This window comes from Comamonas sp. (assembly GCF_009360615.1).
Lineage (GTDB): Bacteria > Pseudomonadota > Gammaproteobacteria > Burkholderiales > Burkholderiaceae_C > Comamonas.
The window spans coordinates 173,015-283,531 of the sequence record NZ_SPEY01000023.1 but is presented as its reverse complement, the minus strand read 5'-3'; the positions used below and the strand labels follow the sequence as shown (position 1 = coordinate 283,531).

Below are 110,517 nucleotides of genomic sequence, written 5' to 3'. Positions count from 1 at the left end.
CGGCGACACGACGCAGATCGTCCTGTCCAACGGGCGTCGTATCCTGTTTGACTTCTGCCATCGAGGAGCTAAGGCGGAGGAGCCGAGCACGCCTGAAATTGATCTCAAGGCGACTCTGAGGGCCCACCTGAAGAAGGCCGACCGCGACTATTTTGATGTCGTCGCCTTCACCCATGCGGACTTGGACCACATTCAGGGCAGCACCGAGTTTTTCGAGTTGCAGCACGCCAAGAAGTACCACGGCGAAGGCCGAATCAAGATTCGCGAACTCTGGGTGCCTGCCGCAATGCTGTTGGAGCAGGCCGACAACGACCATCAGATGGAAGAGTTCGTCCTGCTCCGGCAAGAGGCACGGCATCGGCTGCTGGAAGGCAAGGACATCCTGGTGTTCTCGAAGCCCCAAGCACTGGCCGACTGGCTCGAACCCATCCTGAAAGAGCGTGGCGAGTCAGCCTCTGCACGCGATCATCTGTTCATCGACGCCGGCACGATCGTGCCCGGTTTCTCACTTGAAGCGGACCAGGTGGAGTTCTTCTGCCACTCGCCCTTCATCAAGCACTGCGACGAAGGCGACATCATCCGCAACGAGGCTTCGCTGGTTTTCAACGTGCGCTTTCGCGCCGATGGTGCCCACTACGACTACCTCGAAGTTGGCGATGCAACCTGGGAGAGCATGGAAGACATCGTCAAGACGACGCAGTACCACAAGAACGAAGACAGGCTGGCATGGGATCTGTACAACATCCCGCACCATTGCAGCTACCTCGCGCTGAGCGATGAAAAGGGTGACAGAGAAACCGAGCCCAAACCGCTGATCAAAGACCTTCTGCGTATGGGCAAGCCGGACGCGTATATCGTCAGCTGCAGCAAGCCGGTCCCGGACGCGAGGGACTCGTATACCCAGACTCAGCCGCCGCACATCCAGGCACGCAAAGCCTATGAGCGGTATTTGAAGGAAGTTGGTGGCCGCAAGTTCCTCGTCACGATGGAAGAACCGAACGCCAACAAGCCGGAACCCATCACGTTCGAAATCACGAGCGGCGGAGTCAGCTGGATTCGCTCCGCATCCATCGGGGCGCCAGCCGTCATCCTGTCTTCACCTCCGCGGGCAGGTTGATGGCCGGCGAGTACCACGAACTGGTCAATGTCGTCGAGATCGCGGACGCGTCGGCGCTGACGATTCCGCGCGCCCAGCTGCTCCATGATGCTGTCGCGCGACAGCGCGATTTCACGATCGTGCAGCTCTTGCAGTACGGCAAGGACGAAACGCCGAAGCTCGAGTGCATCGTCGTCGATGTCGAGTGCGACGGCGTTCCACCAAAGAACAGTGTCGGCATTCAATACCGGGAACGTCTGGCGCTGTGTGTGTCGGACGATCCCAAGCTGCTCGTCGAGGTGCTGGCGCTGCGCAAGGACTTTCCGGTCCTGATGCACCAGAACCAGGGCGTTCCGGGCGCTGCCGCCAGCCTCTGCCTGTACTTCGAGCCGGTAGCGGCCGTAATGCGTACTTGGACGCCGCAGAGCTTTCTGCGCCGAATCCAATGGTGGCTCGAAAAAAGCGCGCGGCGCGAACTGCACCCGGCAGACCAGCCGGTCGAGCACCTGTTCTTCGCAAGCCAATACGAATTGGTCCTTCCATGGAACCTGCCGGCACTGCGCAAGAGTGCCGAGCACCGCTTTGTTATCGCGCGAGGCCCCGAGCGCCCCGGTGGGGGCTTCACATGTTTCCTGGAAGCAATCCCCAAGGATGCCGCCGTCAAGGCCGGCACGACGGCTCCCATCGAGTTGGTGCTGCCCCCGATCGTGCATGGGTTTGTGGAGCGCGATCCCGCGACCTTGGGGCAATTGGCCGACATCCTCTCCAGGCGTGGCATCGAACTGTTGCCCATCCTGCGAGCAACGCTGCAAGCGCGCGTGGGCGACAAGGGGGTCGCGGCATCAGCCGACGACAAATCCACAGTCGTCTTGCTCCACATCCCCCTATGCCGCGCCGAAGGCGAAAAGCCCGTCGGCATGACACATCGCGCGTTTGTGCTGCTGAAGGGTGGGCTGGAGCTCGGTGTTGCCACCGGCGCGTTGTTCTTCCATGAAAAGAAGTACTTCAGCGCAGCCGGGCTGATGGGTGAGCAGCAGGCCACCGAGTGGGGCGCGCAGCCCCTGCTGCCGATGGCCGTATTGCGCCGGAATGATGCTGCTGCGGCAAGGAAGCAGTCGGGCATCTCCGACGAAGGCCCCGTCGGCGTGCTGATCGGTGCGGGCTCGCTCGGCAGCGCAATACTCAACCTGTGGGGGCGCGCCGGCTGGGGGCGCTGGACCGTCATCGACAAGGACCACATCAAGCCACACAACTTATCGCGGCATACAGCCTACTCGCAGCACATTGGGTGCCCCAAGGCCTCCGTCGTTGCGGACTTGCACTCGGCGACGATGGATGGTGCCACCGAGGTCACTCCACTGGATGCGGATGCCAGTGACTTCAGCCTTGGGGCAGTTGCCGATGCACTATCAAATGCAAAACTGGTGGTCGATGCTTCAACGACCTTGGAATACCCCCGAGTCGTCAGCGCTGTCGATCACTTCGCCAGGCACTTTTCTGCATTCGTCACGCCGACCGGCAACGCAGCAGTGCTGCTCGCGGAGGACGCCCAGCGGCACATTCGCCTGCGGACCCTCGAAGCGCAGTATTACCGGGCCTTGATTCAAGAGGATTGGGGAAGGAATCACCTCGCGGGAAATGCCAGCTCGTTCTGGAGCGGTGCTAGTTGCCGGGACATTTCGATGGTTCTGCCCTACTCGCGGATCATGGGGCAGGCTAGCACTCTGGCCGAGCAGATCCCAGCGGCAGTTGCGCAAGACGGCGCGATGATCCGGATATGGCAGCGTGATCCAATTCGCGGCGCGGTGGAGGTCCACGATGTGCCCGTGGCCACCGAACGCCGCATGCAACTTGGCGAGTTCGCTCTGTTCATTGACGCGGGTGTGGAACAGCAGCTTCGGGACATGCGCACGAAGGGCTTTCCCAACGAAACCGGCGGCGTGCTGCTCGGCTACTACGACTTCAACATCAGCGCCGTCGTTGTAGTCGCAGGCCTGCCGCCTCCCCCGGACAGCAAGTCCAGCCCCAGCTCCTTCGAGCGCGGCGTTGCTGGCCTGGCGGAGGCGGTCGCCGAGGCCTCCCGTCGCTCCGCCGGCGTCGTCGGCTACATCGGCGAATGGCACAGCCATCCACCGGGACACTCCGCCTCGCCCAGCCGAGACGACCTTGTGCAACTCGTTCACCTGGCCCTGGGCATGGCAGACGATGGCCTCCCTGCCGTTCAGTTGATCGTCGGGGAACACGACCTGCAAGTCTTGCAGGGTGCGGTGAAGTGATGCGGGGTGCGTGGATGTTCGCCAGATCGGCCATGCTAGGACACGGTGCTTGGGCTGACTCCAGGAATTCCGTGCGTGATGCGCGAGAAAGAACGGCATGCCAGGGCAAATGATCCTGCAGATTTGGGATGTGCAGCACGGCGCGTGCGCCATGCTCACCCATGAATCCGACAACTGTGTGCAGGGCCGGCTCGCGATGATCGATTCCGGAGACAACGGGTTGACGGGCTGGAAGCCGAGCACCTACATCAGGAACCACCTGCAGCGCAGCGTGCTGGACTACCTGTTCATCACGAACGCCGACATGGACCACATGAGCGATCTGGACAATCTGTGGAGCGAAGGCATCACCGTCTCCACGTTCTACCGGAACCGCTCCGTTTCCCCAGGAGATTTGCGGATCATCAAGGAAGCGGGTGGCGAGCTGACCGATGACATCGAACGGTACCTCACCCTCCATACCGACTACGTGCATCCCGTCAGCGCTCCTTTCGATCAGCACATGGGCGGCATCACAGCGTCCACCTTCTGGAACCCCTACCCTCGCTTCTATGACACGAACAACCTGAGCCTGGTCGTGTTCTTCAAGTTTGGGCCATTCAAGATCCTGTTCCCTGGCGACCTGGAGGAAGACGGATGGCTCGCGCTGCTGGATCAGCAGGCGTTTCGCGAGGAATTGGCCAACACAACGGTGTTGGTCGCCTCCCACCACGGCCGGACGAACGGCTATTGCCAACGGATCTTTGACTACTTCACGCCGCAGGTGGTGGTGGTCTCCGACAAGTCGATCATCCACTCAACCCAGAAGCCACACTATCAGTACACTGCGTCGGACTCTGGCGTGCTGGTGTCCAACACCAACAGGCGCAGGCGCTGCCTGACAACGCGCAAGGACGGATCGATTCTGTTCAAGGTACGGGATGACGGCCACTACACAATCACCACGGAGTACGACGGATGAGGGACATGAAAGACTACAGCAGCAAGACCCTCAAAGGCCGAAACCTGGCGTGGTTGGTCGCCACGCTTGTCCTGGACGTTCTTGTGCTCCTAGTCATCGCGTTCAATACCGCGATCGACGAGCTGACGCCGACGAAAGTCGCGGTCATTCGAGCTAGCTTGACGACATTGCTGCCTATCCCGGCGCTGATTCTTTCCTCACTCATTTCCTCTGATCACAAAGCCATCTTGGTGTTCTGGCGCCGCCAGCACCCGTTGCCGGGCGCTCGAGCCTTTTCCGTACATGCACCTGCAGACCCTCGGATCGACCTGGACAAACTGAAGAAAAATGTGGGCGAGTTCCCGAGTGTGGAGAGAGAGCAGAATTCGAAATGGTACGGCCTGTACAAGCAAGTTGACTCCGATCCTTCGGTCGTGGACAGCCACAAGAATTACCTGCTGTTCCGAGACATCGCGGCGATGTCGCTGCTGCTCGTTCCGGTACTCCCGTTGGTCATGTATCTCAGCGGCGTCGACTCAACACGCATGCTGGTGTCCGCAGCGTGGTTTCTCGGGCAGTATTTGATTGCGGGATTTGCCGCAAGAACCACGGGCATCCGCTTCGTGCAGAACGTCCTGGCCGTGCATGCCAGCCGAAAAGTGGCTGGCTCAAGACCTGCAACGCGCAAGCCAGCATCGGCGCAGGCCCCTGTAAACAATTGAAGTCACAGATGCTGCTCAACTATCCGTATCCCGATGTTGCGCGGCAGTGCCGAGTGTTTGCGTAAAAAAATTTCGTTTCAATATATCCCGCAGTACTCAATTCGGATTCGACTTCTTAGTATTGCCATGCAACGCTCTAAACCCTTGGCCGCGCGCCATGAACGCCGTGAGCATATGCGGAATCAGCACTAAGACGTGTGGCTTCGCCATAGGTTTGCGCGTGCAACGTGGCATAGCGATCGAGGTCAGCTTTCTTGCTGGTTGAGCACGCGAAGGTCAATTGCACACTGGTGCGAGATGGCAATGGGCCAAGCCGCAATTTCTGGTCGAAGTCATTGGATAGCGCCCTTACTCCTAGTAAAGAACAGCGGCTGATACGGCCGCAACAGCAGATCACAGTTGATGATGATCCGCACTGGCAGACCCGGCCACTCAGTCATGAACATTGAGGGAGTACATACAGGCATCCCACCAACGACTGCTTAGCGTTAGGGACCAGCCGAGCACATGGGAAGCCGGAGAGACAGCAATCGCTGCACAGCAGACACATGCTTAGTAGGCATGATCGAAATAAGAGGTGGTCTTCTCGGCTGCGGTGTTGGAAGACCACTATCCAGTGGCCGCTGATGTAAGCCGCTGTATGCGCGCAGCACTGTCCAGATTTGTCCATTCCAATCTCAAATCTAATGGTAGAAAGGATGGTGGATAAAAATAAAAAAGCGCCGTAAAGGCGCTTGTTTATTGACTATCTGGCGGAGGCTGTGACAGTCGAACTGATGTTTCATTTCACATCATAAAACATCAAAATTCAGAGTTTTTGTAATAAAAACAATGAGTTATGATTTTGGTTGTCTCAGCTTGACTCATTGTGCATCGCACAATATTCTGTTTTTTCCGTATACTATTCCGTATAACGATAGCAAAATGAGCCTCCAGTTTCCGTCGAACTTAAACGTATGGTCAAAGCGAATAAATTGACGCAGTTGCAAGCCAGCCGAATCAAGGAAGCTGGCATGCATGGCGATGGTGCCGGGCTGTGGCTGAAGGTCACGGAAGGTGGCTCCAAATCCTGGATCTTGCGCTACACGATGGCCGGGCGAGAGCGTTGGACGGGGCTTGGGCCATACCCTGATGTTTCGCTGGCCGAAGCACGGGACAAAGCCATGGCATGGCGCAAGCAGGTGCGTGAAGGCGTTGATCCGATGAAGGTCAAGCAGGAGGCCATGGCGACCGCACGAGCAGAGCAAGCTAAAAAGGTCACGTTCGCCTGGTGTGCAGCGCAGTACATCGAGTCGCATCGTGCTGGTTGGAAAAATGCCAAGCATGCAGAGCAGTGGGTTAGTACCCTGGCCATGTACGCCGAACCTGTGATGGGTAACATGGACGTGGCCCTGGTGGAGACCGAACATGTGGTGCGCGTGCTTGAGCCTATTTGGAACAGTAAGCCTGAAACGGCTTCTCGTTTGCGAGGGCGCATTGAATCCATCCTTGGCTGGGCCAGTGCCCGCCGCCTGCGCAGTGGAGACAACCCAGCGCGTTGGAAAGGGCACCTTGACTCGCTGTTTCCTGCCCGCACCAAGGTCTCTCGGACGCGCCACTTCGCGGCACTTCCGTGGAAGGACATGCGACCGTTCATGACTTCGCTGGAGGCGCAGGCCGGTGTTGGTGCATTGGCGTTGCGCTTCACCATCCTCACTGCTGCTCGATCCGGTGAGGTGCGAGGCATGGTATGGGACGAAGTTGACTTGTCAGCCCGTCTGTGGGTTGTTCCTGCTGAACGCATGAAGGCGGGGCGCGAACACCGGATTCCATTGTCAGATGCTGCCGTGGCCTTGCTGCGTCAGCAGGAACAAGCGCTCTTGGCTGGTACGAACGTCGTTTTCCCCAGCGTGCGGGACCATAAGCCTCTTTCGGATATGACGCTCACGGCGGTACTTCGCCGGATGCAGCGCAATGATTTGACGGTGCACGGCTTTCGCTCGACCTTCCGTGACTGGGCTGCCGAAGCGACGGACTACCCGCAGGAAATGGCTGAGATGGCGCTGGCACACGTGGTCAGCAACAAGGTGGAGGCTGCTTACCGGCGAGGCGACATGCTGGAGAAGCGCCGTGAGATGATGCAGAAGTGGGCCGAGTTCATTCTTTGACTCGCGTGAGCATTCCCCGGAAGAACTGCTGCTGAATGGGGTAGCCACCGCCGCAGCTTCATTCTTTAGCGCTAAGGTTTGGTAGTGCTCGCCAGCCGTTTCGTCCCTGTGGCGCATTGCGCATAATTGAGTAGAGTAAGGAGCTTCCCATGCGACCATCACAAGCACTTGAAATTAGGCGTAGCGATGTACGCGCAGCAGTGGGCCGTTATCGCACTGAAAACCCGCGTGTATTTGGCTCCGTCGTGCATAGAACCGATCAAGAAGGCAGCGACTTGGATTTGATCGTTGATGCTCTTCCGGGTGCCACGCTCTTTGATCTGGGGGGCTTGCAGGATGAACTGGAGAGCATCCTTGGTATTCAGGTCGATTTGCTGACCTCCTACGATTTACCCGCCAAATTCCGCGATCAAGTCCTTTTGGAGGCCCGGCCTGTATGAATATGAACGGGTTGCCTGATTAAATTGATCATATGCAGCAGGCGGCTGCAGATGCATGTGGCTTTGTTGTGGGCATGACCCGAGACGAATTTGAGGCAGACAAGAAGACGCAGCAAGCGGTCATCATGAGCCTCGTCATTCTTGGCGAAGCAGCCACCAAGGTCATGGGTGGCTATGGTGATTTTGCAGCAGCGAATCCTAATGTTCCTTGGAGAGCTATGCGCGGGATGCGCAATCGCATCGCCCATGGATATTTCGATATCAATCTAGATGTGGTCTGAGATACCGTAAAAACGGCATTGCCTGAATTACAGAAACAACTAATCGCAGTTAGAAAAATCCTGATTTATGATTTCTATTTGAGTAGAAAATAATTTTCAAGACTACTTTTCAGCAAAAAAGGGACACATTTTGTGTCCCTTTTTGTTTGTAAGTTATTTAAATCTCTCAGCCTGAAGGATAAGTTTATCGTCTGAAAATTCTTATAAATTGAAATCACTACAGCTGAAGAAAAGAGGTGTATTTTTGAGAATATAGCCATGAAATGATTGACGTAAGTGATTGTGAGATTAAATTTCATGTATCGCTTTTAATGGTGTTAAAGGTTTTTTTCTAAGTTTGATGATTTGAATCTGAGCAGAAGATAGATTGCATTTTTTCCGAGTCACGTTAACTAATTTAGATGAGGCTTGGCAATATGATTTGTAAGTGATGTCTAAAGAGTATTTTTCAACTAATATATTGTATAGATCTTCTCTTTTTCCATAAAATAAATGTTTACCTTTATCGTGTCCATGATATGGAAGAAGATTTTTTATTTGCATATTCGAGGCTGCATTTTTCATCATTTCTTTTAATTTGATGAGAGCCGGTTTTCCAATATTGCAATATGTGTCTTTGGCTTTTTTTGTCTTTTTTGCGACTGTTCCTTTAATTTCTTCAAGGTGCCACTCGGAAGTTTTTAAAATTTGAGGAATCCTCTTATAACCTGTCTGTACTAGGAAGAGATCAAAAGGGATATTTTCCGGTTTGCCTTTGCTTATTTTTGGTGAATAAATCAATTGTAGGTTTTTACCCTCGTCATTACGCCACTTTGAGTAATGCTCTACAACACTATCAATATTGATTTGGTATTGGTTGTGAAGAATCAATGCGATTCTCATCCAAAAAATAATAGGCAAACTCATTTCTGATGAAATGTGCGCTATGGTATTGGATAGCACTCCTACGATTCTTTCAGCCGATTCTGCTAGACAAGTATCGACTTCGTCAGGTGGCTGATAAAAATTTTCAGTAACTCTATTTTTTTTGATCTCATGAAGAATATGCTTTCTAAGCTGTTCGTCATGGATGGGTATTTCAGTTTTAATGACGATTAATCGAATGAATTCTTCAAGTGACCAGTGATGAATATCATGCTGAAAGATTTTTGTCATGGTTTTATTGGATGAATATTTTTATCTTGTTGAGCTATGAAGATCGGTACCTAACACTGTGCCTAACAGATGGCCTAACACATACCTAACTATCGTACCTCACACCTAACAGTTCAGCAAAGCAAGCACCTGCCTTGCCTGCAAATTTTCTAAATCTGTAAAGCCTGGTAGCTGGGCGACTGCATCCTGCATGTCGTCCGTAGCACTAGGAGCTTGCTATGGCATATCGCCAAAAACCTATCCTTGCTACAGGCGCTGACTGCGCAGCTGCCTCAACCAAGCTTGCCCGTCCACGCCTTGATCCTTTGCTGGACTTCGATCAGCTTCCCAATTCCGCCCATGTCCGCATAGATGTGGTGCAAGGGCTGTATGCGTGCTCACGCGCAACCATTTGGCGTCACGTTAAAGCCGGTCATATCCCTGCCCCTGTGAAGATCTCAACGCGCATAACTGCTTGGCAGGTTGGCTCGTTGCGTAAGCACCTGATGGAGATGAAATGACGCTTATTGATTGCCTGACTTTTGCATGTGAATAGCTGTAAAAGTCAGGTGTATTTGCATGGCATAAAAAGGAAATTTATGCCTGTTAAATAATCTGAAATTTGACGATCGATTAGATTTTTTTGTTGAAAAGCAGCTTGCAAATTCATTATTTGAGCTTAGAGATAACTAAATGTAGGCATTACCTAGCAAGGTGCTTATCAAGGTAGTAATGAAGTAACTATCGTATAGCTGTAAACCAACATTAAGAAATCAATTTATGGAGTGAAAAGAAATGTGTGATTCACCTGGGATAATGTATTTTCTTAAAAAGCCAATGCCTTACAAAAAGGCTGAAAAGTTCTTTAAGTGTAATTTTTGGCCATCATTCTCTGGGGATGGAGTTACGGGAGGGCGAATGATTACTTTAATGTCGCGCGTCACGGAAGCTAAGTTCGAGGTTACACCTTGCTTAGATAAAGCTAAGGAAAACTTAATTGGATTTTTTGTGAGTATCAATATTCCTGCGTGCGTTATCGGTAATAACGCATTTCTGCATATTTTGGTGTATGAATCTGCAAAGATTGCCATGACTTTTTTGAAGGACTATTTGAAAAATATTGGAGTTCATGAGAAATATATTGAACTCATAAAGTTAAGGAATGCTTTTATTAAAAGCTTGGATCTTACTTACTTGCTTAAATTCAATAGTGTTGAGGAAGCAGTGGCTATGCGTGATGAACTTGAGCTTCGTATAAATTCAATCTATCACTACCTGCCTACAACTAAAAGACCTCATGTTGGTGAAGATATAAGTAGGTCTGTTTACTTGGATGTTCGCAACCATCTATCTTTACTTGCATATATAAAATGGCAGGATAATCCTGGTAAAAAGAAGTATGGGCTATATGATGGTGCGGATTCTGTAGATCCTGAGGTTAAGAAGAAAATCTATAGTGTGAGTAAATATGGTTTGCGTATCGAGCTAAAAATCACAGAAGCTTATTTGAAGAAAAACCATTCAGATATGATGAACGTTATGGAGTGGAAAGATCCCAAAAAATCAGAAAAAGTAATCGCTGATGTCTTTCAAAAGTTACGTTCAATGTTACGTTTAGATGAGGATTTTCGTCACAACAAGCATCGTTCTTATGACTTTGCCAAGCTAGACGAGAATGTTCAAAAATTCTTGACTTCTTACTATGCTGGTAAGGAGAATTGCAAAAACGAAGAGGGTGATTCTTCTGAAAAATTGCCGACTCTCGATGAGATGACAAAAAACCAGCGTTATGAGCTGAAGAAGAAGATTTATGAGAAAACGCGGATTGATATCTCTATTCCATGGAAATATCACAAGCGACTGAAGGCGATGGATTGGCTCGTGCAGCCAAAGCCACCAGTGCTTTCAAAGAAGTATCGTGAGCTTTGGCCCTATGTTTTCAATCGCAGAAATATGCCAATGTTCTTGAAAAAGGTGAAAAATGCTGGTGCCGTCTGGGCGTACAAGCCGAACGTTGAATCCCAAACTTCAGATGTCTCTGACCTGATGGGCGATGAGCCCTGTGTCGAGGCTGTGGCTGCCAAGCCCTATCGAGGTATTGGCAGTTTGAAAATCCCAAACCTTGCAAACATGGCTGATGATTGAGCAGGAGTCTAAAAAATGAAGAGGGCGTGTGACTTATTGGTTGCACGCCCTTTTTTGTACCGTTGTCGTCACAGTCGCAGTCGAGATTTGGGCTGCTGCCGGTTTCGTCGACACCAGCCTAAGCTTCTCGAGCTTCCTCGAACGCTATCGGACTGATGTACCCAAGCGTCGAGTGCCGATGCGTCGGGTTGTAGAACCGCTCGATGTAGTCGAACCCATCTGGTAATCCCCCCGCAATTCCAGCGTGCTGAGAAGTAGAGACCCTCACAGGAGAATCTCTACCATGAAGAAATCACGTTTCACCGACAGCCAGATCATCGACGCGCTTAAGCGAGCAGAAGCCGGCCTGGTGGTCCCCGAACTCTGCCGTGAACTGGGCATTAGCTCGGCGACGTTCTACAAGTGGCGGGCCAAGTTCTGCGGCATGGATGCGTCGCTCATGGCACGCATGAAGGAGCTGGAGGAAGAGAACCGGCGCCTGCGCAAGATGTATGTCGAGGAGAAGCTCAAGGCTGAGATCGTCTCGGAGGCTCTCGCAAAAAAGTGGTGAAGCCATCTCGCGCCTGCGAGATGGCTCACAGAGCAGTGCAGCAACACGGCGTGTCGATTCGAGCCGCTTGCAAAGCATTCCAGATCAGTCAAGCCTGCTACCGCTACGAGGCTCGCCGAGGGTGTGCAGAATTTTGTGTAAACGGACAATCAACCGCCGGCGCAAGCCGGCCTGTCCGTAAGCACAATGAGCACCAAGAAACACGACGTACCCGAAGAACTGCTGTCTGGCCTGCTGGCCAACTACAAGAAGCCCGAAGACCTCATCGGCGAGAACGGCCTGCTCAAGCAGTTGACCAAGCTGCTGGTGGAGCGAGCCCTAGACGCCGAACTGACCGAGCATCTGGGCCACGAACGCAACGAAGCGGTAGCCAACACCACTGGCAACACCCGCAATGGCAAGAGCAAGAAGACCCTCAAGGGCGATTTCGGCGAGTTGCCCATCGAGGTGCCACGTGACCGCCATGGCAGCTTCGAGCCCCAGCTCATCCCCAAGCACCAGACCCGCTGGGCCGGCTTCGACGACAAAATCATCTCGCTGTACGCCCGCGGCATGACGGTGCGCGAGATACAGGCCCACCTGGAGGAGATGTACGGCACCGAGGTCTCGCCCAGCCTGATTTCCTCGGTGACCGACGCCGTGGCCGATGAGGTCAAGACCTGGCAAGCCCGCCCGCTCGATGCAATCTACCCCATCGTCTATCTGGACTGCATCCATGTGAAGGTGCGCGAGGGCGCTGTGCGGGTCAAGGCGGTGTACTTGGCCATCGGCATCACCATGACGGGTGACAAGGAGGTGCTGGGCCTGTGGCTGGCGCAAACCGAGGGTGCCAAGTTCTGGCTGCAGGTCGTCACCGAACTTCGCAACCGGGGCGTGCAGGACATCTTCATCGCCTGCGTCGACGGGCTCAAAGGCTTCCCCGACGCCATTGAGGCGGTATTCCCCAAGGCGGTGGTGCAACTGTGCATCGTGCACATGGTGCGCCACAGCCTGAACTACGTCTCGTGGAAGCGTCGCAAAGAAGTGGCCGCCGACCTGCGACGCATCTACACGGCAACCACCGCCGAGGAGGCCGAGCTGATGCTCGGTGAATTCGAGGCCCGCTGGGATGCCGAGTACCAACCCATCGGCCAGTCCTGGCGCAGGAACTGGAGCCGGCTGATTCCGTTCTTTGACTACCCACCCGAAATCCGCAAGGTCATCTACACCACCAACGCCATCGAGTCGGTCAACATGAGCCTGAGGAAGCTGACCAAGAACCGGGGCTCGTTCCCCAGTGACGAAGCGCTGACCAAACTGTTCTATCTGGCCCTGCGCAACATCAGTCAGAAGTGGACCATGCCCATCCGGGATTGGAAGGCTGCGCTGACCCGCTTTACCATTCAGTTCGGAGACCGCATCTCCGTCAATTGAAGTCCGAACCGTTTACACAAAAATTCGGACACGCCCGTCAAAGAACGAAAAGTCGCGCCATTACCGTTTGCAATTCCGTCACCAATCCTGTTCTCGATCTGCTTGAAGATCACTTCGATATCGAATTGACCATTGCCCGACGAACTCTGCTTCACTTCAGGCTGTGATGGTGCATTGATGAACTTCATATTGATTACTGGTGTCGCCCAGGAGCCTCCGCGCCCCTCTGGAGATGGCACCGTTGCCACATCCATGCCACCCAATGGCGTGACGCTGCCCGACTGCCCGGCCATCATGAGCAGCTGCTTGTTGCCGACCGTAAGCAGTTCTGGCACGCCGCGCTCGTTGACCTCGTACATCTTGCCGGCGCCCACATCGCCACCATTCTCACGTTTGCCGCTGAGGCCGAAGAAGCTACCGATCGCGCTCAGTGCCGACCCAAACATCCCAGAGCCGGTGCCGCCTTCCACTGCACCACCGAACAATGATCGAGCCAGGTTTGCTGCCACGGCCTGGCTGCCCATCTTCAGCAGCATCTGGCCCCAGGCCGTGCCGATGTCTTTGAAATTGCCAGTGAGACTGTTGTAGAGGGTATCGCCCAGTTGGTCCTGCACGTTCTGCGCAAAGCGGACCGTGAACTGATCCATCTGGTTCAGGCTGTCCTGATATTCTTTGTTCGCCTTCTTCACCGCACGGGCATATGTCTCCTGCGAAATGTCAAGGGACGCCAGCAAGCTGTCGTACTTGGCGAGTTCCGCATTCAAACGCTCCAGCGGTGTCATCACAGACTCTTTAAGCGCATTGCCCAGTTCCTGGGCCTGCCGCTCCATGTCTTCGGTGGCTTGCTTGGCCTTTTCTTTGGCCGCAGCGTCTTTATCGGCAATCAACTGGTTCAGTCCATCTTGCAGCTTTTCGCGCTCTAGCCCGTATTTCTGCTGGATCAGCAGCACCCCCTCCTCATACTTCTGCTGGCTCAGCTTGCGTTCGTCGAGCAGCTTCTTGTGCTTGCTCAGTTCTTCCTTCTCTTTCGCGTCAATCTTGGCCCAATCGCTGGTCGCAGCATCGACGCTCAGGCCCAGCAAGTAGCCCTTGCTATCGAACTTCTCGCCGTTCGCCCCTTCCCTGAGCTTTTTCTGGGCCTCATTGAGGTCATAGATGGTCGTTGCCAGCTTCTCTGCCTCGGCACGCTCCTCTGCAGTAGCGTTGGCCCCCAGCTTCTGAATGGCCTGCAGCCGCGCTTTTGCTGCTCCCGAAAGTTTGGCAAGCTCCAACTCATCACGCATTGATGCCAGACGCTTCTGGACTTCAGGATCGCTGCGGGTCACCCTGGCCTTAGATGCAGGAACATTCGCCCGCTGCTTCTGAGCTTCTGCCAATTTGTAATCGGCATTGATCATTTCCTGCAGCTCTTTGGTGGCTGCATCGGCGTTTGCCCTTGCTTCGATCAGGGAACGGTTCACGTTTTCCAAACCCTTGGCGTCAACACCACCCCGACCAGCCTGGAACTGCTTGTTCAATGCAGCTTGATCTCGCTCCAAAGATTTGACGGCTGAATTCGCCTCGCGCGCCCTTGTGGTGAGTACGCCGATAGCATCTGAAGCTTTGTTGCGCTGATTAGCAAGCTGCGCAGCCGTAAGCTTGTCTACCGAAGCCGTTAACTCGTCCACTTTCGGCACAGCCTTCGACGAATTTTCCCCAAATGCAAAGATGCTCGCGGCAGCGATTCCAGCGGCAATCGCAATGCCCGCAGGCCCAGTTAAAAATGCGATCAGACCACGCAATGCTCCGCCCATCGCGGCGCTGGTAGCAGCTTGAGCAGCCTGCGCGGCTGTCAGCCGATTGGTTGCAATCTCATGTGCCACTGTCGCTGCTGTCACCTGTGCTTGGGTCACTGCAACACCTTGGAAGGCGCGAGCCTGAGCGAGTGACGCCGCAGTTTGCGCAACCTGAGCCTGAGCAAGGGCCACTTCAGCAGCCGCCGCTCGGACTGCGACCGCGGCCTTGGCTGCTGTTGCAACGCTTGCTGCAACCATGCCACCTACATAGCGGGTGAGGCCGGCCGCCACGGCGATCAATGCAGTGTCTGCCAGGACATTGAAGTTCGCCCCCAAGGACTGTATTGCGGAAGATATGGTGGCCGTGATGCCGCTGGCCTCATTGGTGCGACCAACATACTCATAGAGAGCGTTCGTCACGGATTGAATTGCATCCTTAACCGTGGTTGGCATCTCTTTAACTTGCTGAGCAATCTTGGTAGAGCCATCCGAGAGGGCTTGCACGAGAACATCAATCCCAAGTTTGCCCTCGGCGCCCATGCGGCGAATTTCCGTTGCACTCTTGCCGCTGCTCTCTGCAATGACGTCCACCACAGAGTCGACAGTAGAGTAGATGCTCATCCAAGCATCGGCATCGATCGCACCCTTCTGAAGCGACTTGGCCAGTGCCTCCATTGCCCCCTTGGATTTGTCAGCACTAGCTGCATTGACCACAAGAAGGCCGCTAAACGAGTCAATAACGTCCACCGACTGGCTCAGCGATAGGCCCATTTCTCGGAGAACTGGAGATAGCTGGATGAAGCTCTCGCGCGTTTCTTGAATCTTCCGGAAGGTAGCGTTCGCGGAGGCAAGCATGCGCTCCTGCACATAGGTGTACTCCTCTGTGCTCTTGGTGGCCATCTTGATACGGCTGGCGTACTGGCCCCACTCGTCGGCCATGTCGATAACCTTCATCACCGCCAAACCTGAGAGGGCAGCTTTCGCGGCGGCAGCGATCGGGGAGAGCCGCTGCAGGCTGTCGGCCGTCTTGTCCAGACTCTGCTGAGCACGGCGCTGATCCTTGATCATCTGATCAAGCTCCAACGTCACGTCATAGTAAATTTCCCCAACCTTTTCAGCCACAGTCGCTACCTCCCGGAGTTCACCGAGAATGCTAGGGAAACGCGAGGAGTAATAAAAAAGCCCCGGTGACGGGGCTCTTCTTAACGTGGATCGCGAATTACACGTGATGGACTACCGTAGAGGATGATCACTTTGTCGCCCTCAGAGAACTGAACATCTGTTTGTTGCGCAATTGTCATCAAACTGCCATTTTCAGTCGCAATGACATATTCCATGCCCTCACGTTGAGAGCCGCTTTGTTCAATTGCTGCACCAATGATTGCCCCGACTACAGCACCACCAATTGCGCCGACTGCATTTGCTCTTCCGCTGCCACCGATACCGGATCCTGCAACAGCACCGGTTACCCCACCAACAGCGCCACCAGTGCCTGTATTTCCGTCAATTCTGACGGCCCGGGAACTGATGATCTTTCCTGCAACGCTCCTATTCACCTGACCCACGGACCCAACTGAATAAGTACTTGGGTCCGTCCTGTTGGCACAGCCCAGCAGCAGGAAAGTACACGCACCTAGGGCTATCGCTGACCTGATCATTTGGACGCTACAGGGAACATCGGCTTATTGACGTCCACCGTCTCTAATCCTTGCAAGAACAGCTTGATATTGTTCTGGGCAGCACGATTAATGGACTCACGAGCTCTGGTGATGCCCATGAAGGCATGATCCCAAGGAACAGTGCCTTCGGCCGAAATATCTTGCGTAAAAATAATGGAACCGTTGGAGCGGTTCAGAATTTCATAACGTGCAATCGACTTAGAAGTCATCGAAGCACCAGCACCAGGAGTTTCGAAGGCCAAAATCTTGACTTGAATGCTAACCTTGTTTGCGGAGTCGTCCTTGAAGATTGCCATACGATCAATGGCTTCTTGCAGCGACTCTTTCCAGAAGTTTGTTACGCTTTCAATGCCCATTGGCATCTCACCCTTGGCCTCTTCGGGGCGCGCAAGTGTGACCGTGACAGTTTTTACCTCGGCATCAATTTTTGTTTTGCTGACACCAACTTCTGGCACTGAGAAATTGAGTGGTGGTGGTGCTGCACAGCCTGCCAGCGCCGCGACAAAAATAATTGCCAGTAGTTTTTTCATATGCCCCTCCTGTTTGAAACATTTAGTATCTCATCGTTTCAGTCATCCAATGGGAAGTGAGGCATTGGAGTTTCATTTTTGAAATGCTGCCATAGCTGCTCGATACTCCTCTCTCGTCGGCACATCCCGCCTCTTCTTCTTTGCGTCTGGGTACTTCATTTCAAACAGGGCCTGAAACTCGCTCATGCTCAGCGCTTCGGCGTCTGCGGTACCCATGCCCAGGTGAACGCGGGCGGCGGCCACGTACTCAGCGACATTGAATTCCGTCACAGGCCTAGCGCTCTGCTCCTTGCTGCCACCTGTGCCCACCAGGCCGTGGCGCATCAGGTGCGCCGCCAGGCTGATCTGCTCCAGCACCGGCATGCTGCCAGCGTGCTCACCGTCTTCATCAAGCCACCCCAGCAGGGCTGTTGCATCGTCCTGTTCGCACAGCACAGCGAGCACATAACGAGCGTTCAGATGTGCTCGAGCACCGAACAGGCCGCGGAACGCATCAACGATTTCGCCCGGGCGCCCGAGTTGGGCGATCCGGGCGAACGACGGTGTGAATGTGAACTCCAGACCGTTGGCAGTGACGACTCTGGAGTAACCGTGCTCAATCAGCATCAGGGGCCAACGGGAGTACGAGTCAGCACAACCTCACCGTTGCTCTGTGCACCAATGCTCCAGGTGGCTTCAGCCGAGTGAGGGCTATCGTTGCTCCACGAGGTAACGATGAAAGGCCCGGTGTATTTCTTTCCGCTCGGATAGGTGATCTTGAGCCAGACTTTGGGCTGATTCCCTGTCGAGACGGGAGGGCTGACCACGTGAGCCTCCATCTCTTCCTGGTTATGGACCTCATCGTCGTAACTCACACCATCCCCAGAGAATTCGACGTTTTTGAAAGTCACCAGGCTAGTCTTGGTGAAGTCTGGGGATTTGTCAGCCGTGGTGTCTGCCGTATCCCAGGAGGTGTTGATGCTCTTGGCTCGCATCATGCCCAGGATCTTGTAATCGGCCTCCTGCGGTGCGGTGGCCTCGTCCTTGAGAGCAAATTCGACCTTTACGTCGCGTCCAACGTGAGCGCCCATGGCGATCTCCTTCTATCGGTTGATGATGGTATTGATGGTGATTTCGGCCACAGGCCGGCCATCGTCGGTAGCCCAGTAGACTGGCTCACCTGGTTGTGCAAATACTAGGGAGCCGGATTCATCGAGCAGCTTCTCGATCACGTCCTGGGCTTTGCTTTCGGGCGCCATGACCGGGTCAGTGCCAGATCCGATCAGCACCAGGCTGAAGGCGGGCTGCCGCACCAGGCCCGCCAGTGGCCCACCCATGGGCTTGAGAACGGCATAGCGGTCCGACTTGCCGCTATCGATCCAGCGCCCGAACTGAAAGCGCCAGCCCACAAGCACCGGTTGCAGGAGCTGCCGAAGGGATTCGCTGGCGGTCATGTCTTGATTGCTCCGGAAATCACGGCACGAATGTTGGGCTCTGCTCGCTCAAATCCCTTAGCCAGGAATTCCTTTTCAGCAGACGGTCGACGAAAGCGCTGCACGTTGTCGGGGTCGTGCACGGGTTCGGCATAGACAGCCGTATAGCCGACACGGCCGACTACCTTGGTCGCTTCAGTCTCTACCCTGCGGTATTGGCTGTTGAGCAGAGTTGAGGTGTCAATGGGGGTGAGGACAGAAGCTTCTGAGGCACCAAGGATGAGCGCCTGAGTCATTCCACGGGCACCTTTGGCTTGGACCTGCTCCACGAACTGCGGCAGCCTGCTGGTGATACGAGGCTTGGCCATTACGTGAGAATCCTGAAATCGTCCGCGACGCGGTCGAAGGTGTCTGCATCACGCACCACCGTGCGAACCTCAGCGGCGCCGGCCGCCACGGGATCAGCCAGCGCGCTCTCACCGATCAGGACGTAGTCGCCTTGCTTGACGGTGCTGTGTTCGGTGTAGATGACCTGGCGCAGCGCCAGCTCGACGCCTGTATCCGGAGACGTTCCTCCTGCGTCGGACGAGCGCACCGCCTCCGACTTGTAGTCGCAGTCAAAGAGCACAGGCGGAGCAAAGGAAAGCTGGCCGCTCCAGTCGTCACGACCAAGGAGCGCCCAATGAGTGGCTTTAGCGGTATAGGACCAGGCAGCTGATGCAGACATGCGCTCCATGCTAGGGAGCGCAATTCGCCCGGCGAGCGGTCAGCCGTTGACCACGAACATGAACGCTGAGGCCGCAGGGTCTGGGCCGACGAGATCCGCCACTGTGCCGGCCTTGTCCATGGTGGCAAGCGAACGACGCAAGGCTGTGAGGTCGCCATCCTTGTATTTGAAGCCGCGCGATGCACCTGAGGGGGAACCTTGGCTGGAAAGGCGCCGCGGATCGCCAGCGGCTGCCACCAGTGCAACGGCCATGCACTGGATCAAGATTTGAGTGTGTCCGTCGTAGCCCGCATCGACCATGGCCTGCTCGGCTGTGGCAACACGGGCTACAGCGGCCTCCAAGAGAAATGCGGGCACGCTCACGCCCAGGGCTGAATCCAGGTACTGCTGCGCTTGCGTGCTCGTGATCATTTCTTGGTTGCCTTCACTTCGGACTTCGCAGCAGTGAGCTGCGCCTGCAGGTCAGCAACTTGCCCGCGCACCTTCTCCAATTCGCCGGCAGCCGCTTCATTCAGCTTCTGCGCGTCCGTGAGGTTCGCCTGCAATGTTGCTTCACGGGCCAGAGAAGCTTCCAGATCTGCCTTGGCGGCGGCCAGCTGCTGCTCCAGCTTCTGGCTTTCGGCCAGGCCGGCCTTGACATCAGCGATGAGGCCTTCGATGGTCTTCCCCTGGGCCTCCAGAGTCGCCTTCTGCTCCGCCATGATGCGGGCGCGCTCGAGGCGGTCCTGCTCGGCGGCGTCTGCCATAGCCGCAGCGATCTTGGCCGCATCGGGGTCGGCCGGCGCAAGCGCGGCGCCTGAGCCATCGCCCGAGACCTCCTGATCGGCAAAGACCGTGGGCTGCGAGCCGCCCAGCTCACACTTGCCAGCTGCCCAGCCGGGGAGCACATCGAATTCGATGATGTCGCCTACCTTGGCCCCTTTGGGCCAGGGTGCCTTGAGGTGTTTGATGATGTAGAGGGCCATGGTCAATCAGCTCTTGGTGAAGTGGGCGATCTGCGAGCGGCCTTCAAAGTCGCTGCGGAACTGGGGCACGGCCGCGGCCAGCACGCCGAAAACATAGTCGTCTTCGGGGTTGTGACGCACCTTGGGGCGGGTGACCAGGGGCATGCCGTTCAGGATGGTTCCCCAGTCGCCGTTGCTGATATTGGCGATGCTGATCACCTCGTTGGCAGCCAGGCGCGGCACAGGCACGATCTCGGCCACCTGGGAGACCTCGCGCAGGCGCGCCAGAATCGTCTTGGGATAGCCGGCGGTGAACTCGTTGATGTCCGCGTAGGTGTAATCGCTATAGTTCAGGAAGATGGAGATGCGGCCATAGGCGTTGTCGCCCAGGTGAGCATTCACCAATTTCTCGATCACGCTGAGCCACTGTGCGCCCGTTGCGCCTTTCAGATCCAGGCCGTGCATATCGCTCGCGCGCTGCGGGAAGTTGCGCAGACCGTAGATGGTCGAGCCGGCCACATTGATGGAGCCATAGCCATTGAGCACCACGTCTTCCAGCTTCTCGGAGACCTTGCGCTGATGGTTGGAAATGGTGGCCGTGTCGATGCCCGAGGGGCCACGGCGCATCACCTCCATCTGACGCCAACCGAAGCGGGCCTGGCTGTCGAAGATAGGCAGAGGCGTGCCCTCGTACTGCACCAGGGCCTGATCGGCGCGGCCTTCGCTGCGACCGTCCATGGTGACGTGCACCTCGCCCGAGTCGGAGATCTTGGGGAAGTAGGACACCAGATCAGCCATGGCCACGGGCGTGGAGTTGGCCTGGGCCAAGCGGTTGAACATCACCAGGATGTCGCGCTGCAGCTGCACGGAGCGGCTATCGATGCGGCGCCATGCGTCCAGGGGCACCTGGGCGGCATTGCCGGTCATCGTGTCGCCAAAGCCATCGGCAAAGGCCGAGTTTGCGGCCATGGCCGTCTGGCGCATGTTGAACGCCGCACGGTTGCCGTTGATGGCTGCGCTTTGTTCTTCGGTCAAACGAAGCATGTGATTCTCCCTATTGAGTCTTGACCGGTCAGGCCATGTTGTAGAAGTTGGCGATCTCGATGTCCACCAGGTCGCCGGCGGCGGCACCGGTGACGGCGGCCGAAGCGAAGGCCACCACCAGGTTGCCGGCAGCGGCGGCAGTCAGGCGGCCAGCGGCCCCGACCGTCAACGGCTGACCGAAGGTGTAGTTGCCTGCGGCCACAGCAGCCTGATACTGCTGGCCAGGCTCCAGGATGTAGGCCACGCCGGTCTCGTTGGCGGCATAAGCCGTCTTGAGCGGATCGCTGCCGTTGAACCAGCTGCCGGCCTGGGCGTAGAAGTCACGGTGTGCCAGCAAGCGCACCATGGGGCCTGGTGCTGCGGCCTGGGCCAAACTGGCGGCGCCTTCGGTGACAAAGGTGCCCGGCAACAGAGCTGCCGCCACAGGCTTGTCAGAGACTGTGCGCGGATGGCGGTCATGAGGGCCGCGATAAATGAGGTTGGCTTTGGCCATGGCTTACTTGGCTCCTTCTTCAATCAGGCTGTTGATGGAGTAGCCCTTGAACTCGTCGCCGGGCTGCGTCTGGGTCTGCTTGTTGCCAACGCTCACGGGCGCGGCCTTGGCCTTGAGCTCCTTCAAGCGTTCCAGCGGCATCAGCTTGAAGTCATCGACGGTCAGGGAGCTGTTGACGGCCAGTTCGGTGGCAAGGGCATCACGCTCGGCATTCACGACAGCGGCCTGGGCGGTCTCCAGATCAGCAATGCGCGAATTGGCTGCAGTCAGCTTTTCTTCCAGCGGCTTGTTCACCAGCGAGTTGTAGGCAGCGAGGACCTGGGTATCGTTCAGCCCCTCGGTCTTGATGCCTGCAGCATTGAGTGCGGCGATGATTTGCTCTTTCACGATGTCGACCTCCTGATGGTTCGTGATCGGTTCATAAGAAACCTGCCGAACGACTTCAACAGGCTGTCCGACCCATGCTACGGAGCCACTTTCCGCGACGTGATAGTCCTGGCGCCACAGCTTTCCGGCCTCGTCCGACCAGACCGCATAGGAGGCAAACACCTCGCGGATCCATGAGTTCTGAGGAAGCCCCACGCGCAGGCCGTCATAGATCTGGTCGAAGCTGATGTCCTTGTTGGTGAAGAAACTGCGCAGCCAGCCAATGGCGCCCTCATAGCGCCGGTCTTCGGGGTCCTGGTTGACCTTGATGGTCTCGATCTCGTCCTCGCCGCCTTCGCTGTTGAGGAACATGCCCACACCCTCCTCCGGCGTGCCGGCGCCCGGCTCATCCAGCAGGATCGCAAGGTGGTCGTAATGCAGGTTGGTGGCGATAGAGCTGTATTTCTTGCCGTGGCTCTCACCGTTCGCCACGACCTCGATCAGGTTCAGGCCAGTGCTGACGTGAATGGGATCGGCATTGGTGCCCGCGATGGCTGCATCCAGGCGCACAACCAGCTTCTTGCCCTGCTCGGTTGCCTGGGCCATGTCGCCATTGACGACGATATCTGTCAGGGTGCGCCCGCCCTCATGCCGCGCATTGGTGCAATAGGCACCGATCCAGGCCGTGGCCAATGCCTCACCATTGGCGGCACTGATGTGCTGGCCCTTGCTGTTCTTGGGGTGCCCGGCGGGAGCAGGCTTGCCATTCAGGCTCTTGACGCCGGCGGCCAGCTGATCTGCCGGGTACAGCCGGCGGTTCATCACGATGTCATCCACGGCGCCGCAGACGTCGCGAATGGTGTAGGTGGTGCCGGATTTGCTGACGTTGGCCGCATTGACGGCACTGATGATGTGGATGCGCTTTTTTGCCATGGTCTGCCTCATAAAGATGAGGGCCATGCTAGGGAGCGGGTCCCGCGCCTTATATTCAACGCTTTAACTATCGTTCGAGGGAGACGCTATGAAATATGAACTCTATCGGGCCGCTTGCGCGGGAGAACCGAAGGATGAGCACATTGCCAGCTTGACAGAAGTTGAACTGACGAAACCATCGCATGTGAAAAGAAGCCCCGGTACTGCTGAAATTGTTAATGGCCGCCTCGCTTTTAAGACCGCCGATGCAATAGACGGACTTCTCGCGGCACAGCATGAATTCTTCATCGTTGGAGACGATGGAGAGCGCTTTTACTTCAATGTTTCTCGGGTTGGCCAGCCGATAACGGTAATTGATGGCAAAGTCACTGCCAGCATTTACTAGTTGCCTTCAGTGCTCTGGAAGCCAAGCCTCACGCTCAGCCGCCATAGTCTTCTGCAGGCGCTCTGTCAGGATCGGCTTGCCACTCGCATCAAGCAGGCATTCCGTCTGCCCGCAGTGGCAGTTATACCGGTTGCCATCGCGACCATAGAATGCCCGAACCTCATCTGTGGAGTACACCCGACCATTGCGCGTCGCATGCGTGACCCGGGTGGTCGGCAACAGCGCCGAGGTCCACAGCATCCCAATCCTTAGCCCGTAATGCACCTGCGCAGCTTCTGACTCGGCCCAGCGGGCCTGCCGCAAGGTGTCGGTGATGTCGGTTTGCGCATACTGGGCAGCCTTTGACCTGGTCACGCCCAGGCCATCAACGATCAGCGTCCGGGCAGCCTTCGGATTCAGACCATCGGCCACGGCTCGGCCAATGATGCCGGCCAGACGGCTCTGTCCCTCGGCGCGCAAGCCGGTCCAGTGCTCGTAGCTTTTCATGCGTGCCAGCGCCACCCGAGTGAGATAAGGCTCACTGCGGACCACCTGATCGAACGAGCGTGAGGCGGCATAAGCCCCAGAGAGGTTCGTGAGATTGGTCACGCTTTGCAGCGCGCCGAGCTGTGATGACTGCTCAACGAACGGATTCCACCAGAACAACTCCTTGGGCTCCTTGCCGTTCTGCACCCAGCGATCCAGCGCGGCTGCAATCTCCAGCAGGACGATGTCGAGGATGGCTGGGGTGATGCCATAGGCCACCTGTGGGCCCGTGTCGTTGAGAGCGTAGACCGGGATGCGATCGAATGCGGCCAGCACATCCGTGGTGAGCCTCTTCCAGCGTTCATTGATTGCCGCATGCGCCTTGCGGAGCAGCAGCGTGGAGCCGGTGCGGTCCCGAGGCGTGCCAGGGATGGCCGGGTTAGGAGCTCGCCGGCGCATTTTCGATTGGGTCATCTGCGGGATCTACATCACCTGTGCGAGCTGGATCATCCTCGGTCGGCATACCGTCATCCATGCGCTGCTCATAGTCCACCACAGCGCGCAACTCGTTCGCATCAAAAAGCGGCTCGGTCAGCCCAGCCTGATAGGCCTGCTGCATGGCGGCCGTCATCTTGCCAAGCAGATCGACCTTGTCTTTCTCGGTCGGCGCATTGACCGGCGGCCATTGAATCTCGAAATCGCCAGCTTCGATGATGCCGGCCGCCTGCATGCGTGTGATGAACTCCTCCAGCATGGGCGTGAGCTCGTACTCCTGCCGACTGGAGCAGCGATTGGCGAAGTCGGCCTTGTCCTCATCGCTGGCCAGGCGCCCGGTCTGCTGGCCAAACAGCACAGTGAATGGGATCCGCACCGAGGCGGCAAACTCATTGGCCGCCGTGGTCCAGGGTCCCGTGGGGTCGCTGATGGCAGTCTGCAGGGTTGTGGCCTCGCCGCCCTGCATGACGATCGACGCGTCCTGATTCTGGTTCAAGGCCTTGGCCTGCGCCTCGTGGGCATCCTTCACCGATGTGACGGGTTTTCCATCTGGTCCCGGCATGGCCTGCGGCTGGCCGCCAGCGTCGTACTTGAACACGATGGTGCGAGCGCTGTTCTTCAGGAAGGATTCGCCCGATCCGCCGGCGATCTTGTCCAGGTCCACCAGCCGGTTGAAGCCTGCGCGCAGCAGTGGCACGCCGTCGTAGAAGTCCCCCACCGCACCCTCGGCCAGGATCTGCACGCGGCTGGGGTGCACATCGGCCCATCTCTCGGGCCTGCCCTCTGTCTCCGTGCCAGGCGGACTGATTTGCCGGTACTGAAACATGGCCGGAGTACCGTAGTTCTCAGCGTCCTGATCTGTGTGCCACTTCGTGACCTTGATCTGGTTTTCGCTGAGCGGGATAAGGTCGACCAGCTTGGTTGCACGCTCCAGAGGTTGGTCGAGCGTCTTGCTGTCGGCCACGCGGTAGATCACTGCCGCATAACGGCCCACCAGATTGCGCCGGTCCAGGTCCTTGAGCTTGCTCCATGCCCGGATGGAGCGCAGCAACTTGCCCGTCTTCAACTCCCATGGGCTTTTCTTGTCACTGTTAGGCAGCTTGATGCGTGGCAACTTGAGCCAGCACACATCCAGCAGCCGGTGCACAGCACCATGGCCAGCGCCGCCACGCTCATAGGCGGCATAGAGCATCTCAAAGCTTACGTGCTCGCTGTAGCCGTACTGAATCCAGGCCGTGGCCCGCTTGGCATCAAGGCCCAGGGAGCCGAGGAACTCACGCCGAGCGCGGGAAACTTCAAGGGTGTTGGTGATGATCTCGGGCATGAGACCATGCTAGGAAGGTCAATTTCTCAGCTTAGCCGCCAGCGCTTCAATGCCATCTTGCAGTTCAGCAAGCTGTTGAAACTTGTCTCTTGCAGAAGTTCTTCGCGCGTCCAAACTCCTCTTCCATATGTCGAATGAAATATTTTCACCCAGTAGATCGCAGTAACCTTGGACAGTTCGTTGATGATTCGGATCTCGCTGCGTTGAGAGGAAATTAATATCATCTCGAATCATCTCCATTTCGGCCATGACGATCTCTTTTTTCCCTTTTAAAACCTCTATCCGGATAGATATCTCTCTATTTTTATTGGAGTCAGTTAGTGCCTGCCTCGTTTCTCCCAGCTCAGTTTGCTGAAGCTCAACCCCTCTCTTGAGCCACAACAAGGCAAGAAATGCGATTACAGGATTCATTATCCCGCCAAAGAAGTCGCCAATAGCGCCGTTTATGTCGTAGCCTAATTTCCAGTCCCCAGTCTGAAATGAAAAATAGATCGGCACGGCCACCGTGAACCCAAAAACAATCACCGCTGGAATCAACAAAATCCACACCGTTTTACTAGCAACCCAGTCAAGCAACTTCTGCATACAGCCTCAAGTAAATATCCCAACAGTCGGCTGCAACAACCCATTGAACCCTCTTGCAGCCCCGTCGACCTGGTCATCATATTTGCCGAACGGGAACAAGCGGCACTCATCAATGAACGGAGTGTTCCAGGCGCCCTTGAGCAACAGCACGTTGCCAGCATTGATCTGACTGGCCAGCGGCGTTGCCCGAGTCACCTTGTCGCCCGACTCTGGGCTGAAGTGCACGTTGTGGCCGGCCAGCAGTTTGGCGAAGGCCAGCACCTGGGACTTACCGGCCTGGCCCGGGTCCTGCGGCAGGCTCTGCTTGAGCAGGCGGCCATCGGAAACCGCTGTGTTCTTGATGAGCTGGTCCCGCAGGTTGGTCTCAAACTGCTCCCGTTTCATGTCGGCAATGATGTAGCGGCCATCGGCCAGCCGTCCCACCTTGCCGCCGGCGGTGTAGTCACCATTCCCCGATGCGCCCAAGTCCCAGCCCCTGCACCACTCCACCACGCCCGCTGGGATGGCCTCCACGATGGGCATCAGGTCAGGTTTGATCACGCCTCCGGACGGCGGCGCCGGCAGTTGCCGGTACTGGCCGGCGAACACATAGGGATTGGCCTTCTCCATCCGCCGCAGCTCGTCGGCACTGTGTTTCTCGGGCCAGAGCGGCTCCTCGTCTTTGCCGACCCACGCCGACAGGCGCAGTTGCTCCCACACCTCACCATTGCCGCCCGCAACCGGCGGCCCATTGCCATCCTTGCCACGATCGCCCAGCAGCCAGCCGGCCAGGTCATCCTCGTGCAGGCGCTGCATGATCACGATGATGGGAGTGTCCGGGCTGTTCTTGCGGCTCTCCAACGTGTTCTGAAACCAGTCGATTACGCCCTTGCGGATGGTGTCCGACTTGGCCTCATCCGCCTTGTGTGGGTCATCGATGATGATGGCCCCGCCGAACCCCTCGCGGTGCTTACCCGCGCCGAAGCCGGTGATAGTGCCGCCCGTACCCGTGGCGTACATGACGCCGCCGGCGGTGGTTTTCCAGTGCGAGCCGGCATCCGTGGCCAGGCTCAGCTCGGGGAAGATCTCGGTGAAGGCCTCGTGCTGAACCAAGTTGCGCACCTGGGTGCTGTTGTTGACGGCCAGCGGCGTGCTGTAGCTGCAATGGATGAACTCGGCATCGGGCACCTTGCCGAAGGCCCAGGCGATGAAGTTCACCACGGCCAGCTCTGTCTTTGAGTACCGGGGCGGCATGTTGATGATCAACCGCTTGCACTCACCATTGAACACCCGCATCAGCGCATTGCAGATCATCGCGTGGTGCTGGGCCCGGCGCCAGAGGAAGCCTTTGCGCTGAAGGAACATCCAGCGTGAGAACGAGAACAGGTCTTCGCGTGCCCAGCCCACGGCGGCCAGACGCTCTGCGGGGCTAAAACTTGGCCTGGACACTCTGCACGACCTCCTTCAATTCTTCTGGGGTGACCGTGGTGGTGACATTGGTGCTGTTGACGGCCAGCGGCTGCCCGTCCTTGCCCGTCAGCTCGCGCTTGTTAGTGAACGCTCCACCCAGCTCTTTTGCTGCCTGCTCCAGCAGAGTGGAGACCATGGCCGCATTGCCTCGGCTGTCCGCCCGCTCGAGGTTTCGCTGCAGCACCCGCAGCCGATAGGCCTGCTGGGCAATGGGGATGGTCGAAATGTCATCGAGGAACTTCGCGCGCGTGGCGGTGAAGATCTCGCGCAGCTTCTTGCTCAGGTTGTGGCCAGAGGCCTTGGTGGGGTCGTACATCGCCACCTGCTGGCGCGTGATCACGAGGCCGAACTCTTGCTTTACGTGGTCGGCCACCTGCGTGGGGGTGTCAAAGCAAGCCAGCGCCTGCACGATGGATAGTTTTACGGGGTCTTTGAGAACTGCCATTTTGTATGCCGCCAGTCTTTCTAAGCCGCCTTCAGCAGGCAGGTTCCGCACGCGCCAGCAATCGCTGACCGGCTGACTTCTGGTGTGCCGCGCGCCAGGCCGGCCAGCTGCGCGAGAGCACCTCCAGGGTCTCCCACCCCGTAGCGCTTCACCACGCCGAGGAACTCTTCCACGTCGTGCCCACGGATTCCCAGCTTGGGCAGACCGTCCCGGGTGAATGCCGGCGCGCCAAAATCGTCTTTCTTCTGGCCCACGTGATAAAGCTCGTGCTCCACAAGGGCGCAGAAGTCTGCATCGCTGGCCTGGGCACAGTAGTCGGCCGCCAGCGTGATCAGGAACTTGGGGATGTGGCCAAACCACTCCAGCATCTGCTGCTCTTGGCGCTCCTTCTGCCAGCCGCCGGCTCTGAACATGACCTCTTCGGCCTGGCCCAGGACCGTGCGCCCCTGCTTCACAAAGGCATTGCTGGCCCACAGGAACTCCAGATCGGCCTCGGCCAGATGCTGATGCTCTGGGTTGAAAAGGGCCGAGCCCTCCCGAATGAAGGTTTCCTGAACCCACAGGCCCAGCCCTTCTGCGGGCACGATGGTGGTGTAGGGGGCCTGCCCGGAGAGATTGCCCAGCCCCTGGGGCGGCATAGGTCGGCGGGGCTTCATGTCTGCTTGTCGTCCCATATCCTGCTGTTCTTCATCCTGAATGTCTGCCTGCGAGCCCGTGGCACGATCTGCCGAGCACGGCGCAAGCGTTCCTTTTCCTGTCCCTCATCCGACTCCGCAAACCGAACGACCTGGCAGCGAACGATGCCCTCCTCACGTGTCACGACCTTCACGTTCTTGGACTTTTCCGGAGCGCTGAGCGCAACGCGCATTTGCAGCGGCATGGCGGCCAGGTCAAACACAGAGGTCGGGCCGTTGAACAGCGGAGCGGAGCAATCCTCTGCCCGGACGATGCTATGGACGATGGGCGGATCCAGCTCCGACTCCGCCACGTCCGCGCGCATCTCCTCCAGGGCTGAGCTGCTGTCGAAAAGATCAAACTGCAGGTCATCTCGTCCCATGGGTACCCCCTCTGCGGTGGTGAAAGCAATGCGTGATGGGAAGGCTCAACGCTGGAAGCCCTCCATGAAAGACTCCATGCAGCCCCAACGCCGGTTTGCGTCGAGTGCTGGCCACAAGATGGCCTGGGCGTGCAAAGTCCAGAGGAAGGCGTCGATGGAGCGCTGCAGCTCGCAAAAGTCCGCCTCGTCCATGGACTCGAAGTCCATGCTTTTGGGAATCGCGTTGGGCTTGCCATCGCTGCCGGGCACGAAATCGCAGTGGCCGGCGCCGATCAGCAGCCAGTGGCGCAGCTTGGTGGCATCGTCAAATGCCTCGGTGCGCTCGAGCAGGCGATTCAGTTTCAGGAAGAAGAAGGCGTGGTGCTCCGGGCACCTTGGCAGCCAGAAGGAGAAACCCAAGGTCTGCCCTGGGGCCAGTTCGGTGACAGTGCGGCGCCATTTGGCATAAGCCCTCTGGCCGGCAGCGTCCAGCCCGCAGAGCTTGCCGTCCTGGCCCTTGGTAATGACGAGGCGGCTCATGGTCCATCTCCCTCCATGCCCATGGACGCACCAGCCATGCCAAGGGCGACGCCCACCAGCAGGCCTACGACGAAGGCGAGAAAAATCAACATCCAAGCCAGCGAGGTCATGCGAGGCCTCCCAGCAAGTCGCCCTGCTCCTGCTCTGGTGCCGCCTTGATTGGGGTGATAGTCACCACCAACTTGCCGCCATCCACGGGCATGCCACGCTCTGCAGTGATGCGGCGCACCCATTTGTCGTCCTCGATCGCCACGCCTTTGAGTGCATCCAGCAGCACCTTCTGGGCGTTGTCCAAGTCGATGCACTGCACCGTGTCATCCCAGGTGTAAGGGTCGCGCTTCATGCGGCGCTGCGCGTCTTGCGGGCAGTGAGGGTGCAGCGTGTACGAGATCGCCACGCGGCCGAGGATGGGATTCAGGATGCCTGCGGCCTTGGCCAGCCAGCCCACCTGCTCCTTAAATGCCTTGGCTTCGGAGCTGACGTAGGTCATGGCCCGGGACTGCGCGCCCACCTTGATGACTCGGGTCTGCCAATAACGATTTGCGCTGATGGGGTACGGGAGAGTAAGCGTGATCATGGATTGGTGCTCCTGTTTTTATTCAAAGTCGTCGTCTTGACGGTTGGGGCCAGTGCCGGGCTTCTCCCCGTTCCAGTTGCTGAAACGGACGTTGGGGCCGATGTAGCGCAGGTTCAGATCCCCGGTCGCGCCGGCACGCTGCTTGGCCACGCGCAGCACTGCGTAGCTCTGCCACTCAGGGCCCAGGCTGGGTTTGAGGTGGATCGGGCGGTGGGGGAACAGCACGATGTCCGCGTCTTGCTCGATCTCGCCGCAATCGCGAAGGTCGGACATGATCGGCATCTGATCCACGCGCTTTTCAACCTCGCGGTTGAGCTGGGCCAGCAGCAGCACGGTGATGCCCAACTCCTTGGCCAACTCCTTGAGGCTGCGCGTTACCTCACCGAGCTGCGTGGTTCGGTTGTCCTTGGGGTTGGTGCCGTGCATCAGTCCCAGGTAGTCCACGATCAGCAGGCGCAGACCGAAGCGGCGCTTGAGAGCCCGGGTCTTGGTGCGCAGCGTGTTGATGTTCAGCCCGGTGCGATCGGTCACGTAGAACGGCAGCGACTTGATGCGCATGCTGGCCTCGCACACTGCGTCATGGTCGACATGGCTCATGCGCTTGTGCGGCTGGCGGATCTTGCTCAGCGAGACATCGGACTCCATGGCCACTTGGCGCTGCCACAGGTCGCCACGCTGCATCTCCAGCGAGAACATCGCGACCGTCTGCCGCAATTTGGCGGCGTGCATGCCGATGGTCATGGCCAGAGCTGTTTTGCCCATCGACGGCCGAGCGCCGATGATGACCAGTTCCCCGGGGCGAAAGCCGCCATCCAGCTGCAGGTCCAGCGCATGCAGGCCGGTAGGCAGGAAAGGATCGCCTTTGCCGGAGCAGCGCTCATCCAGATCCGCCATGAATTCATCCATGCCGGCGTCGGCGCTGACCCACTCGTCCCCGGGCGCATCAACGGCCAGGCCGGCCAGCTGGGCAGACACCTTGTCGACGCGCTCGGCGATCGGGATGGCGTGGTCTGCAGCGAGCTCGCGGGCCTGGTTCACCACGGTCACCAGCTGGCGGCTCAGGGCACGTTCGCGGATGATCTCGGCATAGCGGCGGACCGCCGACTCAGACAGCGTTCCGGCGTTGCACAGCTCGGCCAGCGTCTGAATCGCCACCCGGCCCTGCATGTGCTCGTGCACCGTCACCACGTCGATGGGTTTCGCGGCATGAGCCATCGCGCTGACGGCCGTGAAGATCGCAGCATTGGTCTCGTCCGCGAAATCCTTGGCCTGCACGGCTTCCGAAATCACATCGAACTGGCGAGCATCGAACAGCAGCGACCCTAGCAGAGCGCTCTCAGATTCATAGCTTGCCAGCGGCACCAACTTTGCCGGCGTCTCGAAATCGTCATCCAGTGGCGGCATGGTCATGTCGTTCATGCGGCACCGCCTTTGGTCTTCTCGATCACGTGCTGCATGCCACGGTCGGTCAGCAGGAAGTCGAGATCGCACTGCCAGCCGGCATGCTCACCGCTGCGGTGGCCACGGCCCATCAGGAAATCGTTTTTCCGGGCCCGGCCGAAGTAGCTTCGCAGCCAGGCCTGGGCCTCGTCAGCGCTGGCCGCCCGGGGTGTGTTGTCGGTTTTTTTGCTGGTCAGGACCCAGCGCCAGATCTTGCGGATCGACTTGCGGCGCTTGTCGCTCAGCAGGCGGACACGGGGCAGCTCGGGCAGTTGCTGGTGGTACAGCTCCACGATGGCCTCAACCGGGCAGGCTGGCAGTTTCGGGTCATCGCCCTCTTCCGCTTGGTCACCAGCAGGCAGCTGCTCGTCCAAAGATTCGTTCTTCGGTCTTGCTTCGTCGGCGCTGCCGACAGAACCGTTAGGTTCTTTATTTAATTCCTGTTCCTGTTCCTGTTCCTGGTTAAGGAACCCTTTCGAAACGGTTCCGCAATGGTTTGCAATTTCCTCCGGTGACAAACCCATGATCTCGCCGCAACCCCGCATGAAATCTAGCTTCCACGCGCACCCAGCAGGAATCTGCAAAGTGACCTTCACGGCAGACTTGCGCTGATTTGGGTTCTCCAAAGGGTTCCAGTCGAAATGCTTGACCACCCATACCCATTTCGTGGTTTCGCAACGGTTAGCGAAACCCTTTCGAAACAGTTCCGCAAACCCTTCCGCAACCCTTTCGGAACTCCACTTCAAGTCCTCGCAGGCATATCCATCAGGGATGCGAAATACACCAGCAATGGTTCCGTGGGGGCAGGTCAACAGGTAAAGAGCCAGCATCCTGGCGTCCTCGCTCAGCTCGCCAATACTTGAGCTTGACCAGAACGCGGTGTGCACCTTGCCGTAATCACGCATTGGGGATTCCTCCCACGGCTTGCTCCATGGCTGCGCGACGCTCACGAGAGCGAGCACCAATCAGAAGCCTCATTGCGTTCAGATGCGCCTGCGCTTTTCTACGGTGCTTGGCTTTGCCGGTGCGTTGAAAGTCGAGCATCTGGGCATGCATGAGCAGCCCCTCGGCTTGAATCCGCAGCTCATGTGCTTGGTCAGACAGCGACATGGACACGGGAACATCGGGAAACTGAACGACCAAGGCCGGCTGGGGTGCTGGCCTGGTGCTATCGGCGCTGATCACGCCGATCTGTGAAATCTGCGTGTTCATGGCTGCTCCTGACGGCCTTTCATGCCTGCCGCATGTTTCGCCTCAATTGCATGCTCAAGCTGCTGAAGTGCTGCGCGAGCGTCAGCTACCTCTTTCAGAATGCGTGCTTTATCGTTGTCTGAGATATGACCGTCAGCATCCCCTTCCAAAGTTGCCGTCACTACGTGGGACAACTCGGTGGTCACTGCTGAGATCGAACGATTCACGCATGCCGTCTCGCTCATTTCAACCACGGGCAAGCGGACGAAGCCACCACCATCAGCAGCAACGGCATTCACAAAGTCAAAGCGGTGATGAGCCTTAGCTTCGATGCACAACTCTGAAATTAGCAAAGAGGTCGACAGGCCCAGCTTGAACTTCGGGTCGCCTGACAACTCCTTGCGCAAAACCTCTACGGTCTTGCCGACACGGGGAGCTAGGCTTTCATAGCCGCCGGGGTAAGCCTTTGCCATTTGGCGCAGCGCGTCTTGGGGAGTCATATCCGGGTACTCGCAAATTGGATGTTGTTGCTACGGCGTGGCTTCCAGATACTGAGAGCATGGAAAAAGCGGCCGCAGATGAGTTGAGCGATACGAAAGCCGTGTCCGCCGCACCTTGGCGAACGACAGAGGCGTCACCACAGCCAACGATCGAGAATTCAGCGCTCTATGTGATGTGCACATGGAGGTGTTGTTTCGACAGGGATTGGGGCTTCCTGCGGGGCAAGCTCTGGCCAAATCAAGTGCCAGTCATCTGGGCGCAACTCCTTTCGAGTGGCAATTCCTCGAGCCTCTGCCATAGGCGCTAAGCGGATCAGCTTGTCCTCAGGAATGTCGTAAACGGTTCGGCTTTCACCTCGCCAGCCATGCACCGATGGGGCTTTGATGTTGAGCAACCGTGCAACAGCGGTTGTTCCGCCGAATGCATCGATGAATTGGTTGGCGGTCTTGTTTGTCATAACCCCAATTATTAGGAGTTGCTAATTTCATGTCAATAGCCACTCCTTATCACCATACTGTTAGGCTCTCCTAATGTCTACACTTGCCGACCGCCTGACACTGGCGATGGAAAAAGCTGGCGTTAACCAGGCCGACCTTGCACGTGCTTGCGGGGTCAAACCACCCAGCGTGCACGGCTGGTTAAGTGGGAAATCAAAGTTCTTGCGGGGCGAGAACTTACTTAAGGCTGCTGCTGTTCTGCGAGTTAACCAAAGCTGGTTGGCAACAGGAGAAGGCTCTATGGAGCCGAAAATGGACCAAAACGTGGTTGCAGTCTCGCCTGGTGCCCGTGCCTACCCCGTGATCTCTCACATTCAAGCTGGGCATATGAAAGAAATTGCGGAACCGTATGGACCCGGCGACGGGTTCGATATTGAGTACGGCGACAACGATGCATCTCAATGGGCCTTTTTTCTTGAAATCAAGGGCGACTCCATGCTTCCGGAGTTCAATGAAGGCGACCGGGTAAGAATCGATCCAGAAATTCAGCCTAGGCCTGGAGATTTCGTCGCAGCCAAAAACGGCAAACAAGAAGCCACTTTCAAGAAGTATCGTGTACGCGGCATTGATGAAAAGGGCAACGAGATCTTTGAGCTAGTACCTCTAAACGACAACTATCCCGTTATGCGAAGCGATGAGCATCACATGGTTGTCATCGGCACGATGACCGAGCACCGACGCAAGTTCAGACGAAAGTGATTCACTAGGTGAGGAGAGAGAATGAAGAGAACATTTGTGGTTGCAGCTGCGTTGGTTGCTCTTTCAGGTTGCGGAAAGTCCGAGTCGCAAAAGGCCGCCGATGATGCTGCTGTGCTGGAGATCAAAACCCAAAGACTGGCCCGCGAAATGGTGACCAAGCATCTGAAGGATCCTGAAAGCGCCGACTTCAGAAACCAGAAAGGTCTATGTGGCGAGGTCAACTCTAAGAACAGCTTCGGTGGCTACCCTGGCTATCGCCGATTCATCGCAGCGAATGAGAACATGGTCGCCTTCGAAGGAGGCAACATGGATTCAACAGAGTTCAATCAGGTCTGGCAACAGTTCTGCCGCTGAAAATTTTTGATAGCACCAAGCCCGCACCAGCGGGTTTTTTTACGCCTTTTAAAGTAGGAACTTCTAACTCTTTTAGAAAATTTATTAGCTAGTCCTATTGACCTATTTGTTAGCTAGTCCTAATATCCACCCCAACGACCCCTTACGGCACAACGGTTCACCGAATGCAAAGGGGGAGTTGGGGTGCCAAGTGATCGAGCTGTGCACCGACACGTAGACCAACGCAGGTGCCGGGTGAACCGGTGTGTAGCGGATGCGAGTCCGGGGATCGCGTGCATGGGCACGGACGATGGAGCCACTCGGCAAGGCCGCCTTAGCCTCAACAGCTTTGAACCCCCACGCAGTCTCAGAAGGATTGCGTGGTGCACATAGACGCTTTCAACGTCGCGCGCTGGGTGCTGTACCCAGCGAGAGCTAAAAACGCAGGCGCCAAATTGGGGCGCGCGAAATACCGCATGAGGCAAACAGGGTTGCCAAGAACAGAAAAGCCCTCCGGCCCTGCCGGCGCAGCCTCCTGAGCGACATCAGGAGGAAAACAAAAGCGTCACGGGTTGGCGCTTTTGCTTTTTCAAGGAGCAGTCGATGAACAAAGCTACTCAAAAGAAGCCGCCGCACCCGAACAGCCCCAACGGATGCTGGGCTCGGCATGGCTACCGCGTTGAGCGCACCGAGCGCCCCATGGGTTCGCCCAAACGAGACATTTACGCCCCTGACGGCACCTTGGTGCTGGAGGATTCCGTCTACGACGAAGAGATGGCCTATTGCCGGAAGCACGGGCTCCTGCAGCCTGCGACGGCCTGATGGAGATTGAAATGTGAGTGATTTGCCAGCATGCGGCCTGCATGTGCCTTCCCCCGCAGGGCTACAGCGGGGCCATCATGGAAGCGGCAGCGTGGATGGACACGCGGGAAGTGCGGGAACAAGCGCACATATGAGGGCGAAAGCCTTGGAGGTTCCGGGTCTGGTCACAGTCAGTGCAGATGCACCGTGATCGAGAAGCGCAACCAGACCACAGCCAGTATCAAGCCTGGCCCGCTTCCATGATGGCGCAGCACCTTTTATTAACCCAAGTGCGCATTTCTTCTGCCTGACCCTCATCGGGCAGAAGGAAGCTGCGCCATCACCCTACTCCCCCTGACTCCGGTCAGTTCGCCCCGCTAGTCGGGGCTTTTTTATTCCCGAAAGGAGCTTGGCATGCCCAAGATCACAGGTGAAGCCGTCGTGATGGTCGGCAAGTACACCAGCTTCAACCCAGCAAAGCCAGAGGAGACGCCAGCATACGGCTTCCATTTTTCCGGACCGCAGAGCCTGGATGAATTTGGTGAGCTCAATAGCATCTGGGCCAGCGATGGATGGGTGGTTGTGGGCAAGGCGCGCATCGAGATTGACCTGATCGAGCGCGACACCATGACCGCAAACGCTGTCACGTCTCTGCGCAAGCAAAAGGCCGCAGTGCTGGCTACCGCCCAGGCTGAAGCCACGCGTATCGAAGGCCAGATCCAGAGTCTGCTGGCGATCACGAACGAGGCCTGAGCATGAACGCCCGCCTCCCTGTACCACTGCGCCACGCCTGCCCGGTACCGGGAACGGGCGAAACGCTCTACCGCCTCATGCTGGCCGGCATCCCACTGGAATGCCTGATGGCTGGTGATGAAGAGGACGGAATCGAAGTCCGGGCCATCTGGCACCACGGCCAGGACATATCGGAGTTGCTGGCCCAGCAGTGCGATGAGCGAATCATCGAATGCTGGATTGAGCACAGCCGTGCAGAGCATGACGAAACCCGGATCGAACGATTCGCCAAGTTAGGAGCAAGCTGATGCCTTCCCCGATACAACTCCAGCGCCTCCCGCGCCGCAAGAAGCCCGTACCAAAGCGGGCTTTGTTGTTTCTGGCCCTGCTGCTGATAGTGCTGTGCACCTGGCTGACGGGCTGTAGCGCCCAGGCGGCTGATGCACCGATCACCACTCCAGCCGCCGACCTCAAGCGTGCTGCCGCCGGCGCGTGGCTTTGCCCGGGGATGCATGCCGAGTGGCTGGATGCGCAGACCGTTCAATGTTTGAAGGAACGCCCATGAACGAAGCGTTTGCTCTCCTGCTCATCGTTCCCACCTTTGCCGCCCTGGCCTGGAAACCATGAACCAACCCGATCACGAGCCCGGTACCGCCCGGGCTTTTCTTTTGTGGGTGGCCAGCAGCGCTGCCGCCCTCGTCGCCTTTATCACTCAAGTGAGGTTTTCATGAGCAATGCTCTTGCACATCAGTCGGTCACGGCCTTGCGCCCGGCCAGTCAGTTTGATCTGAGCCCGCAGAACTTTGAGCAGGCCCTGACCTTCTCCAACTACCTGGCCGACAGCGACATGGTGCCCAAGGACTTCAAAGGCAAGCCGGGAAACTGCCTGATTGCCATGCAATGGGGCGCAGAACTGGGCTTGAAGCCGCTGCAGTCATTGCAGAACCTGGCCGTTATCAACGGGCGCCCAGCCCTCTGGGGCGATGCTGTGATTGCCCTAGTGCTCAGCAGTCCTGTGTGCGAGTACGTGACCGAAGAAGACGACGGGCACACAGCCACGTGTCGGGTCAAGCGCAAAGGCGCACCAGAGCAGGTTCGCACCTTCAGCATGGAGGATGCACAGAAGGCTGGCCTGGCCGGAAAGCAAGGCCCATGGAGTCAATACCCAAAGCGCATGCGCCAGATGCGCGCTCGAGCCTTCGCCCTGCGCGACGTGTTCCCCGATGTTCTCCGCGGTATGCCCGTGGCAGAAGAGCTGCAGGACATGGCCAACACGACACAGCCGGCAGCCCAGGGCGAGCGCCACATGGGCCAAGCCGAGGTGGTCTTGCCTGACTACGACCAAGCTAAGTTTGACCACAACGTGGGCAAATGGGCTCAGTCCGTCGTTGATGGAATCAAGACCATGGCTGATGTTTTGGCTTGGCTCAAGTCCAAGGCAACCGTCACACCCTCCCAAGAGAAGCAGTTGCAGGAGGAGGTGGCCAAACGCAAAAAAGCAGCAGTTGAGCCTGCACTCGACGCGACTGCACCGGCTGTCGATCCCGCAAAGCTGGAAGCAGATATCAAGGCCTGCAAAGACCTGGACAAGCTCTACGAGCTGGGGGGCCTGATTGAAGCCGTGCCCGACCCCTCGCTGCAAGCAACCCTCACCGACCATTTTGATGCCCGAGTGGCAGAACTGGAAAAGCCATGACCATGCAAATCGTGAACCTCGTACAAGGCAGCCCCGAATGGCATGCCCACCGCGCCCAGCACTTCAACGCCTCGGACGCCCCAGCCATGATGGGCGCCAGCTCGTACAAGTCCCGCTCCGAGCTGGTCAAGGAAATGGCAACAGGAATCACACCCGAAATCGATGCAGCCACTCAGCGCCGCTTCAGCGATGGGCACCAGTTCGAAGCACTGGCCCGGCCGCTGGCCGAGCAGATCATCGGCGAAGACCTCTCGCCCTGCGTCGGCACCCGTGGCAAGTACTCAGCCAGCTTCGACGGCCTGACGTTCATGAACGATGTGGCCTTTGAGCACAAGACGCTCAACAGCACCCTGCGCGGCGTCATGGAGGCCGGCTGCACAGGTGCAGACCTGCCGCTGCAATATCGCGTGCAGATGGAGCAGCAGGCCATGGTCTCGGGATCCGAACGCATCCTGTTCATGGCCAGCAAATGGACCGACGAGGGCCTTCCCGTTGAAGCTCTGCACTGCTGGTACGAGCCCGACGCGGAGCTGCGGGCCCAGATCATCGCCGGCTGGGAGCAGATTGAAAAGGATGTGGCAGCCTACCAGCCCCAGCCCGCCGAGCCCAAGCCTCAGCCCGAGGCCAAGATCCGCGACGCACTGCCGGTGCTGCGCATTGAAGCCCGCGGCGAGATCACAACCAGCACCTTGGACAGCTTCAGGGTCGAGGTACTGGAGCGCATCAACAGCGTCAACGCGGTGCTGGAGACAGACCAGCAGTTCGCTGACGCCGACGCCGATGCGAAATGGCTGCGGGATGTCTCCAGTGCGATGAAGCAGGCCGGCAAGAAGGTGCGTTCCGACATGCAGTCGGTGGATGACGTGCTCAACGTGCTCGAGCAGCTGGACCAGATCGCCACCCGCAAGGCCATCGACCTGGAAAAGCGCGTCAAGTCAGAGAAGGATGTGCGCAAGCAGGTCATCGTCCAGGAAGCTCAGCAGGCGCTGGACGTGCATGTGGAGAGCCTGAACAAGCAGCTTGGCACCTACTGGCTGCCTCGGGTTGCGGGCGGATTTGCGGAAACGATCAAGGGCCTGAAGTCGTTGGACAGCATGCGCGACAAGGTTGCCGTGGCACTGACCAATGCCAAGCTGCAGGCCCAGACCACTGCCAACACCCTGCTGCTGAACCGTGACTTCCTTCGCAGCGATGGCTCGGGCCAAGACTGGATCACGCTGTTCCCGGACTTTCCAGCAATGGGAGTGAAGGAGCCTGATGTCTTCAAGGCCATGGCCACCATGCGCATCAACGACTTCAAGCAGGCCGAGGCCGAGCGCCTGGAAGCCGAGCGTGCCCGGATCCGCGCAGAAGAGGAAGCCAAGGCCAGGCGTGAAGCCGAAGCGAAAGCTGCAGCCGAAGCCGCTGAGCAGGCGCGCCAACTTGAAGCTGATCGCGCTCGCATCCGGGCCGAGGAGCAGCAAAAGGCCCAGGCTGATGCCGCCCAGCAGCGCCAGCAGGTGCAGCAGCAGGCCCAGGCTGCACAGGCCGATATCGCCCAGGCGGTACGGGCAAGCGATCTGGCCAAGCCACTGGCAGAGGATCTGGCCGGACTGGTCACTGAGCAGGCTGCAGAAGGCGTGGCCGGCATCGACGCTCAGCAGGCGATCAGCACTGCCCAGGCCAGCGCTGCAGCAGCTCCAGCCGCTGACGAACAGGCAGCAAAGCTGACTATTGGTCAGATCAATACCCGATTGAAGGATGCCGGCCTCGGTCAGATTTCAGCTGCAACCCTCGATTTCCACGGCATTCCATACGCCAAGGACCGCGGCTCGGTGCAGATCCCCGTCAACCAGGTCCGTCGACTGCTGCTGCTGATCTCGATGGGCACCCGCAAGCTGGCAGACGACCTGCAGAGCGCCACTGTTTAACCCCCCGTGCCCGGCAATCAACTGGGCATCCACCCCAAGGAGCATCCCGTGAACAAGTCCGACCTGATCGAACACATCTCCAAGAGCGCCGAAGTTTCCAAGCAGGCTGCTGATCGCGCATTGAGCGCCACTCTGGATGGCATCCGCCAAGCGCTCAAGAAAGGCAAGGTCGTCCAGATTATTGGCTTTGGCACTTTCAGCGTGGGCCGTCGCGCCGGCCGCACGGGCCGCAATCCGCGCACCGGCGAGAAAGTCACCATCGCAGCCACCCGCGTGGCGAAGTTCAAACCCGGCAAGCACCTCAAGGATGCCGTGAACTGACAAATTCCATAGCCACAAGCGCAAGCCCGCCCTCAACAAGCGGGCTTTTTTATTGAAATCTCAGAGACCTCATCATGAACGCCAAATTCGAAGCAGCTGCAGCCTTCACAGACAAGCCCTATGTGGCCATCCCCATGGAGCCGGTTGAATCCAACCAGGTCAAGGCCGTCGGCTATGACCCCGAAACCAAGACCCTGGCCGTCACCTTCACCCGCGGCCCGGGCAGCATCTACCACTACCCCAACGTGGAGCCCGAGCTGCACGTGAACTTCATGCAGGCCGAATCCAAGGGCACGTTCTTCGGCAAGAACATCAAGGAACTGCCGTTCGACAAGTTCCCCGCACAGGCAGCCACTGCCCAGGCCTGATCCCTTCCCGACAACTCCAGCAGGCCCGCCGCGCGCGGGTCGAATCGAATCCCAGGAGGGCCCATGGCCTTTGAACTTGCTGACCCAACCACCGTCACGATAACCAATGCGAACCCGCGGCGCGAGCTGCACGGCGAAGAAAAGGTGCGCGCCATCGATCTGGCATTCGTGCTCACCGGCGAAAACACCCTGCTCGACCAGATCGAGCAAGGTCTGCGCGAGCACCACTACTGCAACAAGGCACTCAAGGAGGGCCAGGAGGCGCTGCCGGGAGTGGATATTCCGCTGCCGAACCTTCGTCACCCCCAGCTGCCGCTGGCCTACCACTATGGCAAGGGCCAGAAATGGCGCGGCTATCGCTTCATCTGGGATTGGGGCCTGAACGAGGAGCATGTCGACTTCACCGACGCCGTGCTGTCCAACCTGCAGTACGAGCTCTCGGAGGGCGGCAGTGTCACGGTCAAGGGTACGATCTCGTACAACGGCGAAGAGCTGGAGAACAACGACTTGTTCGGCGAGCTCTCCGGCCTGGCCGCCGAGGGCGAGATCTCCATCAAGCTGCTGGCCCCTGCCGAACTGGTCCAGGCCAAGAAGGGCTACCGAGCTGGCAAACCCGATACGCCCTCTACGAGCTCCAACCCCAATCAGCGCGATCTGGATGATGACGCAAGCGACTCGGATGAAGAGCCAGAGCAGACACCAGAGCAGGCTTTCGCTGATGCCGTAAAGAGTACTACCACCTGACACCAGAGGCATGAGCACAGGGCGCGATGCGCCTTGTCCTGATTCCCCTGAACCCCTTACAGGTCGTCAACTCGCACTGTGACGGGCCGCCGACCTTGATCATGTATTTCTGCTGCCACTCTGTGGATCACCTGCCAATATTTTTGGTAAGCCGCTATGTGTTGTGCCTTTGCAGGAAGGTCACCGACCCCGGCAATGCGCGCAAGGGCATCGCCTTGGATGGCAGCTGAGCGAGGTTCCCCATTCACCCTGTACTCAAACACTACTTGGCGCGGGTTCATTTCATAGGCCGCTCCGGCATCCATCTCATCCATTCATATCTCCCCGCATAGAACTGCAGGAGTTTATCGATTGCCCGCCCTGTGCGGGCTTTTTTCATGAGCACAACGATGATCACCAAAGAAATCAAGCACTTCCACCTCTTCTGTGGTCTCGGCGGCGGTGCCCGAGGCTTCAATCGGGCCAGCCCGCGCGTGGGCACCCTGCAGGCTCGTTTCCGCTGCATCGGTGGGATCGACGTGGACTCAGCCAGCATCCGAGACTTCGGGCGCCTGACCGGCGTGCCTGGCACCGTGCTGGATTTGTTCGACCGCGAGCAGTACCGCACCTTCCACGGCAGTGAACCGCCGGCGGACTGGCAGGAGGCCACGGCCGCCGACATCCAGCGCGCAGCCGGCGGAGAGCGCCCGCACATCGTGTTCCTGTCGGCCCCTTGCAAAGGCTTCAGCGGCCTGCTGTCTGAGGGCAAGAGCAAGACCGACAAGTACCAAGCCCTGAACCGCCTGACCCTGCGCGGCGTCTGGCTGATGCTGGAGGCCTGGCACGACGACCCTCCCGAGCTGATCATCTTCGAAAACGTGCCCAGGATCGCCACGCGCGGCCGGCATCTGCTGGACCAGATCGTGGGCCTGCTGCGCTCCTACGGCTACGCCGTGGCTGAGACCACCCACGACTGTGGCGAGATCGGCGGCCTGGCCCAGAGCCGCAAGCGCTTCCTGCTGGTGGCCCGTCACATCGAGAAGGTGCCTCCCTTCCTTTACCAGCCTGATGCAAAGCCGCTGCGCGCCGTTGGCGACGTGCTGGGCCGCATGCTGCTGCCGGGCGACCTGCGCGCCGGGCCCATGCACCGCGTGCCCAGTCTGCAGTGGAAGACCTGGGTGCGGCTGGCATTCGTAGAGGCTGGATCCGACTGGCGAAGCCTGAACCGTCTGGCGATCGAGGATGGCCAGCTGCGTGATTACCTGATCGTGCCCGAAATGCATGCCGGCGTCCTGGGCGTCCAAGATTGGAATCGGACCAGCACCACCATAACAGGCAAGGGTCGGCCAGCATGCGGCAACTTTGCCGTGGCCGATCCCCGATTCGAACAGTCTGCGCTGTGGAAGGACGGCCAGGCCTATGGCGTGCGCCGGTGGAATGGCAGCACTGGAACCGTGGCCGGCCAGCAAGGTCCTGGCCAGGGCGCCTACAGCGTGGCAGACCCGCGCCATCACGGCCCGGCCAAGCACAGCAATGAGTTCCGCATCGTTCGCTGGGACCGGGCATCCATGGCTGTGACCAGTGCTCACGGAACAGGCCAGGCAGTAGCAGACCCACGCGGTGGCCCGAATCCCGACCTGCTGCACGGCAAGTATCCGGTTACGCCCTGGGCTGAGTCGGCACGCACAGTGATCGCAGGCAATGCCAATGGCGCATTTGCAGTGGCCGATCCACGTCCAGGCATGCGGCGTGAGGCCGGCGACCACTACCTGACCGGCGGCCACTATGGTGTCGTGCCTTGGGAATCTTCGGCCGGCGCGGTCAGTGCAGCGGCCTGTCACGACAACGGCCGCTGGACAGTAGCCGACCCGCGCGCCATGCCAGCGCCAGCCGAAAAGCTGGTCTGCCGGATCGTCGCCGAGGATGGAACTTGGCACCGGCCCTTTACCACCCTGGAGCTGGCAGCCCTGCAGAGCCTCGTCGACCCCGAAGAGATGCTGGAGCTCGACGGCCTGAGCGATCAGGCCTGGCGCGAACGCATTGGCAACGCGGTCCCAAGCGCCGCCGGCGAGGCGATTGCCCACGTCATGGGCGAGACGCTGCTGCTGGCCTGGGCCGGGGAAACCTTCCTGCTGTCGGCCCAGCCGATCTGGGTGCGGCCTATCGCCGTGGCCCTCACCTTGCCAGCAGCTTCTACATAAGCACAACCACGTCCGCCCCATGGCCTGCCTCGTGCAGGCCATTTGCATGGAGAAATCAATGGCTGAGAACAGCAAAATCGAATGGACAGACCACACCTTCAACCCCTTCATCGGTTGCACGAAGGTGTCCCCCGGGTGCGACAACTGCTATGCAGAGCACCTGATGGACAAGCGCATGCACAAGGTTGTATGGGGACCGAAGGGCGAACGGGTGCGCACCAGCGCCAGCAATTGGCGTAAGCCGCTGGCCTGGAATGCCAATCACGCGGCATTTTTTGCTGAGCACGGCCGTCGACAGCGGGTCTTCTGCGCCTCCCTGGCCGATGTATTCGACAACGCGGTGGATCCTCAGTGGCGCGAAGACCTGTTCAAGCTGATCGAGGCAACGCCAAATTTGGACTGGCTACTGCTCACCAAGCGCATTGGCAACGTGGGCAACATGCTTCCTGTGCCGTTCGACTTTGCGAAGCTCTACCCGCATGTATGGATTGGAGCCACGGTCGTGAACCAGGAAGAAGCCGACCGCGATATTCCGAAGCTTCTAGCCGTGGACGCGGCCGTTCGCTTCCTGTCAATGGAGCCGCTACTTGGGCCGGTGGACCTGGAGTATCCCAAGTCACTATGGCCTGACGGCCCCCCTATGTGTTGCAGTGGTCATGAGTGCGGCTGCATGGGAAAGCCCGCAGACCCGCCTTTGCTTTATGGGATCGATTGGGTGATCGTCGGTGGCGAGAGCGGTCCCGGCGCAAGGCCTATGCATCCCGACTGGGCGCGCTCACTGCGCGATCAGTGCCAGGCTGCCGGCGTGCCTTTTCTGTTCAAACAGTGGGGCGAGTGGATCGCACCGAGCCAGCACGGCGCTGCGCGCGCTGAAAACGGGTTTGCGCCGATCAAGGAGTTCGCCATGGTCGAAGGCCAAGGCCGCTACCACCTCGTCGGTAAGAAGGCCGCCGGCCGACAACTAGATGGCCGCACCTGGGATGAGGTGCCAACACCGTGACGACCGCAGCATTCAGCGCCCAGGCGCCACACATCCGGGCCGCCCTGGCCCAGGTAAAGCGCACCTACTGCGCCCCGCCCACCTTCGCCCCGGCCGAGAAAGTGACCGGGCACCTTGAGTGTCCGCGCTGCAAAAGCCGGCTGAATTTCACCGTCCTGACCAGCGGCGTGACCTCCGGCCGCTGCACATCCGGATCCTGCATTTCATGGAGCATGCAATGAAACAACCCGAAACTTGCGAAATTTCGCAAACTGCTGCCGGTGGCAAAGTGGACGAACTGGCCATGCTGGTGCGCCAGCTAGTCCAGTCTCTCCGCAAAGCATCACCGGGCAACGATCTTACCGATCGGGCCCTGGACTACCTCAAGCGCCACGGCCTGGCTGGAACATTCATGCGCGGAAATTCCACTTTTGTTCCAGAGAATGTTCCAACCCAATTTAAACCCAGCAAGGCCTCCGATGGTGTTGGAACATTGGACAGCGCCTGCAGATCAGAAAGTGTTCCAGCTCTGCAGGAAGCGCTTCGTGAAGCCAAGTACGCCATCAGCAGTATGAAGACGGAGGCAGAAACGGCCGCTCAAGGTGACGAACAGATGATGCTTGAGGCTTGCGAGCAGATCTCCAACGAGGGGCTGGAAGCCTCGCTGGCAATCGACGCTGTGCTCGGCACCTGGGACATGCACCAGATTCAGGAGCCAGCTTCAGTGCGAGCAGTCCAGCCCGTCATTTGCGACACCTGCAACGACCACGGCATGATCGGCGGCCCGAGTTTCTATGACCCAGGGGAAGGCGGCCAGCCATGCCCTGATTGCGAAGAGCGTCACCGCAACAGCTTGGCCGCCGGCGACCTGATGGCATGGGCCGCAGAGGTCGGCGGCAATCGCATCGCTGAAAACGTCGTGGAGATGACCCGCGAGGATTTGCAGCGGCTTATCGCAGAGCGCACGCCCCAGACAGCGCCCGCAGCCGTGGCGGTGCTTGATGAGCGCGCGGCGTTTGACGAATTTTTCCGCAAGCGCAACAGACTTCACCCAGACACGGACACAACTTTCCGCAGCGATGCTGCTGAGCCGTGGAGGTACTGGCAGGCACGCGCCGTGCTTGCCGCCACCCCGGCAGCCGCGCCCAACATGGTGAGCGTCAAGCAAGTGGATGCTAACAAATACTGCCAAATCCTCGCCGCGCTGGGCATGGAAGAGGAAGGCGATCCAGTTGCCGAGGTTCAGAACCTGCAAGCCCTGGCTGTGACCAGCATTCTTCTCGATGTTGTACCGGGGTCTGACGGCATGGGTCACGAGGTCTATGCAACCTCCGTGGAGGACGTAGTCGAAAAGCTGAGCGACCTTGGTAGCCGTCTTGAAGACTATCAGCTCGGGATTGCCGTCGCACCCCAGGCGCTGGCGGGCCATCGAGATGTGGCATTCGAGGCTGTGAGGCAGAAATTCTGCAAGCTGCAGCGCTATTCCTTCTTCCTGGATGACAAGGGCAACGTCCGCCGGACTCCAGATTACTGCGGCAACTGGGTCGAATTCGAAGCCGTGCACACTTTGTTTGAACCGGCAGCGGTTGAAGCTGCCCTCGCTGCCCAGGCAACCCAAGGGGGTGATTGATGGCCGCGATCACGCTTTCAAGCCGCCCCGTGTATCGCGCGCCAACAAAGGGGCGCGACTACCTGACTGCCCGCGCTGCAGCCAAAAATGAAGCCGACGCGATGCTGAACAAGAAGTATCCGCGAGAGCACCCCGAGTATGAGCAAGGCTTTTGCTATTTCTCCGGATGGCATTGGACCCAGGACAAGGATCTTGTGCGGGCTCATGCACGCCTTGTGCGATTCATTCTTCGCTCATTCAGAGCCGCTCAGCGCGCGCAGGCACAGAAGGAGCTGAGCAATGGGAAGTGATACCTCTCCCCCAGTTCAAGCAGGCATTCCACCGCTCCCGTGGTGGATGTACGAGAAAGCAGCCAAGGAAGGAGCGCAGCAAGCATGAGCACTGAAGCAGCAAAAGCAATTGGCGATGGCATTGCATGGCTGGGCTTCTGGCTTGCTGCCGGCGCTGTCCTTGTCGCCGCAATCATGAATGGATGGAAGCCATGGGAGTGAAGACCCTGCACCTGTCGCTCAAGGGCGAGTACTTCGATGCAATCAAGGCCGGCACCAAAGCGGAGGAATACCGCCTCGTGACCCCCTACTGGCGCAAGCGCCTGGACGGACGGCACTACGAGGGTATCGAACTGGCCAAGGGCTACCCGGCGCGCGATGACCTCGCTCGCCGCCTATCCCGCCCCTGGCGCGGCTACACGATCAAAACCATAACCCACCCGCATTTTGGCGAAAGCCCGGTGCAGGTGTTCGCTATCAAGGTGAATTGATATGGCCCACGACACCAACATACGCCATTTCCCCAGCACAGTGATCCCGGAGCAGACCTTATCGGTCGAACGCCAGACGATTACACCGATTACCAGCCGCCCTCCAGGCGGCTTTTTCGTGGCCAAACCGGAGAAAACCATGAAACAGACTGAAACAGCTACTGCAGCAACTCGGGATACCGTGCGCACCGACCCTGGCCAGGAACCCAGCGTTGACTGGGTGCTGGCCGAGAAATATGAAGAGTTGACCGGCGTCACACCCATGGCTGTGCACAACCGCCGCCGCGCTGGTGTCTGGCTGGACGGCAAGCATTGCGCCGTGGTCGCCCGCCGCCTTTACGTAAACATCAAGGAAGCCGACAAATGGATCCAAAGCCAAATCTCCCCACGCCGCCTGGCGTAACAATCCGGGTCAAAGCCACGGTACAGCGCATCCAGATCGCTTTCTCGTGGCAAAAGCAACAGTGCCGGGAGCTGTTGCCACTGGGCCCGATCAACAAGTCCAGCATCCTGTACGCCGCCAACCTCCGTGCGGAAATCAAACGCCGTATAAACGATGGCACGTTCAAATATGCGGACTACTTCCCAGACAGCCCCAAGGCACGCGGGCCCGACAAGGTCAGTCAGTCGCTGCAACACAAGCTGCAGGCCCAGCTCGACCTGTATGAGAAGCAGGTGGCGAACGGGAAAATGTCCCCCGCCACCTACAACGGATACGCCAAAGCGATCAACAGCTCCCGCATGAAGCACTGGCATGGCAAGCAACTGCACGAAGCCACGCCCTCTGAACTGCGCGACTGGATCAGCGAGATGGACTGCACCAGCAAGGCCATCCGTAACTTGCTGACTCCGCTGCGTAGTGTGTTCGAGGACGCCTTGAACGACGGGTTGATCGAGTACAACCCATTCGACCGCATCGCCCTGGCCAAGCTGATCCGCCAGAACAGCAAAGCCAGCGACTATGTGATCCAGCCATTCACGCAGGCCGAACGCGAGCAGATCCTGCTGGCATGCCGCGAGGATGAGCGACCGATGATCCAATTTTGGTTCAACACCGGCCTGCGGCCCGGCGAGCTCCAAGCACTGCGCTGGGAGCACATCGACGTGGATCGGCGCATCGCCAGGATCGTGCTCAATCAGGTTGTCGGCGTCATCAAAGCGCCCAAGACCGAGGCCGGTAAGCGAGAGGTAGAGCTGAACGCGGAGGCCATGGAAGCGCTGAGACTCCAGCGGCCGTTCAGCCAGATGCGCGGACACCGGGTATGGCTGAATCCGCGGACACTGCAGCCGTGGACTACGGACGCCCAGATCCGCAAGACGCTATGGCTGCCTCTCATGGAGCGGTCTGGAATCGAATACCGCAACCCGTATCAAATCCGCCACACCTTCGCGTCGACCCTGCTGACGGCCGGAGCCAACCCTTGGTATGTGGCCCAGCAACTGGGGCATGAGGACGTGGAGATGGTATTTCGAACCTACGGTAAGTTCATCCGCGAGGACTACCAGAAGCCCAAGGCCACCCTGAAGGCCGTGAGCTGATCCGTGCGAATCGGTGCGATCCGCTGGTGTGAAATTGGCGTGAATCTGGTGTGAATTTCGCCGCAATCTCAGGCAATCTGAGAGCAAAAGAAAACGCCACACAGTGGGGATTCCATTGTGTGGCGTTGTTTGAGGTGGTGGTGGAACACGGAACCGAACCCGCGTCCGTAATCCGAACTAAATAGTAACGCCTTGGCCTTGAGGACGTGGATTCGATGATTTGGCCAAAATCGTCCTGCGCTGCCACTGGGCTTCTTGGGTAACGCGATCCGCAGCGACGACTGGGCCATTCCGCACATTGGCCTGAGCAGTCTCGGGGAAATCGTCGGCTGGGCGCGCCCAGACGAGTTTCCGCCAAGGAACATGCGCACGAGCAAGGGGCTGCGGGCGCTCGGTTACAACGTGAGGATCGGTGTTTGATCTGCGGCCGTGGGCGGCGCCCGCAAGGTCCCGATCAACCCACCGTCCCCTGCGCCGGACCGGCCCGCCCTGGCATACCGTCCTTGAAGATTTGAGTCACATCAATCGGCCAGCAGGTCGCTGGATGTTGACTCTTGACTTTCGGCATGTTAGGCGCAATATCTTGCAAAGTCTTGCAAGAATTTCCTCGAGCGAGGCCGCGTGACGACGGAACTTGTGGGGGTGGTATGACAGCGCGCCAGCAGGCGATCTTCACACTCGACGAGTTGGCTACCTACTTAAAGGTCGGCAAGCGGACGCTTTACCGGCTCGCCGCGCACGGGGAAATTCCGGCCTTCAAGGTCGGCGGGACGTGGCGGTTTCGTCAAAGTGAAATCGATCAATGGATCAATGATCAGATCCAAGCAGGCAGAAAGAAGGAGGTGATACGCACAGATGAGCAGCCGAAGTCAGCGAAACATCCCGTGTTGCCTGGGCGCGCTATCCATAGCCGCAGGCAAGCGGATTGAGTGAGTCTTCAATTGATTTCTGGAGGTATGACATGGACATTGATTTCAAGAAATTGGCTCCCTGGAACTGGTTCAAAAAGGAGCAGGAAGAACAACAGAGCACTGCCTCGCTGCCGGTGCAGCGCAATGACCTGCCTGTGGCGGGTGGGCCCGTCAGTCCCATCCTGCAATTGCATCGCGAGATCGACCGCCTGTTCGACGACGCGTTTCGAGGCTTCGGTTTCCCGACGCTGGCCATGCCACGCTGGCCGTCGGACTGGCCGGGCATGCTGAAGCCGGCGCTGGACATCCAGGAGACCGACAAGCAGTACAAGATCGCCCTGGAAGTACCCGGCATCGAGGAAAAAGACATCCAGATCACGCTCGACAACGACGTGCTGCTGGTGCGCGGTGAAAAGCGTCAGGAGCAGGAAACGAAAGACGGCGGTTTCCACCGGGTGGAGCGCTCCTACGGCAGCTTTCAGCGCGCTCTGAACCTGCCGGCCGATGCCAACCAGGACACGATCAAGGCCGCTTTCAAGAACGGCGTGCTCACGATCACGATGGACAAGCGCGAGGCCAGTACGCCCAAGCAGGGGCGCTCGATCCCGATCAACGGCTGACGCGGGGCAGCGCGTTTTTCTCAAAAACCACAAAGAGATGAGGCACCGCGATCGGCGGTGCCTCGTCAGATCAATCTTTACAGGAGCATCAGCATGGCCAGAAAACAATGCCAAGTCTGCGGCCAGCCCGCCACGGTGCGGGTGGAAGCCAATCTCAATGGTCGCCACAGCACCATGCTGTTGTGTGACGATCACTATCGCCAACTGGTGCGCCAGCAAAAGCGCACCGTCTCACCGCTGGAAGCCTTGTTCGGCTCGCGCAGCGGGCTGTTCGAAGACTTCCTTGGCAGCGACTTCTTCCGCATCGGTGACGACGCACCGTCCATGGCGGCCGATACCGACGAGGTCGTCGATGCCTCGTTCGGCGAACCCGCCCCGGCCGGTACGGGCACCGCGCGCCGTCGCGGCAGTGGGCTCGCCAGCCGTATCAGCGAACAGTCCGAGGCCCTATTGCAGGAGGCCGCCCGACACGCTGCAGAGTTCGGGCGCGCCGAAGTCGATACCGAACACCTGCTGCTGGCGCTATCCGACAGCGACGTGGTCAAGACCATCCTGGGGCAGTTCAAGATCAAGGTCGATGACCTCAAGCGCCAGATCGAATCCGAAGCCAAGCGCGGCGATAAGCCGTTCGAGGGCGAGATCGGCGTGTCGCCCCGGGTCAAGGACGCGCTCAGCCGTGCTTTCGTGGCCTCCAACGAACTCGGCCACTCTTATGTCGGGCCGGAGCATTTCCTGATCGGGCTCGCCGAGGAAGGCGAAGGTTTGGCGGCCAACCTGCTGCGCCGTTACGGCCTCACGCCGCAAGCGCTGCGCCAGCAGGTAAGCAAGGTGGTCGGCAAAGGGGCCGAGGATGGCCGCGCCGAGACGCCGACCAACACGCCGGAACTCGACAAGTATTCGCGCGACCTCACCAAGATGGCGCGCGAGGGCAAGCTCGATCCGGTCATCGGCCGCGCGCAGGAGATCGAGACGACCATCGAAGTGCTGGCCCGGCGCAAGAAGAACAACCCGGTGCTGATCGGCGAGCCCGGCGTCGGCAAGACCGCCATCGTCGAAGGGTTGGCGCAGCGCATGGTGGCCGGTGAAGTGCCTGAGACGCTGCGCGACAAGCGCCTGGTGGAACTCAACATCAATGCCATGGTGGCTGGCGCCAAGTACCGGGGCGAGTTCGAGGAGCGCGTGCAGAAGGTGCTCAAGGAAGTGACCGAGCACCAGGGCGAGCTGATTCTCTTCATCGACGAGGTGCACACCATCGTCGGTGCAGGCCAGGGTGGCGGCGAAGGCGGGCTGGACGTGGCCAACGTGTTCAAGCCGATGATGGCGCGCGGCGAACTGAACCTGATCGGCGCCACCACGCTCAACGAGTACCAGAAGTACATCGAGAAGGACGCCGCGCTGGAGCGTCGCTTCCAGCCGGTGATGGTGCCCGAGCCGACGGTAGCGCAGACCATGATGATCCTGCGCGGCCTGCGCGACACCTTCGAGGCACACCACAAGGTCAGCATCACCGAGGATGCGATCATCGCCGCCGCCGAGTTGTCGGACCGCTACATCACCGCGCGCTTTTTGCCTGACAAGGCCATCGACCTGCTCGACCAGGCGGCCGCACGCGTGAAGCTGTCGGCCACGGCCCGCCCGGTGGCGGTGCAAGAGCTGGAGTCCGAACTGCACCAGCTGCGGCGTGAGCAGGACTATGTGGCCTCGCGCAAGCAGTACGACAAGGCCGCCGAGCTGGGCAAGCACATCGAGGCCAAAGAGGCCGAACTCAAGAAGCTTGTCGAGGAATGGGAACGCGAGCGCGCCTCGGGCAGCGCCGAAGTCAAGGCCGAGCATGTCGCGCAGATCGTCTCGCGCCTGACCGGCATTCCGGTCAACGAGCTGACGGTGGAAGAACGCGAGAAGCTGCTGCATCTGGAGCAGCGGCTGCACGAGCGCCTGGTGGGCCAGGACGAAGCAGTGCGCGCGGTGGCCGATGCCGTGCGGTTGTCGCGCGCGGGCCTGCGCGAAGGCAGCAAGCCGGTGGCGACTTTTCTGTTCCTCGGGCCGACCGGCGTGGGCAAGACCGAGCTCGCCAAGGCGCTGGCCGAGTCCATCTATGGCGATGAAGGTGCTCTGCTGCGCATCGACATGTCCGAGTACGGTGAACGCCATACCGTGGCACGCCTGGTGGGGGCGCCTCCGGGTTACGTCGGCTACGACGAGGGTGGCCAGCTCACCGAGAAGGTGCGGCGCAAACCCTACAGCGTGTTGCTGCTGGACGAGATCGAGAAGGCTCACCCCGACGTCTACAACATCCTGCTGCAGGTGTTCGACGACGGGCGGCTCACCGACGGCAAGGGCCGGGTGGTGGATTTCACCAATACCATCATCATCGCCACCTCGAACTTGGGCTCGGACATCATCCAGCGTCGGCTGAAGGCCCGTGGCGCCGCCGGCGAGGAATACGAGAAGACCAAGGGCGAGGTGATGGACGTGCTGCGCGGACACTTCCGCCCCGAGTTCCTCAACCGCATCGACGAGATCATCGTCTTCCATGCGCTGGGCAAGGAGGAGATCCGCCATATCGTCGGCCTGCAGCTCGATCGTGTGGCCCGCAACGCCGCCAGCCAGGGCGTGACGCTCGCCTTCGATCAGACCTTGATCGATCACTTCGCGGAGGAAGGCTACAAGCCCGAGTTCGGCGCGCGTGAGCTCAAGCGGCTGATCCGCAGCGAGCTGGAAACTGCTCTGGCGCGCGAGATGCTGGGTGGCGGTATCGGCAAGGCCGATCACGCCAGCGCCCGCTGGGACGACAAGGCCGAACGGGTGGTCTTCGAGCGCCAGGAGCCACCCGCGAAGCCGGCCGAGCCTGAGAAGCCCGATGCCGCGAACGTGGCCGAGACGCCGCCGAGCGACGCGAGCAAGCCTGCGCGCAAGAAGAAGTCAGCGGGCGGCGAATCTTGAGTCATGGGGAGGCTGTCGTGTCCGACCCCAACGGGCTGACATGGGCAGCCACCCTCGTGTCGCTGGCGGTCGCTATCCCCACAGCGGGGCACGCGATCATCTACAAGCGTGACCCGCGATCGGCCACGCTGTGGGTACTGCTGATCGCCTTGTTGCCGCTTGCCGGTTCGCTGCTGTATGGGCTGTTCGGCATCAACCGTTACCAGCGGCGGGCGCGGCGGCTGTTTCCGGGGGCAGATCCTGCTGTTCGGCAGGACCTCGTGCCTACGATGCCCCAGGCCGTATCGGCGCCGTTTGCCGGCCTGGCGCACCTGGTGGGACGTGCCACCGGCCAGTCGCTGACCAGCGGCAACCGCATCGAGCCGCTCGTCGATGGCGAGCAGGCCTACCCGGCCATGCTCGCTGCCATCGAGTCGGCGCGGCACAGCGTCGCGCTGGCTTCGTACATCTTCGACAGCCAAGGCATCGGGGCGCAGTTCGTCGATGCGCTGCGCCGGGCTCATGAGCGCGGCGTGCAAGTGCGGGTGCTGATCGACGACGTCTATGCCCGCTGGTCGCCCCGCAGCGCCTACCGCGCCTTGCAACGCGCCGGCGTTCCGGCAGCTACGTTCAACCCGACGTTGATTCCCGCGCGCCTGCATGCCGCGCATCTGCGCAATCACCGCAAGCTGCTGGTGATCGATGGCGAGACAGGTTTCACCGGTGGCATGAACATCTGCAGCCCGTATTGGCGGCCCGATGCGCCGGAGCAGGCCTGTCACGATTTGCACTTTCGTCTGCGCGGGCCGGTGGTTGCGCATCTGATGCGGTGCTTCACCGATGATTGGTGCGATACCACGGGCGAGCGGCTCAGCAAGGGTTTCTGGGGCGAACCGCCCGCAACGGCTGATGAGCAAGGAACCTCTTGGGCGCGCGGCATCGAGGCCGGTCCCGATGAGGCCCTGGACAGGATGCGCTGGACCTTCATGGGCGCTTTGAGCGCGGCGAAGCATTCGGTGCGCATCTGGACACCTTACTTCGTGCCCGATCAGCCGATGATCGCGGCGCTGAGCACGGCCGCGTTGCGCGGCGTGCGCGTCGAGGTGCTGACGCCCGCAAACGGCGACCATCCCACGGTGCAATGGGCCGCGCGCGCCCACTACTGGCAGGTGCTGGAGCACGGTGTACGCATCTTCGAACGGCCTGGCCCGTTCGACCACAGCAAGCTGATGCTGATAGACGGCCAGTGGTGCTGCCTGGGTTCGGCCAATTGGGATGCGCGCAGCCTGCGCCTCAACTTCGAGTTCAATGTGGAGGTGTACGACACCGCGCTGTCTACGCGGCTGGAATCCCTTTTTGATGCCGCCCGTGATGCATCGAACGAGATATCGGCCATGGCGTTGCGCGCCCGCCCGCTGGCCATCCGCTTGCGCGACGGGGTGGCCCGTCTGTTCACCCCCATTCTCTAGCGGCACGACTTGCGAGGAACATTGCCCATGGAAAAGAAAGATCAATGGAACATTGGCTACTGGATCGTCGCCGGCCTGTTGCTGCTGACGCTGCAGAACTACTGGCAGGCGGCCAAGACCGTCGAGCCCGTGCCCTACAGCGAATTCGAGAAGGCGCTGGCCGAGGGGCGCGTCGCCGAAGTGCTGGTGTCGGACCGCACGGTCACCGGGCGCCTGAAATCGCCGGACAGCCGGGGCAAGACCACCATCGTGGCCACTCGCGTCGAACCCGACCTGGCCGAGCGGCTGTCCAAGTACGACGTGCCTTACGCGCGGGTGGTGGAAAGCACCTGGCTACGTGATGTGCTCTCCTGGATTCTGCCGGCGGTGGCCTTCTTCGGCGTCTGGTTCTTCCTGTTCCGCCGCTTCGCCGAGAAGCAGGGCATGGGCGGCTTCCTGAGCATCGGCAAGAGCCGTGCCAAGGTATTCATGGAGAAGAACACTGGCGTGACCTTTGCCGATGTCGCTGGTGTCGATGAGGCTAAGGCGGAGTTGGTTGAGATCGTCGATTTCCTCAAGAATCCGCAGGAGTATGGACGGCTCGGGGCGCGCATCCCGAAAGGTGTGTTGCTGGTTGGCCCGCCCGGCACGGGCAAGACCCTGCTGACCAAGGCCGTGGCGGGCGAGGCCGGGGTACCGTTCTTTTCCATCTCAGGCTCGGAGTTCGTCGAGATGTTCGTCGGCGTGGGTGCAGCGCGCGTGCGCGACCTGTTCGAGCAGGCCCGCGGGCAGGCGCCGGCCATCATCTTCATCGACGAGCTCGATGCGCTGGGCCGCGCGCGCGGCGTCGGCGGCCCCATCGGCGGCCACGACGAGCGCGAGCAGACCCTCAACCAGCTGCTCACGGAGATGGACGGCTTCGACAGCTCGGTCGGGCTGATCATCCTCGCCGCCACCAACCGCCCCGAAATCCTCGACCAGGCGCTACTGCGCGCCGGTCGCTTCGACCGTCAGGTGCTGGTGGACCGGCCCGACAAGAAGGGACGGCTGGACATCCTGAAAGTCCACGTCAAGAAGGTGACGCTGGCTCAGGATATCGATCTCGAACAGGTGGCTGCGCTGACCACGGGCTTTTCGGGTGCAGACCTCGCGAACCTGGTCAACGAGGCCGCGCTGGCCGCGACCCGGCGCAAAGCGTCCGCCGTGGAGTTGCAGGATTTCACCGCCGCCATCGAGCGCATCGTGGCGGGCCTGGAGAAGAAGAACCGAGTGCTCAATCCCAAGGAGCGGGAAACCGTGGCCTATCACGAGATGGGGCATGCGCTGGTGGCGCTGGCGCTGCCCGGCACCGATCCGGTACACAAGATTTCAATCGTTCCGCGTGGCATCGGTGCACTCGGCTACACCCTGCAGCGGCCCACCGAAGACCGATTTCTGATGACACGTGCCGACCTGGAGCACAAGATCGCCGTGCTCCTGGGAGGGCGCGCGGCTGAGAAGCTCGTGTTTGGCGAGCTGTCCACAGGGGCTTCAGACGATCTCGCGCGGGCCACCGACATCGCCCGCGATATGATTACGCGCTTCGGCATGGATGAGGGCTTGGGGTACGTTGCTTTTGAGGCACAGAGGCCGCGTTTTCTTGATGCGCCTGAACTGGTACAGGGTGGCTGCCGGGTAGCCGAATCGACACAGACACGCATCGACCAAGCCATCCGTGACATCGTGATGGGTGTGTTTGATCGTGCATACCGAATTCTCGAAATTAACCGAGAAGTGCTGGAGCGGTGCGCGCGCGAACTGCTCGCACGGGAAACGCTGGATGAATACAGCATCCGGCAACTGACGCAAGGGCTACAGCTCGAATCCCCATGTCACAGCGGCCCAACTGCCGGAGCCATTACTTCCTCTGTGTCCCAAGGAGCCCCCTCATGAGTGACAGCATTCATATCGTCTGCCCACACTGCCAATCCATCAATCGCGTGCCAGCCAACAAGTTGGCAGAGAAGCCCAATTGCGGGCGGTGCCAGCACCCGCTGTTCACCGGAGAACCCATTGATCTGACCACAGCGACCTTCGCCCGTCATCTGGAGCGCAGTGACCTGCCGCTGCTGGTTGACTTTTGGGCGCCGTGGTGTGGACCGTGCAAGATGATGGCGCCGCAGTTCGAGCAGGCAGCCTCCCTGCTTGAACCCAAGGTGAGGTTGGCCAAGGTAAATACCGAGGCCGAGCCTCACCTGGCCGCCCAGTTCGGTATTCGCAGCATTCCAACCCTGATTTTGTTCCGGGGGGGACATGAGGTTGCACGTCAGGCGGGCGCCATGGGCGCGCAGGACATTATGCGCTGGGTGGCTTCGCAATTGCCCCGGTGATTCAGGTGTGATCGAGTCGTCTTCTCGGACTCTCCGTTCCATTAACGTTTCATTGAAAGAGAGAGCGCAACGCTTATGAATAAAGAATCTGGCCACACGGCCCTTGACGAGATACGCTCCCAGTGGCGGTTGATGACGGTTTACGAGCGCTTCGAGCAGTTCGTTGCCATCACGCTTTCGGGCGTCATCGCGTTGGTAATTGTGATTTCGCTGATTCAGTTGATTCGGCTGGTGTTCACACTGCTCGTCATGGATGCGCTGAATCCACTGGATCATAAGGTTTTCCAGCTGGTGTTCGGTGCCACCATGACGCTGCTGATCGCCATGGAATTCAAGCATTCGATCGTCAAAGTGGCTCTGCGCAAGGAAAGCATCATCCAGGTCAAGACCGTCATTCTGATCGCGATCCTGGCACTGGCCCGCAAGTTCATCATCCTAGAACCCGACGTTGATCCTGCCAAAGTGGCCGCGCTGGCGGGGACGGTACTGGCCTTGGGTCTGACCTATTGGCTCATGCGTGAACGCGATGACCGCAAGAGCGAGTAATGGAGGCATGACCCCCTATGGTCTAGTCGGCCGACACGATGCCAGGTCGAGGCACCGCTGGCTCAATCGCTTTCAAACCGCGCTGCTGGTTTTGACCCTGGTGGGGATCGCAGCTGCCGCTGGCAGTCTGCTGTTCGGCGAGATTGGCCTTTGGCTGGCACTGGCAACATGCGCATTGACCCTGCTGATCGAACCTGTCGCCGCCTCCGCGATGACCTTGCGTCTGTATGGCGCCCGTCCCTTGCGCCCTGATGAAGCCCCCGCAATCTGGTCGTTGCTGCGAGCGCTCGCAGCTCGCGCAGGATTGCCGAACACGCCGGTTCCGTACTATGTGCCCAGCGACATCGTCAATGCCTTTGCCACCGGCTCCAGGCGCCTTGCCTCCATTGCCCTCACCGATGGCCTGCTCCGCAGCCTGAGTATGCGCGAACTGCAAGCCGTGCTGGCGCATGAAGTCGCGCACATCGCTCAAGAAGATCTTCGTGTCATGGGCTTGGCCGATTCGATCAGCCGGCTCACGAACCTGCTGGCGTTGTTGGGTCAGGTCGCGCTCCTGATCAGCATGCCAGCCTTGCTGGTCGGTGCAGCAGAAATTAACTGGATTGGCTTACTGTTGTTGGCCGCTTCGCCGCAACTTGCACTGCTCGCACAGTTGGGTCTGTCACGTGTGCGAGAGTTCGATGCCGACCGGATGGCAGTAGAGCTGACGGGAGATCCGCACGGGCTCGCCTCGGCGCTGGCGAAGATCGAGCGGGTGAGCCGCTCGTGGCGAGCCTGGTTGTTGCCCGGCTGGGGGAATCCCGAACCGTCCTGGTTGCGCACGCATCCGGCGACAGAGGATCGTATCGCGCGCCTGATGGCGTTGGCGCCTCAGCCATCGCAGGCCCTGCCGTACCAAACGGAATATCTCGCGCCAAGGTCGTTCGCCCCGATGCGCCCGCCACGCCGGGGCCTGAGCGGCCTTTGGCGCTAAATCACTCGAAAGGAACCCCCGCCATGGCTTACCACGATCCTTACCCACAACGCCCAGCTCCGGATCATTTCGTCCGGCGGTGGCTCTTCATCACTGCGTGCGTTGCCGCACTCATGCTGTTCTGGCAGTTCCTGCCCGCCATCGAGGCCTGGTTCAGCCCGCGCCAAGCCGCTGAGCGCACCGTCACGCCGCGTGGCGATCTGGCCGCTGACGAACAGGCCACCATCGAACTGTTCGAGAAATCCCGGGGATCGGTGGTCTACATCACGACGTCCCAACTGGTACGAGATGTCTGGACGCGCAACGTCTTTTCCGTGCCGCGCGGGACGGGTTCGGGTTTCATCTGGGATGACGCCGGTCATGTCGTTACCAACTTTCATGTGATTCAGGGGGCGTCGGAGGCCACGGTCAAACTGGCCGACGGCCGCGATTACCAAGCCGCGCTGGTCGGAGTGAGTCCGGCACACGATATCGCGGTGCTCAAAATCGGCGTCGGCTTCCAGCGCCCGCCCGCCGTTCCGGTCGGCACCAGCGCAGACCTCAAGGTGGGACAAAAGGTGTTCGCCATCGGCAACCCCTTCGGCCTGGATTGGACACTCACCAACGGCATCGTGTCCGCGCTAGATCGATCGCTGCCCGGAGAATCTGGCGGAGTGACCATCGAACACCTGATTCAAACCGATGCCGCTATCAACCCCGGCAACTCGGGTGGGCCGTTGCTCGATTCCGCCGGCCGTCTGATCGGCATCAACACAGCGATCTACAGCCCTTCCGGTGCATCGGCTGGGATTGGCTTCGCCGTACCGGTGGACACGGTCATGCGTGTGGTGCCACAACTTATCAAGACCGGCAAATACATCCGTCCGGCGCTTGGGATCGAGGTAGACGAGCAGCTCAACCGCCGATTGCAGGCACTGACCAGTACCCAAGGCGTGTTTGTGCTCCGTGTCGCCCCTGGCTCAGCGGCGCAAAAGGCGGGGCTGAGCGGTATCACCGTTGGCCCCGAAGGCATCGTGCCGGGAGACCGTATCACAGGCATAGACGGCGCTCCCGTCGACGATGTCGCCAAACTGCTCGCACGGCTTGACGACCAAAAGGTAGGAGATGTTGTGGTCTTGTCAGTCGAGCGGGCCGGTAAGCCACGGGAAGTGCGCGTGGAGTTGCAACCTGGCGCCTGATCTGGAGTTGATGACTTCTGGGGATCGGCAAAGAATAACGATGGGATGCATGAAGTATTCGCGCCGCAGAAACTCGATGCCCTACACTTTGGTGTCCAGTAAGGAAATTTCAGCCTCTCGTCGCGCGAAGAGTCCCGGCAGCACTTTGCCGCCACCATAGACCCATCGACGCAGCTCTGTTGCGGCTGCACTCCAGTCTCGTTGGTTGATCCGCCGTCGCAGCGTCGAGGTCTGCAGCCGCCCCGCCCCGAGGTTGAACGTGAAGTCCACGATGGTCGCGATCCGGCTCTCGGGCTCGGTGGCCAGCACAGGGCAGTAGCGCAGCGTCGCCGCCAGAGCCGTCTGCAGATCTCGCGCCAGATAGGCCTCGGCTTCTGCCTCCGTGATCGGCGGATGCTTCGGATCGCAGAAGTGGCCGTAACCAATCGTCCAGAAGCCTGCGGGGCAGATGTAGGGAATGGCAGTGATCTCGATTCCACGCTTCACCTTACGACAAGCGAAATCCTGGACGGCGAGGAGCGCAAACCGATCAACTTCACACTACCCCGGCATTCACTCGCCATACCTCATTGCCCCAGCTTCCGTCGCAGAGTATTATGTCATCAATTTGATGATGTAAACTGCCTAGAAATGAGCAATCGAACAACCAATTTCGGTCTAACCGTCATCTTCCGTGGGTGAGGATCACCTGACCATGCATCCCCAACGCGTCGAGAGCTTGAGCCACGCCCAGCGCGAGCGGCTGGCCTACATCGACTTCCGGCTCTACTTCTTCGGTGAGATCGGTCGCCCAGACCTGATTGAGCGCTTCGGCGTGGCTCCGGCAGGGGCGACACGCGACTTGGCGCTGTACCGAGAAATCGCGCCGCAGAACATCACCTTCGACGGCAGCAACAAGATCTACCGCATCGGGCAGGCGTTCTCCCCTCTGTTCGATCACGCATCGCAGCGCGTGCTGTCGGCGCTGGCTCTGGGCTTCGGCGATGGCGTGAACGGCGCAACGCAGCCGCTGCTGCCGTGCGAGTCACCCACCGCCCTGAGCAATCCCAGGATGGATGTGTTGGCCCCGGTCTGCCGGGCGATCCACGCCAAGCGACCCGTCGCCATCCGCTACCACTCGATGAGCAGCGGTGAATCCGAGCGCGTCATCGTTCCGTTCGCACTGGTTGATACCGGCCTGCGCTGGCACGTCCGAGCCTTTGATCGCAAGAGCGGAGAGTTTCGGGATTTCGTCGTCACCCGTATCGAAGCGCCAACGCTGCTCGACGAGGAGCCACAGGCCAACGAACGGCCGGACAACGACATCCAGTGGACGCGCATCGTCGAGCTGGACTTCGTGCCGCACCCGCGCCTTGAGCGCCCCGAGATCATCAAGATGGACTACGGGATGACCGACGGCTCGATCCGGATGCGCGTTCGCGCCGCCGTCGCGGGCTACATGCTGCTGCGCTGGAGCGTGGACTGCTCGCCCGACCATCGTCTCAAGGAAGAACATTACCGCCTGTGGCTCAGCGATCCGCTGGCGCTGTACGGCGTCGAGAACGCCAAGCTCGCGCCGGGCTACCGCGCGCCAGAAAAAAGCACAAAGGACAAAAAACAATGAGTGCAGACCAAATCACTCTAGGTCAGCTCGAAAGTCACCTCTGGGAGTCAGCCAACATCCTGCGCGGCCCGGTGGATGCGGCTGACTTCAAGACCTACATTTTTCCGCTGTTGTTCTTCAAGCGCATCTGCGACGTCTGGGACGAGGAGTACCAGGAGATCGTTGATGAGACCGGTGACGAGCAGCTCGCCTGGTTTCCGGAATCGCACCGCTTCCAGATCCCGGAAGACTGTCACTGGAACGACGTTCGCACCAAGGCCAGCAATGTCGGGGCGGCCCTTCAGCGCGCGATGCGCGAGATTGAGAAGGCCAACCCCGACACCCTTTACGGCGTGTTCGGCGATGCCCAGTGGTCGAACAAGGATCGGCTGTCTGATGCCTTGCTCAAGGACCTGATCGAGCACTTCTCCAAGCTGCCGTTTGGCAACAAGAACGTCAACTCGGATCTGCTTGGCGACGCCTACGAATACCTGATCAAGAAGTTCGCCGACGCCACCAACAAGAAGGCCGGGGAGTTCTACACCCCGCGCAGCGTCGTGCGGCTGATGATCGACATGCTCGATCCCAAAGAAGCCGAGACCATCTACGACCCGGCCTGCGGTACCGGCGGCATGTTGCTGGCCGCTGTGCAGCACGTGAAGGAACAGCATGGCGACGTGAAGCGGCTGTGGGGCAAGCTGTACGGACAAGAGAAAAACCTCACCACCTCATCCATCGCGCGGATGAACCTGTTTCTCCACGGCATCGAGGACTTCCAGGTGGTGCGCGGCGACACGCTGCGTAACCCAGCCTTCTTCGAGGGTGACCGACTGGCCACCTTCGACTGCGTCATCGCCAATCCGCCGTTTTCGCTGGAAAAGTGGGGTGAGGACCTGTGGCTGAACGATCCCTTCGGCCGCAACTTTGCCGGCCTGCCGCCCTCATCCAGCGGTGACTTCGCGTGGGTGCAGCACATGGTCAAGTCGATGGCCGACGTCAGCGGCCGGATGGCCGTGGTGCTGCCCCAGGGCGCCCTGTTCCGCAAAGGGGTGGAAGGCAACATCCGCCAGAAGCTGCTGGAGATGGATCTGGTCGAGGCGGTGATCGGGTTGGCGCCCAACCTTTTCTACGGCACCGGCCTCGCCGCGTGCATCCTGGTCTTGCGCAAACGCAAGCCGGTCAAGCACAGGAAAAAGGTTCTGATCGCCGATGCGTCACGCCTGTTCCGCCGGGGTCGTGCGCAAAACTATCTGGAGCCCGAGCACGCCACCGAAATCCTCGGCTGGTATCGCGGCTTTGCCGATGTGCGGGACGCGGTCCGCGTGGTCAGCCTCGACGAGATCAAAGCCGAGGACTGGACGCTGAACATCTCGCGCTATGTCCTGCCGCCATTGCAAGAAGACATCCCACCGCTGCCCGATGCCATCGCGGCATTCAAGGACGCACTCACCCGCTGCCGTGAAGCCGAAGAGCGGCTCGCGCAGGTCATGACTGAAGGGGGATGGCTGAAATGAGTTCGGACCGCCCATTCAAAGACAACAAGATCTTTACTGAAGAACTGGCTAATGCTGCGCGCGCTCGACTGAAGGAAAAATTTGCCCAGATGGAACAAGAGAAAGCTCGTAGCACCAAACGCATCAGCCAACAAGAACTCGAAAGCTACCTGTGGGGCGCAGCCGTTCTGCTGCGCGGCCTCATCGACGCCGGCGACTACAAGCAGTTCATCTTCCCGCTGCTGTTCTACAAGCGCGTGTCGGATGTGTGGGAGGAGGAATACCAGGCGGCCCTGGCGAACTCGAAGGGCGACCTCTCCTATGCCCAGTTTGCCGAGAACCACCGCTTCCAGATCCCCGAAGGGGCGCACTGGAACGATGTCCGTCAGGCACCCAAGAACGTCGGCGCGGCCATCCAAAAGGCCATGCGCGCCATCGAGACCGCCAACCCGGACCTGCTCGACGGCATCTTCGGCGATGCCCCCTGGACCAATCGCGAGCGGCTGCCCGATGAAACACTGAAAAACCTGATCGAGCACTTTTCGACCCAGACACTCTCGGTGGCCAACGTCCCAGAGGACGAGCTCGGCAACGCCTACGAGTACCTGATCAAGAAGTTCGCGGACGATTCCGGCCACACGGCGGCCGAGTTCTACACCAACCGCACCGTCGTCCACTTGATGACTCAACTTCTTGCACCTCAGGCGGGCGAGTCGATTTACGACCCCACGTGCGGTACCGGCGGCATGTTGATTTCAGCGCTGGACGAAGTGAAGCGCTCGGGCGGAGAGTACCGCACGCTCAAGCTCTACGGGCAGGAGCGCAACCTCATTACCTCATCCATCGCCCGCATGAATCTGTTCCTGCATGGCGTGGAGGACTTCGAGATCATCCGGGGTGACACCCTGGCTGAACCCAAGCACATCGAAGGCGACCGCCTGCGCCAGTTCGATGTGATCCTGGCCAACCCGCCGTACTCCATCAAGCAGTGGAATCGCGAGGCCTGGAGTAGTGACAAGTGGGGACGCAACTCGCTGGGTACGCCACCGCAGGGCCGCGCCGACTACGCCTTCCAACAGCACATCCTGACCAGCCTCACCACCAAGGGGCGTAGTGCCGTGCTCTGGCCCCACGGTGTGCTGTTCCGTAACGAAGAACAGTCCATGCGCGCCAAGATGGTCGAGCAGGACTGGGTCGAGGCCGTCATCGGCTTGGGTCCCAACCTGTTCTACAACTCCCCGATGGAGTCGTGCATCGTAATCTGCAACCGCAAGAAGGTCGCCGCTCGCAAGGGCAAGGTGATCTTCATCGACGCGGTGAACGAGGTCACCCGGGAGCGGGCGCAGAGCTTTCTGAAGCCCGAGCACCAGCAGCGCATCCTGACCGCTTACAAGACCTTTGCGGACGTGCCCGGGTTCGCCAAGGTCGCCACCCTGGCCGAAATCGGCGCCAATGCTGGCAACCTCTCGATCCCGCTGTACGTGAAGCGGATTGCCGCCGCCATCGCCACCGACAGCAATGGTGACGCGGTATCGCTGCGCTCAGCCTGGGACCAATGGCAAACCGATGGCCGTGCCTTCTGGCAACAGATGGACGCGCTGGTGGAAACGCTGGATGGAGTGATTACGGAGGACATCGAGCGTGTCTGACAAGAACAATAAAACCCTGAAGCCCGGCTGGCGTCGGGTGAAGTTCGGCGACGTGGTGCGACTTTCGAAAGAGCGCAGCAAAGATCCGCTAGCTGATGGCATTGAACGCTACGTCGGTCTGGAACATCTCGAACCCGGTGACTTGCGCATCCGCCGTTGGGGCAGCGTCGCTGACGGCGTGACCTTCACCAGCGTGTTTCAACCTGGGCAGGTGCTGTTCGGCAAGCGACGCGCTTACCAGCGCAAAGTGGCTGTGGCGGATTTCTCTGGGGTGTGTTCCGGGGACATCTACGTGCTGGAGACCAAGGATGCGCAGGTCTTGCTGCCGAAGCTGCTGCCATTCATTTGCCAGACCGATGCCTTCTTCGATCACGCTGTTGGCACGTCGGCGGGGTCTCTGAGCCCTCGTACAAACTGGACGAGTTTGGCGGACTTTGAGTTTGCACTGCCATCAATGGATGAGCAGGTTCGCCTACTTGAACTTCTTGCTTGTGCTCGAGAATCGGCAGAGTCCTATGCATCTGCACTGGAAGCCGCAAACGAAATGCTGAGGTCGGGTCTGGTTTCGATCTTTGCAGCAGCAGGGTGCTCTCCTGCAAACACAGAAATGTCCCAAGCTATCGTTCGCCCAGAGTGGCGATTGGTCTCTGCTGCGGATATCTGCGTGGCACCGATCACAAAGGGAGCTACGCCATCTGGCGCTACTGGCGTAAGCGACACGGGCATCCCATTCCTCAAGGTCTACAACCTCACATTTGATGGATCGCTTGATTTCACTATTGAGCCCACATTCTTGAGTTCCGAAGCGCATTCCAAAGAATTGGCAAGGTCGAAGGTTCAAGAGGGCGATGTACTCATGAATATCGTGGGCCCGCCTCTCGGTAAGGTTTCGATTGTTCCTGCAAAGTTCCCGAGCGCAAACATAAATCAAGCGATCGCTCGTTTTCGAGCTAGAAAAGAAATTTCTCCGAGGTTTATCGCGGCATATCTGCTATCAGATTGGGCGCAACGCTGGTTGGGGTCTAGATCGAAGAAGACCTCTGGTCAGCAGAATTTGACGCTGGAGCTTTGCCAAACGCTACCCGTGCCTCTGCCGCCAGATCATCTAGCAGAGGGTGTTGTTTCGGCCATTGATGCGCTCTTCGAGTCTGTACGGCTGACCGAGGAAAGAAAATTGGCAACAGAACGCACCTACAAGAAAATTTTGAGGGAGGTATTCGGCGATGTTTAACGAATCCAATACCGTCGAAGCCTACGTCCGCGATCTGCTCGCCGGCCCAGTCAAGGCTGTCCTGGCCAACACCGCCCAGGAACCTCAGGCCAGCTACGGACCCAGCCCCAAAGGCATCGGCTGGCGCTACGCCGCCCCGGCTGACGTGCCGCGCCAGATTCAGGAAGTGTTGGTTGAACCCTGGCTGCGTGAGGCGCTGATCCGCCTGAACCCGGAGATTGCCGCTCAGCCCGATCGCGCCGACGAGGTGCTCTACAAGCTGCGCGCCATCGTGCTGTCGGTGCGATCGGATGGCCTGATCCGCGCCAACGAGGAAATGACCGCCTGGATGCGCGGTGAGCGCTCGATGCCCTTCGGCCCCAACAACGAGCATGTGCCGGTGCGGCTGATCGACCTGGATGATCTGGCGCAGAACCAATACATCGTCACCCAACAATACACCTACCGTGCTGGCCCCACCGAACGCCGCGCCGATCTGGTGTTGTTGGTCAACGGGCTGCCGCTGGTGCTGATCGAGGCCAAGACGCCGGTTAAGAAGTGCATCAGCTGGGTCGATGGCGCGGTGCAGGTGCACGACGACTACGAGAAGTTCGTACCCGAGCTCTTCGTCTGCAACGTGTTCTCGGTGGCCACCGAGGGCAAGGCGTACCACTACGGGTCCATCGGCCTGCCGGTCAAGGACTGGGGGCCGTGGCATCTGGATGGCGACGGTGACGATGATCAGCACCACCCGCTGAAGTCGCTCAAACTGTCCGCTGAAAGCATGTTGCGCCCCCATGTGGTGCTGGACATTCTCGGCAGCTTCACCCTGTTCGCCACCAACAAGAAAAAGCAGCGCATCAAGATCATCTGCCGCTACCAGCAGTTTGAAGCGGCCAACAAGATCGTCGAGCGCGTGCTGGCGGGTTATCCCCGGAAGGGCCTGATCTGGCACTTTCAGGGTTCGGGCAAGTCACTGCTGATGGTCTTTGCCGCGCAGAAGCTGCGCATGCATGCCGGCCTGAAGAATCCCACCGTGCTGATCGTGGTGGATCGGATCGATCTCGACAGCCAGATCACCGGCACCTTCACCGGGGCGGACATCCCCAACCTGGAAAAGGCGGACAGCCGCGAGAAGCTTCAGCAGCTGCTGGCTCAGGACGTGCGCAAGATCATCATCACCACGATCTTCAAGTTCGGCGAGGCCACCGGCAGCCTGAACGACCGCAGCAACATCATTGCCCTGGTGGACGAAGCCCACCGCACCCAAGAAGGCGACCTGGGCCGCAAGATGCGCGAGGCCTTGCCTAACGCGTTTCTGTTCGGCCTGACCGGCACGCCGATCAACCGTGCCGACCGCAACACCTTCTACGCCTTTGGTGCCGACGAGGACGAGAAAGGCTACATGAGCCGCTACGGCTTCGAGGAGTCGATCCGCGACGGTGCCACGCTAAAACTGCACTTCGAACCGCGCTTAATCGACCTGCACATCGACAAGGCCGCCCTGGACGCCGCCTACAAAGACCTGACCGGCGGCCTGTCGGATCTGGACAAGGACAACCTTGCCAAGACCGCCGCCAAGATGGCCGTGCTGGTGAAAACGCCCGAGCGCATCCGCAAGGTCTGTGAGGACATCGTCGAGCATTTCCAGACCAAGGTGGAGCCCAATGGCTTCAAGGGCCAGATCGTAACGTTCGATCGCGAGTCCTGCCTGCTGTTCAAGGCCGAGCTGGACAAGCTGCTGCCGCCCGAGGCTACAGACATCGTGATGTCGGTGCAGGCGGCGGACAAGAAGGAACATCCAGAGTACGTGCCCTACGACCGAAGCCGCGACGAAGAAGAGCGACTGCTGGATCGGTTCCGCGACCCGGCCGACCCGCTGAAGCTGATTATCGTCACGGCCAAGCTGCTGACCGGCTTCGATGCGCCCATCCTGCAGGCGATGTACCTGGACAAGCCGCTGCGCGACCACACGCTGCTGCAGGCTATCTGCCGCGTGAACCGCACCTACTCCGAGCAGAAGACCCACGGCTTGATCGTGGATTACCTCGGCATCTTCGACGACGTGGCGGCAGCGCTGGAGTTCGACGACCAGAGCGTCAAGCAGGTGGTCAGCAATATCCAGGAGCTGAAGGACAAGCTGCCTGAGTCGATGCAGAAGTGCCTGGCCTTCTTCTCTGGCTGCGATCGCAGTTTGCAAGGCTACGAGGGCCTGATCGCCGCGCAGCAGTGTCTGCCCAATAACGAGGTGCGAGACAACTTTGCTGCCGAGTACAGCGTGCTCAACAAGATCTGGGAGGCGCTGTCACCGGACACCGTTCTGGGCCCCTTCGAGAAGGACTACAAGTGGTTGTCGCAGGTGTACCAGTCGGTACAGCCCTCCAGTGGCCACGGCAAGTTGATCTGGCATTCGCTTGGCGCCAAGACCATTGAGCTGATCCACCAGAACGTGCATGTCGACGCGGTGAGGGATGACCTCGATACCTTGGTGTTGGACGCCGATCTGCTGGAGGCCGTGCTGTCGAACCCCGACCCGAAGAAGGCCAAGGAGATCGAGATCAAGCTCAAGCGCCGACTGCGCGGGCATGGCGGCAACCCCAAGTTCAAGAAGCTGTCGGAACGGCTTGATGCGCTGAAAGACCGGTTCGAGTCTGGCCAGATCAACAGCGTCGAATTTCTGAAGCAGTTACTGGAGATCGCCAAGGAGACGCTGCAAGCCGAGAAGGAGGTCCCGCCCGAAGAGGATGAGGATCGTGGCAAGGCCGCGCTGACTGAGCTGTTCAACGAGGTCAAGACGGCCGAGACGCCCATCATGGTCGAACGCGTGGTCGCGGACATCGACGAGATTGTGCGACTGGTCCGTTTCCCGGGCTGGCAAGGCACGCAGGCCGGTGAGCGTGAAGTCAAGAAGGCCCTGCGCAAAGCCCTCTTCAAATACAAGCTGCATGCGGATGAAGAGCTGTTCGAGAAGGCCTACAGCTACATCCGACAGTATTACTAAAGGGGGCGGAGGATGACCACTCAGACGATAGATAGTGCACCGCATGCAACCTGGTTTGTCGGCGCCAGCTACGGCGGTACCGATGATCAGATGCCGCGATTTCTTGCAGAAGGAATTTGGGAGAACGGCTACGACGACAAGCTCCTCGATGTGGTGCGTTCCATGCGCCCGGGAGAGCGGATCGCCATCAAGTCGTCTTACACGCGAAAGCACGGCCTGCCTTTCGATAGCCGAGGCCGAGCGGTTTCGGTTATGGGCATCAAGGCGGTCGGCACGATCACCGAAAACCTGAACGACGGGAAGCGGGTGAAGGTGGACTGGGCCAAGGTCGAGCCGGTACGGGAGTGGTACTTCTACACTCACCGAGCAACGATCTGGCGTGTGCTGCACGGCGAATGGATGAACGATGCGCTGATTGCATTTGCGTTTGACGGCAAGCCGCAGGATGTAGATCGCTTTCGCAACGAGCCCTTTTGGCGGGAGCGTTACGGCACGACTTTGCCAGAAAAGCAGCGCTTCGAGTGGACTGACTTTTACGAGGCAGTGGCCGAAAAGCTGCTGGCCCACGCAGACGATCGAACTCCGCTCATCGAGGGCATCCACGAGATCGCGTCCCGGGTGCCGGGGCTGACCTATCTCCAGGATAAGTTTCCTGATGGAACCAGTGGTCCGCTGCGGGACATTTGCCCATTCACCACGATGGGCACCTTTAACCGATCCATGACCGATGCCAACCGCAAGACCATCGCGGGTGAACTTGCCAAGTTGCTGGGTGTGACGGTGCCGGTCCCGCCTTCATTCGAAGGCATTCCCGTTCTCAACAACCAACGTTCCTGGTTTTTCGCCTATGCCGACAAGCGTGGTGCGGGCGACATCGACGCGCTATGGAAGGTATTCGTTGCCGCGAGCAAGATGGTCGATGGCGACCAGTTGGACACTCGCGATGCCTTCATCCGGGCTTATGACGAGGCAACCCAAGTGTGGGGTGTCGCATGGAACCTTTCGACAGGTCTCTACTGGGCGCATCCGTGGGAATTCCTGACCTTGGATAGCCAGTCGCGCCACTACATCAACAAGCGGCTCGGCCTGAATGTCGCCATCAGTGGTCAGCAAGGCCCATGTGATGGTCGGGCCTATTTGAAGCTGCTGGACGATCTGCGTTCGCGCTTCGGCGAAGACGGCTATCCCGTCCACAGTTTCCCAGACTTGTCGCTTGCGTCCTGGATGTACAAAGACCCGGTTGACGAGCCTGTGCCGGCTGGCGATATCGGTACCAATGCCGGAGCAGAACAGGAAACTGAAGGTGAAGTTCGCGAAGCCTTTCAGGTGGCAGCGCCAATCGTTCCCTACTCGGTGGAGGACATCCTCAAGGACGGCTGTTTCCTGGAGCGGGCCGAGATTGACCGCTTGCTCGATCGTCTGCGCACAAAAAAGAATCTCATCCTTCAGGGGCCTCCGGGCACGGGCAAGACCTGGCTAGCCAAACGGCTCGCGTTCGCGCTCATGGGCCAGAAGGACGACAGCAAGGTCCGTGCAGTGCAGTTCCACCCCAACCTGTCCTACGAGGACTTTGTTCGAGGGTGGCGCCCCACTGGCGAAGGCAAGTTGTCGCTGGCGGACGGTGTCTTCATGGAAGCCATCAAGGCTGCATCGAAGGACCCTTCGTCGAAGTTTGTCGTGGTAATCGAGGAGATCAACCGTGGAAACCCGGCGCAGATCTTCGGCGAGTTGCTGACGCTGCTTGAGGCGGGCAAACGGACGCCCAACGAAGCGCTGGAACTCTGTTATCCGGATGCGGACGGCAAACGACGTCCCGTCCATATTCCCGAGAATCTCTATGTGGTCGGCACCATGAATATCGCCGACCGATCGCTTGCACTGGTCGATCTGGCATTGCGTCGCCGCTTTGCTTTCGTTGGACTGGAGCCGAGACTCGGCCAGGTTTGGCGGGATTGGGTGGTCAAGGATTGCGCTGTCGATCCGGGCTTGGTCGCGGATATCGAGCGCCGTATCGCCGAGCTGAACGACCAGATCGCGACGGATGCGCGCCTTGGCAAGCAATTCCGGATTGGTCACAGCTATGTGACACCCGCACATCGACTGGAGGCGGGAGACACGAAGAAGTGGTTCCAGCAGGTCGTGGATACGGAGATCGGCCCGTTGCTGGATGAATACTGGTTCGACGCGCCCGACGAAGCACAAAAGGCGATTGCACGGCTGACGCAGGGCTGGTGATGACCGCCGTCGCAGAACAGGTGGAAAGTGCATCCATGAGCGCTGAGGGGTTCATCGGACGCATTCCGGTGCGCAACCTCTGGCTGCTGATGCTCTACGCCTCTGACCTGTTCCGCACTCGCGGCATCGGCAAGATCGGCTTGGAAGACAGCCCGGACGATCTACCGGATCTAGTCGCGGAGATCCTTGCCCACGCGGTTGAGGTGCGACAGCGTCGCCGCTTGAGTCTTGGATATCGATCTCGTGATGCAGTCATCAATCGCGTGCGTGGCCGGATCGACGTCTTGACCACCGAACGCCATCAGTTGATGGATAGAGGCCTGGTGGCGTGCCGGTTCGACGAACTCACCATCGACACACCACGCAATCGTTTCGTCCGAGCAGCCTTGGAGTCCATCTCCAGGATCGTTCAGAGGAAGGACGTTGCCCATCGGTGCCGCGCACTTGCGGGTGGCATGAAGGCAATGGGTGTATCAGGGGACGCACCGACCCGCGCCCAAATGAGCACCGATCGATTCGGCCGTAACGATGCGGACGACCGGTTCATGGTGGCAGCCGCAAAGCTGGCGTTCGACCTAGTGCTACCTACGGAGGCGTCGGGTGCGAATGTGCTCTCTCTGCCGGACAGAGAAGCGACGTGGGTACGTCGTTTGTTTGAGCGAGCGGTGGGCGGCTTCTACCAAGTCGTATTGAGTCCGCAGGGCTGGCGGGTGCTATGCGGCGGGACGATGGGCTGGCAGATCGAGCAGAAGACAGCAGGGATCGACAAGATCCTGCCGACGATGCGAACTGATGTCGTGCTCGACCACCCGTCAACCGGGAAAAGGATCGTCATCGATACCAAGTTCACCTCGATTGTGACGAGCGGTTGGTACCGTGAGGAAACCCTGCGCAGCGGATACGTGTACCAGATCTACGCCTATCTGCGCTCCCAGGTTGGATGCAGCGATGCGCTTGCGGATCACGCGAGTGGATTGTTGTTGCATCCCGCGATCGGCCAGATGGTCGACGAGACAGTGCTGATCCAGGGGCACGCCATTCGATTTGCCACTGTGGATTTGACGGCAACTCCTGCGGACATCCGAGCGCAACTGCTGCGACTCTGCGTGCCAGACATCGCGATGAATACGGGCGCGTGAAAGAACATGGACAGAATCAATATCGACACTTGGGCCAACATCAGCGCGGAAAGTTGGAATTCCCTCCTTCTGGGTAACGGCGCCAGCATCGCCATCCACAAGGAGTTTGCCTATCCAACACTTCACAGTGTTGCTGATGCAAAAGGACTGCTCGCCACCACTGCGCCAATATTCGCCAAACTCGGGACGACCGACTTCGAGCATGTTCTACTCGCCTGCTGGTATGCCGAGCACGTCAACGTTGCCTTGGGGACACCGTCGGCCGACATCTCTGCGGCTTATGCGGAAGTGCGAACAGCACTGATCGAAGCGGTGCACAGCGTGCATCCGATACATGCCGATGTCGCCGCCGACTTACAACGGGTCGGTACATTCGCGAGCGCGTTCCCGACTGTCGTCAGCCTGAACTACGACCTCACCCTGTACTGGGCCATGCTGCTGTTCAATACAGCGAACGGTAGCTGGTTCAAGGATGCCTTCCATCACGGTGAATTTCAGACGGACTGGGAGTACCTCCGGAGGCCATATGGGCACGCCGCCGGAGCAACGCTGGTTTTCTACCCGCACGGCAGTCTTTCTGTGGCTCGCGACTACATTGGTGACGAGACAAAGATCGCTGCATCCACTGGCGCGACGGGCGATTTGCTCGAAGCGATAACCCGAAAGTGGTCGTCCGGGCACTACGTACCGGTGTTTGTTAGCGAAGGAACCAGCAAGGAGAAAGTCGCCGCGATTCGCCGGAGTCACTACCTGACGAACGTGTACGAGGAAGTCCTGCCAGCGATCGGCGAGAGTTTGGTCGTTTATGGCTGGAGCTTTGACGAACGGGACCAGCATGTGCTTGATGCAATCTCGGCGAATACGCCGAAGCGAATGGCTGTCTCGGTGTTCACGGGTCAACCAGACGGAGATCAGCAGGCGTTCTGCCATCAGGTGCTCAAGGCCACTGGCCGGTCCTTGCCTGGTACAGAGGTCACGTTCTTCGATTCGCGGAGCCCGGGTTGCTGGAACAATCCATGATGACGTGCTGAGCACTACTGCTCGCCGGCAACCTTCATCTCCCTGATCAACGTTTGCAGCGCCCTCAGTTGCTCGGCGTTCTCGTGGCAGATCTGGTAGTTAGCGGCAACGGTTCCGGCGACGGCAGAGAGCGCAATGCCTGCGGCGGCCGCATCAGCATCTCGGGCGGGCTCGGGCAGCTCACCGGCGGCGGCAGCGTCGTGCAGGCGCACAAAGCCACGGTTGATAGTGCAAGCAGCATCGGCTTGAACGGGCACATAGACAGGAACCTCCTTGATGATGGTGTCGCCCTTCTCGCGGACGACGCGGACGCGGTCGACGTATTCGGTGACGACCTTGACGGTGGCTTGTGCCTGACGCTCGCGGATGGTGGCGGTTTGCAGGGTTTGTTGCTGGGCGGCGGCGTCCCACTGCGCTTGCACGTGGCCCGCGCCCTTGATCCAGCCGAAGCCAATCAGCGCGACAGCCAGAGCAGCGATGGCCAGCCAGCGGTAAGGCCACGGAATCAGGTTCATGGCGTTTCCCCGAGGCATTGGCGGTACTCGGCCTGCCGCCGCGTGGCCAACCCGCCGCACAGCTGCGCATTGGTGGGCAGCGCGCAGTCCTTACCCTGGAAGAAGCGCCAGCGCAGCAGTTCGGCGCAGGCCCCGGCGTAGTCCTCGGCGTTGAGTTTCCTGACCAGCGTGGATTGGCAGAACGCGCGGCTGCCGACGTTGTAGGAAAAGCTCACCAGCGCGTCGTATTCGTGCTGGGCCAGCGGCACGGTGACGCATTGCTTCAATGCACCCTCGAACTGCTGCACGTCGGTGAGTGCCCGGGCCAGCGCCTTCGGCGGCGTGGTGGTGTCGCCCAGCTTCACTCCGGTGGTGGTACCGAACCCGATGGTCGGCACATCGCCCTTGACCGGAATCACTGCGCGGTCGGTGTAGCCCTCGTGAAGCACGATGCCGACCAGCGCTGCAGCGGACAGCGTGAGCGCGGCCACCGTCCGGCGTTGCGGCGGGCGGATCATCGGTGCATCTCCGGCTGCGCGACCAAGCGGGCGACGGTCGCGCCGATGCTGGCGGCAAAGGCCAGCAGCACGAACGCGCCGCGCGGCAGTACGTCCCCGAACAGCGGCACCACCACTTCCGCCGCCGTGAAGGCAGCGGCCAGCAGCGAGAAGCGAATGCTCCAGGCCCGTCGCAACACGCACCGCCAGTCGTCCAGAAGGCAGATCTTCGGCTTGGCGGTCATTGCACGCCTCCCATCAGCTTCAACTTGATGGCGGCCCCCACCAGCAGCGCAGCCAGGATGCCGGTGGTCACGACCTTGATGGTGGTCTGCCACGCCGTTCGGCGGGCATCGCGCCACGCCTCCAGCAGATCGCGCAGTTCGCGGATGTCCTTCGCGGCGCTGCCGTTCTCCAGCCCGAGATGGGCGAGGCAACGCTCGGCTCCGCGTTCGGCGGCACGGTCGAGCAGTTCGTCGAAGTCCTCGCGGCGCAACAGGAGCATGTTTTCCACGAGGGCGGCGGGTTGTTGTTCGGGTTCAGTCATTGCAGGTCTCCAGAAATGCGAAACCCGCCTGATGCACGTGGCACCAAGGCGGGTTCAGGGGTGATCAGGAAGATGGGTTTCAGATTTCGATGATTTCCACCGTCAAGCTGGGTGCGCCGCCCTCGATGACGTCATCACGCACGAACACCTTCTGGCCGATGGCAGCGCTGCCGCGTGCACGGATCAAGCCACCGCCGGGCAAGGCGACGGTCACGACGCCGGAGCCGACGCCCACCACCGTGCCCGCCAGCAATGGCGGATCAGGGATAAGTTGGCGGAACTGCTCGTAGAGGTTATGCATGGCTCTGCACCCCCAAGGTCTGCCAGACCTCCGGCATTCCTGCCTCGACTTGCGTCGAGCGCACGATGCCCAGCCTCGTCACGCTGCCGTCCTGGAACTCGACGAACGCACCCGGCTCGATGATCCCTGTCTCGGCCAGCACCGGCAGACGCAGGCTCACCTTGATCTGTTGCCCGGTATCGGCCAGAACCGAGATGCCTCGCTGGCGCGCCGCAGCGGCTTCGGTGATCAGCGCATCGACCACCATCGGGGCCAGTACATCCCCGGCAGTCCCAGCCCGGCTCACCTGCCCAAGCACACCGACATCCTGGCCGGACACGAACACGCGGTTGTAGCCGGGCTTCTCTACCCAGCGCAGCGACTCGCGGGCCACCGCATCGACGGGCAACACGAAGTCTGGCGTGACGGTGTTCCACTCCCACGGTGCGACCGGATACCGGTGGCGCACGCGGATGCTCTGGTCGGACGGGTGCGGGATCAGGTAACCCCCGGCCGCACTGGCAATGGCAACCAGGGCTTCTATCCACGTGCCCTGCTGGGTGAACACCCCGGCAGGGACGTTCCAGTCGGTCAGGCCCCAATCGATGTTCCAGCCCAACGGGATGCCGTTGAGCGTGAGTACGTCGTCCATCAACTGCCGCGCCGTACGCGCCTGCGGTTGCTGGAAGTTCATCACCGGGGCATAAGGCGCGGCCAGTACGGCGTTGCGCCCTCTTCCGGAGATGCGGATGCTCGCGTCGCCGAACACACGCTCGCGGCTGATGCTCTCGGCCAGCACGCGAAACGGCTTGCCGTTGACGCTGGCTACCAGTTCGACCGGGCCGCCGTTGCTTCCGGGGGCGACAAGAGCTTCTGCGGCGGCGGGCAGCAGCGCATCGAAGCCCCACGTCCAGGAGGCGGCATCGAGCGCCAGTGAAAGGCTGAACACTGGCACCGGCAGGCCATCTGGAAGCCGGTGCAGGGTCACGTTGTTGATCACGAAATACACCCTCCGAACGGGAACGACCACCGGCTCCCCATCGGGAGGTGGCGGGTCAATGTTGTTTTCACAAACGAACAGCAAGTGGCTGTCCGCAGGGGCCAATGTCGCGAACCGCAGGTGGGTGCTCGGCCTATACGGTCCATTTGGGCAAGGTTGTGGCGCGGGCGGCTCTGGGATCACCCAGATGCTGATCCCTGGCAGCGGCGGCACGGCATCCTGATACCGGCCACGCCATCCCATCGCTGATGGGCTCGCGCTCTGAAAATCACTCCCTTGGCCCTGGGTGAGCTGCCGCGCGGTTTGCCAAGGGCTCACCCGTCCCGCGCGCTTGGTGCGGTCGCCGTCTTGATGACGAAACCCCGTCGCATCGCGCAGGCGGGACGCGTTCTGAAACAAGCTCAGTCGAGCCAATTCGAGGTACGTGCCATCCTGATGCGCGAACCACGTCAAGTCGTGGAAGCGCCGAGCCTGTTGTTGGCCCGTGCGATGGTGCGCAGGCAGCGAGGCCAAGACCGGGGGTAACCGATGGTCGACGCCTTGCGGCGTGGCAATCGTGCGCCGCCAGAACGTCTTCCAGCCTGCGGGCGTTGCAGCCGCATCCTGCTGGCCCTGCTTCGCGCCGTCCTCCGTCTGCTTCGCCACCTGCCAGAGGTGCGAAGTCCGACCCACCGTGGGACGCTGCGTGTGCGACGCGTACCTGACCTCGCCGGTGAACACCACGCCGGGCAGGCTTGAGCCAGCATCAGCCCCCACATTCAAGGGCACGCTCGGGCGCAAGACCAGTGACTGCACCGTCAGGCCCGGGAGCTGGGCTAACAACTCGGCCCGGGTCGGTGGGATGAACTTGATCGTGACGACCGGCAGCGGCAGTGTGGCCCGCAACGTCACATCGTCGCGCGGGGCGATGTAGTTGGCCCCGAACACCAAATTGGCGTCGGTGGCAGCGGGTTGATCGAAGAGCAGATCGACCAAGGGCGGACCGACCACCACGGTGACGGCGGGCGCAGGCAACGGGGCGACCAGGGTCACCTCGTTGAGAACGATAGGCACGGCCTACCCCAGGATCGCAGACACCATCCGGGCATCGCCACCCAGATAGAGATTGGTGCTGGCCAGCTTCACGTCACCGCTGCCGTCGGTGCCGCTGCAGTCCAGATCCAGGGCGGTCACCTCATTGCCGTTGACCAGCCGCGCCCAGGTAGCGACGCCGGTCGTCGTGATCAGCCCGTCCTCCTGCTGCGTCAGCGTCAGGAGTCCGCCTGCAATCGTGCCTGCGGGCTTGGTGAGCCTGATCTCGACCAGCATCGCGCTCGCAGGCGTCGTCGCCGGGGTGGCGGGTCGCGTACCGCCGTAGATGCGCAGACGCGCCGGGTTGCTGCCTGCATCCAGGAATGCCAGGGTGCCTGCCAGCCGCGCCTCGTTGTGTTCGACAGTGATGGCGACGGTCACGGCATCATCTCCGGGCGTAGGTTGTCCGCAATCACGGCGCGGTACATCTGCTTGTAGTCGTAGCTGACCACGGTGTATCTCTGGGACGGGTCGATCAACTCGAACAGGTACGCACCGGTAGCGTCGCTCCAGGTTTCGGCCACCAGAACGCGGGCGTTTTCGCTGACCAGTTGCACTCGCCGCACCAGGGGCTGGTCGGGCTGACCCTTCTCCTTGACGGTTCCGGCGATGAAACCGTGGCCACTGAAGTGGATGTTCTTGCGGCAATTCGGAATCGCGTGGAAGTGCCAGTCGTAGCCACCACCCCGGTTCCACAGCTCAGAGTTGGGGCTGTTCAAGCGCATCAGCTCGCAATCGGCGTTGACGCCGATGTCGGCGGCAGGATCAGGAAGCACCGACGTCGATCCACCCGCCAGCGGCAGCAGTTCATCGGCTGCGTTCACGCTCACCGTCGCTGGAAATGCGGGCAAGCCAGACGGAACGTCACCGGCAATGGCGTGGACACGAGCTGTCGCACCGTAAAGGAACACGCCCGGAATCAGCTTGCCCCGGTAGGCAGCATCGCCGATCTGGAACATCAGCACGCCACCAGCCTTGAACTGAATCAACCGCGCCCACGGCACACCATTGGCGTCGAAGGCTCCGACGATCACCTCGCAGCGCAGGGTCAACCGCTGGCCGACGTTGAAGGTCGGAGCCACGTCGGCCAACCCAGCAATGGGCCTTGCCCCATCATTGACGCCACCCGTCACCCCAGCCCCGTCACCGAAACCACTGTTCCAGCGGGAAACGCTCCAACCGCCATCGAGATGGGCGAACCGGTAGCCCTCGGAACCGTTGCCGGTCGTCATCCACAGGCCGATGTGCTTACGGGCGCTTGGGTCGGTCAGCAACTCAACGTCGGCCTCGAACCAAAAATCGCCGTGGGCGGTTTCATTGAAGCGCAGGATAGACTGGCTGTTGGGAGCCGAGATGTCGATGGATTGCTGCGCACTGTTGTGCGTCGCGGACATTCCGCCCAGGACTGCGGTGTAGCCGGTTGCAGGCGCCGTGGCGAAGGACTCGCTCAGCGGATAGCTCATCGCTTACCTCCACGGCCCGGTGATGTCGAACGCGATCTGCGCGCCTTCGGTTTCCGAGCTGTACTGCGTCCTGACCAACAGGAACCTTCTGCCTTCCTGACCGACGACGTTGTCGACGATGGTCTGGTCGCTGTACGGACGATCCTGGGGCATCCACAGCATTCCAGGCAGGATGCCGCGCATGTGGCCATCCTCCTGCCGCACGTAGGTGGGCAGCAGCCACAAGCTGTAGTCGGCTCCATTCGGGAACGGCGTCGGGCCCCGACCGCAGATCTGCTGGCCGTTGTTCGTGTTCAGGGACGTGAGCCCAAACCGCACCGGGTTGCCGAGCTGGGTGTGATTGCGCAGCAGCACCTTGCCCGTGAAGTCCAGGGACGAGACCAGCCCGTAGCCGCTGAACTGGCCGGGATAGCTCCAATAGTTGCTCATCCCCGAGTAGTTGTCATCGGCAGCCAGCACCGTGGCGTAGTTGTCACCCGGCTTGAAGCTGATGAGGTCGCCAAAGCAGTAGCTGTTGCGGCCATACCAGCCGTAGCCCGCTGCATTGGTGCAGAAGAGGAAGAACAGGCGGTCGTCACCGATCAGCACCCAGTTGCGCCCACCGCCGCCGCTGTCGCCATTGCTCTCATACTGGGGGCCACGCGCGTGGAACCACTTGTACCAACCCCACTGGCTGGCAGTGACCTGTTTCCAGTTCTGCGTCGGGTTGTTCGGGTCATAGGGAGCCTGCGCGCCGACGATGGTGTCGATGTCCGACAGGTCTTCGACGATGCCGACGTTGGCCCACTTGGCCCAGCCCGTCGTGTAGTTGGGCGTCTTGAGGCTGTTGTCGATCAGCAGCAGGTTTTGCGGTGACTGCGGGTTCTTGCTGCGGTAGGCAGCCTTGTGAGTCGCCGAGAACGGCTTCTCCCACCCCAACGGGGCAACCTTGGCCGAGAGACTCGTCGCCGTCGTGGCGGGTGAGACGGGCGTGCCGGTCACTGCATAGGTGAACGTGGTCATCGTCGCCGTCAGCACGCGGAACTGTCCGTTGTACTCGGTCTGCTCAGCGCCAGCGATCTCGACCACTTGAAATGGCCGATAGGCGTGGCCCGAGGAAATGGTCGCCGTGGCGATGCCGTCGGCGAAGGTCAACGTGTCGATGGCCTTCAGGGCGAAGCCATTGATCAGGCACGCATCGAGCATGGTCACCAGATCACCCCAGTTGTTGGCGATCTGGGGCGCGCCGGTCATGCCGCTGCTGAAGTATTTGACGGTCAGGTCGGTCATAGGAATTCCTGCGAGAAGGGTTCAAAGATCAGGGGGCACCCACACCATCAAGGCGTGTCGACATCCCCGCGAATCAGCAACGTGAAGTGGTCGTCGGGCACGGACTCCGGTCCCTGCTGGACGGTGCGCACCACCCAGACCGGGAACTGGCTTCCGATGGTGTTGAAGCGCAGCACGTTGCCGGTGGCCCAGCCGTTGCCCCAGCCGAGCGCGGGCAGACGGAAGTACGGCACGCCGGTCGCCGGGTTGTTGGGGGCGCAGTCGGCGCTGGTATTTCCGGTGGCGATCACACCTACGTTCTCGCCGATGACCTCGAACGAGGTGCTGTTGGTCATCCGAACCACCCAGCGCTCGGTGAGCGCCCCGCGATTGGTGACAGTGATCGGGTACTGGGTGTGGTTGAAGGTGGCGGTGGCGGCGCTGCCGATCAGTTCATCCGACCAGCTGCCGTTCCAGGTGCTCTGGTCGAACACGAGGTTCACGCGGGCGAACAGGTCACCGGCCACCAGCGCACTGGAGACAAAACTGCCAGAGACCGGATCACCGGGACTGGCCAGCGGATAGGCGTGCGTCAGCGGGCGCGTGAAGCTGATCTCGCCGTTGATCTGCACGTCGCGCACCACGGCCATGTCCTCGATGCGGTGCTCGATGGTCACTGGCTGGCTGTAGCCAGTCACGTCGGTGAACGTGACGGTGCCTGCCTCCAGATCGGTAACGTAGCCTGTGTGGATCACCACGCCGTTGTGGCCGACCACACGCACGCGCGACAGACGCACCCGCGCGCAATCGATGGTCTGGCCGTTGCTGACCGAGGCAGTTATGCGACCGGTATGGCCGACGACGGCGAAGCCTCCTGGACGGAAGATCGGCACACGCCCGTCGCTGGGCAGGCGCACCGGGTCGATGCCCAGCAACGCCGCATCCAGGGGCAGATAGCTGTAGGCCACGGCGCTGTAACGCAGGCTGGAGGCCGCGACCGGCTCTGGCCGGAAGAGCTTGCCGTCTGGCCGCACGTTCTCGGCGTCGAACCACGGCTCGCTCTCGTTGCCCGCCGCCGTGACCACGGTGCCAAATCGCACCCGCACGAGGCCGGTGTCGTAATCGACGCTGCCGATGACGCCAGACGCGGTGATCGTGCCGTCGATGCCTGCCGTCACGGTCTGTGTCCCACCCACCGCGCGGGCGAACTGGATGGAGAGCGATCCTGGGCGCAGTGGCGCGGCACCGGTGCGGAACACGTACTCGCTGGAGATGTTCTCGCCCACAGTGGTCACGCAACTGGCGCGCGTGATGCTGTTGGTCGCGCCCGCCGACCACGAGGTGAGCGTCACCGCACCAGAGAGGTAGTTGATGCTGCCGCGCGTGACCCAGCCGCTGGGCGTGAATTCGCGCAGCGTGCCCTGACCGTTGTCGCCCCAGGGCTGGCTACCCGCGATGGCCAGCAACACCGTGCCCGTCACCACCTGCGCGTTGACACTGGGCACCAGCCGGAACGATGGGCTGAACGTGAACGTCTCGCTGTGGTTGCTGGTCGAGCCCGCGCTGTTGTAGCGCAGCTTGACGTAGCCGGACTCGTCGTTCGGGTAGAGCGACGGCGCATCCACGTAGCTGATGCCGCCGTAGTTGAGGCGGAACATCTGGCCCACGCCCGAGGCCCAACCAAGGCGCTGCGCCCCGTAGACAGGACTTGGAATCTTGACCGTGACGTCGGGCTGGAACTGCACCGCCCCGGTGGCGTAGTTGACGCTACCGATGACTTGGCCTGCGCGCAGCACATTGCCCGCACCATCGTCGCGGGCGTATTGCGTGGGATCGACCCCGTTCCACAGGCCTAGCCCCATCGCCTGAATCTGCTGCAGCGTGTAGACCCCGAGTACGGCGGTGTCCGTCAGGGTGTTCCACTCGATCTCCAATGAACCCGGCTCGATGGAGCCCAGGGTTGCAGTCACCGGCACCTTGCCCTGGCCATCGCGCGAGGGGTGCGCGAAGCTGTCTTCCTGCTTGGGGCCCGCAACGTAGTCCACGGTCAGCAGTGCGCCGACTGGCGGCAGGACATTCGGCGCGAAGCTCAAGAGGTTCTGCGCGACGTTCAGACTACCGGTGGCAGCACCACTGAGCTCGCCAGACATGGTGGCGGACGCCGTGCGCGTGCCCGTGCCGCTCTCGTGTGGCCAGGTGATGGTGAGCGTCCCCGGCTGAACGCTTTTGCCTTCGGGCGGGGCAAGCTGCAGGGCCTGCGATGCCTTCAGGGCGGCGGTTGGCTGCTGCGTTTCCTGGGTCGGCACGTTCCACGTCAGGATCAGCGATGAGCCCACGTCGGGCAGTGCCCCCAAGGTCACGACGAATGCCCCGGTGTTCTTGTTGAAAGTACCCGCGCCGTAGCTGGCATCCAGCCCTTTGAGGGAGCCATTGCCGCCATCCGAAAGCACGTACCAACGGCCCTGCGCCATGTAGCTGATGGCAAGCGTGGCGGGTTGCGGCACCGGGTTCACGGAGCCGACGTAGGACTGGCTGCGCGATTCCGGCGTGACCGCGATCTCCGCGCTTTGCGGCGCGCGCTGCAGTTGTGCAGCAGGTGTGTAGGTGATGGCCTTGCTGTTGGACATCGAGCCGGAGTTCAGGCTCAGAATGCCGTTGGCGTAATCGATGGTGCCCAGCGTCCCGCTGGCGGTCTTGAGCAGGCCCGCATCGTCGAAGATCGTGATGCCATCGGTGACGATGGACAGCGACCCCGGTAGGCAGCCACCCGGCAGGTTGAATTTGATGCTGGTGTTCCAGGCGTGGCTGGCCGTGTAGCTCACGGGCACCGCGCCCGGCACCGGCAAACCTGCTGCAGCGTAGGGTGGCACGGAGGAGATCGGGGTCTCGGTCTGGGCGCTGGGTACGAGCTGCGTGTAGATAGACGCTCCCTTGATGGTGAAGTCGCCCACATTGGCAGCCTGCATCAAAGGCACGACGCCGACGTAGGTGCCCGCGTCGGCCACCACCGTGTCGCGCGTCTTCGTGCTATTGGTTGCCCGCGTGAACGTTCGGCTGGCGGGCGAGCCCGTGAAGTCAAAGCGCAGCGCGTCGCTGATGGCGACGGTGACGACCGCCGCCTTGTAGTCCTGGTCGGTGTTGTAAGTGAAGCTGCGCTCGACCACCGACACGGCGGTGGCGCGGATGTACTGCTCCTTCTGCGTCGGCAAGCCTTCGTTCTCGATCAGGACGAGGGTCTGGCCGACGTTGGGCACGGCGTCGCTCGAGCGCTGGAAAAGCTGCACCACGCGTTGGCCCGCAATGTGGTTCTCGAACAGGTAGCCCGCCCACTCAGGTCCCTTGTTGAGGTACGCCTCGATGCGGGTCTGCGCCTGCTCACGGGTGTCGAAGGTCTTGCGGGTGGAAAACAGCGTGACGCTGACGCGCTCGTCCTGCGGCGGCTCGGCCACGATGACGTTGGCCCCGAAGTAGGTGTCGGTGTCATCCGTGGCCACTTGCACGAAGCTCTTGCGCAGGTTGACACGGCCTCCGGCGCGATCCAGTTCGGAGATGTCGGGGAAGATGGCGTTCGATACGCCATCGGCAATCACAAGGCCTGTGGGCGCACCGCCGCCCTCGGGCACATCCGCCATCACGGCGGACTTGAGCAGCTTCACGTCGCCAGATTGAATTGGCATCAGGCAATCTCCAAAAATCGAAGGGTCAGGCGGTAGAAGTCGTTGCCGGATCGCGCCGGGATGCCCAGCACGGGTTCGGCCTCGATGGCGACCTCCTGGTGACGGAAAGCGACCGTGAAGACCCGGCCATCGGTGAAAGTCAGTTCGAAGCGGCCTGTGCTGCCGCCCACCGGAATCGCCGCCCATGCGCGTAACTGCTCGACGGCGGCACGCGTCACCCAGGCCATATCGGGTGCTCCCACCAGGGTGATCGGCCGACCTGCCTGCCGCGTCGCTGACTGAATCAGCAAGGCTCCGGTAATCAGGTAGGAAGTGCTGGCCACCGCAGGCGACCACGCGTGTTCGTCCGCCCACAGCAAGTCGTCCGGCAATGGCAAAGCCACCCCGGTGGCGAGGTTCTTCAGTTGCATCAGGGAATCTCAGACAGTGCGGGCGCGGGCGGCGTCTAGCAGTTGCAGCAGTCGCGCTTCGTCGCGCGCATCGACCGTGGCGTTGACCTTCTGCTGTCCCGAGGACAGCTCCACGCGCACGGTGCGTATCGATGTGAGTGCGGGCGCGCTGTCGGGCAGCGAGGGACGCGGCAGGCTGCGGCTTGCGGGCTGCACCAGACCGCCCGAGGCAAAGCCCTGAATGCCCGCCAGCGCGCGTCCCGCCAGTACCTGCGCCGGAGCGTTCAGGTTGTTGATGGCCTCGAAGAAGCCTGCGCCGTAGCGAGACACGGCCTGCCGATTCACGACGAACTCACCGGGGGTGAGCATCGCCGGGACGGTGTCGGACTTCGCCAAACCGCCGCGCCGGTAGAACTCGCCCTGGTGCTGCTCCATGTACTCGATCAGCTCGCGCTCCAGGTCTTGCTTGCTGTTGTTCATGGCCCATTGCCAGCGCTCGGCAATGGTCGTCAGCGCCCCCTTCTCCCGGCTCGTCAAGGTCTTGAGTGCCTCCATGCGTTCGAGCACAGGCTTGTCCAGGTTCCACAGCTTCGACCAGTGATTGCGCGTGGCCTGATTGGCAATCGGACCGCCCCAACTGCCGGTGTTGATGCTCTGCATGCCCAGTTCCATCATCTTTTGCGCCTGGACGACTTCGCGGTTTTTCTTGGGCGTTCCACCGCCCACAAAGCCACCGGTGGCAAAGCCCGCGACACCACTGGCCAGACGCGAGAGCGCGCCGCTGCCGTACTTCTGCACGGCTGCCTTGCGGATCACGAAGGCACCGGCGTCCAGTGTGCGCGGCACGGTGTCGTGGTGGCCGGAGCCAGGCACCGAGCCACCGCTCATCCGGGGAAAGGCCGGAGCCACCGCGCCACCGTCGGCAAAGCGACGGACACCACCACCCGCGCCACCGACCAGACCGCCCGTGGCATTGGTTTCCACCTTGGTCACATAGATGGTGTGGGTGCTGGAGGTGTTGCGCCCATTGAGGCTGTCGATCTCCACGCGTACCGCACCGACGTTGCTGGCCACCTGATGCTGTGACTCGGTCTGGATGCGATCCAGCGCCTTGATCATCCCCTCAACATTGGTGATGGCCGCCTGCGCCTTTTCGGTCGCCACCTTCAGCTCGAACTGCGAATTCTGGTCAGCGTAGGTCTTGAGCTTGTCCAGCGCCTCCTTGGCCTTGGACACGTCGGCATCCACCGGCAGCGTCTTGCCTTCCTTGAGCAGCGCTTCGTATTCCTTGAGCTTCTTCTCCGCTTCCTGCAGATCGGCCTGGATCTGGAGCAGGTATTCCTTTTCGGCCAGCGCCTTGTCCAGATCGGCGATGGCCTGGTCGAAGCGCGTGGTGTCGGCGTCCAGCGTGACCTTCAGACCGTCTTTGAGTTTGGCGGTGATCTGGTCGATCTGGGTTTGTGTCTGCTCCAGCGTCTGGCGGATCTGGTCGCGGGCGGTCAATGCCGACTGCGCCGCCGTCTGGTGGGCCTTGGCTTCGGCGTCCAGCGTCTTGTTCAGAATCTCCTCTGATTCGCGGATGCGTTGGATGGCCTGATTGACACCGTCCTTGCCCTGGGCGATCTGCGCGTCGGCGTCCTTGGTCTTCTGGGCCAGTTCTGCGCGCAACGCGTCCGCCTGACGCATCAGGGCCTCGGCCTGCGCGTATTCCTGCTTGCGGTAGGCCTCGCGCGACTGGGCCTCCAGTTGAGTGACCTGCGACACTGCCTGCTCGGACTGCTTGCGGGCATCTTCGCCGCGCTTGGCCTCGCTGGTTTGGCTGCTCGCCACCTGCGCGGCCAGATCCATCGCCTTCTGCGCCAGTTGCCGGGCTTGCTCAAATTCGCCGTTGGCCAGAGCCTCGCGCGCCTTCTGCTGGTACTCGGCGATCTGGCGCTTTCGATCCTCGGTCGCCTCGAAATCGGTCATGCCCTGACGCCGGATGTCGCGGATGCGCTCCTCCGTTGTCATCGAGAGCTGACGCTTTTCCTCCTCGATGCGCTTGATCTCGGCCAGATGCCGGTTGGCCTCGGCGTTGAGGGCGTCGATGTGCTGCCGGTACTCGGACAGCGCCTGCGTCATCGTCTGGCGCTTGGTAGCCAGAATCTCGTTCTCGACCCGCTGGACGTTCGCGCGGCGCTCCTCCTCGGTCTGACCCTGGCGGCGGGCCGACTCCACCCGGGCTCTGGACTCATCGTCGATAAGTTTCAGGGTGTCGGTCGTAGCCTGCCGACGCAGCGTGGTCTGCTGGGTCAGCGCCTCCGTCAGCAACTGAGTCGACTTGGTGATCTGCGCGGCTTCCGATTGCTTGGACAGTTCCAACGCAGACTGCTCCTGCTGATAGCGTGCCTTCACGGCATCGACCTGTCGCTGCAGGTTGGCCTCAACAATGCTTGTCAGATCCTTGTAGGCCTCGGCCATCTTGGCGGTGGAGTCATTGACCGTCTGGTTGGCCTTGCCGACCGCCTGCTCGACTTCGCCGAGGCGGGACTTCAACTTCTCCAGCGCGCTGTGAACGGCCTCGATTCCACGCCCGACCGCTTCCTGCGTTCCCTGGCGAACGGCTTCCAGCCGCTTGGCAATCTCCTCGGCGGCGGTGGCAGCGGTGTTCATCGCGCCTTTGGCAGCGTCCGCCCCCTTGGCGGCATCAGCGTACATCTGGGTGAAGATCTGGTTCATCTCCGCAAGCCGCTGCTCGTGGCGCTTGGTGGCCTGCTCGATGGTGTCGGAGGTGAATACCGCCTTGAATACTTCCCAGCGGTACTGCAACTGCTCGATGCCTTTCATCAGCATCTCGACCATGAAGATGCCTGCCTTGCGCACGATCTCGAATTTCTCGGACAGCCAGGTCCCGATCTCCCAGCCGACCAGGAAGGCCCCCAACGCGGCGAACGCAGTCTTGAGAACGCCCACGCTGGCCACGGCCGCCGACACCGACAAATTCGCTGTTGCCCATGCTGCCGAGGTCGCGCTGGCTGCTGCGACGGCCGCCGCACCAGCGGTTTGCCACGCGGTAATCAGCGCCGGGATTAGGCGGTAGATCAGTACGGCCAGACCGACTTCAGCGATGCGCTTCAACCACTGCATCACCGTGTCGAGGTCGTTGGCGAGGAAGGTCAGCGCCTCGGCCAGCTTCTTGGTCAGGCCCGTCGATTCATCGACCCGGTTGATCCACTGCCCGAAGGCATTGCGCAGGCGCTCGAAGGCCTGGCTGACGGTCTGTGGCAGTTGGGCGTACTCGCTGGCCAGCTTGTCCTTCTGGCTCATCAGCGCGTTGACCACCACATCAGCAGTCAGCCGGCCTTCCTCAGCCAGCTTGCGCAACCGCCCAATGGGCACGTTCAAACCATCGGCCAATGCCTGCGCCAGACGGGGGCTGTTCTCGACGACTGAGTTGAATTCCTCGCCGCGCAGCACGCCCGACGCCAGGGCCTGCCCGAATTGCAGCAGAGACGACTGCGCTTCAGTGGCTGATGCACCTGAGAGGCGCAACGCCTGCGAAATGCTTTCGGTGATCGTGAGCGCGTCCTTTTGCTCACCGCCGAGCATGCGCACCGCCTGCTGGAGCTTTCCGTACAGCGTGGCGGTTTCCTGGATCGGAACGCCAATACGCTGGGCGATGTCGAACAGTGCCGCCTGCGCGGTCGTAAATTCACGCTGTCCCGCAGTCGCCAGCTTCAGGCGAGCAGACATCATGTTCCAGGCATCGGCGATCTGGACGATCTCCTGCACCTTGCCTGCGGCCCAGTTGATCGACAGGAAGGCCAGCAACTGCGTCTTGGCAGTCGCCACCTGATCGCCAAAGGCCGACATTCCTGCCTTGACCTCGGCCATCCCGGCGGCCGCCTTCTCACCGGCGGTCTTGGCGGTGCTTGAGAGTTCACCGAGACTGCGCTCGGCGGACGCGATAGCGCGCTTGAGCCCCTCGTCGGCCCCTTCGAGTGAGACGAGGACGGAAATTCGGTTCGCCATAAAGTTTTTTCAGCCCTTTAACTCACCGTCCGGATCTGCTTCTCGATAGCAGACAACAGACGCGGGATGCGGCCCGCGACCAGACGTTCGACATCGAGGCGCTTGCGGAGCACGACCTTGGGCACCAGCACGGCGATGGGCACATCCGCGCCGCGTTTGAGCCGCTTGATCCCCTCGGCTTTGCGGTAGCGGCGCTTGAATCCCGACAGTGGCCGGTCGTGTTCCTTGATGTTCTCGGCCATCAACACGATGTTCCCCTTGGCGTTCTTGATGAAATAGGCGTTGCCGCCGCGCATCAGCTCGGCGATCTGCGCCTTGAACCGTTTGCGGCCGACACGCCCGTGTAGCGGGATCAGCATCCGGCCTCCAATGACGCCGCCCCGCTCGTGAATACCCGACCACAGGATGCGCGAGCCGACGTAGAGCGCGGGCAGCCGGTTCTTGTCCTTGTCCAGCACCTTGGCGGTGAAGCCCTTGACGAAGGACTTCTTGACCACCGCCATCTGACCCGCAACGTGGCTGCGTACGTCCTGCTTGAGTTCGGCGGCCTCACTGGCGATGCCGTGCGCAACCGCCTTCTGCACCTTCTCGCGGAAGTCGCCGCCCCAGCGGCGCAACTGCGCCTGTGCGGCCTTGCTATCGATGCGAACGGAGATGCGCATGGTCTTGGAGCCTATCGAGTGTCTGGTCAAGGTGACGCGGATCGCCGCGTGCGCCGATGGCGATCAGCGAGAGCAGCCGCGCATCGCGCGCCGCGTCCTCACGCACGGTGGCGGCGGCGAAGCCGCGCACCTGCGCCAGGGTGTAGTCGAGGATGTCCGGCAGTCGGTGGCCGTGGGCAATCAGGTGCTGGACGGTGTCAAACCAGCCGTCGCCGTGCTCGCCTGCTCGAACAGGCCGCCCATTTGCTCGTTCAGACGCGGCATCACGGTCCGGGTAAAAAAATCGGCATTGACCTCGATCACCTTGGCAGCCACGAGGATCGCTTCGTCGGCATCGAGTGCATCGACCCACGCGCGCGGTTTGCCGATGGCAATCGATACCGCTGTCAGCAAGTCGTCGCCGTGTTCGCCGAACAATGCCAGCCAGTCAATGCCATTGCCACCGAGCTGCTGCATCACCGGGGTGATGGCCCGCAGAAAGGCGGGCATCTGACCGATCTTCAGCGGCTTGATGGCAACGACGTCGCCCGCCAGGGAGATCTCGACGGCTTGCGGAACGAGTTTGTCCAGATCGCTCATGGCAGCCCTCACAGTTGGACGATGCGGCCGAACTGGCCCAGCACCGCGTCATAGGGCTTGGTGGTGTCCGCCAGGAGCGAGCCTTCCAGTTCGAACTTGTTGTACTCGTCCGAGATGAAAGAGATCTCCTTGAGCGGATCGAAGGCCACGCGGTACAGCTCGACCAGCACCTTGGCGTTGCCCTGCGCGGTATTGATACCTTCCAGTCGCAGATACCGCTCCGGTACCGACTGCGTGAAGATGCCAATTTCGGTGGTCACGCCGTAGGTGTAAGCGGCCTTGAAAGGCGCGGTGAAGCCGGTGATCTCCAGAAACTGGAGGGCACCGAAGTCGGTGTCCACCGTGTAGTGGGTGCCTGCGATCAGTGTCGCGGGCGTACCTGCCGAATCGGTGACCACGACCGCCGACACCTTGGGGTGCGCGAAGAAGTAGCGGTCGCCAACCACCGGAGCCTCGCCACCGATGGTTTCAGCAGTCACCGAGCCGGTGCTGCCGGTGATGTGGTTGCCGTACAGCGCCAGGGCGAGGTTTTCCTTGGTGAACTCCTCGATGGTGAGGTTCACGGTGGCCGACTTCTGCTTGACCATCCGGTGGTCGAGCGAGCGCTGGCCGGTCTGGCTCTCGTAGTGCTCCAGCACGTCGGTCTTGAGCGAGAGCTTGAGTTCGGCGACGTTGCCGGGCGAGCGCACTTCGATGGGAAGGCCGTCGATATCGCGCTTGCCGAGGAAGACGCGGCCCTGAAAACTGGCGTAGGTGCTCATGATTTGGATTCCTTGCGTTGAGTGGTGATGGGTCGGATGGGCTCAATGGGTGTGCCGTCGCCTTGCGGCTGGGGCTCGGGCTCGGGTAAGCGCTGGCGGTCGTGGCGGGCGATGCCGTTGGCGATGAGCCAGTCGGCAGTGCTGCCATCCACATCGAGCCGTTCGCCCGCCTTGTGGGCTTGGCCCGCGTGGGTGTGCGGTTGGGTCAGAACGATGGAAGTCATGGGGGTCATCCTTTGGCTGAAAGGTCGGTGTCGAGCGTCCGGTAGGTGATGGCGTAGCGCGCGGGGATCGTGGCGGCCACTGCATCGGCGTCCTCGACGTCCCACTCGCAGTCCTGCTCGCGCAGCCCTAAGGCAAGGCCGCCCAGATTCCGGTCGGCAAGCAGCGCGGCGTGGGCGGCGGTCAGCAGCCGGTCGGCTTCGGTTTCCGGAATGGCGGGAGGCACCGCGCGGGCCAGCGCGACCAGGCGCACCGTGAGCTCGCGCGTGACGCGGTCGTTGGCGCGTTCGGTGATGGATTCGGACTCGGGAAACACCACCAGCGCCGGGCACTGCTCCCGGCTGATGGCCACCGTGGGCGAGCGGTGCAGCGTGGCCCCGAGCGATTCCACAGGCGTGCGGACGACCGCCATCACCGCGAGCAGGATCTGTTCGCGGATTGAGTTGGTGGACACGGCACTACACCCGGGTGAGCTGTGCGCGCATCTCCGAGCCGTCGCCCACGGCCCGGGTGCTACGCACCTGATAGATCACGCCATCGATCTCGACCGCCTCGCGCGGCCCCAGACCTTTGAGGACCGAAGCCGGATAGGACATCTGGTAATCGGTGGACGAAGCCAGCCCGTCGAACACGGTGTCGTCCGGCGCAGTGAAGCCGACCGCGTGTGTCTGCGACGGCGAGCCATCGGCTGGATGCCACCTGCAGTCACGCAGAAGACCAGCGCTCAAAGCGGCGGCATAAACCTGCTCGACGAGACCCATCATGCAGCCACCAGCTTCACGAGCACACCAGGGCGATGGCACATCGGCAGCGGGTTGGACTGCGTGTGCAGGTCGGTGCCCCGGTCAAACTTGCGCGGCTCCTGCTTGGCGTACAGCGACAGGCCGAGCGTATTCACCGTCTCGTTGAAGTCGGCTGGTGCAAAGTAAGTGCCGAAGGTGTCGATGGTGCCGGTCGGGAAGGCGTGGGCCTCGCCTGCCTCGATGAAGCGGCGCACGACAACGTTCTCGCCGATTCTCGCTACAGCTTTCCCTCGGTACTCCTCGAAGGTAATGCCGCCATAGGTGAAGCCCTTGCGCACATCGTTGATCAAGATGGCACCGTTTTGCCAATTGGTATAGGCCGTTTTTACCGTTGGGTGGGCAATCAGTGCCGCAAAGAATTCCTGCGAGCACAGCACATGAACACCAGTCGAAAATTCGCCGCTGAGACCTTCTTCGATCGCTGCTGCCGTAGCGATGCAGGCGCCTTTGACGTCACCTTTGTCGTTGGAAAACGGAAACTCGACAACGGTCTGATCGATCTCGAAGGCATCGAACAAATCGACCAGCTCCGACCCATCGGCGTCGAGGATCACACCCTTGAGCGCCCCAATACGCAGGTGCTCCAGCGTGATGGCGTGCTTGTTGCGCATGGTCTCCAAGTGCCGGGCGACGACGTTGGCGATGGATTCGGTTTCCGTTTCTGAACCGAAGGCACGCAGACCTTGCACTTCTTCCGGCAGCACCACGTCGTCGTGTGGGATGTGTGGTACCACGAAGGAGCGCAGCTTGCGCTTGCCGCGTACGCCAACCGTGCCGGGTGAACCCGGTGGCAGCGTAGGCAGCAGGTTGAGCACGCCGTTCATCTCCTCCACGATGATCTGGCGCTGACGCACGGGCTTGGGCGGCATCAGGTTCAGTTCTTCCAGTCGCCCATAGCGGTTGGGCAGGATGTTGATGGCGGCGGTGAGCGCTGCCATCGAGAATGCAGGATTGCTGAAGGGGTTGTTCATGATCAGGCTCCTTGACGGACGAGCACGCCCAGCGCCTTCAGTTGCGCGAGGGCAGCGAGTTTTTCGGCGGTGGTGATGGCGTCGGGCCACGCGAGCGCGTGGTGGGCGACGATGGCGTGGCGCGTGACGACGAGGCCGTCGTCACGGTCGATCAACGCGGCGTCGCAGGCCTGTAGCAGCACGCCAGCGGCGACCTGCGTGCCGTCTTCTGCGGACGGATCAAGTTGTTTGAACTTGGCCGTTGCGGTGACGATGCCGACCACCGTGCCCAGCGGCAGGTTTTGACCTGAAGCGACCGTGACGCGGTCGCGCGAGTAAAGGTTTGGGGCTTCGTACTTGAGCAGGTCGCCCAGGTTCAGAGGTTCGGCTAGAGCGGGCATCTCAGATCTCCTTATTGGTGGATTGCGCTGCGATCTGCTTGGCGGCGTCGATCAGCGGATTGCTGGCCACAGGGCGCGCGGCGTCGGGGGCGATGCGGCTGGTGATTTCGGGACTGGCTTCGGCCTGCGCCGCAAGCAGTTGGCTGCGCACCTTGGAGGGCGAGGACTGAGCTTCGAGGAAGCCCGCAATCAGGTCGGTTCGCCCGGCCAGCGTGCAGGTCTGCGCGATCTCGACGGCGTCGGCCACGCTCAGCGTGGCGGCGGGCGGTTGAGCAGGGCTGCCAGCAGGATCAGCAAGAGGCCGATCAAGAGCAGCGGGGTCGGTTCGATCATTCATCAATGACTCCTTGGGGTGGTTGCTGAGAAAGCCCGCCCGCGCGGCCACGGCCACCGGAGTCGGGTTGGGGGAAAGCGATGCGAGCAGTTGCGCCAACGCGTCGTCGAAGGTGCCGACGGCATCGGCCAGGCCCATGGCGACGGCGGCCTGCCCAAAGAACAGTCCGGCTTCGGTGTCCCGCACGGCAGATGCCTCGATGCTCCGGTGACGGGCCACGGTCTCGACGAACAGGCCGTAGATGCGATTGACCTCGGCTTTCAGGAATGCGTGGGCTTCGCTGGAGATCGGCGCGTGTGGGTTGAGATCGTTTTTGCGGTCGCCAGCGAACACGGCGGTGTAGTGAACGCCGTCCTGCGCGTCCTTCTCAGACTGATCGACGTGCATCGCAATGACGCCAATCGAGCCGACACCGCCGGTGCGGGAGACGAATACCCGACTGGCGGCGGACGCCAGCGCGTAGGCAGCCGAGAAGGCCATGTCATTGGCCACGGCCCAGACTGGCTTGATCTGGCTCGCCGCGCGGATGCGGTCGGCCAGATCGAACACGCCACCCGACTCGCCACCCGGCGAATCGATGTCGAGCAGGATGGCCGACACCTCCGGATTGCCGATAGCGGCGTCCAGTTGCGCGGCGAGCCCCGCGTAACTGGTCAGCCCCGACTCGGCCTCCAGCCCCACGGTGCGGCGCACCAGCGTGCCGTGGATCGGGATGACGGCCACGCCGTGCGGCGATCCGGATGCGGCGCTGTTGTCACGTTGGGGCTGCGTATAGCCAGGGGCTGCGGCCAGATCGGCAATGCCGACCCGGGGGCCAAGCACGGACAGGATCACGTCAAGTTTTGGGCGATGGATGGCCAGCGGCACGCCAAAGAGGCGCGCCGCCAGATGCGGCAGCAAGGTCATGGGAAGTCCTTCAGGCAGTCGAATTGGTGCCGGATGCGTCGGCGTCGGCGGTATTGCGGTTGGGTTCCGCACTGCCGCCGTCCTTCGACGTGTAGCGAGGGTCGGAGTCGAAGATCAGTCCGAGGTCGTCGGCGCGCTGGTTGTCGGCAGCGATCTCCCGGTCGACGTCTTCAGCGTCGTAGCCGTTGGCTGAGATGGCTTCCGAGCGAGACATCAAGCCTGCGCGGATCGCCAGCAACATCGCCTTGAATTCCTTCTCGGGATCGACCCACTGCCAGCCCTGGGGAATCCACTTCACCGCGAGGTACTGACGACGACGGGCTGACCCGCCACGCGCGAACCCGGGGGCGTCGATTGCACCGGCAAGCACCGCCTGCTTCATCCAGGCTGCCCACACCGGACGGCACATCTGATGCACCAGCACCCCGTGCTGCACCATCTCGCAGCGACGCCGGAACTCCAGCATCCCGGCGCGAATGGACGAGTAGTTCACGCCGGTCAGATCGCCGGTCAACTGCTCGTAGGTGATACCAATGGCGGCGGCAACCGCGCGGAACTGGGTGCGCAGGAATTCGGAGTACGAACCGCCAACGTCAGCCGGATCGGAGAACTTGATGTCCTCGCCCGGCTCCAGGATCTGCAACGTGCCCGGCTCCAGTCCGGCAAGCGCAATCCCGTCGGCGTCCGCTGCGCCTTCGCCCATCAAGTTGTCCTCCGGGTTGGCGCGCGTGACGAAGCCCGCGAACATCGCTGCGGTCTTCTTGCGCACCAGCTCGGCGTCGTCGTACTGGTCGAGCTCGTTGAGCTTGACCAGCGCCCGCGACAGCCACGGCTCGCCCCGGATCTGGCCTGGGCGCAGCACGCGGAACAGGTGAATGATCTCCTTGGCCTCGATGCGCACCGTGTCCATCCCGCCCTGACCCGACATCGGAGCCAATCGCCCGTCCTCAGGGTGCGAGCGGTACAGGTGGTAGGCCACGCGCCGTCCAAGGTTGTCGAACTCGATGCCGGAGCGCACGACGTTGCCCGACGGCAGATCGGTGTTCAGGTTGATGGGCAGGTGCTCCGGCTCCAGGAGTTGAAGCTGCAGGGGCACCGACAGGCCATCCTCCGGGCGCCGTGGCCGCAGCCGGATCAGGCATTCACCCCCTTCGAGCATCGCCCGACAGGCCAGCGCCTGCAGGCCGTAGAAGTCCGTCTGTCCGGCCGCGTCGGCTTCCTCGACCCAATCACGCCACAGCGCCTGCACCTCGGCCTTGAACCGCTCGTCACCGGACAGACTTTGCGGCTTGATGCCAGTACCGACCGCATTGGCCACGAAGGCTTCGATCCCGGCCTGCGCCCACGCATTGCGGCGCACGAGGTCACGGCTCTTGCCGCGCAGTTCGTTGCTGGTCGCCAGCATCGCGGCGACCGCGCCGGGGTTGCCGGGCATCCACGCCAGTGAACGACGGCCACGACCGGCCGCCTCGTGAACGGGCGGCTGACCAAATAGGCTGCGAATTTTCGAGTACCAAGCCATCAGAAGCCCTTCGCAGTCGTGATGCGGATCTGGCGCTTCGGGCTGGCACCGGCGTTGCGCGCGATCTCCGCCTCGACCGTGCGGATTGCGGCCTGGATCTCTTCGACGCTGCGGTACTCGACCGTCTTGTCGCCGAAGCTCACACGCCGCTCGCCGGTGGCAAGAGCCCGTTTGAGCGCTTCGAGTTGGGTGGTGGTGTAAGTCACGGTGTCCTCATCGGCGTGTCAGTCAGCCGAGCCAGCGGCTCTTGATGACCCGCCTACCAGAATTGCGGTTGCCAGAAACAGCGAGGCCACCGCTATGGGTGGCCTCGTTCAATTCGATGTCTTGGATGGGCGGTGGCTCATCCGGTGGGGGCGCAACCCCAAGTTGCCGCTCCAACTCCCGCCAGTGGCGTTCCTCGAAGCGATCCAGTCCGGCCGCCGATGCGGCCGCGCGGGCGTAGACGTAGCAGTCGAGCGCTTCATTGCGCTCGCGCATCTTTTGCCACTCGCGCACCGGGAATCCGTTGCGGTCGCGGCGGGTGATCAGTTGCTCGGCGCACAGTTGCTGGATGAACTCGGCGTCGATCTTGGGCAGATGGACGAACCCAGCCGGAAACACCGGGGTCAAGCCGTCCTCGCCCACATCCGCGCTCTTGCGCAGGTTGTTGTAAAACTCCAGCTTGGCGATCCCAACCGCCACCGTGAAAACCTTGATGCCCCGGCGCAGCTTCTTTCCGCCCTGCGAGACATCGATGGCCGTCGGCGTGCCGATCAGAGCGGCACCGCGCTGTACGCCCTTGACCGCCATCACGCGCGGATCGTGGCAGGCACGCATGAAGGCATAGGCCTCCTGCGTGGCAAAGCCGGTGTCCAGCGCGAAGCGCGCCAGTGGCATCGCCGCGCCCGAGGCGTGCGTCCACTGCTCGGCGAGCATCGCGGCCAAGGCTTTCCACACCGCGTCGCGGGCGGTGTCGCCCATCAGCACGCGGTGCTCGACCAGCCACGATTCCTTGCCGCGCCCGAAGGCCCAGACCGAGGCCTCGATGCGATCCTTCTGCACGTCCGCGCCGCCGACCAGCAGCAGACCGCCTTGCGGCACGCTGCCGATGCGGTACTCCTCACGGCGCTCGACCAGCCGTTGCCAGTCAGGTGCTTCACCTTCCTCGACCCAGGTCTCGCCCAGTTCGGTGTTCTTGAAGGTCTTGATCGCGGCGGCCGATCCCGACTCCTTGTTGACGGCGGCTTCCCACGCAGCAGCGATATCACGCCAGGAGCGCCAACCCACTGGGCTGTACAGGGACGACAAGTGAAAGCCTGCCGTCTTGCCCTGCGCCATCGCCTGCCACTCGCCGCGCTCCAGCATCCAGGTCTTGTGGTGCTCGGAAATCGCGGTGTCGCAGGCCTCGCAGATGTAGGCAGCGGTTTCCGGTTGCCCCTTGTCCCAGCGCAGTTGCTCGAAGCGCAGCGACTGCGGGTGGTTGCAGTGCGGGCACGGCACGAAGTAGCGGCGCTGATCGCTGGCCTCGTACTCACGCTCGATGGCCGATGCCCCCGAGATCGTTGGCGTCGACACGATGAAGATCTTGCGCCTGGAAAAGGTGCGCGTGCGCGCCTCGGCCAGCGAGATCGCATCGCCTTCACCCTCGACATCCAGCGGATACCCGTCAACCTCGTCGAGGAACAGGTAGCGCACCGGCATCGAGCGCAAGCCTACTGCACTGTTCGCCCCGGTCATCACCAGCACGCCGCCCCGGAACTCCTTGGCCAGAATGGTGTTGCCCGAGTCGCGCGAGCGCGCCGGGGCGATCAGTTCGGCCAAGGCGGACGACTCCTCGATCAGCGGGTCAATCCGCTGCTTGGAATTGCGCTTGGCCATCTCCACCGTCGGCCAGACAGCCATCATCGGCCCCGGCGCGTGGTGAATGACGTAGCCGATCCAGTTCGACCCCATCTCGGTCGCACCGAGCTGCGCTGCCTTCATGAACACCACCCGCTCGACCGGAGAAGTCGGCGACAGGCAATCCATGATCGCCTTGAGGTACGGCGTGCGGCTGGTGCGCCAGCGCCCCGGCTCGGCAGACGCCTTGCTGGAGAGCATCCGGTGGCGATCTGACCATTCCGATACCGTGAGCAGCGGGTCGGGAGTGAGCCCATCGCGCCACGCCCGTTCGATTTCCTGGGCACCTTCGTAGTCCATCATCATCAATCCACGCGCGGACGCAACTCGCCCAACTCAATCAAGTGTTCGCGCACGGCAGATTCGAGCGCCACGTGCATCTGGTGCGCGTCGATGCCGAGCGTGGATGCCATCTGGCCGGAGACGCGCGCAGGCCAGTTCAACCACGCATCACGCTCAATGCGCGCGAGCTTGAAAACGTGTGCCACGGCCTGCGCCCGATCCACCAGTTCCTTCTTGCGGTGCGCCAGCTCCAGGTTGTTGAGCTTGGCCTTGAGCACCTCGTTGACGGTGCGCGCCTGCAACAGCGAGGTGCCGCTCGTCGACATCGGCGCGGTGCTGGCGTCGACAGCATCGCGCTGGGGTACTGCTTGTTCCGTCGCTACCACGCGCCGCGCCTTCGCGGTGCTGACCTTCTCTGGCGCAGCAGCACTGCGCGGCTGCAATGTGTTTTGTGCCCACTGGGCGTCCGCCGTGTCCGGATCAATCGTGCCGTCAGACAGCGGCGTGATCCGCCCGGTGTCGATGGCCTTTTTCACGGCCACGTGCGACACGCTACGGTGGCGCGCGTAGGCGCGAATCGAGAGTCCCATCGTCACCTTCTTCAATCATCTGTTCGTCATTCCTGCGGATTGAGCTTGGCTTCCATCAGGAACAGCGCGTTCATCACGTCACGCCAACCACACCCCGAAGGGAAACGCCATGAGCCAGATCGACACCATCCTCACCCTGATCGCCGAGAAGCATCTGGGCATCGACACCCTGCAAACCCGCCACGCCGACAGCCTGGACTTCCACGACACGGCGGTGTGGTGCATCCGGGACGCGTTGGAAGCGGCCTTCAAGGCGGGCGTTGAACTCGGCACATCGATCCCGAAGGCCACGGAAGGGGAAATCGCCAAGGACTGACCGGAAAGCTGCCAAGCCAAGCAGAAAGCGCTTGGCTTCAGTCCCGGACAGCGCGTTCATCACATCGTCATCCACCACCCCCGAAGGAGCAGCCCATGCCCACCACCAACCTGACCCCCGCCCAGCACGCCATCCTGGCCAAGGCCATCAATACCAGCGCAGGCAAGATCGACTGGTTCCCCGACAACATCAAAGGCGGCGCGCGCAAGAAAGTGCTAGACGGGATGTTCAACCGTGCCCTGATCACCACCGACGGCACCGACTGGTTCGTCGCCGCCGAGGCCTACGACGCCTTGGGGGTAACTCGCCCCGGAGTGAACAAGACGAGCATCGGTCAATTCGAAGCCAATCTCGACCAGATCATTGCCAACGCAGAAGGCGCGCCAGCCGCCATGAGCGATCCCGAACTGGAAGCCGCCGTAATCGCCGCCGAAGCAACGTGGGTCAAGCCGCGCACCCGCGACAACAGCAAGCAAGCCGAAGTGATCCGGATGCTGCAACGCCCCGAGGGCGCAACCATCGACCAGATCTGTGCCGCCACCGGCTGGCAGGCGCACACGGTACGCGGTACCTTCGCCGGGGCTTTCAAGAAGAAGCTGGGCCTGACCATCGTGTCGGACAAGCCACAGGGCGGCGAGCGGGTCTATCGCATAGCGTAATTACACGGATCAAGAGACACAGCAATGAGCAATACAGCCCCCACAGATCAGGCCAGCGCCATTCGCTGGCTACTGGAAAACCGCCGCAGTGATGTGAGCTTTGAAGAAGCCATCAGGCAGTTGTATCGTGCTTTGCGCGGCGATACCCAGGCCCAGGCGATCCTGCATGAACTGGCGCAAAGCAGGGACCAGGGCCGACACTGAAACATCAGTGAAAAACGCCCCCCGTGACCAGCTCGCGAACAGCCTTTTCTGGAAAGACCGGCCCTTTGTAAAGGGGACCACACGGGGTATTCGCCAATTTGAGAGAGATCTCCAATGGATCCATCTTGCCCTCCAGGCTGCGATAGCCCTCGGCGAGAAAGGAAAACTCGTTCATTATGCCAACCACACTTCGATTAACTGTCTTGGCATAGACCACTTCGCGCATCTCCTCGATCTCAGCCCGAATGAATTCGGGTGGCAAATCCAACGCCTGCAACATCACACTCAACGCCTGAGGAAAACGCTGCACCAGCGTGACCGCCGGAGCCAAGGGGCAGAGCACGGGCAACAATGTTCGCTCATTGACCAGAAGCGCCATTTGCGGTTTCCAGAACATTGCCGTGGCATACCAGGCACCAAGCCGTGAAGTCGAATGTGCAGGCGCTGCGACCTGCGGGTCAATTCGGTCGAGTAGCTTTTTGGTGCAGTGAAGCGTGAACATGCCAGCTCGCAATCAAAATCTGAGAATGCGAAGTTTGCACCAGATAAGGAATGGCTCCCAGTATCCACGGCCTACTCTTGGCCAGGATTCGCTCAAACATTGGTACCGGGACTCTCCTCTGCCATAGATGCCCCGCTGACCAGATGATTGAACCGGGCACCATCGACCTGCCGCACGGCCTGCCCACCGCACCACTCCTGCCAGCGCCCAACAATGACGTCACAATACTTGGCATCCAGTTCAATCAGCCGTGCTTTGCGGCCTGCCTTCTCGGCGGCGATCAAGGTCGTCCCCGAGCCACCGAACGGATCGAGCACCACGTTGCCGGGACGGCTCGAATTGCGGATCGCGCGCTCGACCAACTCCACCGGCTTCATCGTCGGGTGCAAGTCGTTCTTCTGCGGCTTCTTGATGTTCCAGACGTCGCCCTGGTCGCGGTCGCCGCACCAGTGGCGTGTCGCCCCCTCGGGCCAACCGTACAGGATCGGCTCGTACTGACGTTGGTAGTCGGCGCGTCCCAGCGTGAAGGTGTTCTTGGCCCAGATGATGAAGGTCGACCATTTGCCACCGGCGGCGCGGAAGGCTGCCTGCAGCACATCCAGCTCGCTGGATGACATGGCCACGTAAATACCTCCCCGGCAACGAGCCACGGTGGGCGTCAGTGCCGCCAGCAGGAAGTCGTAGAAGCCATCACCGAGGTTGTCGTTGAGGATCGCGCGATCCTTACCGCGCATCTTGTCCTTGGCGCTGTTGGCGTAGTTCACGTTGTACGGTGGGTCGGTGAATACCATGTCCGCCAGGTCGCCCTGCATCAACTGCTCGTAGCTCTCGGCCACAGTCGAGTCGCCGCACAGCAGCCGGTGCTGGCCCATGACCCAGACATCGCCCGGGCGCGAGATGGGTGTCTCGCTGACCTCGGGCACCGCATCCTCATCGGTCTGCCCCTCGTTGTCCAGCTCGTCGCCGGCGATCAGTTCGGCCAGGGCATCGGCGTCGAAGCCGGTGATGTCCAGATCGAAGCCTTCGAGCTGCAAGGCTTCCAGTTCGATCCGCAGCATCGCGTCGTCCCAGCCCGCGTTCTCGGCGATGCGGTTGTCCGCAATGACCAAGGCGCGGCGCTGGGTCGCACTTAGATGGTCGAGCACCACGACAGGCACCCGTTCCAGCCCGAGCTTCTGGGCGGCGGCGAGACGACCGTGGCCCGCGACGATGATGCCGTCACTGCCCGCCAGGATCGGATTGGTGAATCCAAACTCCGCGATGCTGGCGGCGATCTGCGCCACCTGCTCCTCGGAATGGGTGCGCGCGTTGCGGGCGTAGGGCAGCAGCTTGGCGGTCGACCACTGTTCGATCTTGTCGGCCAGCCAGTTCATGCCACCTCCTCGGCATCCAGGGTGGTGGAGCGCTCAACGGCGACCTGCTCGAAGGACTGACCGGTGGCGATCAAGGTGACCGGCACGCCGGGGTGGTTCTGCTGGAAGCGTTTGATGGCGACATCCACGTACTGCGGGGCGATTTCCACGCTGCGGCAGATGCGACCGGTGCGCTCGGCCGCCAGCATCGTCGTGCCGCTGCCGCCGAAGGGCTCAAAAACGATGTCGCCCGCGTCCGTGTAAGCCTCGATCACGAATTCCGGCAGCGCCACCGGGAACACAGCCGGGTGATCGATGTCCTGACCGATCTTGCCCTTGTGGCGCATCACGCGGATCACCGAGTCGGGGATACGGGTGTCCTGTGTCGGCTGGCCCTTGTGCGTCCAACCGCCCACCTCGCCATCCTTACCGCGCATTGCCGTGGACGAGCCATCGGCGCGCAGGTGCGATTCCTGTCCAGCATGCTTGCAGGGCACGATCTTGTTCGGCTTGCGGCTTTCGCGGTTGAAGTGGAAAACGAACTCGAAGCTCGGGGCGAAGCGGCCTGCCCAGTCGCCGGGCATCCCGGGCCCCTGATCCCAGACGTACCACGCAAAGCGCCGCCAGCCCTGCTGGCGCATCCAAGACAGCCAAGCGTCCCAATACGGGATCACCTCGTTGTCGCGGTGGATCAGGCCCAGGTTGACCAGCACCTGACCATCGGCCGCCATCGGCAGGTGCGCGAATACCCCGCGCATCAGACCATCCCAATCGGTGATGCCGCCCGAGGTGTAGTCGCGCTGGTTGCCGTAGGGCGGCGAGGTGAAACACAGGCGAGAGAGGTCACCCTGCATCAGCACAGCGACCACGTCCCGGTCGGTGGCGTCGCCACAGATCAGGCGGTGCGCGCCGATTGCCCAGAGATCGCCGGGGCGAGACACCGCTACGACGGGCGCTTCCGGCACGTCGTCTGCGGCATCCGGTTCCTCGGTGGCCGGCTCTGCATCGGCATCGGAATCGGCATCGGCGTCGGTCACGTCACCGGTGAGCAGTGCCTCGATCTCGGCATCCTCGAAACCGGTCAGAGCGAGGTCGTATCCCGCCTCGAACAGATCGGCCAGCTCCAGGGCCAGCATCTCCTCGTCCCAGCCCGCATCCAGTGCCAGCCGGTTGTCGGCGATCACCAGTGCCCGCTTCTGCGCGACGTTCAGATGGGCCAGTTCGATCACTGGCACCTGATCGAGCCCGAGCTTGCGCGCGGCGGCCAAACGCCCGTGCCCGGCGATGATGCCGTTGTCGCCATCGACAAGGATCGGGTTCGTCCAGCCGTACTCGACGATGCTGGCCGCGATCTTGGCGATCTGGCTCTCGGCGTGCGTGCGCGGATTGCGGGCGTAGGGAATCAGCGCCTCGACCTTGCGGTACTCGACGTTGAGCGTGTTCAAAGTGGAAGTCCCAAAAGCAAAACCCGCCGAGCGTTGCCGCCGGGCGGGTTGGGTGAATGAAGATTCTGGTGGGGCGGTAACCGCGCCTGGGGGTGGTAACCGGGGCCGGTAACCTGGCCGACTGGTAACCTTGCCCGCGCCCTGACGCTAAAAAAGCGTCGCGCTCGCGCCCCCCGCATTGGATTTCGGCGAGGAAGGACCCCTTTTGCCTTGGGCCACTTCCTTAACCGTCACCGCTGTCCAGAAGATAGCTCAAATACTACCCCCGACCGGGCTGTTTTGTTGCATACCCGGCAGTCCCCAAAAAGGACAAACGCGTCAAAGCAAGGACAAACACATCACGCATTGCCCTACGTTGCTCGGGAAGTTGAAAGCTATTGTTCGTCTGCCCTGAACACAGCAGGCAAATCACGCGCGCCGTGCAGGACACGGACGACCAAAACTGCCTCGGCCGTGGCTTCAAAGAAGATGACGTAGTGGCCGTGGGCGCAGGATCGGATGCCGTCGTCCAGCTCGGGGCGCAAGCGATAGCCGGATGGATTGAGGGTGATGCGCTGGCACTGCGCGCGCAGCTCACGCACGAAACTCAAGGCGCGCACAGGGTTGCCAGCCGCGATGTAGTCGGCAATGGCTTCGAGGTCTTGCTCGGCCAACGGGGTGAAGGCCAGGCGCATCAGCGTTCAGCTTGTGCCGCGTACTTGGCCTCGAGGCGGTCGAACACCGCATCTGCTGACTTGGCAGGGCCGCTGGCCCGACCTGCCGCGATTTCGGCACGCAGGGCCTCGAGTTCGAGTTGCTTGCGCTCCTCACGCTCCTCCAGCAGACGCAGCCCGGCACGCACCACCTCGCTGGCATTGTTGAACCGACCACTTTGCAGCTGATCTCGGACGAAGGTTTCGAAGTGATTGCCAAGGGCGACACTGGTGGGCATGGCAGCTTTCCTAACTATTAATAATATTTATTATCCGCCGTGCCCGCCAAGTCGTCAATGTGCGGCATCGTTGAGCTGCGTGGCCACGATTTCCAGTGCCCTTTGCCAGCGACGCCACGCTGTCGTCCGGTCGCAGGCAAAGCGGATCGCAATGTCCCTCCAGCCGTAGCGCTTGGCCCGCATCCACACCAGATGCCGTTGCTCCACCTCGAGCCATTGCACCCAGCGCATCGTCTCCAACATCCGGTCGATAGCATCAGGACTGGGTGGCAACGGTCGGTACACCTTCTCGTCGGCAGCAAACGACTCCCACTCCTTGCGCACAAAGGCAGGCCAGCAGTTGAAGTAGCCCTGCACCCGCACGGGTGGCAGGCGGCGTCCGGTGCCGGCCGCCTCCTCGAAGCGCGCGGCCACATCCTCAATTGTCCAGTTTGTGTGTCGGTTAGCCATGACGTCGCCCTCCTGCGCCGTAGAGACGCTCGCCGATCTGGCGCACCAGTTCACGCTCCATCCAGTCGAGGCGTTCGTCATCGGGCGACACCACCAGGATGTGTTGGTCGCGCCAGCCACGTTCCTTGACGGCGTCCAGATCCGTGGCTTGGGGTAGCAGCCGACCGAGGGGGCAGCGGTATTGGGGTGTCGGAATCTTCACGTCACACCTCCTGGGTCTGGACAGCCCAGTGCAGCAAGGCAAGCGCATCAGCTTCGTTGTCATCGGCCGGAGCGTGGCCGCGCGCACGCATGGCTGCGATGACGTCTTCCTTGCCCGCGTTGCCCTTGCCTGTGGCGTGCTTCTTGATTGTGCCTACGGGCACGCCTTGGTACGGGATCTGGTGGTGCTCGCACCAAGCTGTGAGCGTGGCGAGGAATCCTCCGTAGGCGTGGGCGGCATCGGTCGAGACATGGCGACGCACCTCCTCGAAGTGCAGGCAGTCGATGCGGTCGCAGGATTGCTTGATCTCAGTGAGCCAGCGTCTGAATCGCAGGAAGCGCATTCCGCCGCCTTCGAAACGCTGCGGACGGAAGATCTCGGAACCGCTGGTGATGTGGCCATCGCTGCCGCGCAGCGCCCAGCCGGTAGTAGTGCCCAGATCGAGGGCGAGGATGGTTGTGCTCATGGTGTCAGTCCTTGTCTTGGCTGGACTGACGCATCGGACGCAGTCAGACATAACTTCTCCGTGAGGCGCACGCACGCGCACGCGTATAGAGAAGTTACGTTGAGCCATGTCAGTTGCGTCAGACCGTGTGTTTGTCATGGTTGGCTCAGTTGTCCGCGTAGGGGGTGTAAGACGGTGCTGGCTGGTACTTCAGACCAATGCCCTGAAAGCCGCGCACACCTGCGCTGTTGCGCCACTTCTCGATTCCACGAGTGATCAGCAGATCGGAAAAACGGCGCTGCGAACCGATGAACTCACCCGATGCTTCAGCCCACTGCTTCCAATCCGTGAACAGCTCTGCGGTCAGTGACTTGGCGTTGACCTCCCGCACACAGCGCTCGTCGATCCATCGGCCCAGCGCATCCTCAGCCTCGAAGTACTCCTCGGTCGCAGCCTGCACGCAGGCGGGAGGCTTCAGGCCCTCACGCTGCCACGCAAGGCATCCGGCGACGGCCCAGGCGAGGATGCCGTCACGTTCGGCCAGCAGCTTTTCCGTCAAACGTGGATCGCGCCGATCAGGCGGGATCGTTACCGTGAACGGAATCATGTGCAGACGTCGCCGCATTGCTTCGTCGATGTTGCGAATAGCGGGCTTGTGGTTGCCGACAATCACCGGCTTGAATTGCGGCGTGTATTCGAAGAAATCCTTGTGCATGAAGCGCGCAGAGATCTTGTCGCCGCCCGTGATGGCTTTGACTTTCGACTCGTTCAAGCGCCGCCCCTGCTCGGTTTCGATGGCCGTCACGAAGCGCGCGCCGCGCAGCCCCGCCAGATCGGTCGGGTGCCGGTCTCCACGGGTTTCGACAAAGGTGTCCATCGACGCCGTGGCGGCGTAGTCGCCGAGGATGGTGCTGATGACGTTGGCGAACACGCTCTTGCCGTTGGCACCGGTGCCGTACAGGAAGAACAGTGCGTGGGCGCTGGTCGCACCCGTCAGGCAATAGCCCACCATCCGCTGCAGGTAGGTTTGCAGTTCGACATCGCCACCCGTCACATCTGACAGAAACGCCGTCCACTGCGGACATTCGCCGTCCGGTGTGGCCGTGGTGATCTTGGTCATCCGGTCAGAGCGCTCATTTGCCCGCTTGCGTCCGGTCTTGAGATCGACCACGCCACCGGGCGTGTTGAGCAGCCACGGATCGGCATCCCATTCATCTGTGGTGGCGGCGTGCCTGCGGTCGGCACGCGCCAGCCGTTCCACACCACTGACCGTTCCAGCGCTGGCGAGCTTGGCTGCCACCTTGGGGTTGTCGGCGCGCAGGGCGGTCTGGCGACAGACGCTGCGAATTAGGTCAGTTGCAGCCAGTGTGTCCTCGGTGCGCCAGCGTTGTCCGTCCCATACCAGCCAGCGGCCCCACGCGGCGACATATCGCCAGTCGCGGTGGTAGCGGCGGGTGAAGGCCAGCGCCAGCGCATCCTCTGTACCCCAAACGGACTCGTCGTTGCCGAGCACGGGCTCATCGGAATCGGCCACGTCGTGCATCTGCAGGCGTGGGCCGTGGGTGAGAAAGGTGGCAACATCAAAGCCTTCGGCGACGGCGTCCGCCGCATCCCAACCCTCCGGCGCACCCTCGGGCGGGTACAGGATGTGGCAGGACTTCGCTCCTGCCACCAGAACGGCCTGCGCGGCTTGTGTTGCGTATTCCCAGCCCGGCTTGTCGCGGTCAGGCCAGATCAGCACGGTCTTGCCGGACAGCGGCGACCAGTCGGTCTTGTCGACCGGGGCATTCGCACCGTGCATTGCCGTGGTGGCATTGACACCTGCGTCGATCAAGGCCTGGGCGCATTTCTCGCCCTCGACCAGCACCACCTGCGCGGCGCTGACCATTCCAGGCTGGTTGTACAGCGGGCGTGGATCGGGCGGTGCCATCTTGTGCCGCTTAGCGTCCCAGGGGCGGAACTGCTTTTTGCCTCCGGGCGGGTCGTAGCGGTACACGACCGCGAGCAGCTTGCCATTGGCGTCGAGGTAGTCCCACTTGGCGGTGGCCGGGCCAAGTTCATCGACAGGCGCCGATTGCTTCTTGCTCTTTGACACCGGCGCAGAGCGCGCACGCCCAAGCAAATCGGCGGCGGCATCCAACACGCGATTGAAGTCGGTGTGTATGGATAGCGCTAAATGGCAGGCAATAAGATCAAAGATATCGCCGCCATCGCCGGTGGCGCGATCCATCCACAGTCCCGCCTTGTCACCCTCGAGCACCACCTCCAGGCTATCGCCAGGGCTGCCCAGCACATCCCCAATAAGGAACTTACCCCGGCGCTTCTTGCCAGCTGGGAACAGCGTGATCAGCACAGCCTCCAGACGCGCAATCAGTTCAGCACGAATTTCATCGCGCTCGGCTTCGCGGGTTTCCGGCACAGGGGGTTGAGGCACGTCGTTGAAATCGATCATGCGTCGCCTCCCTGTGCTTCTTCAGGTCGCCACTCCTTGACGGCAGAACTCTTGGCAGCCCACTCCGACAGTTCGGACAAACGGTATCGAATCAAGCCACCCATAACGTAGTGCGGTATGCGGTAGCGCGAACGTTCTGTGGGGTCCCGGAACCAGTAATACGGCAAGCGCAAGGCGATTGAGGCCTCACGGCCATCGATCATGGTTTCATTAGTTTTTGCATTCATGCCTGCGTCCTCCAGCAGCGGTCTTGCCACGCGCACATCCGGCATTCGAAGTGGGTCGGGTCATGGAAGGCGCGTGGCAGAAGCTCGCCAGCCTCGGTCGCCGTGATGACCTTCACCGCACGATCCGACATACGCTGGGCCAGCGCCGCGTCAAATGGCACGAGCTCGGTGTAGATCTCCATCGTGTCGGCGTTGAGCGCCGTGAAGATCGCGGGGTGCTCGTGCAGTTCGAGATAGACTTGGTAGATCGCCACTTGCGCGGCGTAGATGGGCTTGGAGATGGCCAAGCCCTTTTTCTCCAGATCGCTCCAGGACTTGTTGCCCAGGCACTTGCACTCCCAGAGCGCGGGATAGGCGAGGCCCTCGGGGCCTCCAACGACAACGCCGTCGACGTGGCCCTGCAGGCGACCATCGGCCACCGAGAAGCCGAACTGCTCGCCGTCGGCCTTTCGGGTGCGCAAGTCAAAACCTGCGTCCCGCAGCCAGGCGACCATGCAGTCCTCCATGACGTGGCCACGCTCGAAGATGCGCAGCATCCGGCCCGAAGTGTCCCGCCCGTGGTCGATAGGTGCCTTGGCGTACTCGAACTGCAGCGCGCGCTCGCAGGCCACCCCGAGGCGCGAGGCCCCGAGGTACTGGCGCTCAGACTGGCGGGCGCGGGCCTGCTGCAACCCGGCATCGACGAGCGCAGTGATCTGACCCGAAATGCTCGAAGTGGAGTTGAAGTCCATCATGGCTTCTTCCCCTTCGGTTCTTCCCAGGGCAGGTCGTCCTCCAGGTCCGCGAACGGATTGGCGGCATCGGGTGCCAGCTGATCGGGTGCAGGGGTCATCCCCCGCACGGGCGGGTATTTGGTGGCCTCGTGGTGCGCGACCATCGCATCCGACCAGCAGGTGACGATGGCGTCGATTACCCGCAGGGCCTCGGCTTCGGAGTAATCGCCCAGCGGCTTGGTGAAGCCGATCTCGCCCGCTGCCTCGCCGAAGGCCTTGAGGCAATGACGCATTGCGGCCAGTTCGACGTTAGACGGATCAATCATGGCGACCTCCGTCTTGTCGATGCGACCTTCCTTGGCCCGCTGCCAGTTGCCGTACAGCGCGTGAAACGCCTCCTGGCAGCGACGGGAACAGAACACCCAGTCGATGGGATAGCGCCGGGGATCGCCCACACCGTGGCGGTTGTCGGTGTGGCCGTAGCCCCGGGCCTGTCGTTTGCAGACCCAGCATTTCACGCCCCCTCCTCGAGTTCATCGAGCAGCAGGCCCAACTGCAGGGCAGCGCCAGCAAAGGCGGCCTCGCAGCGGCGCTTGAAGTCGGGATAGCTCTGCGAACTGCGCGCAATCGCCGTGACGGCGTGAATCTGCGATTCCAGATGCGCGAGTCCCTGATCGGACAGCCACTGGTGGTGCTTCTGCGAGATGCCCTTGCGATTGCGGATCTCGCCCAGCAAGTCCTCTGGCAGCACCGGCCCGTAGACCCAGCGCAGCGTGATCTGGCCAACGACATGCGGAGGGTTCTGGTCGTGGCCCTGGTATTTCCAGCCGAACAACCGATAAATGGCGCGGTAGTAGTCCGGGTGGAAGCGGCGCTCCCACGATGCGCAGGACTGGCGCAGCAACTTGGAGATCAGCTCCTGCAGCGCATCGGGCGCACGGTGGTGCTGGTAGCCAGTAGCCTCGTCGATCAGCGCGACCTCGCCGGTGGTGGCCAGTGCTGACAGAATCTTTCGGCAGTTGGGAATGAGGCGTTGACGCTTGGGATGCAGATGCCCGAGCAACGCGGCATCGATGACCCCGAGCGCCACATCACCGACGATTCCTGCCGGAAAGAAAGTTCCGGTTTGACCGGAGGGCAGGCGCACCTTTGCGTACCCTTTTTTCTCGAACTCTGACAAGGACTTAGCGGAGAATTCCTCGATCAAAGCGCCGATTTGCGTACCCGGACTTTTCTCCCGCAGACCCAGTGCGCGGGCCAGTTGGCGTTGGATGTAGCCGCGCTCGCCCGATGTGAGCACGACCGCTTCGCAGTAGAGGTCACCGAAATGCACGACGCCGTAGTGGCTGGCAGTGAGGATGGATGCGTTCATGGCGATTTCCCTCACTGCGCCCACGACGGTTTGCCCGTCACGGGTGTGCGTTGCTGAGCCGGTGCCTGGTACGCGGGTGCTACCTGCGCTGGTGCGCCGGAAGTGCCACCGCTTGAAGCCTTGGTCGGCACGCCCATCAGCTTGGCGTAGTCGGGGTGGTCGGGTTCGACCGCTACTTTGACCACGTTGCGGTCCTGGCCCTTGCCGTCCTTCTCGATGTCGACGCGGGCGAGGAACTCCAGGCCATCCAGTTCGTGGAAGCCCTGGATGCGGCGCGCAGAAGAAGCCTGTGGGCTGTTGTCCTGCGGATGAACGTTGCGGGCGCTGTTGAGCGCGGCGCGGATGAAACTGCGTCCCATCTGGCCCCAGGTCGGGCCCTTCTTGGAGTACAGGCCAATGTTCGACCACATCTTGCGTTTGGCGTGGTCGCCAGCAGTGACCACGAATTCGGCGGCGAGATAGATCGAGCCGGTTTCGAAGGACTCAGTAGCGTAGCCGCCGCCCCAGCCCTGCGACGGATCGTCATACCCGCCTGGCTTGAGGGTCATGCGCACCGGGACAACGGTGCCCTTGGAGATCAGATCAAAGCCGGATTGCTGCGATTCGGCGTCGTTGAAGTCGTTCCAGTTGCTGCTGGTGGATTGGCTGTTCATGGCGATTACTCCTGAGATTCGGTTTGTGCGGGGGCGGTCGAGGCGGCAGGCGCGGCGGTTGTGCCCGCGCACTTGGCGATCAGCGCGCCCAGATGCGGCGGCTCCAGCAGGTCGAGGCGACCGCTGCGGTCTTTGGCCGGAAAGCCGTAGGGATTGACGGTGTGGGTGACGAAGGCGCGGTAGGTGCTGCCATCCTCGGCCTTGATCTCGGCCAGCGTCACGACCTCGTCGACGATGCCGGGCAGCTCCAAGCTGGTTTTGCTGCCTTCGATCTGCGGGACGAACACCTTGCGATTGAAGTCATCCAGTCGCTCGTCGAGGATGGCCACGAACACGACGTTTTTGCCCCGGGCGTGCTGCAGATGAGTCAACGCGCTGATCATTTCCTGGCCGAGCAGGCCATACGCCGCGCGCAAGTCGGGCTTGCCGGAGCGGTCGCTGACGGCACCCGGCTGCGTCTTGCACCACGCGAAGCACTGGCGGGACAGCTGGGTGATCGAATCGAGAAAGAAGGTCTGGTAGCGGTCGAGTTGCGCCGGGTCGCCAAACTTCTCGATGACGTGGTCGTAGTGCGCCTGCGAGAAGGCGCTCTCAGGCGGCAGCGACTTGTCCGGGCCCGCGAGGAACACGAAGAAGTCGCGGCTCTCCGGCCACGAGGCTGGGCGGATGGTGTCGCCCGGCCAATCGGCCACCGCCAAGTCACCGGCCTCGATGTCGAGGAACAGCGTGGTGGCCGGGTCGAGGTCTTTGAGCCGCGTGGTTTTGCCGATGCCGGACTTGCCCAGCATCAGCAGCTTCACGCCCTTGCGCTCGGCCATCCGCTCGATGGCGGACACGATGGGGAGCTTTTTCATGCGGCACCCCCATCGAGCGTCAGGGTGATGGTCGGCTTGCCTTCCTCGACTGTGCGCGCAGCCGCAAATTGCTCCTGCAGCGCCGTGGGCCAGTTGGTGTAGCGGGACTCGGACACCGACAACTTGACGTCGATGTAGTCCTCGACCTTGTCGCCCGAGGCGACGATGCGCTCGGCCATCTCCTTGAGGATGGTCTGGCTCCAGG

General features: G+C 60.9%; 119 protein-coding genes and 4 pseudogenes (2 of these 123 only partly in view). 51 read left to right on the top strand and 72 right to left on the bottom strand.

The annotated features are described in order from the left end of the window. The 4 genes from E2583_RS09035 to E2583_RS09020 all read left to right on the top strand — a co-directional run. A protein-coding gene (locus tag E2583_RS09035; protein WP_291595010.1) for a hypothetical protein crosses the window boundary here: on the top strand, positions 1 to 1,117 show its 3' portion. 41 nt of this gene lie to the left of the window's left edge; 1,117 of the gene's 1,158 nt are visible here — the last part of the coding sequence; its start codon lies off the left edge, out of view; the stop codon is at positions 1,115 to 1,117. Next, positions 1,117 to 3,372, top strand: coding sequence for a ThiF family adenylyltransferase (locus tag E2583_RS09030; protein WP_291595008.1), 2,256 nt, complete (start codon positions 1,117 to 1,119; stop codon positions 3,370 to 3,372). The genes E2583_RS09035 and E2583_RS09030 overlap by 1 nt, the downstream gene beginning before the upstream one ends. A 109-nt stretch (positions 3,373 to 3,481) precedes the next feature. Then, the gene (locus tag E2583_RS09025) at positions 3,482 to 4,333 is read left to right on the top strand and encodes a hypothetical protein (RefSeq protein WP_291595007.1); all 852 of its coding nucleotides are present in this window, start codon (positions 3,482 to 3,484) and stop codon (positions 4,331 to 4,333) included. 5 nt (positions 4,334 to 4,338) lie between these two features. Next, a complete protein-coding gene (locus E2583_RS09020) occupies positions 4,339 to 5,034 on the top strand; it encodes a hypothetical protein (protein ID WP_291595005.1) in 696 nt (231 codons plus the stop codon). Positions 5,035 to 5,130: 96 nt separating this feature from the next. Here the strand turns inward: E2583_RS09020 and E2583_RS09015 are convergent. After that, positions 5,131 to 5,410: pseudogene (locus tag E2583_RS09015) on the bottom strand (DUF2274 domain-containing protein). A gap of 580 nt (positions 5,411 to 5,990) precedes the next feature. On the opposite strand from E2583_RS09015, the gene E2583_RS09010 reads away from it, so the two are divergent. The 3 genes and pseudogenes from E2583_RS09010 to E2583_RS09000 form a co-directional block, all read left to right on the top strand. Next, entirely contained in the window at positions 5,991 to 7,181 is a 1,191-nt protein-coding gene (locus E2583_RS09010) for a site-specific integrase (protein ID WP_291595003.1), read from the top strand. A 149-nt stretch (positions 7,182 to 7,330) separates the two neighbouring features. After that, entirely contained in the window at positions 7,331 to 7,621 is a 291-nt protein-coding gene (locus E2583_RS09005; protein WP_291595001.1) for a nucleotidyltransferase family protein, read from the top strand. A 32-nt stretch (positions 7,622 to 7,653) separates the two neighbouring features. Then, positions 7,654 to 7,899 (top strand): annotated as a pseudogene (locus tag E2583_RS09000) (DUF86 domain-containing protein); the annotation flags it as partial. A gap of 291 nt (positions 7,900 to 8,190) precedes the next feature. Here the strand turns inward: E2583_RS09000 and E2583_RS08995 are convergent. Beyond that, positions 8,191 to 9,057, bottom strand: coding sequence for a hypothetical protein (locus E2583_RS08995; RefSeq protein WP_291595000.1), 867 nt, complete (start codon positions 9,055 to 9,057; stop codon positions 8,191 to 8,193). A 218-nt stretch (positions 9,058 to 9,275) separates the two neighbouring features. On the opposite strand from E2583_RS08995, the gene E2583_RS08990 reads away from it, so the two are divergent. The 4 genes and pseudogenes from E2583_RS08990 (at position 9,276) to E2583_RS08975 (ending at position 13,144) form a co-directional block, all read left to right on the top strand. Further along, a complete protein-coding gene (locus tag E2583_RS08990; protein WP_291594998.1) occupies positions 9,276 to 9,557 on the top strand; it encodes an AlpA family transcriptional regulator in 282 nt (93 codons plus the stop codon). Between the two features lie 274 nt (positions 9,558 to 9,831). After that, positions 9,832 to 11,181, top strand: coding sequence for a hypothetical protein (locus E2583_RS08985; protein ID WP_291594996.1), 1,350 nt, complete (start codon positions 9,832 to 9,834; stop codon positions 11,179 to 11,181). 283 nt (positions 11,182 to 11,464) lie between these two features. Beyond that, positions 11,465 to 11,841: pseudogene (locus E2583_RS08980) on the top strand (transposase); the annotation flags it as partial. A gap of 76 nt (positions 11,842 to 11,917) precedes the next feature. Beyond that, complete coding sequence (locus tag E2583_RS08975) at positions 11,918 to 13,144, top strand: IS256 family transposase (RefSeq protein WP_034390491.1); 1,227 nt, start codon at positions 11,918 to 11,920, stop codon at positions 13,142 to 13,144. On the opposite strand, the gene E2583_RS08970 is transcribed toward E2583_RS08975, so the two are convergent. The 13 genes from E2583_RS08970 to E2583_RS08910 all read right to left on the bottom strand — a co-directional run bounded on the left by E2583_RS08970 (position 13,114) and on the right by E2583_RS08910 (position 23,047). Beyond that, on the bottom strand, positions 13,114 to 16,041 hold the full coding sequence (locus E2583_RS08970) for a tape measure protein (RefSeq protein WP_291594989.1): 2,928 nt from the start codon (positions 16,039 to 16,041) through the stop codon (positions 13,114 to 13,116). The genes E2583_RS08975 and E2583_RS08970 overlap by 31 nt on opposite strands. Positions 16,042 to 16,121: 80 nt before the next feature. Further along, positions 16,122 to 16,484 carry a hypothetical protein gene (locus tag E2583_RS08965; protein ID WP_291594988.1) on the bottom strand — a complete coding sequence of 121 codons (363 nt, stop codon included), beginning with the start codon at positions 16,482 to 16,484 and terminating at the stop codon, positions 16,122 to 16,124. An 89-nt stretch (positions 16,485 to 16,573) separates the two neighbouring features. Beyond that, positions 16,574 to 17,128 carry a UDP-N-acetylglucosamine acyltransferase gene (locus E2583_RS08960; RefSeq protein WP_291594987.1) on the bottom strand — a complete coding sequence of 185 codons (555 nt, stop codon included), beginning with the start codon at positions 17,126 to 17,128 and terminating at the stop codon, positions 16,574 to 16,576. A 72-nt stretch (positions 17,129 to 17,200) separates the two neighbouring features. Then, the gene (locus E2583_RS08955; protein WP_291594985.1) at positions 17,201 to 17,734 is read right to left on the bottom strand and encodes a DUF6246 family protein; all 534 of its coding nucleotides are present in this window, start codon (positions 17,732 to 17,734) and stop codon (positions 17,201 to 17,203) included. After that, on the bottom strand, positions 17,734 to 18,198 hold the full coding sequence (locus E2583_RS08950) for a phage tail tube protein (protein WP_291594983.1): 465 nt from the start codon (positions 18,196 to 18,198) through the stop codon (positions 17,734 to 17,736). The genes E2583_RS08955 and E2583_RS08950 overlap by 1 nt, the downstream gene beginning before the upstream one ends. Positions 18,199 to 18,210: 12 nt before the next feature. After that, the gene (locus E2583_RS08945; protein ID WP_291594981.1) at positions 18,211 to 18,561 is read right to left on the bottom strand and encodes a hypothetical protein; all 351 of its coding nucleotides are present in this window, start codon (positions 18,559 to 18,561) and stop codon (positions 18,211 to 18,213) included. Continuing rightward, positions 18,558 to 18,908, bottom strand: a complete 351-nt coding sequence (locus E2583_RS08940) for a hypothetical protein (protein ID WP_050874226.1) — start codon at positions 18,906 to 18,908, stop codon at positions 18,558 to 18,560. Before E2583_RS08940 ends, E2583_RS08945 begins: the two co-directional genes overlap by 4 nt. Continuing rightward, positions 18,908 to 19,267, bottom strand: coding sequence for a hypothetical protein (locus E2583_RS08935; RefSeq protein WP_291594979.1), 360 nt, complete (start codon positions 19,265 to 19,267; stop codon positions 18,908 to 18,910). The genes E2583_RS08940 and E2583_RS08935 overlap by 1 nt, the downstream gene beginning before the upstream one ends. Before the next feature lie 39 nt (positions 19,268 to 19,306). Next, positions 19,307 to 19,678, bottom strand: coding sequence for a hypothetical protein (locus tag E2583_RS08930; protein ID WP_291594977.1), 372 nt, complete (start codon positions 19,676 to 19,678; stop codon positions 19,307 to 19,309). Further along, positions 19,675 to 20,232 (bottom strand): hypothetical protein, encoded by a 558-nt coding sequence (locus E2583_RS08925; protein WP_291594975.1) that lies wholly within the window; start codon positions 20,230 to 20,232, stop codon positions 19,675 to 19,677. Before E2583_RS08925 ends, E2583_RS08930 begins: the two co-directional genes overlap by 4 nt. Positions 20,233 to 20,238: 6 nt before the next feature. Then, positions 20,239 to 21,255, bottom strand: a complete 1,017-nt coding sequence (locus E2583_RS08920; RefSeq protein WP_291594974.1) for a major capsid protein — start codon at positions 21,253 to 21,255, stop codon at positions 20,239 to 20,241. Between the two features lie 28 nt (positions 21,256 to 21,283). Further along, a complete protein-coding gene (locus E2583_RS08915) occupies positions 21,284 to 21,748 on the bottom strand; it encodes a hypothetical protein (protein ID WP_003056733.1) in 465 nt (154 codons plus the stop codon). A 3-nt stretch (positions 21,749 to 21,751) separates the two neighbouring features. Further along, complete coding sequence (locus tag E2583_RS08910) at positions 21,752 to 23,047, bottom strand: hypothetical protein (protein WP_291594972.1); 1,296 nt, start codon at positions 23,045 to 23,047, stop codon at positions 21,752 to 21,754. Between the two features lie 88 nt (positions 23,048 to 23,135). Here E2583_RS08910 and E2583_RS08905 point away from each other — a divergent pair, with 88 nt between their 5' ends. After that, positions 23,136 to 23,432 (top strand): hypothetical protein, encoded by a 297-nt coding sequence (locus tag E2583_RS08905; RefSeq protein ID WP_291594970.1) that lies wholly within the window; start codon positions 23,136 to 23,138, stop codon positions 23,430 to 23,432. Between the two features lie 6 nt (positions 23,433 to 23,438). Here E2583_RS08905 and E2583_RS08900 read toward each other — a convergent pair whose 3' ends face one another. The 14 genes from E2583_RS08900 to E2583_RS08835 all read right to left on the bottom strand — a co-directional run bounded on the left by E2583_RS08900 (position 23,439) and on the right by E2583_RS08835 (position 33,937). After that, positions 23,439 to 24,371, bottom strand: coding sequence for a phage minor head protein (locus tag E2583_RS08900; protein WP_291594968.1), 933 nt, complete (start codon positions 24,369 to 24,371; stop codon positions 23,439 to 23,441). Beyond that, positions 24,337 to 25,716 carry a phage portal protein gene (locus E2583_RS08895; protein ID WP_291594967.1) on the bottom strand — a complete coding sequence of 460 codons (1,380 nt, stop codon included), beginning with the start codon at positions 25,714 to 25,716 and terminating at the stop codon, positions 24,337 to 24,339. The genes E2583_RS08900 and E2583_RS08895 overlap by 35 nt, the downstream gene beginning before the upstream one ends. An 18-nt stretch (positions 25,717 to 25,734) precedes the next feature. Beyond that, the gene (locus E2583_RS08890; RefSeq protein WP_291594966.1) at positions 25,735 to 26,301 is read right to left on the bottom strand and encodes a hypothetical protein; all 567 of its coding nucleotides are present in this window, start codon (positions 26,299 to 26,301) and stop codon (positions 25,735 to 25,737) included. A gap of 6 nt (positions 26,302 to 26,307) precedes the next feature. Continuing rightward, positions 26,308 to 27,729, bottom strand: coding sequence for a phage terminase large subunit (gene terL, locus E2583_RS08885; RefSeq protein WP_291594964.1), 1,422 nt, complete (start codon positions 27,727 to 27,729; stop codon positions 26,308 to 26,310). Further along, the gene (locus E2583_RS08880) at positions 27,710 to 28,195 is read right to left on the bottom strand and encodes a DUF2280 domain-containing protein (protein WP_291594962.1); all 486 of its coding nucleotides are present in this window, start codon (positions 28,193 to 28,195) and stop codon (positions 27,710 to 27,712) included. Before E2583_RS08880 ends, terL begins: the two co-directional genes overlap by 20 nt. Before the next feature lie 20 nt (positions 28,196 to 28,215). Continuing rightward, a complete protein-coding gene (locus E2583_RS08875) occupies positions 28,216 to 28,833 on the bottom strand; it encodes a putative metallopeptidase (protein ID WP_291595045.1) in 618 nt (205 codons plus the stop codon). A 14-nt stretch (positions 28,834 to 28,847) separates the two neighbouring features. Continuing rightward, positions 28,848 to 29,252 carry a hypothetical protein gene (locus E2583_RS08870; RefSeq protein ID WP_291594960.1) on the bottom strand — a complete coding sequence of 135 codons (405 nt, stop codon included), beginning with the start codon at positions 29,250 to 29,252 and terminating at the stop codon, positions 28,848 to 28,850. 45 nt (positions 29,253 to 29,297) lie between these two features. Next, the gene (locus E2583_RS08865) at positions 29,298 to 29,771 is read right to left on the bottom strand and encodes a DUF1367 family protein (protein ID WP_291594958.1); all 474 of its coding nucleotides are present in this window, start codon (positions 29,769 to 29,771) and stop codon (positions 29,298 to 29,300) included. A 106-nt stretch (positions 29,772 to 29,877) separates the two neighbouring features. Beyond that, entirely contained in the window at positions 29,878 to 30,348 is a 471-nt protein-coding gene (locus E2583_RS08860; RefSeq protein WP_291594955.1) for a RusA family crossover junction endodeoxyribonuclease, read from the bottom strand. Between the two features lie 18 nt (positions 30,349 to 30,366). Beyond that, positions 30,367 to 31,767, bottom strand: coding sequence for a replicative DNA helicase (locus tag E2583_RS08855; RefSeq protein WP_291594953.1), 1,401 nt, complete (start codon positions 31,765 to 31,767; stop codon positions 30,367 to 30,369). Continuing rightward, positions 31,764 to 32,693 (bottom strand): hypothetical protein, encoded by a 930-nt coding sequence (locus E2583_RS08850; RefSeq protein WP_291594951.1) that lies wholly within the window; start codon positions 32,691 to 32,693, stop codon positions 31,764 to 31,766. The genes E2583_RS08855 and E2583_RS08850 overlap by 4 nt, the downstream gene beginning before the upstream one ends. After that, positions 32,686 to 33,000: a hypothetical protein gene (locus tag E2583_RS08845; protein ID WP_291594948.1), complete on the bottom strand. Its 315-nt coding sequence runs from the start codon at positions 32,998 to 33,000 to the stop codon at positions 32,686 to 32,688. Before E2583_RS08845 ends, E2583_RS08850 begins: the two co-directional genes overlap by 8 nt. Continuing rightward, complete coding sequence (locus E2583_RS08840; protein ID WP_291594947.1) at positions 32,997 to 33,479, bottom strand: phage regulatory CII family protein; 483 nt, start codon at positions 33,477 to 33,479, stop codon at positions 32,997 to 32,999. Before E2583_RS08840 ends, E2583_RS08845 begins: the two co-directional genes overlap by 4 nt. 158 nt (positions 33,480 to 33,637) lie before the next feature. After that, positions 33,638 to 33,937, bottom strand: coding sequence for a YdaS family helix-turn-helix protein (locus E2583_RS08835; protein ID WP_291594945.1), 300 nt, complete (start codon positions 33,935 to 33,937; stop codon positions 33,638 to 33,640). A 73-nt stretch (positions 33,938 to 34,010) separates the two neighbouring features. Here E2583_RS08835 and E2583_RS08830 point away from each other — a divergent pair, with 73 nt between their 5' ends. From E2583_RS08830 to E2583_RS08780, 11 genes are all read left to right on the top strand, one after another. Then, complete coding sequence (locus E2583_RS08830; protein WP_291594943.1) at positions 34,011 to 34,676, top strand: LexA family transcriptional regulator; 666 nt, start codon at positions 34,011 to 34,013, stop codon at positions 34,674 to 34,676. Between the two features lie 21 nt (positions 34,677 to 34,697). Beyond that, positions 34,698 to 35,030: a hypothetical protein gene (locus E2583_RS08825; protein WP_291594941.1), complete on the top strand. Its 333-nt coding sequence runs from the start codon at positions 34,698 to 34,700 to the stop codon at positions 35,028 to 35,030. 582 nt (positions 35,031 to 35,612) lie between these two features. Continuing rightward, positions 35,613 to 35,831, top strand: coding sequence for a hypothetical protein (locus E2583_RS08820; protein ID WP_291594939.1), 219 nt, complete (start codon positions 35,613 to 35,615; stop codon positions 35,829 to 35,831). Between the two features lie 393 nt (positions 35,832 to 36,224). After that, positions 36,225 to 36,563 carry a hypothetical protein gene (locus E2583_RS08815; RefSeq protein WP_291594938.1) on the top strand — a complete coding sequence of 113 codons (339 nt, stop codon included), beginning with the start codon at positions 36,225 to 36,227 and terminating at the stop codon, positions 36,561 to 36,563. A gap of 2 nt (positions 36,564 to 36,565) precedes the next feature. Next, the gene (locus E2583_RS08810; RefSeq protein WP_291594937.1) at positions 36,566 to 36,850 is read left to right on the top strand and encodes a hypothetical protein; all 285 of its coding nucleotides are present in this window, start codon (positions 36,566 to 36,568) and stop codon (positions 36,848 to 36,850) included. Further along, positions 36,850 to 37,107 carry a hypothetical protein gene (locus E2583_RS08805; RefSeq protein ID WP_291594935.1) on the top strand — a complete coding sequence of 86 codons (258 nt, stop codon included), beginning with the start codon at positions 36,850 to 36,852 and terminating at the stop codon, positions 37,105 to 37,107. The genes E2583_RS08810 and E2583_RS08805 overlap by 1 nt, the downstream gene beginning before the upstream one ends. A 105-nt stretch (positions 37,108 to 37,212) precedes the next feature. Continuing rightward, the gene (locus E2583_RS08800; protein WP_291594932.1) at positions 37,213 to 38,238 is read left to right on the top strand and encodes a recombinase RecT; all 1,026 of its coding nucleotides are present in this window, start codon (positions 37,213 to 37,215) and stop codon (positions 38,236 to 38,238) included. Then, positions 38,235 to 40,148, top strand: coding sequence for a YqaJ viral recombinase family protein (locus tag E2583_RS08795; protein WP_291594931.1), 1,914 nt, complete (start codon positions 38,235 to 38,237; stop codon positions 40,146 to 40,148). The genes E2583_RS08800 and E2583_RS08795 overlap by 4 nt, the downstream gene beginning before the upstream one ends. Positions 40,149 to 40,196: 48 nt before the next feature. Then, positions 40,197 to 40,469 carry an HU family DNA-binding protein gene (locus E2583_RS08790; RefSeq protein WP_003056801.1) on the top strand — a complete coding sequence of 91 codons (273 nt, stop codon included), beginning with the start codon at positions 40,197 to 40,199 and terminating at the stop codon, positions 40,467 to 40,469. Between the two features lie 74 nt (positions 40,470 to 40,543). Continuing rightward, entirely contained in the window at positions 40,544 to 40,837 is a 294-nt protein-coding gene (locus E2583_RS08785; protein ID WP_291594928.1) for a KTSC domain-containing protein, read from the top strand. A 63-nt stretch (positions 40,838 to 40,900) separates the two neighbouring features. After that, positions 40,901 to 41,581 (top strand): hypothetical protein, encoded by a 681-nt coding sequence (locus E2583_RS08780; RefSeq protein ID WP_291594926.1) that lies wholly within the window; start codon positions 40,901 to 40,903, stop codon positions 41,579 to 41,581. Positions 41,582 to 41,637: 56 nt separating this feature from the next. Here E2583_RS08780 and E2583_RS08775 read toward each other — a convergent pair whose 3' ends face one another. Next, positions 41,638 to 41,895, bottom strand: coding sequence for a hypothetical protein (locus tag E2583_RS08775; protein WP_291594925.1), 258 nt, complete (start codon positions 41,893 to 41,895; stop codon positions 41,638 to 41,640). 75 nt (positions 41,896 to 41,970) lie between these two features. On the opposite strand from E2583_RS08775, the gene E2583_RS08770 reads away from it, so the two are divergent. The 17 genes and pseudogenes from E2583_RS08770 (at position 41,971) to E2583_RS08690 (ending at position 59,636) form a co-directional block, all read left to right on the top strand. Beyond that, positions 41,971 to 43,761, top strand: coding sequence for a DNA cytosine methyltransferase (locus E2583_RS08770; RefSeq protein ID WP_291594923.1), 1,791 nt, complete (start codon positions 41,971 to 41,973; stop codon positions 43,759 to 43,761). Between the two features lie 58 nt (positions 43,762 to 43,819). After that, complete coding sequence (locus E2583_RS08765) at positions 43,820 to 44,761, top strand: phage Gp37/Gp68 family protein (RefSeq protein ID WP_291594921.1); 942 nt, start codon at positions 43,820 to 43,822, stop codon at positions 44,759 to 44,761. A gap of 217 nt (positions 44,762 to 44,978) precedes the next feature. Continuing rightward, a complete protein-coding gene (locus E2583_RS08760; protein ID WP_291594919.1) occupies positions 44,979 to 46,370 on the top strand; it encodes a hypothetical protein in 1,392 nt (463 codons plus the stop codon). After that, the gene (locus tag E2583_RS08755) at positions 46,370 to 46,660 is read left to right on the top strand and encodes a hypothetical protein (protein ID WP_291594918.1); all 291 of its coding nucleotides are present in this window, start codon (positions 46,370 to 46,372) and stop codon (positions 46,658 to 46,660) included. The genes E2583_RS08760 and E2583_RS08755 overlap by 1 nt, the downstream gene beginning before the upstream one ends. A 197-nt stretch (positions 46,661 to 46,857) precedes the next feature. Next, on the top strand, positions 46,858 to 47,130 hold the full coding sequence (locus tag E2583_RS08750) for an ASCH domain-containing protein (protein WP_291595042.1): 273 nt from the start codon (positions 46,858 to 46,860) through the stop codon (positions 47,128 to 47,130). Between the two features lies 1 nt (position 47,131). After that, positions 47,132 to 47,533, top strand: coding sequence for a hypothetical protein (locus E2583_RS08745; protein ID WP_291594917.1), 402 nt, complete (start codon positions 47,132 to 47,134; stop codon positions 47,531 to 47,533). Then, on the top strand, positions 47,494 to 48,669 hold the full coding sequence (locus E2583_RS08740) for a site-specific integrase (protein ID WP_291594914.1): 1,176 nt from the start codon (positions 47,494 to 47,496) through the stop codon (positions 48,667 to 48,669). Before E2583_RS08745 ends, E2583_RS08740 begins: the two co-directional genes overlap by 40 nt. Before the next feature lie 261 nt (positions 48,670 to 48,930). Further along, positions 48,931 to 49,089, top strand: a pseudogene (locus E2583_RS08735) (phospholipase); the annotation flags it as partial. Positions 49,090 to 49,316: 227 nt separating this feature from the next. Next, on the top strand, positions 49,317 to 49,598 hold the full coding sequence (locus E2583_RS08730; protein WP_003454941.1) for a helix-turn-helix domain-containing protein: 282 nt from the start codon (positions 49,317 to 49,319) through the stop codon (positions 49,596 to 49,598). 32 nt (positions 49,599 to 49,630) lie between these two features. Next, on the top strand, positions 49,631 to 50,200 hold the full coding sequence (locus E2583_RS08725; protein ID WP_009238725.1) for an Hsp20/alpha crystallin family protein: 570 nt from the start codon (positions 49,631 to 49,633) through the stop codon (positions 50,198 to 50,200). Positions 50,201 to 50,293: 93 nt separating this feature from the next. Then, positions 50,294 to 53,143, top strand: a complete 2,850-nt coding sequence (clpK, locus tag E2583_RS08720; protein ID WP_009238724.1) for a heat shock survival AAA family ATPase ClpK — start codon at positions 50,294 to 50,296, stop codon at positions 53,141 to 53,143. Positions 53,144 to 53,160: 17 nt separating this feature from the next. Next, positions 53,161 to 54,591, top strand: a complete 1,431-nt coding sequence (cls, locus tag E2583_RS08715; RefSeq protein ID WP_009238723.1) for a cardiolipin synthase — start codon at positions 53,161 to 53,163, stop codon at positions 54,589 to 54,591. Positions 54,592 to 54,618: 27 nt separating this feature from the next. Next, positions 54,619 to 56,502: an ATP-dependent zinc metalloprotease FtsH gene (ftsH, locus tag E2583_RS08710; RefSeq protein ID WP_009238722.1), complete on the top strand. Its 1,884-nt coding sequence runs from the start codon at positions 54,619 to 54,621 to the stop codon at positions 56,500 to 56,502. After that, positions 56,499 to 56,939 carry a thioredoxin TrxC gene (trxC, locus tag E2583_RS08705; protein WP_009238721.1) on the top strand — a complete coding sequence of 147 codons (441 nt, stop codon included), beginning with the start codon at positions 56,499 to 56,501 and terminating at the stop codon, positions 56,937 to 56,939. The genes ftsH and trxC overlap by 4 nt, the downstream gene beginning before the upstream one ends. A gap of 75 nt (positions 56,940 to 57,014) precedes the next feature. Further along, the gene (locus tag E2583_RS08700; protein ID WP_009238720.1) at positions 57,015 to 57,485 is read left to right on the top strand and encodes a phosphate-starvation-inducible PsiE family protein; all 471 of its coding nucleotides are present in this window, start codon (positions 57,015 to 57,017) and stop codon (positions 57,483 to 57,485) included. A gap of 7 nt (positions 57,486 to 57,492) precedes the next feature. Continuing rightward, positions 57,493 to 58,458 carry a zinc metalloprotease HtpX gene (locus tag E2583_RS08695; protein WP_009238719.1) on the top strand — a complete coding sequence of 322 codons (966 nt, stop codon included), beginning with the start codon at positions 57,493 to 57,495 and terminating at the stop codon, positions 58,456 to 58,458. 23 nt (positions 58,459 to 58,481) lie between these two features. Next, positions 58,482 to 59,636 carry a trypsin-like peptidase domain-containing protein gene (locus tag E2583_RS08690; protein ID WP_009238718.1) on the top strand — a complete coding sequence of 385 codons (1,155 nt, stop codon included), beginning with the start codon at positions 58,482 to 58,484 and terminating at the stop codon, positions 59,634 to 59,636. Between the two features lie 81 nt (positions 59,637 to 59,717). Here the strand turns inward: E2583_RS08690 and E2583_RS08685 are convergent, their stop codons facing one another. Further along, the gene (locus E2583_RS08685; RefSeq protein ID WP_009238717.1) at positions 59,718 to 60,122 is read right to left on the bottom strand and encodes a lysozyme; all 405 of its coding nucleotides are present in this window, start codon (positions 60,120 to 60,122) and stop codon (positions 59,718 to 59,720) included. A 208-nt stretch (positions 60,123 to 60,330) separates the two neighbouring features. Between E2583_RS08685 and E2583_RS08680 the strand changes: the two genes are divergently transcribed. From E2583_RS08680 to E2583_RS08645, 8 genes are read left to right on the top strand one after another with little or no spacing between them, the layout of a single operon-like run. Beyond that, positions 60,331 to 61,239: a YafY family protein gene (locus E2583_RS08680; RefSeq protein WP_158383879.1), complete on the top strand. Its 909-nt coding sequence runs from the start codon at positions 60,331 to 60,333 to the stop codon at positions 61,237 to 61,239. After that, positions 61,236 to 62,732 (top strand): class I SAM-dependent DNA methyltransferase, encoded by a 1,497-nt coding sequence (locus E2583_RS08675; RefSeq protein ID WP_291594890.1) that lies wholly within the window; start codon positions 61,236 to 61,238, stop codon positions 62,730 to 62,732. Before E2583_RS08680 ends, E2583_RS08675 begins: the two co-directional genes overlap by 4 nt. After that, a complete protein-coding gene (locus E2583_RS08670) occupies positions 62,729 to 64,360 on the top strand; it encodes a class I SAM-dependent DNA methyltransferase (protein WP_291594889.1) in 1,632 nt (543 codons plus the stop codon). The genes E2583_RS08675 and E2583_RS08670 overlap by 4 nt, the downstream gene beginning before the upstream one ends. Next, the gene (locus E2583_RS08665) at positions 64,353 to 65,591 is read left to right on the top strand and encodes a restriction endonuclease subunit S (protein ID WP_291594888.1); all 1,239 of its coding nucleotides are present in this window, start codon (positions 64,353 to 64,355) and stop codon (positions 65,589 to 65,591) included. The genes E2583_RS08670 and E2583_RS08665 overlap by 8 nt, the downstream gene beginning before the upstream one ends. Then, positions 65,584 to 68,571: a type I restriction endonuclease subunit R gene (locus tag E2583_RS08660; RefSeq protein WP_291594887.1), complete on the top strand. Its 2,988-nt coding sequence runs from the start codon at positions 65,584 to 65,586 to the stop codon at positions 68,569 to 68,571. The genes E2583_RS08665 and E2583_RS08660 overlap by 8 nt, the downstream gene beginning before the upstream one ends. 12 nt (positions 68,572 to 68,583) lie before the next feature. Then, positions 68,584 to 70,806, top strand: a complete 2,223-nt coding sequence (locus tag E2583_RS08655; protein WP_207374483.1) for an AAA family ATPase — start codon at positions 68,584 to 68,586, stop codon at positions 70,804 to 70,806. Then, positions 70,806 to 71,945, top strand: coding sequence for a 5-methylcytosine-specific restriction endonuclease system specificity protein McrC (mcrC, locus tag E2583_RS08650; RefSeq protein ID WP_291594884.1), 1,140 nt, complete (start codon positions 70,806 to 70,808; stop codon positions 71,943 to 71,945). The genes E2583_RS08655 and mcrC overlap by 1 nt, the downstream gene beginning before the upstream one ends. Before the next feature lie 6 nt (positions 71,946 to 71,951). Next, positions 71,952 to 72,965: a DUF4917 family protein gene (locus tag E2583_RS08645; RefSeq protein WP_207374485.1), complete on the top strand. Its 1,014-nt coding sequence runs from the start codon at positions 71,952 to 71,954 to the stop codon at positions 72,963 to 72,965. Positions 72,966 to 72,979: 14 nt separating this feature from the next. Here the strand turns inward: E2583_RS08645 and E2583_RS08640 are convergent, their stop codons facing one another. The 25 genes from E2583_RS08640 to E2583_RS08520 all read right to left on the bottom strand — a co-directional run bounded on the left by E2583_RS08640 (position 72,980) and on the right by E2583_RS08520 (position 97,535). Continuing rightward, the gene (locus E2583_RS08640) at positions 72,980 to 73,480 is read right to left on the bottom strand and encodes a hypothetical protein (protein ID WP_207374486.1); all 501 of its coding nucleotides are present in this window, start codon (positions 73,478 to 73,480) and stop codon (positions 72,980 to 72,982) included. Further along, entirely contained in the window at positions 73,477 to 73,977 is a 501-nt protein-coding gene (locus E2583_RS08635) for a lysozyme (RefSeq protein WP_207374487.1), read from the bottom strand. Before E2583_RS08635 ends, E2583_RS08640 begins: the two co-directional genes overlap by 4 nt. Next, positions 73,974 to 74,201, bottom strand: coding sequence for a hypothetical protein (locus E2583_RS08630; RefSeq protein ID WP_158383888.1), 228 nt, complete (start codon positions 74,199 to 74,201; stop codon positions 73,974 to 73,976). The genes E2583_RS08635 and E2583_RS08630 overlap by 4 nt, the downstream gene beginning before the upstream one ends. After that, the gene (locus E2583_RS08625) at positions 74,198 to 74,503 is read right to left on the bottom strand and encodes a DUF6127 family protein (RefSeq protein ID WP_158383889.1); all 306 of its coding nucleotides are present in this window, start codon (positions 74,501 to 74,503) and stop codon (positions 74,198 to 74,200) included. Before E2583_RS08625 ends, E2583_RS08630 begins: the two co-directional genes overlap by 4 nt. Positions 74,504 to 74,582: 79 nt before the next feature. After that, entirely contained in the window at positions 74,583 to 74,804 is a 222-nt protein-coding gene (locus E2583_RS08620) for a hypothetical protein (protein ID WP_291594877.1), read from the bottom strand. Continuing rightward, positions 74,797 to 76,836: a hypothetical protein gene (locus E2583_RS08615; protein WP_291594876.1), complete on the bottom strand. Its 2,040-nt coding sequence runs from the start codon at positions 76,834 to 76,836 to the stop codon at positions 74,797 to 74,799. Before E2583_RS08615 ends, E2583_RS08620 begins: the two co-directional genes overlap by 8 nt. A gap of 3 nt (positions 76,837 to 76,839) precedes the next feature. Beyond that, positions 76,840 to 77,235, bottom strand: a complete 396-nt coding sequence (locus E2583_RS08610) for a hypothetical protein (RefSeq protein WP_291594874.1) — start codon at positions 77,233 to 77,235, stop codon at positions 76,840 to 76,842. Next, positions 77,232 to 78,317 carry a hypothetical protein gene (locus tag E2583_RS08605; RefSeq protein ID WP_291594872.1) on the bottom strand — a complete coding sequence of 362 codons (1,086 nt, stop codon included), beginning with the start codon at positions 78,315 to 78,317 and terminating at the stop codon, positions 77,232 to 77,234. The genes E2583_RS08610 and E2583_RS08605 overlap by 4 nt, the downstream gene beginning before the upstream one ends. A gap of 3 nt (positions 78,318 to 78,320) precedes the next feature. After that, a complete protein-coding gene (locus tag E2583_RS08600; protein ID WP_269567686.1) occupies positions 78,321 to 79,586 on the bottom strand; it encodes a hypothetical protein in 1,266 nt (421 codons plus the stop codon). Between the two features lie 47 nt (positions 79,587 to 79,633). Beyond that, entirely contained in the window at positions 79,634 to 83,242 is a 3,609-nt protein-coding gene (locus tag E2583_RS08595; RefSeq protein WP_291594869.1) for a hypothetical protein, read from the bottom strand. Then, complete coding sequence (locus tag E2583_RS08590; protein WP_291594867.1) at positions 83,242 to 83,652, bottom strand: hypothetical protein; 411 nt, start codon at positions 83,650 to 83,652, stop codon at positions 83,242 to 83,244. Before E2583_RS08590 ends, E2583_RS08595 begins: the two co-directional genes overlap by 1 nt. Positions 83,653 to 83,661: 9 nt before the next feature. Then, entirely contained in the window at positions 83,662 to 87,642 is a 3,981-nt protein-coding gene (locus tag E2583_RS08585; protein WP_291594865.1) for a tape measure protein, read from the bottom strand. Between the two features lie 17 nt (positions 87,643 to 87,659). Beyond that, on the bottom strand, positions 87,660 to 88,304 hold the full coding sequence (locus E2583_RS08580) for a DUF6441 family protein (protein ID WP_291594863.1): 645 nt from the start codon (positions 88,302 to 88,304) through the stop codon (positions 87,660 to 87,662). A gap of 180 nt (positions 88,305 to 88,484) precedes the next feature. Beyond that, positions 88,485 to 88,883 carry a hypothetical protein gene (locus tag E2583_RS08575; protein ID WP_158383899.1) on the bottom strand — a complete coding sequence of 133 codons (399 nt, stop codon included), beginning with the start codon at positions 88,881 to 88,883 and terminating at the stop codon, positions 88,485 to 88,487. Positions 88,884 to 88,891: 8 nt separating this feature from the next. Then, positions 88,892 to 89,644 carry a hypothetical protein gene (locus tag E2583_RS08570; protein ID WP_207374497.1) on the bottom strand — a complete coding sequence of 251 codons (753 nt, stop codon included), beginning with the start codon at positions 89,642 to 89,644 and terminating at the stop codon, positions 88,892 to 88,894. Beyond that, positions 89,641 to 89,868, bottom strand: coding sequence for a hypothetical protein (locus tag E2583_RS08565; protein WP_060784707.1), 228 nt, complete (start codon positions 89,866 to 89,868; stop codon positions 89,641 to 89,643). Before E2583_RS08565 ends, E2583_RS08570 begins: the two co-directional genes overlap by 4 nt. Before the next feature lie 5 nt (positions 89,869 to 89,873). After that, positions 89,874 to 90,320: a hypothetical protein gene (locus tag E2583_RS08560; protein WP_207374498.1), complete on the bottom strand. Its 447-nt coding sequence runs from the start codon at positions 90,318 to 90,320 to the stop codon at positions 89,874 to 89,876. A gap of 4 nt (positions 90,321 to 90,324) precedes the next feature. Continuing rightward, complete coding sequence (locus E2583_RS08555; RefSeq protein WP_207374519.1) at positions 90,325 to 90,627, bottom strand: hypothetical protein; 303 nt, start codon at positions 90,625 to 90,627, stop codon at positions 90,325 to 90,327. Further along, positions 90,627 to 91,640 (bottom strand): major capsid protein, encoded by a 1,014-nt coding sequence (locus tag E2583_RS08550; RefSeq protein ID WP_158383903.1) that lies wholly within the window; start codon positions 91,638 to 91,640, stop codon positions 90,627 to 90,629. The genes E2583_RS08555 and E2583_RS08550 overlap by 1 nt, the downstream gene beginning before the upstream one ends. 2 nt (positions 91,641 to 91,642) lie before the next feature. Beyond that, positions 91,643 to 92,020 (bottom strand): head decoration protein, encoded by a 378-nt coding sequence (locus tag E2583_RS08545; RefSeq protein WP_291594859.1) that lies wholly within the window; start codon positions 92,018 to 92,020, stop codon positions 91,643 to 91,645. Between the two features lies 1 nt (position 92,021). Further along, positions 92,022 to 93,260 (bottom strand): S49 family peptidase, encoded by a 1,239-nt coding sequence (locus E2583_RS08540; RefSeq protein WP_291594857.1) that lies wholly within the window; start codon positions 93,258 to 93,260, stop codon positions 92,022 to 92,024. Between the two features lie 10 nt (positions 93,261 to 93,270). After that, positions 93,271 to 94,782 (bottom strand): phage portal protein, encoded by a 1,512-nt coding sequence (locus E2583_RS08535; RefSeq protein WP_291594855.1) that lies wholly within the window; start codon positions 94,780 to 94,782, stop codon positions 93,271 to 93,273. After that, positions 94,782 to 94,988 (bottom strand): hypothetical protein, encoded by a 207-nt coding sequence (locus E2583_RS08530; protein WP_291594854.1) that lies wholly within the window; start codon positions 94,986 to 94,988, stop codon positions 94,782 to 94,784. Before E2583_RS08530 ends, E2583_RS08535 begins: the two co-directional genes overlap by 1 nt. Positions 94,989 to 95,010: 22 nt before the next feature. Next, entirely contained in the window at positions 95,011 to 96,969 is a 1,959-nt protein-coding gene (locus tag E2583_RS08525) for a phage terminase large subunit family protein (protein WP_291594852.1), read from the bottom strand. Further along, a complete protein-coding gene (locus E2583_RS08520) occupies positions 96,969 to 97,535 on the bottom strand; it encodes an elements of external origin (protein ID WP_291595039.1) in 567 nt (188 codons plus the stop codon). Before E2583_RS08520 ends, E2583_RS08525 begins: the two co-directional genes overlap by 1 nt. 109 nt (positions 97,536 to 97,644) lie before the next feature. Between E2583_RS08520 and E2583_RS08515 the strand changes: the two genes are divergently transcribed. The 3 genes from E2583_RS08515 (at position 97,645) to E2583_RS08505 (ending at position 98,714) form a co-directional block, all read left to right on the top strand. Further along, a complete protein-coding gene (locus tag E2583_RS08515) occupies positions 97,645 to 97,851 on the top strand; it encodes a hypothetical protein (RefSeq protein WP_158383909.1) in 207 nt (68 codons plus the stop codon). A gap of 95 nt (positions 97,852 to 97,946) precedes the next feature. Next, positions 97,947 to 98,510 (top strand): DUF3489 domain-containing protein, encoded by a 564-nt coding sequence (locus E2583_RS08510; RefSeq protein WP_291594848.1) that lies wholly within the window; start codon positions 97,947 to 97,949, stop codon positions 98,508 to 98,510. A gap of 24 nt (positions 98,511 to 98,534) precedes the next feature. Further along, positions 98,535 to 98,714 carry a hypothetical protein gene (locus tag E2583_RS08505; RefSeq protein WP_291594846.1) on the top strand — a complete coding sequence of 60 codons (180 nt, stop codon included), beginning with the start codon at positions 98,535 to 98,537 and terminating at the stop codon, positions 98,712 to 98,714. 4 nt (positions 98,715 to 98,718) lie between these two features. On the opposite strand, the gene E2583_RS08500 is transcribed toward E2583_RS08505, so the two are convergent. The 16 genes from E2583_RS08500 to E2583_RS08425 all read right to left on the bottom strand — a co-directional run. Then, the gene (locus tag E2583_RS08500; RefSeq protein WP_158383912.1) at positions 98,719 to 99,216 is read right to left on the bottom strand and encodes a hypothetical protein; all 498 of its coding nucleotides are present in this window, start codon (positions 99,214 to 99,216) and stop codon (positions 98,719 to 98,721) included. A gap of 92 nt (positions 99,217 to 99,308) precedes the next feature. After that, positions 99,309 to 100,589, bottom strand: coding sequence for a site-specific DNA-methyltransferase (locus tag E2583_RS08495; RefSeq protein ID WP_291594843.1), 1,281 nt, complete (start codon positions 100,587 to 100,589; stop codon positions 99,309 to 99,311). Next, positions 100,586 to 102,013 (bottom strand): site-specific DNA-methyltransferase, encoded by a 1,428-nt coding sequence (locus E2583_RS08490; RefSeq protein WP_291594841.1) that lies wholly within the window; start codon positions 102,011 to 102,013, stop codon positions 100,586 to 100,588. The genes E2583_RS08495 and E2583_RS08490 overlap by 4 nt, the downstream gene beginning before the upstream one ends. A 374-nt stretch (positions 102,014 to 102,387) precedes the next feature. Further along, the gene (locus E2583_RS08485; RefSeq protein WP_207374507.1) at positions 102,388 to 102,687 is read right to left on the bottom strand and encodes a type II toxin-antitoxin system RelE/ParE family toxin; all 300 of its coding nucleotides are present in this window, start codon (positions 102,685 to 102,687) and stop codon (positions 102,388 to 102,390) included. After that, positions 102,687 to 102,944, bottom strand: a complete 258-nt coding sequence (locus E2583_RS08480) for a type II toxin-antitoxin system ParD family antitoxin (protein WP_207374508.1) — start codon at positions 102,942 to 102,944, stop codon at positions 102,687 to 102,689. Before E2583_RS08480 ends, E2583_RS08485 begins: the two co-directional genes overlap by 1 nt. A 54-nt stretch (positions 102,945 to 102,998) precedes the next feature. Further along, positions 102,999 to 103,394 carry a DUF6362 family protein gene (locus E2583_RS08475; protein ID WP_158383917.1) on the bottom strand — a complete coding sequence of 132 codons (396 nt, stop codon included), beginning with the start codon at positions 103,392 to 103,394 and terminating at the stop codon, positions 102,999 to 103,001. Continuing rightward, complete coding sequence (locus tag E2583_RS08470) at positions 103,387 to 103,596, bottom strand: hypothetical protein (protein WP_291594836.1); 210 nt, start codon at positions 103,594 to 103,596, stop codon at positions 103,387 to 103,389. The genes E2583_RS08475 and E2583_RS08470 overlap by 8 nt, the downstream gene beginning before the upstream one ends. Position 103,597: 1 nt before the next feature. Then, positions 103,598 to 104,062, bottom strand: a complete 465-nt coding sequence (locus E2583_RS08465) for a crossover junction endodeoxyribonuclease RuvC (protein ID WP_158383919.1) — start codon at positions 104,060 to 104,062, stop codon at positions 103,598 to 103,600. Between the two features lie 145 nt (positions 104,063 to 104,207). Continuing rightward, positions 104,208 to 106,493, bottom strand: coding sequence for a phage/plasmid primase, P4 family (locus E2583_RS08460; RefSeq protein ID WP_279872942.1), 2,286 nt, complete (start codon positions 106,491 to 106,493; stop codon positions 104,208 to 104,210). Then, positions 106,490 to 106,720, bottom strand: a complete 231-nt coding sequence (locus E2583_RS08455) for a hypothetical protein (protein ID WP_158383921.1) — start codon at positions 106,718 to 106,720, stop codon at positions 106,490 to 106,492. The genes E2583_RS08460 and E2583_RS08455 overlap by 4 nt, the downstream gene beginning before the upstream one ends. Further along, positions 106,717 to 107,454, bottom strand: a complete 738-nt coding sequence (locus E2583_RS08450) for a hypothetical protein (protein ID WP_279872943.1) — start codon at positions 107,452 to 107,454, stop codon at positions 106,717 to 106,719. Before E2583_RS08450 ends, E2583_RS08455 begins: the two co-directional genes overlap by 4 nt. Then, positions 107,451 to 107,951, bottom strand: a complete 501-nt coding sequence (locus E2583_RS08445; protein WP_279872945.1) for a DUF6511 domain-containing protein — start codon at positions 107,949 to 107,951, stop codon at positions 107,451 to 107,453. The genes E2583_RS08450 and E2583_RS08445 overlap by 4 nt, the downstream gene beginning before the upstream one ends. Further along, positions 107,948 to 108,805: a P63C domain-containing protein gene (locus E2583_RS08440; protein WP_158383924.1), complete on the bottom strand. Its 858-nt coding sequence runs from the start codon at positions 108,803 to 108,805 to the stop codon at positions 107,948 to 107,950. The genes E2583_RS08445 and E2583_RS08440 overlap by 4 nt, the downstream gene beginning before the upstream one ends. Positions 108,806 to 108,816: 11 nt before the next feature. Continuing rightward, complete coding sequence (locus E2583_RS08435) at positions 108,817 to 109,458, bottom strand: hypothetical protein (protein WP_291594827.1); 642 nt, start codon at positions 109,456 to 109,458, stop codon at positions 108,817 to 108,819. 5 nt (positions 109,459 to 109,463) lie between these two features. Continuing rightward, positions 109,464 to 110,312, bottom strand: a complete 849-nt coding sequence (locus tag E2583_RS08430; RefSeq protein ID WP_291594825.1) for an ATP-binding protein — start codon at positions 110,310 to 110,312, stop codon at positions 109,464 to 109,466. Further along, on the bottom strand, positions 110,309 to 110,517 hold the 3' end of the coding sequence (locus tag E2583_RS08425; RefSeq protein ID WP_291594823.1) for a hypothetical protein. 274 nt of this gene lie beyond the right edge of the window; the window shows 209 of its 483 coding nt (coding positions 275-483); its start codon lies beyond the right edge, outside the window; the stop codon is at positions 110,309 to 110,311. Before E2583_RS08425 ends, E2583_RS08430 begins: the two co-directional genes overlap by 4 nt.

What these genes read in the sequence shown, in the direction of transcription:
- E2583_RS09030 (WP_291595008.1), top strand. Translation starts at nt 1,117, where the DNA reads ATGGCCGGCGAGTACCACGAACTGGTCAATGTCGTCGAGATCGCGGAC.
- E2583_RS09025 (WP_291595007.1), top strand. Translation starts at nt 3,482, where the DNA reads ATGATCCTGCAGATTTGGGATGTGCAGCACGGCGCGTGCGCCATGCTC.
- E2583_RS09020 (WP_291595005.1), top strand. Translation starts at nt 4,339, where the DNA reads ATGAAAGACTACAGCAGCAAGACCCTCAAAGGCCGAAACCTGGCGTGG.
- E2583_RS09010 (WP_291595003.1), top strand. Translation starts at nt 5,991, where the DNA reads ATGGTCAAAGCGAATAAATTGACGCAGTTGCAAGCCAGCCGAATCAAG.
- E2583_RS09005 (WP_291595001.1), top strand. Translation starts at nt 7,331, where the DNA reads ATGCGACCATCACAAGCACTTGAAATTAGGCGTAGCGATGTACGCGCA.
- E2583_RS08995 (WP_291595000.1), bottom strand. Translation starts at nt 9,057, where the DNA reads ATGACAAAAATCTTTCAGCATGATATTCATCACTGGTCACTTGAAGAA.
- E2583_RS08990 (WP_291594998.1), top strand. Translation starts at nt 9,276, where the DNA reads ATGGCATATCGCCAAAAACCTATCCTTGCTACAGGCGCTGACTGCGCA.
- E2583_RS08985 (WP_291594996.1), top strand. Translation starts at nt 9,832, where the DNA reads ATGTGTGATTCACCTGGGATAATGTATTTTCTTAAAAAGCCAATGCCT.
- E2583_RS08975 (WP_034390491.1), top strand. Translation starts at nt 11,918, where the DNA reads ATGAGCACCAAGAAACACGACGTACCCGAAGAACTGCTGTCTGGCCTG.
- E2583_RS08960 (WP_291594987.1), bottom strand. Translation starts at nt 17,128, where the DNA reads ATGAAAAAACTACTGGCAATTATTTTTGTCGCGGCGCTGGCAGGCTGT.
- E2583_RS08955 (WP_291594985.1), bottom strand. Translation starts at nt 17,734, where the DNA reads ATGCTGATTGAGCACGGTTACTCCAGAGTCGTCACTGCCAACGGTCTG.
- E2583_RS08950 (WP_291594983.1), bottom strand. Translation starts at nt 18,198, where the DNA reads ATGGGCGCTCACGTTGGACGCGACGTAAAGGTCGAATTTGCTCTCAAG.
- E2583_RS08945 (WP_291594981.1), bottom strand. Translation starts at nt 18,561, where the DNA reads ATGACCGCCAGCGAATCCCTTCGGCAGCTCCTGCAACCGGTGCTTGTG.
- E2583_RS08940 (WP_050874226.1), bottom strand. Translation starts at nt 18,908, where the DNA reads ATGGCCAAGCCTCGTATCACCAGCAGGCTGCCGCAGTTCGTGGAGCAG.
- E2583_RS08935 (WP_291594979.1), bottom strand. Translation starts at nt 19,267, where the DNA reads ATGTCTGCATCAGCTGCCTGGTCCTATACCGCTAAAGCCACTCATTGG.
- E2583_RS08930 (WP_291594977.1), bottom strand. Translation starts at nt 19,678, where the DNA reads ATGATCACGAGCACGCAAGCGCAGCAGTACCTGGATTCAGCCCTGGGC.
- E2583_RS08925 (WP_291594975.1), bottom strand. Translation starts at nt 20,232, where the DNA reads ATGGCCCTCTACATCATCAAACACCTCAAGGCACCCTGGCCCAAAGGG.
- E2583_RS08920 (WP_291594974.1), bottom strand. Translation starts at nt 21,255, where the DNA reads ATGCTTCGTTTGACCGAAGAACAAAGCGCAGCCATCAACGGCAACCGT.
- E2583_RS08915 (WP_003056733.1), bottom strand. Translation starts at nt 21,748, where the DNA reads ATGGCCAAAGCCAACCTCATTTATCGCGGCCCTCATGACCGCCATCCG.
- E2583_RS08910 (WP_291594972.1), bottom strand. Translation starts at nt 23,047, where the DNA reads ATGGCAAAAAAGCGCATCCACATCATCAGTGCCGTCAATGCGGCCAAC.
- E2583_RS08905 (WP_291594970.1), top strand. Translation starts at nt 23,136, where the DNA reads ATGAAATATGAACTCTATCGGGCCGCTTGCGCGGGAGAACCGAAGGAT.
- E2583_RS08900 (WP_291594968.1), bottom strand. Translation starts at nt 24,371, where the DNA reads ATGACCCAATCGAAAATGCGCCGGCGAGCTCCTAACCCGGCCATCCCT.
- E2583_RS08895 (WP_291594967.1), bottom strand. Translation starts at nt 25,716, where the DNA reads ATGCCCGAGATCATCACCAACACCCTTGAAGTTTCCCGCGCTCGGCGT.
- E2583_RS08890 (WP_291594966.1), bottom strand. Translation starts at nt 26,301, where the DNA reads ATGCAGAAGTTGCTTGACTGGGTTGCTAGTAAAACGGTGTGGATTTTG.
- E2583_RS08880 (WP_291594962.1), bottom strand. Translation starts at nt 28,195, where the DNA reads ATGGCAGTTCTCAAAGACCCCGTAAAACTATCCATCGTGCAGGCGCTG.
- E2583_RS08875 (WP_291595045.1), bottom strand. Translation starts at nt 28,833, where the DNA reads ATGCCGCCCCAGGGGCTGGGCAATCTCTCCGGGCAGGCCCCCTACACC.
- E2583_RS08870 (WP_291594960.1), bottom strand. Translation starts at nt 29,252, where the DNA reads ATGGGACGAGATGACCTGCAGTTTGATCTTTTCGACAGCAGCTCAGCC.
- E2583_RS08865 (WP_291594958.1), bottom strand. Translation starts at nt 29,771, where the DNA reads ATGAGCCGCCTCGTCATTACCAAGGGCCAGGACGGCAAGCTCTGCGGG.
- E2583_RS08860 (WP_291594955.1), bottom strand. Translation starts at nt 30,348, where the DNA reads ATGATCACGCTTACTCTCCCGTACCCCATCAGCGCAAATCGTTATTGG.
- E2583_RS08855 (WP_291594953.1), bottom strand. Translation starts at nt 31,767, where the DNA reads ATGAACGACATGACCATGCCGCCACTGGATGACGATTTCGAGACGCCG.
- E2583_RS08850 (WP_291594951.1), bottom strand. Translation starts at nt 32,693, where the DNA reads ATGCGTGATTACGGCAAGGTGCACACCGCGTTCTGGTCAAGCTCAAGT.
- E2583_RS08845 (WP_291594948.1), bottom strand. Translation starts at nt 33,000, where the DNA reads ATGAACACGCAGATTTCACAGATCGGCGTGATCAGCGCCGATAGCACC.
- E2583_RS08840 (WP_291594947.1), bottom strand. Translation starts at nt 33,479, where the DNA reads ATGACTCCCCAAGACGCGCTGCGCCAAATGGCAAAGGCTTACCCCGGC.
- E2583_RS08835 (WP_291594945.1), bottom strand. Translation starts at nt 33,937, where the DNA reads ATGACAAACAAGACCGCCAACCAATTCATCGATGCATTCGGCGGAACA.
- E2583_RS08830 (WP_291594943.1), top strand. Translation starts at nt 34,011, where the DNA reads ATGTCTACACTTGCCGACCGCCTGACACTGGCGATGGAAAAAGCTGGC.
- E2583_RS08825 (WP_291594941.1), top strand. Translation starts at nt 34,698, where the DNA reads ATGAAGAGAACATTTGTGGTTGCAGCTGCGTTGGTTGCTCTTTCAGGT.
- E2583_RS08820 (WP_291594939.1), top strand. Translation starts at nt 35,613, where the DNA reads ATGAACAAAGCTACTCAAAAGAAGCCGCCGCACCCGAACAGCCCCAAC.
- E2583_RS08815 (WP_291594938.1), top strand. Translation starts at nt 36,225, where the DNA reads ATGCCCAAGATCACAGGTGAAGCCGTCGTGATGGTCGGCAAGTACACC.
- E2583_RS08810 (WP_291594937.1), top strand. Translation starts at nt 36,566, where the DNA reads ATGAACGCCCGCCTCCCTGTACCACTGCGCCACGCCTGCCCGGTACCG.
- E2583_RS08805 (WP_291594935.1), top strand. Translation starts at nt 36,850, where the DNA reads ATGCCTTCCCCGATACAACTCCAGCGCCTCCCGCGCCGCAAGAAGCCC.
- E2583_RS08795 (WP_291594931.1), top strand. Translation starts at nt 38,235, where the DNA reads ATGACCATGCAAATCGTGAACCTCGTACAAGGCAGCCCCGAATGGCAT.
- E2583_RS08785 (WP_291594928.1), top strand. Translation starts at nt 40,544, where the DNA reads ATGAACGCCAAATTCGAAGCAGCTGCAGCCTTCACAGACAAGCCCTAT.
- E2583_RS08780 (WP_291594926.1), top strand. Translation starts at nt 40,901, where the DNA reads ATGGCCTTTGAACTTGCTGACCCAACCACCGTCACGATAACCAATGCG.
- E2583_RS08775 (WP_291594925.1), bottom strand. Translation starts at nt 41,895, where the DNA reads ATGGATGAGATGGATGCCGGAGCGGCCTATGAAATGAACCCGCGCCAA.
- E2583_RS08770 (WP_291594923.1), top strand. Translation starts at nt 41,971, where the DNA reads ATGATCACCAAAGAAATCAAGCACTTCCACCTCTTCTGTGGTCTCGGC.
- E2583_RS08765 (WP_291594921.1), top strand. Translation starts at nt 43,820, where the DNA reads ATGGCTGAGAACAGCAAAATCGAATGGACAGACCACACCTTCAACCCC.
- E2583_RS08760 (WP_291594919.1), top strand. Translation starts at nt 44,979, where the DNA reads ATGAAACAACCCGAAACTTGCGAAATTTCGCAAACTGCTGCCGGTGGC.
- E2583_RS08755 (WP_291594918.1), top strand. Translation starts at nt 46,370, where the DNA reads ATGGCCGCGATCACGCTTTCAAGCCGCCCCGTGTATCGCGCGCCAACA.
- E2583_RS08745 (WP_291594917.1), top strand. Translation starts at nt 47,132, where the DNA reads ATGGCCCACGACACCAACATACGCCATTTCCCCAGCACAGTGATCCCG.
- E2583_RS08740 (WP_291594914.1), top strand. Translation starts at nt 47,494, where the DNA reads ATGGATCCAAAGCCAAATCTCCCCACGCCGCCTGGCGTAACAATCCGG.
- E2583_RS08730 (WP_003454941.1), top strand. Translation starts at nt 49,317, where the DNA reads ATGACAGCGCGCCAGCAGGCGATCTTCACACTCGACGAGTTGGCTACC.
- E2583_RS08725 (WP_009238725.1), top strand. Translation starts at nt 49,631, where the DNA reads ATGGACATTGATTTCAAGAAATTGGCTCCCTGGAACTGGTTCAAAAAG.
- clpK (WP_009238724.1), top strand. Translation starts at nt 50,294, where the DNA reads ATGGCCAGAAAACAATGCCAAGTCTGCGGCCAGCCCGCCACGGTGCGG.
- ftsH (WP_009238722.1), top strand. Translation starts at nt 54,619, where the DNA reads ATGGAAAAGAAAGATCAATGGAACATTGGCTACTGGATCGTCGCCGGC.
- trxC (WP_009238721.1), top strand. Translation starts at nt 56,499, where the DNA reads ATGAGTGACAGCATTCATATCGTCTGCCCACACTGCCAATCCATCAAT.
- E2583_RS08700 (WP_009238720.1), top strand. Translation starts at nt 57,015, where the DNA reads ATGAATAAAGAATCTGGCCACACGGCCCTTGACGAGATACGCTCCCAG.
- E2583_RS08695 (WP_009238719.1), top strand. Translation starts at nt 57,493, where the DNA reads ATGACCCCCTATGGTCTAGTCGGCCGACACGATGCCAGGTCGAGGCAC.
- E2583_RS08690 (WP_009238718.1), top strand. Translation starts at nt 58,482, where the DNA reads ATGGCTTACCACGATCCTTACCCACAACGCCCAGCTCCGGATCATTTC.
- E2583_RS08680 (WP_158383879.1), top strand. Translation starts at nt 60,331, where the DNA reads ATGCATCCCCAACGCGTCGAGAGCTTGAGCCACGCCCAGCGCGAGCGG.
- E2583_RS08675 (WP_291594890.1), top strand. Translation starts at nt 61,236, where the DNA reads ATGAGTGCAGACCAAATCACTCTAGGTCAGCTCGAAAGTCACCTCTGG.
- E2583_RS08670 (WP_291594889.1), top strand. Translation starts at nt 62,729, where the DNA reads ATGAGTTCGGACCGCCCATTCAAAGACAACAAGATCTTTACTGAAGAA.
- E2583_RS08660 (WP_291594887.1), top strand. Translation starts at nt 65,584, where the DNA reads ATGTTTAACGAATCCAATACCGTCGAAGCCTACGTCCGCGATCTGCTC.
- E2583_RS08655 (WP_207374483.1), top strand. Translation starts at nt 68,584, where the DNA reads ATGACCACTCAGACGATAGATAGTGCACCGCATGCAACCTGGTTTGTC.
- mcrC (WP_291594884.1), top strand. Translation starts at nt 70,806, where the DNA reads ATGACCGCCGTCGCAGAACAGGTGGAAAGTGCATCCATGAGCGCTGAG.
- E2583_RS08645 (WP_207374485.1), top strand. Translation starts at nt 71,952, where the DNA reads ATGGACAGAATCAATATCGACACTTGGGCCAACATCAGCGCGGAAAGT.
- E2583_RS08640 (WP_207374486.1), bottom strand. Translation starts at nt 73,480, where the DNA reads ATGAACCTGATTCCGTGGCCTTACCGCTGGCTGGCCATCGCTGCTCTG.
- E2583_RS08635 (WP_207374487.1), bottom strand. Translation starts at nt 73,977, where the DNA reads ATGATCCGCCCGCCGCAACGCCGGACGGTGGCCGCGCTCACGCTGTCC.
- E2583_RS08630 (WP_158383888.1), bottom strand. Translation starts at nt 74,201, where the DNA reads ATGACCGCCAAGCCGAAGATCTGCCTTCTGGACGACTGGCGGTGCGTG.
- E2583_RS08625 (WP_158383889.1), bottom strand. Translation starts at nt 74,503, where the DNA reads ATGACTGAACCCGAACAACAACCCGCCGCCCTCGTGGAAAACATGCTC.
- E2583_RS08620 (WP_291594877.1), bottom strand. Translation starts at nt 74,804, where the DNA reads ATGCATAACCTCTACGAGCAGTTCCGCCAACTTATCCCTGATCCGCCA.
- E2583_RS08605 (WP_291594872.1), bottom strand. Translation starts at nt 78,317, where the DNA reads ATGAGCTATCCGCTGAGCGAGTCCTTCGCCACGGCGCCTGCAACCGGC.
- E2583_RS08600 (WP_269567686.1), bottom strand. Translation starts at nt 79,586, where the DNA reads ATGACCGACCTGACCGTCAAATACTTCAGCAGCGGCATGACCGGCGCG.
- E2583_RS08595 (WP_291594869.1), bottom strand. Translation starts at nt 83,242, where the DNA reads ATGCCAATTCAATCTGGCGACGTGAAGCTGCTCAAGTCCGCCGTGATG.
- E2583_RS08590 (WP_291594867.1), bottom strand. Translation starts at nt 83,652, where the DNA reads ATGCAACTGAAGAACCTCGCCACCGGGGTGGCTTTGCCATTGCCGGAC.
- E2583_RS08585 (WP_291594865.1), bottom strand. Translation starts at nt 87,642, where the DNA reads ATGGCGAACCGAATTTCCGTCCTCGTCTCACTCGAAGGGGCCGACGAG.
- E2583_RS08580 (WP_291594863.1), bottom strand. Translation starts at nt 88,304, where the DNA reads ATGCGCATCTCCGTTCGCATCGATAGCAAGGCCGCACAGGCGCAGTTG.
- E2583_RS08575 (WP_158383899.1), bottom strand. Translation starts at nt 88,883, where the DNA reads ATGAGCGATCTGGACAAACTCGTTCCGCAAGCCGTCGAGATCTCCCTG.
- E2583_RS08570 (WP_207374497.1), bottom strand. Translation starts at nt 89,644, where the DNA reads ATGAGCACCTACGCCAGTTTTCAGGGCCGCGTCTTCCTCGGCAAGCGC.
- E2583_RS08565 (WP_060784707.1), bottom strand. Translation starts at nt 89,868, where the DNA reads ATGACTTCCATCGTTCTGACCCAACCGCACACCCACGCGGGCCAAGCC.
- E2583_RS08555 (WP_207374519.1), bottom strand. Translation starts at nt 90,627, where the DNA reads ATGGGTCTCGTCGAGCAGGTTTATGCCGCCGCTTTGAGCGCTGGTCTT.
- E2583_RS08550 (WP_158383903.1), bottom strand. Translation starts at nt 91,640, where the DNA reads ATGAACAACCCCTTCAGCAATCCTGCATTCTCGATGGCAGCGCTCACC.
- E2583_RS08545 (WP_291594859.1), bottom strand. Translation starts at nt 92,020, where the DNA reads ATGCCCGCTCTAGCCGAACCTCTGAACCTGGGCGACCTGCTCAAGTAC.
- E2583_RS08540 (WP_291594857.1), bottom strand. Translation starts at nt 93,260, where the DNA reads ATGACCTTGCTGCCGCATCTGGCGGCGCGCCTCTTTGGCGTGCCGCTG.
- E2583_RS08535 (WP_291594855.1), bottom strand. Translation starts at nt 94,782, where the DNA reads ATGGCTTGGTACTCGAAAATTCGCAGCCTATTTGGTCAGCCGCCCGTT.
- E2583_RS08525 (WP_291594852.1), bottom strand. Translation starts at nt 96,969, where the DNA reads ATGATGATGGACTACGAAGGTGCCCAGGAAATCGAACGGGCGTGGCGC.
- E2583_RS08520 (WP_291595039.1), bottom strand. Translation starts at nt 97,535, where the DNA reads ATGGGACTCTCGATTCGCGCCTACGCGCGCCACCGTAGCGTGTCGCAC.
- E2583_RS08515 (WP_158383909.1), top strand. Translation starts at nt 97,645, where the DNA reads ATGAGCCAGATCGACACCATCCTCACCCTGATCGCCGAGAAGCATCTG.
- E2583_RS08510 (WP_291594848.1), top strand. Translation starts at nt 97,947, where the DNA reads ATGCCCACCACCAACCTGACCCCCGCCCAGCACGCCATCCTGGCCAAG.
- E2583_RS08505 (WP_291594846.1), top strand. Translation starts at nt 98,535, where the DNA reads ATGAGCAATACAGCCCCCACAGATCAGGCCAGCGCCATTCGCTGGCTA.
- E2583_RS08500 (WP_158383912.1), bottom strand. Translation starts at nt 99,216, where the DNA reads ATGTTCACGCTTCACTGCACCAAAAAGCTACTCGACCGAATTGACCCG.
- E2583_RS08495 (WP_291594843.1), bottom strand. Translation starts at nt 100,589, where the DNA reads ATGAACTGGCTGGCCGACAAGATCGAACAGTGGTCGACCGCCAAGCTG.
- E2583_RS08485 (WP_207374507.1), bottom strand. Translation starts at nt 102,687, where the DNA reads ATGCGCCTGGCCTTCACCCCGTTGGCCGAGCAAGACCTCGAAGCCATT.
- E2583_RS08480 (WP_207374508.1), bottom strand. Translation starts at nt 102,944, where the DNA reads ATGCCCACCAGTGTCGCCCTTGGCAATCACTTCGAAACCTTCGTCCGA.
- E2583_RS08475 (WP_158383917.1), bottom strand. Translation starts at nt 103,394, where the DNA reads ATGGCTAACCGACACACAAACTGGACAATTGAGGATGTGGCCGCGCGC.
- E2583_RS08465 (WP_158383919.1), bottom strand. Translation starts at nt 104,062, where the DNA reads ATGAGCACAACCATCCTCGCCCTCGATCTGGGCACTACTACCGGCTGG.
- E2583_RS08460 (WP_279872942.1), bottom strand. Translation starts at nt 106,493, where the DNA reads ATGATCGATTTCAACGACGTGCCTCAACCCCCTGTGCCGGAAACCCGC.
- E2583_RS08455 (WP_158383921.1), bottom strand. Translation starts at nt 106,720, where the DNA reads ATGAATGCAAAAACTAATGAAACCATGATCGATGGCCGTGAGGCCTCA.
- E2583_RS08450 (WP_279872943.1), bottom strand. Translation starts at nt 107,454, where the DNA reads ATGATGGACTTCAACTCCACTTCGAGCATTTCGGGTCAGATCACTGCG.
- E2583_RS08440 (WP_158383924.1), bottom strand. Translation starts at nt 108,805, where the DNA reads ATGAACGCATCCATCCTCACTGCCAGCCACTACGGCGTCGTGCATTTC.
- E2583_RS08435 (WP_291594827.1), bottom strand. Translation starts at nt 109,458, where the DNA reads ATGAACAGCCAATCCACCAGCAGCAACTGGAACGACTTCAACGACGCC.
- E2583_RS08430 (WP_291594825.1), bottom strand. Translation starts at nt 110,312, where the DNA reads ATGAAAAAGCTCCCCATCGTGTCCGCCATCGAGCGGATGGCCGAGCGC.